The 109,825-nt window shown below is 64.8% G+C and carries 110 protein-coding genes, 2 tRNA genes and 1 pseudogene (2 of these 113 cut by a window edge); 46 read left to right on the plus strand and 67 right to left on the minus strand.

Annotation, left to right across the window (positions count from 1 at the left end; genetic code table 11):
- On the minus strand, positions 1 to 389 hold the 5' portion of the coding sequence (locus HAP40_RS23140; RefSeq protein WP_166819395.1) for a PD-(D/E)XK motif protein. It extends 235 nt beyond the left edge of the window; 389 of the gene's 624 nt are visible here — the first part of the coding sequence; its start codon is at positions 387 to 389; the stop codon falls past the left edge of the window.
- Positions 308 to 862 (minus strand): MBL fold metallo-hydrolase, encoded by a 555-nt coding sequence (locus HAP40_RS23145; protein WP_166815550.1) that lies wholly within the window; start codon positions 860 to 862, stop codon positions 308 to 310. The genes HAP40_RS23140 and HAP40_RS23145 overlap by 82 nt, the downstream gene beginning before the upstream one ends.
- A 199-nt stretch (positions 863 to 1,061) precedes the next feature.
- Here HAP40_RS23145 and HAP40_RS37370 point away from each other — a divergent pair.
- The 3 genes and pseudogenes from HAP40_RS37370 to HAP40_RS23155 all read left to right on the plus strand — a co-directional run.
- Positions 1,062 to 1,241, plus strand: a pseudogene (locus tag HAP40_RS37370) (winged helix-turn-helix domain-containing protein); the annotation flags it as partial.
- Between the two features lie 315 nt (positions 1,242 to 1,556).
- Positions 1,557 to 2,798, plus strand: coding sequence for an ATP-binding protein (locus tag HAP40_RS23150; RefSeq protein ID WP_246741327.1), 1,242 nt, complete (start codon positions 1,557 to 1,559; stop codon positions 2,796 to 2,798).
- 243 nt (positions 2,799 to 3,041) lie between these two features.
- On the plus strand, positions 3,042 to 4,499 hold the full coding sequence (locus HAP40_RS23155; protein ID WP_166815548.1) for a tyrosine-type recombinase/integrase: 1,458 nt from the start codon (positions 3,042 to 3,044) through the stop codon (positions 4,497 to 4,499).
- A 26-nt stretch (positions 4,500 to 4,525) separates the two neighbouring features.
- Here HAP40_RS23155 and HAP40_RS23160 read toward each other — a convergent pair.
- Together HAP40_RS23160 and HAP40_RS23165 are read right to left on the minus strand one after the other, a co-directional pair.
- A tRNA-Leu gene (locus HAP40_RS23160) sits at positions 4,526 to 4,610 on the minus strand.
- Between the two features lie 165 nt (positions 4,611 to 4,775).
- Entirely contained in the window at positions 4,776 to 5,018 is a 243-nt protein-coding gene (locus HAP40_RS23165; RefSeq protein ID WP_166819394.1) for a FliM/FliN family flagellar motor switch protein, read from the minus strand.
- A gap of 83 nt (positions 5,019 to 5,101) precedes the next feature.
- On the opposite strand from HAP40_RS23165, the gene lipB reads away from it, so the two are divergent.
- Together lipB and HAP40_RS23175 are read left to right on the plus strand one after the other, a co-directional pair.
- Positions 5,102 to 5,839, plus strand: coding sequence for a lipoyl(octanoyl) transferase LipB (gene lipB, locus HAP40_RS23170; protein ID WP_166815547.1), 738 nt, complete (start codon positions 5,102 to 5,104; stop codon positions 5,837 to 5,839).
- A 172-nt stretch (positions 5,840 to 6,011) separates the two neighbouring features.
- The gene (locus HAP40_RS23175; protein ID WP_166815546.1) at positions 6,012 to 6,725 is read left to right on the plus strand and encodes a DNA helicase; all 714 of its coding nucleotides are present in this window, start codon (positions 6,012 to 6,014) and stop codon (positions 6,723 to 6,725) included.
- Positions 6,726 to 6,777: 52 nt separating this feature from the next.
- On the opposite strand, the gene HAP40_RS23180 is transcribed toward HAP40_RS23175, so the two are convergent.
- Positions 6,778 to 7,200 carry a tautomerase family protein gene (locus tag HAP40_RS23180; protein WP_166815545.1) on the minus strand — a complete coding sequence of 141 codons (423 nt, stop codon included), beginning with the start codon at positions 7,198 to 7,200 and terminating at the stop codon, positions 6,778 to 6,780.
- A gap of 110 nt (positions 7,201 to 7,310) precedes the next feature.
- On the opposite strand from HAP40_RS23180, the gene HAP40_RS23185 reads away from it, so the two are divergent.
- Positions 7,311 to 8,162 carry a LysR substrate-binding domain-containing protein gene (locus tag HAP40_RS23185; protein WP_166815544.1) on the plus strand — a complete coding sequence of 284 codons (852 nt, stop codon included), beginning with the start codon at positions 7,311 to 7,313 and terminating at the stop codon, positions 8,160 to 8,162.
- Here the strand turns inward: HAP40_RS23185 and HAP40_RS23190 are convergent.
- The 4 genes from HAP40_RS23190 to HAP40_RS23205 are packed head-to-tail and all read right to left on the minus strand — an operon-like array spanning position 8,095 to position 11,277.
- Positions 8,095 to 8,544 (minus strand): hypothetical protein, encoded by a 450-nt coding sequence (locus HAP40_RS23190; protein ID WP_166815543.1) that lies wholly within the window; start codon positions 8,542 to 8,544, stop codon positions 8,095 to 8,097. The genes HAP40_RS23185 and HAP40_RS23190 overlap by 68 nt on opposite strands.
- Before the next feature lie 60 nt (positions 8,545 to 8,604).
- Complete coding sequence (locus tag HAP40_RS23195) at positions 8,605 to 10,041, minus strand: TIGR01777 family oxidoreductase (RefSeq protein ID WP_166815542.1); 1,437 nt, start codon at positions 10,039 to 10,041, stop codon at positions 8,605 to 8,607.
- Complete coding sequence (locus HAP40_RS23200) at positions 10,038 to 10,703, minus strand: DUF4166 domain-containing protein (protein WP_166815541.1); 666 nt, start codon at positions 10,701 to 10,703, stop codon at positions 10,038 to 10,040. Before HAP40_RS23200 ends, HAP40_RS23195 begins: the two co-directional genes overlap by 4 nt.
- Before the next feature lie 16 nt (positions 10,704 to 10,719).
- Positions 10,720 to 11,277 carry a GbsR/MarR family transcriptional regulator gene (locus HAP40_RS23205; RefSeq protein WP_166815540.1) on the minus strand — a complete coding sequence of 186 codons (558 nt, stop codon included), beginning with the start codon at positions 11,275 to 11,277 and terminating at the stop codon, positions 10,720 to 10,722.
- Positions 11,278 to 11,418: 141 nt separating this feature from the next.
- Between HAP40_RS23205 and HAP40_RS23210 the strand changes: the two genes are divergently transcribed.
- Entirely contained in the window at positions 11,419 to 12,939 is a 1,521-nt protein-coding gene (locus tag HAP40_RS23210; RefSeq protein WP_166815539.1) for a PAS domain-containing sensor histidine kinase, read from the plus strand.
- Positions 12,940 to 12,999: 60 nt separating this feature from the next.
- Here HAP40_RS23210 and HAP40_RS23215 read toward each other — a convergent pair whose 3' ends face one another.
- The 4 genes from HAP40_RS23215 to HAP40_RS23230 all read right to left on the minus strand — a co-directional run bounded on the left by HAP40_RS23215 (position 13,000) and on the right by HAP40_RS23230 (position 17,602).
- Complete coding sequence (locus tag HAP40_RS23215) at positions 13,000 to 13,299, minus strand: acylphosphatase (RefSeq protein ID WP_166815538.1); 300 nt, start codon at positions 13,297 to 13,299, stop codon at positions 13,000 to 13,002.
- A complete protein-coding gene (locus HAP40_RS23220) occupies positions 13,296 to 14,162 on the minus strand; it encodes an isocitrate lyase/PEP mutase family protein (RefSeq protein ID WP_166815537.1) in 867 nt (288 codons plus the stop codon). The genes HAP40_RS23215 and HAP40_RS23220 overlap by 4 nt, the downstream gene beginning before the upstream one ends.
- A gap of 166 nt (positions 14,163 to 14,328) precedes the next feature.
- Positions 14,329 to 16,344, minus strand: a complete 2,016-nt coding sequence (locus HAP40_RS23225) for an acetyl-CoA carboxylase biotin carboxylase subunit (RefSeq protein ID WP_166815536.1) — start codon at positions 16,342 to 16,344, stop codon at positions 14,329 to 14,331.
- Positions 16,345 to 16,531: 187 nt separating this feature from the next.
- Positions 16,532 to 17,602 carry a zinc-binding metallopeptidase family protein gene (locus HAP40_RS23230; protein WP_166815535.1) on the minus strand — a complete coding sequence of 357 codons (1,071 nt, stop codon included), beginning with the start codon at positions 17,600 to 17,602 and terminating at the stop codon, positions 16,532 to 16,534.
- 208 nt (positions 17,603 to 17,810) lie between these two features.
- On the opposite strand from HAP40_RS23230, the gene HAP40_RS23235 reads away from it, so the two are divergent.
- From HAP40_RS23235 to HAP40_RS23245, 3 genes are read left to right on the plus strand one after another with little or no spacing between them, the layout of a single operon-like run.
- A complete protein-coding gene (locus HAP40_RS23235) occupies positions 17,811 to 20,288 on the plus strand; it encodes a hybrid sensor histidine kinase/response regulator (protein WP_166815534.1) in 2,478 nt (825 codons plus the stop codon).
- Positions 20,285 to 21,586: an MFS transporter gene (locus HAP40_RS23240; protein WP_246741326.1), complete on the plus strand. Its 1,302-nt coding sequence runs from the start codon at positions 20,285 to 20,287 to the stop codon at positions 21,584 to 21,586. The genes HAP40_RS23235 and HAP40_RS23240 overlap by 4 nt, the downstream gene beginning before the upstream one ends.
- A 24-nt stretch (positions 21,587 to 21,610) precedes the next feature.
- Complete coding sequence (locus HAP40_RS23245; RefSeq protein ID WP_166815533.1) at positions 21,611 to 22,861, plus strand: arsenic transporter; 1,251 nt, start codon at positions 21,611 to 21,613, stop codon at positions 22,859 to 22,861.
- 7 nt (positions 22,862 to 22,868) lie between these two features.
- Here the strand turns inward: HAP40_RS23245 and HAP40_RS23250 are convergent, their stop codons facing one another.
- Both HAP40_RS23250 and HAP40_RS23255 read right to left on the minus strand, forming a co-directional pair.
- A complete protein-coding gene (locus tag HAP40_RS23250) occupies positions 22,869 to 24,233 on the minus strand; it encodes an MFS transporter (protein ID WP_166815532.1) in 1,365 nt (454 codons plus the stop codon).
- Between the two features lie 24 nt (positions 24,234 to 24,257).
- Entirely contained in the window at positions 24,258 to 25,025 is a 768-nt protein-coding gene (locus HAP40_RS23255; protein ID WP_166815531.1) for a GntR family transcriptional regulator, read from the minus strand.
- A gap of 175 nt (positions 25,026 to 25,200) precedes the next feature.
- On the opposite strand from HAP40_RS23255, the gene HAP40_RS23260 reads away from it, so the two are divergent.
- Genes HAP40_RS23260 through HAP40_RS23270 form a run of 3 tightly spaced genes read left to right on the plus strand, consistent with a single transcriptional unit; the run spans position 25,201 to position 28,235 of the window.
- The gene (locus tag HAP40_RS23260; RefSeq protein WP_166815530.1) at positions 25,201 to 26,400 is read left to right on the plus strand and encodes a mandelate racemase/muconate lactonizing enzyme family protein; all 1,200 of its coding nucleotides are present in this window, start codon (positions 25,201 to 25,203) and stop codon (positions 26,398 to 26,400) included.
- 12 nt (positions 26,401 to 26,412) lie between these two features.
- Positions 26,413 to 27,180, plus strand: a complete 768-nt coding sequence (locus tag HAP40_RS23265; RefSeq protein WP_166815529.1) for an SDR family oxidoreductase — start codon at positions 26,413 to 26,415, stop codon at positions 27,178 to 27,180.
- Positions 27,181 to 27,203: 23 nt separating this feature from the next.
- Positions 27,204 to 28,235 (plus strand): L-idonate 5-dehydrogenase, encoded by a 1,032-nt coding sequence (locus tag HAP40_RS23270; protein ID WP_166815528.1) that lies wholly within the window; start codon positions 27,204 to 27,206, stop codon positions 28,233 to 28,235.
- Here HAP40_RS23270 and HAP40_RS23275 read toward each other — a convergent pair.
- Entirely contained in the window at positions 28,225 to 29,109 is an 885-nt protein-coding gene (locus HAP40_RS23275; protein WP_166819392.1) for a DUF3280 domain-containing protein, read from the minus strand. The genes HAP40_RS23270 and HAP40_RS23275 overlap by 11 nt on opposite strands.
- Before the next feature lie 194 nt (positions 29,110 to 29,303).
- On the opposite strand from HAP40_RS23275, the gene HAP40_RS23280 reads away from it, so the two are divergent.
- Entirely contained in the window at positions 29,304 to 30,686 is a 1,383-nt protein-coding gene (locus HAP40_RS23280; RefSeq protein WP_166815527.1) for a sensor histidine kinase, read from the plus strand.
- A complete protein-coding gene (locus HAP40_RS23285) occupies positions 30,683 to 31,345 on the plus strand; it encodes a response regulator (RefSeq protein ID WP_166815526.1) in 663 nt (220 codons plus the stop codon). Before HAP40_RS23280 ends, HAP40_RS23285 begins: the two co-directional genes overlap by 4 nt.
- A gap of 12 nt (positions 31,346 to 31,357) precedes the next feature.
- On the opposite strand, the gene HAP40_RS23290 is transcribed toward HAP40_RS23285, so the two are convergent.
- Together HAP40_RS23290 and HAP40_RS23295 are read right to left on the minus strand one after the other, a co-directional pair.
- On the minus strand, positions 31,358 to 32,320 hold the full coding sequence (locus tag HAP40_RS23290) for an MBL fold metallo-hydrolase (RefSeq protein WP_166815525.1): 963 nt from the start codon (positions 32,318 to 32,320) through the stop codon (positions 31,358 to 31,360).
- A 45-nt stretch (positions 32,321 to 32,365) separates the two neighbouring features.
- The gene (locus HAP40_RS23295) at positions 32,366 to 33,349 is read right to left on the minus strand and encodes a VOC family protein (protein ID WP_166815524.1); all 984 of its coding nucleotides are present in this window, start codon (positions 33,347 to 33,349) and stop codon (positions 32,366 to 32,368) included.
- A gap of 146 nt (positions 33,350 to 33,495) precedes the next feature.
- On the opposite strand from HAP40_RS23295, the gene HAP40_RS23300 reads away from it, so the two are divergent.
- The 4 genes from HAP40_RS23300 to HAP40_RS23315 all read left to right on the plus strand — a co-directional run bounded on the left by HAP40_RS23300 (position 33,496) and on the right by HAP40_RS23315 (position 37,998).
- Positions 33,496 to 34,287 (plus strand): DNA-binding transcriptional regulator, encoded by a 792-nt coding sequence (locus HAP40_RS23300; protein WP_166815523.1) that lies wholly within the window; start codon positions 33,496 to 33,498, stop codon positions 34,285 to 34,287.
- Between the two features lie 73 nt (positions 34,288 to 34,360).
- Complete coding sequence (locus tag HAP40_RS23305; RefSeq protein ID WP_166815522.1) at positions 34,361 to 35,869, plus strand: bifunctional 3-(3-hydroxy-phenyl)propionate/3-hydroxycinnamic acid hydroxylase; 1,509 nt, start codon at positions 34,361 to 34,363, stop codon at positions 35,867 to 35,869.
- A 24-nt stretch (positions 35,870 to 35,893) separates the two neighbouring features.
- Positions 35,894 to 36,745: a fumarylacetoacetate hydrolase family protein gene (locus HAP40_RS23310; protein WP_166815521.1), complete on the plus strand. Its 852-nt coding sequence runs from the start codon at positions 35,894 to 35,896 to the stop codon at positions 36,743 to 36,745.
- Between the two features lie 41 nt (positions 36,746 to 36,786).
- Positions 36,787 to 37,998, plus strand: coding sequence for an ABC transporter substrate-binding protein (locus HAP40_RS23315; protein WP_166815520.1), 1,212 nt, complete (start codon positions 36,787 to 36,789; stop codon positions 37,996 to 37,998).
- Between the two features lie 95 nt (positions 37,999 to 38,093).
- Here the strand turns inward: HAP40_RS23315 and HAP40_RS23320 are convergent, their stop codons facing one another.
- Positions 38,094 to 38,936 carry a hypothetical protein gene (locus tag HAP40_RS23320; protein ID WP_166815519.1) on the minus strand — a complete coding sequence of 281 codons (843 nt, stop codon included), beginning with the start codon at positions 38,934 to 38,936 and terminating at the stop codon, positions 38,094 to 38,096.
- Between the two features lie 211 nt (positions 38,937 to 39,147).
- On the opposite strand from HAP40_RS23320, the gene HAP40_RS23325 reads away from it, so the two are divergent.
- The 4 genes from HAP40_RS23325 to HAP40_RS23340 are packed head-to-tail and all read left to right on the plus strand — an operon-like array spanning position 39,148 to position 43,489.
- Positions 39,148 to 40,017 carry an IclR family transcriptional regulator gene (locus HAP40_RS23325; RefSeq protein WP_166815518.1) on the plus strand — a complete coding sequence of 290 codons (870 nt, stop codon included), beginning with the start codon at positions 39,148 to 39,150 and terminating at the stop codon, positions 40,015 to 40,017.
- Between the two features lie 15 nt (positions 40,018 to 40,032).
- Positions 40,033 to 41,229 (plus strand): CaiB/BaiF CoA transferase family protein, encoded by a 1,197-nt coding sequence (locus HAP40_RS23330; RefSeq protein WP_166815517.1) that lies wholly within the window; start codon positions 40,033 to 40,035, stop codon positions 41,227 to 41,229.
- Between the two features lie 37 nt (positions 41,230 to 41,266).
- Positions 41,267 to 42,253, plus strand: coding sequence for a Bug family tripartite tricarboxylate transporter substrate binding protein (locus HAP40_RS23335; RefSeq protein ID WP_166815516.1), 987 nt, complete (start codon positions 41,267 to 41,269; stop codon positions 42,251 to 42,253).
- Between the two features lie 15 nt (positions 42,254 to 42,268).
- A complete protein-coding gene (locus HAP40_RS23340; protein WP_166815515.1) occupies positions 42,269 to 43,489 on the plus strand; it encodes an ABC transporter substrate-binding protein in 1,221 nt (406 codons plus the stop codon).
- Between the two features lie 24 nt (positions 43,490 to 43,513).
- On the opposite strand, the gene HAP40_RS23345 is transcribed toward HAP40_RS23340, so the two are convergent.
- From HAP40_RS23345 to HAP40_RS23355, 3 genes are all read right to left on the minus strand, one after another.
- Positions 43,514 to 43,780: a hypothetical protein gene (locus tag HAP40_RS23345; protein WP_166815514.1), complete on the minus strand. Its 267-nt coding sequence runs from the start codon at positions 43,778 to 43,780 to the stop codon at positions 43,514 to 43,516.
- Between the two features lie 224 nt (positions 43,781 to 44,004).
- Positions 44,005 to 44,496, minus strand: coding sequence for an SRPBCC family protein (locus tag HAP40_RS23350; protein ID WP_166815513.1), 492 nt, complete (start codon positions 44,494 to 44,496; stop codon positions 44,005 to 44,007).
- Positions 44,496 to 44,879 (minus strand): ArsR/SmtB family transcription factor, encoded by a 384-nt coding sequence (locus HAP40_RS23355; protein ID WP_166815512.1) that lies wholly within the window; start codon positions 44,877 to 44,879, stop codon positions 44,496 to 44,498. Before HAP40_RS23355 ends, HAP40_RS23350 begins: the two co-directional genes overlap by 1 nt.
- Before the next feature lie 289 nt (positions 44,880 to 45,168).
- Between HAP40_RS23355 and HAP40_RS23360 the strand changes: the two genes are divergently transcribed.
- Positions 45,169 to 46,224, plus strand: coding sequence for a serine hydrolase (locus tag HAP40_RS23360; RefSeq protein WP_166815511.1), 1,056 nt, complete (start codon positions 45,169 to 45,171; stop codon positions 46,222 to 46,224).
- Positions 46,225 to 46,234: 10 nt separating this feature from the next.
- Here HAP40_RS23360 and HAP40_RS23365 read toward each other — a convergent pair whose 3' ends face one another.
- Positions 46,235 to 46,936 carry an SDR family oxidoreductase gene (locus HAP40_RS23365; protein WP_166815510.1) on the minus strand — a complete coding sequence of 234 codons (702 nt, stop codon included), beginning with the start codon at positions 46,934 to 46,936 and terminating at the stop codon, positions 46,235 to 46,237.
- 105 nt (positions 46,937 to 47,041) lie between these two features.
- On the opposite strand from HAP40_RS23365, the gene HAP40_RS23370 reads away from it, so the two are divergent.
- A complete protein-coding gene (locus HAP40_RS23370; RefSeq protein ID WP_166815509.1) occupies positions 47,042 to 47,884 on the plus strand; it encodes a GNAT family N-acetyltransferase in 843 nt (280 codons plus the stop codon).
- Position 47,885: 1 nt separating this feature from the next.
- On the opposite strand, the gene HAP40_RS23375 is transcribed toward HAP40_RS23370, so the two are convergent.
- On the minus strand, positions 47,886 to 48,332 hold the full coding sequence (locus HAP40_RS23375; protein WP_166815508.1) for a hypothetical protein: 447 nt from the start codon (positions 48,330 to 48,332) through the stop codon (positions 47,886 to 47,888).
- Between the two features lie 280 nt (positions 48,333 to 48,612).
- On the opposite strand from HAP40_RS23375, the gene HAP40_RS23380 reads away from it, so the two are divergent.
- Positions 48,613 to 48,894 carry a hypothetical protein gene (locus HAP40_RS23380; protein WP_166815507.1) on the plus strand — a complete coding sequence of 94 codons (282 nt, stop codon included), beginning with the start codon at positions 48,613 to 48,615 and terminating at the stop codon, positions 48,892 to 48,894.
- Between the two features lie 1,208 nt (positions 48,895 to 50,102).
- Entirely contained in the window at positions 50,103 to 51,956 is a 1,854-nt protein-coding gene (locus tag HAP40_RS23385) for an alkaline phosphatase family protein (RefSeq protein WP_166815506.1), read from the plus strand.
- Positions 51,957 to 51,994: 38 nt separating this feature from the next.
- Here HAP40_RS23385 and HAP40_RS23390 read toward each other — a convergent pair whose 3' ends face one another.
- Positions 51,995 to 52,567: a hypothetical protein gene (locus tag HAP40_RS23390; protein WP_166815505.1), complete on the minus strand. Its 573-nt coding sequence runs from the start codon at positions 52,565 to 52,567 to the stop codon at positions 51,995 to 51,997.
- Between the two features lie 393 nt (positions 52,568 to 52,960).
- Here HAP40_RS23390 and HAP40_RS23395 point away from each other — a divergent pair, with 393 nt between their 5' ends.
- The gene (locus HAP40_RS23395) at positions 52,961 to 53,620 is read left to right on the plus strand and encodes a peroxiredoxin (protein ID WP_129272345.1); all 660 of its coding nucleotides are present in this window, start codon (positions 52,961 to 52,963) and stop codon (positions 53,618 to 53,620) included.
- Positions 53,621 to 53,725: 105 nt separating this feature from the next.
- Here the strand turns inward: HAP40_RS23395 and HAP40_RS23400 are convergent, their stop codons facing one another.
- Positions 53,726 to 55,456: a methyl-accepting chemotaxis protein gene (locus tag HAP40_RS23400; RefSeq protein WP_166815504.1), complete on the minus strand. Its 1,731-nt coding sequence runs from the start codon at positions 55,454 to 55,456 to the stop codon at positions 53,726 to 53,728.
- A 169-nt stretch (positions 55,457 to 55,625) separates the two neighbouring features.
- On the opposite strand from HAP40_RS23400, the gene HAP40_RS23405 reads away from it, so the two are divergent.
- Complete coding sequence (locus HAP40_RS23405) at positions 55,626 to 57,017, plus strand: cryptochrome/photolyase family protein (RefSeq protein WP_246741325.1); 1,392 nt, start codon at positions 55,626 to 55,628, stop codon at positions 57,015 to 57,017.
- 66 nt (positions 57,018 to 57,083) lie between these two features.
- The gene (locus HAP40_RS23410; RefSeq protein WP_166815503.1) at positions 57,084 to 57,395 is read left to right on the plus strand and encodes a histone; all 312 of its coding nucleotides are present in this window, start codon (positions 57,084 to 57,086) and stop codon (positions 57,393 to 57,395) included.
- 59 nt (positions 57,396 to 57,454) lie between these two features.
- On the opposite strand, the gene HAP40_RS23415 is transcribed toward HAP40_RS23410, so the two are convergent.
- From HAP40_RS23415 to HAP40_RS23425, 3 genes are all read right to left on the minus strand, one after another.
- Positions 57,455 to 58,195 (minus strand): hypothetical protein, encoded by a 741-nt coding sequence (locus HAP40_RS23415; protein ID WP_166815502.1) that lies wholly within the window; start codon positions 58,193 to 58,195, stop codon positions 57,455 to 57,457.
- 91 nt (positions 58,196 to 58,286) lie between these two features.
- A complete protein-coding gene (locus HAP40_RS23420; RefSeq protein WP_166815501.1) occupies positions 58,287 to 59,159 on the minus strand; it encodes a DMT family transporter in 873 nt (290 codons plus the stop codon).
- 100 nt (positions 59,160 to 59,259) lie between these two features.
- A complete protein-coding gene (locus tag HAP40_RS23425) occupies positions 59,260 to 59,706 on the minus strand; it encodes a hypothetical protein (protein ID WP_166815500.1) in 447 nt (148 codons plus the stop codon).
- A 289-nt stretch (positions 59,707 to 59,995) separates the two neighbouring features.
- Here HAP40_RS23425 and HAP40_RS23430 point away from each other — a divergent pair, with 289 nt between their 5' ends.
- Entirely contained in the window at positions 59,996 to 60,259 is a 264-nt protein-coding gene (locus HAP40_RS23430; protein ID WP_166815499.1) for a hypothetical protein, read from the plus strand.
- Positions 60,260 to 60,292: 33 nt separating this feature from the next.
- Here the strand turns inward: HAP40_RS23430 and HAP40_RS23435 are convergent, their stop codons facing one another.
- A complete protein-coding gene (locus HAP40_RS23435; protein ID WP_166815498.1) occupies positions 60,293 to 60,754 on the minus strand; it encodes a host attachment protein in 462 nt (153 codons plus the stop codon).
- Between the two features lie 313 nt (positions 60,755 to 61,067).
- Between HAP40_RS23435 and HAP40_RS23440 the strand changes: the two genes are divergently transcribed.
- A complete protein-coding gene (locus HAP40_RS23440; protein ID WP_166815497.1) occupies positions 61,068 to 61,346 on the plus strand; it encodes a hypothetical protein in 279 nt (92 codons plus the stop codon).
- A 449-nt stretch (positions 61,347 to 61,795) separates the two neighbouring features.
- The gene (locus tag HAP40_RS23445) at positions 61,796 to 62,761 is read left to right on the plus strand and encodes an AraC family transcriptional regulator (protein ID WP_166815496.1); all 966 of its coding nucleotides are present in this window, start codon (positions 61,796 to 61,798) and stop codon (positions 62,759 to 62,761) included.
- Positions 62,762 to 62,831: 70 nt separating this feature from the next.
- Here HAP40_RS23445 and HAP40_RS23450 read toward each other — a convergent pair.
- The 3 genes from HAP40_RS23450 to HAP40_RS23460 form a co-directional block, all read right to left on the minus strand.
- Positions 62,832 to 62,908: transfer RNA gene (locus tag HAP40_RS23450), tRNA-Arg, on the minus strand.
- Between the two features lie 151 nt (positions 62,909 to 63,059).
- Complete coding sequence (locus HAP40_RS23455; protein ID WP_166815495.1) at positions 63,060 to 63,611, minus strand: hypothetical protein; 552 nt, start codon at positions 63,609 to 63,611, stop codon at positions 63,060 to 63,062.
- Between the two features lie 162 nt (positions 63,612 to 63,773).
- A complete protein-coding gene (locus HAP40_RS23460; RefSeq protein WP_166819390.1) occupies positions 63,774 to 64,346 on the minus strand; it encodes a hypothetical protein in 573 nt (190 codons plus the stop codon).
- 176 nt (positions 64,347 to 64,522) lie between these two features.
- Between HAP40_RS23460 and HAP40_RS23465 the strand changes: the two genes are divergently transcribed.
- Positions 64,523 to 64,906 carry a VOC family protein gene (locus HAP40_RS23465; protein ID WP_166815494.1) on the plus strand — a complete coding sequence of 128 codons (384 nt, stop codon included), beginning with the start codon at positions 64,523 to 64,525 and terminating at the stop codon, positions 64,904 to 64,906.
- A gap of 218 nt (positions 64,907 to 65,124) precedes the next feature.
- Positions 65,125 to 65,475, plus strand: coding sequence for a GrlR family regulatory protein (locus tag HAP40_RS23470; protein WP_166815493.1), 351 nt, complete (start codon positions 65,125 to 65,127; stop codon positions 65,473 to 65,475).
- Here the strand turns inward: HAP40_RS23470 and HAP40_RS23475 are convergent, their stop codons facing one another.
- From HAP40_RS23475 to HAP40_RS23510, 8 genes are all read right to left on the minus strand, one after another.
- A complete protein-coding gene (locus tag HAP40_RS23475) occupies positions 65,476 to 68,163 on the minus strand; it encodes a PAS domain S-box protein (RefSeq protein WP_166815492.1) in 2,688 nt (895 codons plus the stop codon).
- Positions 68,164 to 68,361: 198 nt separating this feature from the next.
- Positions 68,362 to 69,156 (minus strand): NUDIX hydrolase, encoded by a 795-nt coding sequence (locus HAP40_RS23480; protein WP_166815491.1) that lies wholly within the window; start codon positions 69,154 to 69,156, stop codon positions 68,362 to 68,364.
- A gap of 4 nt (positions 69,157 to 69,160) precedes the next feature.
- Positions 69,161 to 70,114: a dihydrodipicolinate synthase family protein gene (locus tag HAP40_RS23485; protein ID WP_166815490.1), complete on the minus strand. Its 954-nt coding sequence runs from the start codon at positions 70,112 to 70,114 to the stop codon at positions 69,161 to 69,163.
- Between the two features lie 105 nt (positions 70,115 to 70,219).
- Entirely contained in the window at positions 70,220 to 71,098 is an 879-nt protein-coding gene (locus HAP40_RS23490) for an SDR family oxidoreductase (protein WP_166815489.1), read from the minus strand.
- 176 nt (positions 71,099 to 71,274) lie between these two features.
- Positions 71,275 to 72,135, minus strand: coding sequence for a MaoC/PaaZ C-terminal domain-containing protein (locus HAP40_RS23495; RefSeq protein WP_166815488.1), 861 nt, complete (start codon positions 72,133 to 72,135; stop codon positions 71,275 to 71,277).
- A 202-nt stretch (positions 72,136 to 72,337) separates the two neighbouring features.
- Entirely contained in the window at positions 72,338 to 72,727 is a 390-nt protein-coding gene (locus HAP40_RS23500; RefSeq protein ID WP_018322310.1) for a Zn-ribbon domain-containing OB-fold protein, read from the minus strand.
- Complete coding sequence (locus HAP40_RS23505) at positions 72,727 to 73,884, minus strand: thiolase domain-containing protein (RefSeq protein WP_166815487.1); 1,158 nt, start codon at positions 73,882 to 73,884, stop codon at positions 72,727 to 72,729. The genes HAP40_RS23500 and HAP40_RS23505 overlap by 1 nt, the downstream gene beginning before the upstream one ends.
- A gap of 942 nt (positions 73,885 to 74,826) precedes the next feature.
- Positions 74,827 to 78,318, minus strand: coding sequence for an indolepyruvate ferredoxin oxidoreductase family protein (locus tag HAP40_RS23510; protein WP_166815486.1), 3,492 nt, complete (start codon positions 78,316 to 78,318; stop codon positions 74,827 to 74,829).
- Positions 78,319 to 78,601: 283 nt separating this feature from the next.
- Here HAP40_RS23510 and HAP40_RS23515 point away from each other — a divergent pair, with 283 nt between their 5' ends.
- Positions 78,602 to 79,807: a c-type cytochrome gene (locus HAP40_RS23515; protein WP_166815485.1), complete on the plus strand. Its 1,206-nt coding sequence runs from the start codon at positions 78,602 to 78,604 to the stop codon at positions 79,805 to 79,807.
- A gap of 32 nt (positions 79,808 to 79,839) precedes the next feature.
- Here the strand turns inward: HAP40_RS23515 and HAP40_RS23520 are convergent, their stop codons facing one another.
- A complete protein-coding gene (locus HAP40_RS23520; protein WP_166815484.1) occupies positions 79,840 to 80,484 on the minus strand; it encodes a trimeric intracellular cation channel family protein in 645 nt (214 codons plus the stop codon).
- A 160-nt stretch (positions 80,485 to 80,644) separates the two neighbouring features.
- Here HAP40_RS23520 and HAP40_RS23525 point away from each other — a divergent pair, with 160 nt between their 5' ends.
- A complete protein-coding gene (locus HAP40_RS23525; protein WP_166815483.1) occupies positions 80,645 to 81,070 on the plus strand; it encodes a hypothetical protein in 426 nt (141 codons plus the stop codon).
- 120 nt (positions 81,071 to 81,190) lie between these two features.
- Here the strand turns inward: HAP40_RS23525 and HAP40_RS23530 are convergent, their stop codons facing one another.
- The 3 genes from HAP40_RS23530 to HAP40_RS23540 are packed head-to-tail and all read right to left on the minus strand — an operon-like array spanning position 81,191 to position 82,741.
- Positions 81,191 to 82,000 carry an isocitrate lyase/PEP mutase family protein gene (locus HAP40_RS23530; RefSeq protein WP_166815482.1) on the minus strand — a complete coding sequence of 270 codons (810 nt, stop codon included), beginning with the start codon at positions 81,998 to 82,000 and terminating at the stop codon, positions 81,191 to 81,193.
- Between the two features lie 52 nt (positions 82,001 to 82,052).
- Complete coding sequence (locus HAP40_RS23535; protein ID WP_166815481.1) at positions 82,053 to 82,403, minus strand: antibiotic biosynthesis monooxygenase family protein; 351 nt, start codon at positions 82,401 to 82,403, stop codon at positions 82,053 to 82,055.
- Positions 82,404 to 82,432: 29 nt separating this feature from the next.
- Positions 82,433 to 82,741, minus strand: coding sequence for an NIPSNAP family protein (locus tag HAP40_RS23540; protein ID WP_166815480.1), 309 nt, complete (start codon positions 82,739 to 82,741; stop codon positions 82,433 to 82,435).
- Positions 82,742 to 82,887: 146 nt separating this feature from the next.
- Here HAP40_RS23540 and HAP40_RS23545 point away from each other — a divergent pair, with 146 nt between their 5' ends.
- From HAP40_RS23545 to HAP40_RS23555, 3 genes are all read left to right on the plus strand, one after another.
- Complete coding sequence (locus tag HAP40_RS23545) at positions 82,888 to 83,586, plus strand: ArsR/SmtB family transcription factor (RefSeq protein ID WP_166815479.1); 699 nt, start codon at positions 82,888 to 82,890, stop codon at positions 83,584 to 83,586.
- Between the two features lie 196 nt (positions 83,587 to 83,782).
- Positions 83,783 to 84,793 (plus strand): alpha/beta fold hydrolase, encoded by a 1,011-nt coding sequence (locus HAP40_RS23550; RefSeq protein WP_166815478.1) that lies wholly within the window; start codon positions 83,783 to 83,785, stop codon positions 84,791 to 84,793.
- A gap of 286 nt (positions 84,794 to 85,079) precedes the next feature.
- On the plus strand, positions 85,080 to 85,331 hold the full coding sequence (locus HAP40_RS23555) for a GCG_CRPN prefix-to-repeats domain-containing protein (RefSeq protein WP_166815477.1): 252 nt from the start codon (positions 85,080 to 85,082) through the stop codon (positions 85,329 to 85,331).
- 157 nt (positions 85,332 to 85,488) lie between these two features.
- On the opposite strand, the gene HAP40_RS23560 is transcribed toward HAP40_RS23555, so the two are convergent.
- Both HAP40_RS23560 and HAP40_RS23565 read right to left on the minus strand, forming a co-directional pair.
- The gene (locus tag HAP40_RS23560; RefSeq protein ID WP_166815476.1) at positions 85,489 to 85,773 is read right to left on the minus strand and encodes a twin-arginine translocation signal domain-containing protein; all 285 of its coding nucleotides are present in this window, start codon (positions 85,771 to 85,773) and stop codon (positions 85,489 to 85,491) included.
- A gap of 130 nt (positions 85,774 to 85,903) precedes the next feature.
- Complete coding sequence (locus HAP40_RS23565) at positions 85,904 to 86,218, minus strand: hypothetical protein (RefSeq protein WP_166815475.1); 315 nt, start codon at positions 86,216 to 86,218, stop codon at positions 85,904 to 85,906.
- A 129-nt stretch (positions 86,219 to 86,347) separates the two neighbouring features.
- Here HAP40_RS23565 and HAP40_RS23570 point away from each other — a divergent pair, with 129 nt between their 5' ends.
- A complete protein-coding gene (locus HAP40_RS23570) occupies positions 86,348 to 87,007 on the plus strand; it encodes a glutathione S-transferase family protein (RefSeq protein WP_166815474.1) in 660 nt (219 codons plus the stop codon).
- A gap of 108 nt (positions 87,008 to 87,115) precedes the next feature.
- On the opposite strand, the gene HAP40_RS23575 is transcribed toward HAP40_RS23570, so the two are convergent.
- Both HAP40_RS23575 and HAP40_RS23580 read right to left on the minus strand, forming a co-directional pair.
- Positions 87,116 to 87,463 (minus strand): hypothetical protein, encoded by a 348-nt coding sequence (locus HAP40_RS23575; RefSeq protein ID WP_166815473.1) that lies wholly within the window; start codon positions 87,461 to 87,463, stop codon positions 87,116 to 87,118.
- A 95-nt stretch (positions 87,464 to 87,558) separates the two neighbouring features.
- Complete coding sequence (locus tag HAP40_RS23580; protein WP_166815472.1) at positions 87,559 to 89,091, minus strand: acyl-CoA carboxylase subunit beta; 1,533 nt, start codon at positions 89,089 to 89,091, stop codon at positions 87,559 to 87,561.
- Between the two features lie 149 nt (positions 89,092 to 89,240).
- On the opposite strand from HAP40_RS23580, the gene HAP40_RS23585 reads away from it, so the two are divergent.
- The 3 genes from HAP40_RS23585 (at position 89,241) to HAP40_RS23595 (ending at position 91,471) form a co-directional block, all read left to right on the plus strand.
- The gene (locus tag HAP40_RS23585; RefSeq protein ID WP_166815471.1) at positions 89,241 to 89,645 is read left to right on the plus strand and encodes a DUF4260 domain-containing protein; all 405 of its coding nucleotides are present in this window, start codon (positions 89,241 to 89,243) and stop codon (positions 89,643 to 89,645) included.
- A 153-nt stretch (positions 89,646 to 89,798) separates the two neighbouring features.
- Positions 89,799 to 90,395 carry a hypothetical protein gene (locus HAP40_RS23590; protein WP_166815470.1) on the plus strand — a complete coding sequence of 199 codons (597 nt, stop codon included), beginning with the start codon at positions 89,799 to 89,801 and terminating at the stop codon, positions 90,393 to 90,395.
- Between the two features lie 71 nt (positions 90,396 to 90,466).
- The gene (locus tag HAP40_RS23595; RefSeq protein WP_166815469.1) at positions 90,467 to 91,471 is read left to right on the plus strand and encodes a dienelactone hydrolase family protein; all 1,005 of its coding nucleotides are present in this window, start codon (positions 90,467 to 90,469) and stop codon (positions 91,469 to 91,471) included.
- A 98-nt stretch (positions 91,472 to 91,569) separates the two neighbouring features.
- On the opposite strand, the gene HAP40_RS23600 is transcribed toward HAP40_RS23595, so the two are convergent.
- From HAP40_RS23600 to HAP40_RS23640, 9 genes are all read right to left on the minus strand, one after another.
- Positions 91,570 to 92,226 (minus strand): carboxymuconolactone decarboxylase family protein, encoded by a 657-nt coding sequence (locus HAP40_RS23600; RefSeq protein ID WP_166815468.1) that lies wholly within the window; start codon positions 92,224 to 92,226, stop codon positions 91,570 to 91,572.
- A gap of 63 nt (positions 92,227 to 92,289) precedes the next feature.
- Positions 92,290 to 93,108, minus strand: coding sequence for a class D beta-lactamase (blaOXA, locus tag HAP40_RS23605; RefSeq protein WP_166815467.1), 819 nt, complete (start codon positions 93,106 to 93,108; stop codon positions 92,290 to 92,292).
- A gap of 144 nt (positions 93,109 to 93,252) precedes the next feature.
- Positions 93,253 to 93,516, minus strand: coding sequence for an EscU/YscU/HrcU family type III secretion system export apparatus switch protein (locus HAP40_RS23610; protein WP_166815466.1), 264 nt, complete (start codon positions 93,514 to 93,516; stop codon positions 93,253 to 93,255).
- Positions 93,513 to 95,126: a flagellar hook-length control protein FliK gene (locus HAP40_RS23615; RefSeq protein ID WP_166815465.1), complete on the minus strand. Its 1,614-nt coding sequence runs from the start codon at positions 95,124 to 95,126 to the stop codon at positions 93,513 to 93,515. Before HAP40_RS23615 ends, HAP40_RS23610 begins: the two co-directional genes overlap by 4 nt.
- A gap of 57 nt (positions 95,127 to 95,183) precedes the next feature.
- Positions 95,184 to 95,978, minus strand: a complete 795-nt coding sequence (locus tag HAP40_RS23620) for an ATP12 family chaperone protein (RefSeq protein WP_166815464.1) — start codon at positions 95,976 to 95,978, stop codon at positions 95,184 to 95,186.
- A 75-nt stretch (positions 95,979 to 96,053) separates the two neighbouring features.
- Complete coding sequence (locus HAP40_RS23625; RefSeq protein WP_166815463.1) at positions 96,054 to 96,353, minus strand: hypothetical protein; 300 nt, start codon at positions 96,351 to 96,353, stop codon at positions 96,054 to 96,056.
- Positions 96,354 to 96,392: 39 nt separating this feature from the next.
- Positions 96,393 to 97,607, minus strand: coding sequence for an RluA family pseudouridine synthase (locus tag HAP40_RS23630; protein WP_166815462.1), 1,215 nt, complete (start codon positions 97,605 to 97,607; stop codon positions 96,393 to 96,395).
- A 52-nt stretch (positions 97,608 to 97,659) separates the two neighbouring features.
- Positions 97,660 to 98,997: a replication-associated recombination protein A gene (locus HAP40_RS23635; protein WP_166815461.1), complete on the minus strand. Its 1,338-nt coding sequence runs from the start codon at positions 98,995 to 98,997 to the stop codon at positions 97,660 to 97,662.
- Complete coding sequence (locus tag HAP40_RS23640) at positions 98,994 to 100,400, minus strand: DegQ family serine endoprotease (protein ID WP_166815460.1); 1,407 nt, start codon at positions 100,398 to 100,400, stop codon at positions 98,994 to 98,996. The genes HAP40_RS23635 and HAP40_RS23640 overlap by 4 nt, the downstream gene beginning before the upstream one ends.
- A 312-nt stretch (positions 100,401 to 100,712) precedes the next feature.
- On the opposite strand from HAP40_RS23640, the gene HAP40_RS23645 reads away from it, so the two are divergent.
- Positions 100,713 to 102,326, plus strand: coding sequence for an OprO/OprP family phosphate-selective porin (locus HAP40_RS23645; protein WP_166815459.1), 1,614 nt, complete (start codon positions 100,713 to 100,715; stop codon positions 102,324 to 102,326).
- A 173-nt stretch (positions 102,327 to 102,499) separates the two neighbouring features.
- Here HAP40_RS23645 and HAP40_RS23650 read toward each other — a convergent pair whose 3' ends face one another.
- Complete coding sequence (locus HAP40_RS23650) at positions 102,500 to 102,874, minus strand: winged helix-turn-helix transcriptional regulator (RefSeq protein ID WP_166815458.1); 375 nt, start codon at positions 102,872 to 102,874, stop codon at positions 102,500 to 102,502.
- A 122-nt stretch (positions 102,875 to 102,996) separates the two neighbouring features.
- On the opposite strand from HAP40_RS23650, the gene HAP40_RS23655 reads away from it, so the two are divergent.
- Positions 102,997 to 104,010 (plus strand): zinc-binding alcohol dehydrogenase family protein, encoded by a 1,014-nt coding sequence (locus HAP40_RS23655; RefSeq protein ID WP_166815457.1) that lies wholly within the window; start codon positions 102,997 to 102,999, stop codon positions 104,008 to 104,010.
- Between the two features lie 102 nt (positions 104,011 to 104,112).
- Here the strand turns inward: HAP40_RS23655 and HAP40_RS23660 are convergent, their stop codons facing one another.
- The 8 genes from HAP40_RS23660 to HAP40_RS23695 all read right to left on the minus strand — a co-directional run.
- Positions 104,113 to 104,403 carry a DUF1330 domain-containing protein gene (locus HAP40_RS23660; RefSeq protein ID WP_166815456.1) on the minus strand — a complete coding sequence of 97 codons (291 nt, stop codon included), beginning with the start codon at positions 104,401 to 104,403 and terminating at the stop codon, positions 104,113 to 104,115.
- A gap of 67 nt (positions 104,404 to 104,470) precedes the next feature.
- Positions 104,471 to 105,259 carry an SDR family NAD(P)-dependent oxidoreductase gene (locus HAP40_RS23665; RefSeq protein ID WP_166815455.1) on the minus strand — a complete coding sequence of 263 codons (789 nt, stop codon included), beginning with the start codon at positions 105,257 to 105,259 and terminating at the stop codon, positions 104,471 to 104,473.
- A gap of 201 nt (positions 105,260 to 105,460) precedes the next feature.
- The gene (rplQ, locus tag HAP40_RS23670; protein ID WP_166815454.1) at positions 105,461 to 105,877 is read right to left on the minus strand and encodes a 50S ribosomal protein L17; all 417 of its coding nucleotides are present in this window, start codon (positions 105,875 to 105,877) and stop codon (positions 105,461 to 105,463) included.
- 163 nt (positions 105,878 to 106,040) lie between these two features.
- Positions 106,041 to 107,072, minus strand: a complete 1,032-nt coding sequence (locus HAP40_RS23675) for a DNA-directed RNA polymerase subunit alpha (RefSeq protein ID WP_166815453.1) — start codon at positions 107,070 to 107,072, stop codon at positions 106,041 to 106,043.
- Between the two features lie 110 nt (positions 107,073 to 107,182).
- On the minus strand, positions 107,183 to 107,572 hold the full coding sequence (gene rpsK, locus HAP40_RS23680; protein WP_007603045.1) for a 30S ribosomal protein S11: 390 nt from the start codon (positions 107,570 to 107,572) through the stop codon (positions 107,183 to 107,185).
- 122 nt (positions 107,573 to 107,694) lie between these two features.
- Complete coding sequence (gene rpsM / locus HAP40_RS23685; RefSeq protein ID WP_166815452.1) at positions 107,695 to 108,063, minus strand: 30S ribosomal protein S13; 369 nt, start codon at positions 108,061 to 108,063, stop codon at positions 107,695 to 107,697.
- 185 nt (positions 108,064 to 108,248) lie between these two features.
- Positions 108,249 to 109,115 carry an adenylate kinase gene (locus HAP40_RS23690; RefSeq protein ID WP_166815451.1) on the minus strand — a complete coding sequence of 289 codons (867 nt, stop codon included), beginning with the start codon at positions 109,113 to 109,115 and terminating at the stop codon, positions 108,249 to 108,251.
- Positions 109,112 to 109,825 carry the 3' portion of a preprotein translocase subunit SecY gene (locus HAP40_RS23695; RefSeq protein WP_166815450.1) on the minus strand. It continues 498 nt past the right edge of the window, so only the last 714 of its 1,212 coding nucleotides appear in the window; its start codon lies off the right edge, out of view — the gene reads right to left on this strand; its stop codon occupies positions 109,112 to 109,114. The genes HAP40_RS23690 and HAP40_RS23695 overlap by 4 nt, the downstream gene beginning before the upstream one ends.

Here is a 109,825-nt window from a genome sequence, read left to right on the forward strand (position 1 = left end):
AGCAGCTGCTCCAGAACAAGAAGCTCGCCCATCAGGCCGATTGTTTCCGACCTTGACAGTCCATCGCGCCGATCTCGAAGAAACTGTCGCCAGGCATCCAGCCGGGCGAGAAATTGTGCCAAGGCGTCTGCCGTCCCGGCCTGTGCCGCGGCAGACACGACATCTGCGCAGATCGTCGAAAAAAGGTCACGTCGGCTGCTGTCCTCCAAAGAGAGAACGAGAAACGGTCCGGATTCGTCGGGGACAGTGTTCAGTCGCATTCCGCCAAGTTCGAACAGGGCATCGGCAGCCAGGGTGGTCTGCAGCATTAGGCAGGGAGCGCTATCGCTGGCTCGCATCCCGGCGAGGATAGCCAATGCTCGGCGTCTCGACGATCGACGTAAACCAATGCTTTCGGAAAGATTCGTTTCCCCGCGACCGTCAGTCCTCCGGAGTGGTCGCCATGAATGTGAGTCAATAGGATTGCGTCGATCTTGTCCGGATCATACCCAGCCGCGCGCATATTGCTTACGAGCCGCCCTGACCGTTCACCGAAGAGGGCGCCCGCCCCGGTGTCGACAAGTATCCTTCTTGCTCCGGTGTCTACCAGAAAACAGTTGATCGAAACCTCTGTCGGAAGCTCTTCGTGCGATGCAGCGAAAGCTGCGCTTACTTCGCTCGACTTGCTCATGATTTTTGGAAGATCGCGGGAAGCCGTCCCGTCCGACAGAGCTGTGATCCGAAACTCACCGATCCGAAGACGATAGAAGCCGGGAGCCTGCTGATCCACCCAGCCGCCCAGCTGCGGCTCGTCCGATTTGGCAGCCGTTATCGACAGCGCGATTAGGGCGGCGCACGCCAAAGATCTCAACCCGAGGTTCATCAGTCGCTGCTCCTCTTGTTCAAATTGATGAACTACCGCGAAATAAGTCCGGAGCGCTTGCTTTATCCCGTAAGAGCTTTAAGTCCGTGATAAACTTCCTGAGGAATTCTGAGAGAAGCTCTTGGAACCGGAGCGACCTTTGATCGGACGAGTTCAGTCGCTTGTGTATACGTCAGGCGCCTGGGAGATCGATCTCTCCATGCGAGAGTTGAGATTGCACGGCTCTCGCGTTCCGGTCGGAAGCCGCGCATTCGACATCGTCGAAACGCTTCTCCTGGCGGGCGGTGAACTCGTCAGCAAGCACGAACTGATGCGAAGAGTTTGGTCTGGGCTCTTCGTTGAGGAGAACACTCTTCAGTTTCACATCTCGGCAGTACGGAAGGCACTCGGGAGGGACCGTAATTTTCTGAAGACCGAGTCCGGTCGAGGCTACCGGCTGACCGGTACATGGACGCCTCGCCCACCGACGAGTTCTGCGCGCGGCAGCATAGGTCAAGCGTCCGAGTCACCCTTTACGACAAACTTGCCCGTGCCGGTTTCGGCTCTTATTGGTCGAGAGTTAGAATTGAACCAATTGTGCGCGGCTCTGTCTCATCATCGCACAATTACTTTGACTGGCCCGGGAGGCATAGGCAAGAGCGCATTGGCGATGGAAATTGGCCGCACTGTCTTCCCATCGTTCCACGGCGATTGCATGCTGGTCGAACTCGCATCGCTGATGGACGCAAATCTTCTTGCGTCTGCCGTCTCTCATGCCCTCGGTCTCCGGCTAGGAGGGGACGAGATCTCGTTTGAGGCCGTCGCCCGCGCGATTGGTAAGAAGCAAGCGATTCTCATCCTCGACAACTGCGAACATCTGATCGGCGCTGCTGCGACGTTTGCTGATACGATTGTCCGCATGTGTCCCGCGGCTTCCATCTTGGCGACCAGCCGCGAGGCGCTGCGAATTGAAGGAGAGTACGTCTATAGCGTCCCGCCGCTCGAGGTGCCCCCACAGGACTGCGACAAGACGGACCGCGCCGAGGAGTATGGCGCGGTACAGCTTTTCCTCACCAGAACGCGCGCAGGCCAATGTCGCATCGCGACCGAAAAGTCTCAGCTCGGGAAGGTCGCGGAGGTCTGTCGCAGCCTTGATGGTATTCCTCTCGCGATTGAGTTTGCCGCAGCACGAGCCGCAACGTTGGGCTTAGACGCGCTAGCCGCCAGGCTTGGCGATCGCTTCAAATTGCTCACTTCTGGTCATCGGACTGCCCTCGCGAGACATCAAACGCTGCGCGCGACGCTAGATTGGAGCTATGACTTCCTGACCAGACAGGAGAGGCGTCTTCTGCAACGACTAGCGATCTTCGCTGCAGGCTTTACGCTGGACGCAGCGATTTATGTGATGAGCGACACTGACCTCGATGATGCAGAGATAATTGAACAACTCTCAAATCTTGTCGCGAAATCGCTCGTGATGGTCGACGGCTCGACGCGATGGCGATTGCTGGAGACAATAAGGGCCTACGCCCTTGAGAAGGCTGCCGGCTCCGGAGAGGCCGAACTTGGCGCCAAATACCACGCAAAATACTTCCAGCAGGCATTCTCGTCACCGAAGTCCGATCTCCACTCGAGCCCCGGAGCTTTAGAGGTCGACGCCGATGTCAAAGAACTCGACAATGTTCGTGTTGCGCTCGACTGGTCATTCTCAGTAGGCGGAGATGAATGGATTGGTATTAGATTGACGGCTGGGTATGCGCCGATCTTGTTGCGGCTCGCATTGATGACCGAGTGCCGAGATCGTGCAACGCGCGCGCTGTCCAGCCTTCGGGCCATGTCGCGACGAGACGAGCGCTTAGAAATGGAGCTGCGTATCGCGCTCGGGACCACCCTCGTCTTTACGATGGGATCCGTCGAAGCGGCAAGCCGGCGCGAATGCTGTCGTGGTCGATGGTGAAGGCCATATTCGGATCGTGCTAACGGCAGGTCCCACGCTGATCGAACGCGCCGGCAATGGCGACGAGGTTTGGAAACCCTCCGAAGCGCTACAGCGGTACCTGAAAAGCACCGAAAGCGGGTGAAACGCACCTTATGCAATTGATGCGGAGTCACCGCATCGCTAGACTCCGAGCATTGGTCCATGGAGACACCAATGCTTGGGACGGAAAGACGCGACCCCCGCGCGAGCGGGGATCGCCGAATGTACCTCTACTTCAACTATTCCGAGTCCGGCTCACTGCGCTGGTACGTGAGGGTCAGCCGCAAAGGAAGAAGGATCGGGATCGCCGAGGAATACGGAACGTCAGCGTTCGACGCTGCCTATGAGGCCGGCGTTGCCGCGCTGGGGGGAGTTCTGCGCATGCGCCGCGTCAAAGGCTTGGCGAAGCCGGACCAGCCGGAACGTCGTTACCTGCAAGTCGACGTAAGCCAACGTGGTCAAGTCAGGTATTACGTGCAGCTGCGCAACAAGCTGCCGAAGATCCGGATCAGGGCTGAATACGACACGGCTGAGTTCAACGCCGAGGTTGATGTGGCGGTTGCCAGCCAGATCGCGCTGTACGGCGACGGGAGCGATTACATCAACGCACAGAAGCAGCGCAACGAGGAGCGCCCTGCTTTGCCGAAGACGCCGGCACTCCCTGGTACGTTGCGCTGGTACTGGAACGGCTATAAGCAAAGTGATCACTGGCTCGGCGATCTCAGTGTCGGTCACGAGGGTCTTGCGGAGTCGACCAGGCTCCAACGCACCGGACTGATAGAGTCACTGCTGCCTGAGAATGGCGAGAAGCCGTTTGCCGTGCTGACGCGCAAGGTGATCAGAGCGGAGATGAAGGCGCGGACCCCGTCGCAGGCGGGCAATTTGCTGTCGGCGGTTCGGGGCATGATCCGCTGGATGATCGACGAAGGACACCTCGACGAAGATGACGATCCGACCATCGGCCTGAAGTCCGGCAAGGCAAAAGCGAGCCGCGAGACTGGCGGTTTTCTGCCCTGGACCGAGGATGACATGGCCCGCTATCGGGCGAAGTGGTCGCTGGGCACCGAAGCCCGGCTCATGTTCGACATCCTGCACTACACGTTTCTGCGGCTTGGAGATGCCCACCGTTTCGGGCCACCCCACCTGCGGCAGATCGTTCGGAAAATGGCCGTGCAGATCGCCACCGAGAAGAGCCGGGGCAATACCACCGTCACGGTGCCCGTCCATCCGGAGTTCGCCGAGAGCCTCAGGGCTGCCCGTGCGGCAAACATCATCGGCGCCGAGGTATTCACTGGCAAGCTCGTGCGCGGCCGTGTCCTGCCGATGAACAAAAAGGCATGGGCAGCCAAATTCAAGAAATATGCGGTCCTGGCTGGCGTGAATGAGCCGAAGAAGAGCTGCCATGGCGTCCGCAAGGCGCGGGCCGAAGTGGCCGCCTACGCCGACTGCACCGAGAGCCAGATGATGGCCATGTTCGGCTGGACCGACCCCAAAATGCCCGCGCACTACATCGCACAGGCGAATCGAGAGAGGCTCGGGATCACCGGGATGGAGAAGATCGTCACGTTCGACCGGAGCCAGTCAGTCGACGATTGGCTAGTGCCGCGGGCGAACAGTTCACGAACGAGGGACCGGAACGGGGTGGTAACATTCCCGGGTAACACCCAGAAAAAAGCCTAATCATTTCAAGGTGAAATGTGGGTTTATGGTGCGCTCGGAGGGACTCGAACCCCCACGGTGTTACCCACTGCCACCTCAAGGCAGCGCGTCTACCAGTTCCGCCACGAGCGCTAGGAGATGCCGGCCTGAGGTCGTTAGGCTGGCCGGATCAGCGGCCGCCGATCTAACAAATCCATCAGGGGGATACAAGCCTGCAAAGACCTCGAATTCCACAAGCTTGGCAGGAAATCCGACCCCGGATCGGCCCTATCGGAAGCCCGGGCCTTGCCCGGGTCGCTATCGCGTCCCCGGCGAGCGCGGCAGCATCTGCTTGACCTCGACCGCGATCCGGTTGCGATCGACCAGCACGACGCCGGAGGCGACCGGCAGGTTGTTGGCCAACACCTTGACCTCGTCGGCCTCGGTCGCGTCCAGCTCGATGATGGCGCCGCGGGAAAGACGTAATACCTGATGGACCGGCATGGTGGTCGTCCCGAGGACGACCATGAGATCCACGGTGACTTTATCGAGAGTGGGCACTGTCAGGACCGCCGCAACTAAAGGACCTAAGCCAAAGGACTTGGCATTTGCTCCCGCGATGATCACCACGTTATGGTTAGCCAATGGTTAATTTGCCTCAAAACCCCCGCCAAGACCTCGATTTGACGGCGTTTTCCGCCGCAGGCGGCGCGCCCGTCGCGTGGCGAATCTCGGACGCGCCGGTGCCCTATCCGGAGGCCGTTGCCGCCATGGAGGCGCGAGTCGCTCAAATCGCCGCGGGCGAAGCCCCCGAATTGGTCTGGCTGCTCGAACACCCCCCGCTCTACACCTCCGGGACCTCGGGCAAGGAATCGGACCTGCTCGATCCCCGATTCCCGACCTTTGCGACCGGGCGCGGCGGGCAGCTCACCTATCACGGCCCCGGTCAGCGCGTGGCCTACATCATGCTCGACCTCAAGCGGCGCCGGCCTGACGTGCGGGCCTACGTCGCGAGCCTGGAGGAGCTGATCCTGCGCACGCTGGCCGCATTCAACATCCGCGGCGAGCGGCGCGAGGACCGGGTCGGCGTCTGGGTCAGGCGGCCCGACAAAGGGCCCGAGCATGAGGACAAGATCGCGGCGATCGGCGTCCGGCTGAAGCGTTGGGTGTCGTTCCACGGCATCGCCATCAACGTCGAGCCGGAGCTGTCGCATTTCGCCGGCATCGTGCCCTGCGGGGTCGTCGATTCCCGCTACGGCGTCACCTCGCTGGTCGATCTCGGCCAGCTCGTGACCATGGCCGACGTCGACATCGCGCTCCGGCAGGCTTTCGAGGAATTGTTCGGGCCGACGAGCGCGCTGCTGCCGGAAGTGGTGGCCTGACACTTTCTGCGTTCTTCGCAGAATCGGCTATGCTCGACTCCGGTGCCGCCCACGCCTCCCCCCTCCGCCGGGAAAGCAGACCTCATGCCGGGCGATTGATCATCGGCCGACTGTTCGAGCACCCGGCATAAGGAGGGATTGCGATCCATGCTCGCAATGGGAGGTTTTGACGATGAGATTGTCCGCGCCGATCTACCATTTGAAGCGGAAGGCGAAGCGGCTATCCCGCGAGGGGGGCATTCCGCTGCACGACGCGCTTGACCGCGTCGCTGCGACGGAAGGGTTTCCTGCCTGGAGCATCCTCGCGGCGAAAGCCGCAGCCGTGACGCCGGCCAGCAAGCTGTTCCCGCAATTCCGACCGGGCGATCTCGTGCTGGTCGGGGCCCGGCCCGGACAGGGTAAGACGCTGATGAGCCTCGAGCTTGCCGTCGAAGCCATGAAATGCGGCCAGCGCGCCGCGTTCTTTTCGCTCGAATATACCGTGCGAGACGTGATGGATCGCCTCCGCGCGATCGGTGTGGACCCCGCCCAGTTCGGCCAACTATTCGAGATCGACTGCTCCGACGCCATCAGCGCCGATTACGTCGTCAAGCAAATGGCCGCTTCACCTCGCGGCACGTTCGTGGTGATCGACTATCTGCAACTGCTCGACCAGAGGCGGGAGACTCCCGATCTGACCGTTCAGGTGCGTGCGCTGAAATCCTTCGCGCGTAACAAGGGACTGATCATCGTCTTCATCTCGCAGATCGACCGATCCTACAATCCCACGGTCAAGCCCTGCCCGGACCTCGACGATATCAGGCTGCCGAACCCGCTCGACCTGACGCTGTTCGACAAGACCTGCTTCATCAACAACGCCGAAATCCAGTTCCGGGCGGCGAGCTGACGATCAATGCCGCGAGGCCTCGGGTGAGATCGCTCACCCGTGGCTTCCGGCATCACGCCGCCTTGAGCGACACCTCGAGCTTGCCGGCGATGTAGCGCCGCTCCTGGGTCAGGCCGCCAAAGCCGTAGGCATCGCCCTTGACCTCGTCGACATGCAGATAGGTCTCGGGATGCAGCGGCCCCAGGATTTCGGCCATGCGCTGGAACATCGCGGCGAGATAATCCGCCTTCTCGTCCTTGGTGTTGGTGCCTTCGGTGACGTGGATGTCGATCCAGTAGCTCGCAAGGTTCTGCTCGGCGAGCGACTTGCCGCCGGCGAACCAGTCGTCCGCATCGACCGACTTGACGATGATGGCGGTGACCCTGGGGTCCTTGCGCAGAATTCTTGCGGTGAGCTCGGAGACGGCGCCCGCGATGTCGGCCTTCAGCGAGGCCGACCGGCGGGACGTGGTGTAGGACACGGTGATCAGGGGCATTGTCGTTCTCCTCGATTGCCGCGGGCTTGGTGCGGCGTTGGTGAGAAGCTAGACCTTCCCCGATCATTTTGGTATCTTATCTCAATTGATACCAGTGATAATGAATCATAATGGCAGCGACACTCGACATCGCCACCGTCCGGGCCTTCCTGCTGGTCGCCGACCTCCAGAGTTTTACGCGTGCTGCCGAGGCGCTTGGGGCGACCCAGGCCGCCGTCAGCCTGAAGCTTCAGCGGCTGGAGATCTTGCTGCGAAAGCGCCTCGTCGAACGCTCGCCGCGCGCGGTCCGGCTCACCGCCGACGGCGTCGCGTTTCTCGAACGCGCCCGCGCGCTGATGGCGGCGCATGACCGCGCACTGTCGGACGAAGCATCGGCTGCGCAGTCACTCTCGCTCGGCATCTCCGATCATGCCGCCGGCCCCGAACTGGTGCCGCTGCTGGAACGGCTGCATGCGATGTCCTCAAACCTCACGCTTGCCGTCACCATCGGCTTCTCGCGCGAGATGCAGGATGCCTACGATGCAGGCGAACTCGATGCGGTGATCGTCCGCCAGGAAGGCAGCCGCCGCGGCGGCGAAAAACTCGCCGAGGACGAGTTTGGCTGGTTCGCCGCACGACGTTTCACTTTGCCGAAGGGCGAGCCGCTACCGCTTGCGACGCTCGCCCCGCCCTGCGGCGTCCGCGCCATCGCCGTGCGCGCGCTCGACAGGGCCGGCATCGCCTGGCGCGAGCGCTTTGTCGGCGGCGGCGTCACCGCAGTGGTCGCGGCCGCTCTCGCCGGACTTGCCATCGCACCGCTGGCGCGGCGGATCGCGCCTCCCGGGCTGGTCGATATCGGTCCCGCGCACAAGCTGCCGAAGCTGGGCAGCTCCAAGGTGATGCTGCATTCGAAGGTCAGCGACCCCACAAAACTCGCCGCACTGCGCACGATCGCGGCGACGTTCCGGAGCAGAGCCGCCTGAGAGGTGCATCCGTCGGATCATCGCCGTGTTGATTGCCCGCAGACCACCCCGCCGCGAACCAGTAGACGACCCCGCCCAGACATCCGGCGGCGGCAAAGATGACGACGGCCGGAAGCACCATCGGGAAGATGAACGCCCCGATCAGCGTGCCAATCGCAGCTCCAGCACCGGCATAGAACAGGACGGAGCGTATCGCGAGCCATTCGCCAAGCCATATGACAATGGCAGATGGAATCCCGGACAGCAGACAGGTCAAGACCATAGTCAGCGGCAATCCGAATACGACCATGATGACGATGAACCCAAAGAGTTCAACCGGCCCTCCGCCGAACAGGGACACGCTGAACAGCACCAGCACGTCCAATGCAGCGGTCACGGCCATGCAGGCGCGAATCCAGCCAGACGCCACGCGCGAAAGGATATCGCCAGACACATCATCACCTCACAGGATTGCCTCGAACGCGCTGCGCAGCGTCTCGTGCCGAAACACAAAACCGCGGCTCAGCGCCTTGTTGGGCAGCACGCGCTGGCCGCCGAGTAGAAGCTCGTCGGCAAAGCCGCCGCCGATCCGGCGCAGCAGGTTGCCGGGGATGCGAAACACCGCGGGCCGGTGCAGACGGCGGCCGAGCTCCTCGGTGAACTTCGCATTCGTGACCGGGATCGGCGCGGTGGCATTGACGGGACCAGTGAGATCGGGCGTCGCCATCACATAGGCGATCAGGCGAATGAGATCGTCGCGCTCGATCCAGGACATCCACTGCCGCCCAGTGCCGAGCGGACCGCCGAGCCCGAACTCGAACGGCGTCAGCATGCGCGTGATGAAGCCGCCTTCGGTGCCGAGCACGAGGCCGATGCGCAAATAGACCACGCGGACGCCACACTCTTCCGCCGGCCGCGCCGCCTTCTCCCACGCCGCGCAGAGCTCGTGACTGAAGCAGGCGTGGGACTTGGCCGACTCCGTCAGCACCTGATCCGCCCACAGACCGTACCAGCCGATCGCGGAGCCACTGACGAGCACCTCGGGCTTGCGGTCGAGCCGTGCTATCAGCTTCACCACCTCTCCGGTCATGTCGGTTCGGGAGCCGATGATCTTGGCGCGCTTCGCCTGGGTCCACAGGCCGTTGCCGATCGGCTCGCCGGCGAGATTGACGATGGCATCGACCGGCGTGTCCGCGGCGAGCTGATCGAGGCTGGTGATCAGGGTCACCGGCGGCGGCAGCATCTCGGCCTTGGCGGGGTTGCGGATCAGGGCGATGACGTGGTGCCCTGCCCCACTGAGGCTCGCAGCAAGCCGGCTGCCGATGAAGCCGGTGGCGCCGGTGATGAGCACGGTCTTGCGTCCCGGCAGCTTTTCGACGAGTCCCTGCGCCGGGACGCTTCGCATGCGGCCGAGCCGGCGCATCGCCGCAAAATCCCTGACGCCGCAGAGCGATGCGCCGACCGCGCAGGCCGTCGCGGCGATGCTGAGCAGGCCCTGGTAGACGACCGTCACGCCAAAGGGCTGCATCGCCCAGTCGATCAGCACCGGCAGCAGCAGCACCAGGATGGCGCCGTAGTTGATTGCGAGCAGCGTGTGATTGATGCGCTCGCTCGGCGGCAGCTTCCGGCTCAGATCCTCCTCGACGAAATCCATCAGCGTGATGACGATCTCGGCGACCAGCACCGCAATGATCAAGAGCGCCAGCACGCCATAGACCTCGAGCCAGCCGAGCAACAGGAACAGCAGCGCATAGAGCATGTTGCGGATGCCGTGCAGCTTCAGCTCGAAACGCTGCGACGGGCGCCAGGCCAGGCGCTCGGTGAATTCGTGGTGATAGAAGGTGTCGAATACGCCCATCACGATCTGGATGGCGATGAGCGTCCACAACAGCGGCGTCATGATACGGCCTCCCTGAACAAGGCGGACTGGTGGATCAGCGCGCCGTAACGCCGATGAATGACATCGAGAGTGAAGCGAAACGCGCCCTCGCCGAGGTCGCGATGCGTCACCGTGAGATCGCCCGGGGTGAGCCATGGCGGCAGTGGGATCCACAGAGATCCGAGCTGCAAGCCATAGCCGGCGCTGCGAAAGGTCAGCGTCTCGCCTTCGACTGCGATGCGGAGCGCCATCGAGACGCCGAAGCCGACATACTCTTCAAGTCCGGTCGGGCCTGCGAAGCGCTTTGCCGAATGGATGACTTGCGGAAAGCCGCACTTGCGCGCGCAGATGCGGGTCCAGGTCTGGCCGCCGGTGGCGCCGTCCTCGGTGACCGTGACGATCATCGGCACACCGGTGTCGCGCCCCGTGGGGAGCGGCCCGCCGATCAGGCGCGCGGCCTGCGCGAACCACCAGCCGATGTCGCTGAAACAGACCTCGTCGACGACGCCGACATAGACGACGCTGTCGCCGTCGGCGACGCGCTTGGAGAAACGCCGCCAGGTCGCGAGCGGCAGACGGCCCCAATCCTCGTCCGACAGCAGCGCGCGGAAGCGGCGGTCGTCGAGCAGTCTGGTGTGAGCGGAGGGAGTTGCGCCTGAGCCTGATAGTCGAGCCGACGTCATCGCACCCTCCTCAACACTATTTGGCCTTGCCCAGCGGCAGCAGGCTCACGATCTTCTCGCCAAGCCGCATCAGGGCGGCCAGCCGCGGCCGCGGCACTTTCAGCATCTGCATGAACCAGTGGTCGGCGAGCTCGGTGAAGGCGAGCATCTCCTTCAGTCGTTTGCTCGCGACCGGATTGATGGTGGGATCGTCGGTGGCATCGGACACGCAGGCCCGGAGCGCGGCGATCGCGGGATCCAGCTCCCGCTCCTTGCGCCGCGCGGCAATGCGGGCGGCGACCTCCCAGATGTCGGTCTCGGCCTCGTAATGGTCGCGGCGATCGCCCAGGATCGGCACCCGCCGGATCAGGTTCCAGGCGAGCAGCTCCTTCAGCGAGTTGGAGACGTTGGAGCGCGCCATGCCGAGCGTGTCGGCGATGTCCTCGGCCGTCATCGGCGCCTCGGCCAGATAGAGCAGCCCGTGGATCTGGCTGACCGAGCGGTTGACGCCCCACCCGTCCCCCATGTCGCCCCAATGCAGGATGAAGCGCTCGACGGCGGCGGGCAGTTTCTTCTTTCCGGCGATTTCTGTCATGACAGAAATATCTGACATGCCTGCCGTGCTGTCAAGCGCCCTTGCCCTTGCATACGGCCCGGCACGTTTGCCTAAAAATGTCCCACCTCAGGGAACAATCCGGCGCCTCCGGCGTTTGCTCCCGTCGAGGCGGGGTTCGGAATGGTAAAAAAGTCCAGTCAACAGAGAGACTTGTTCGAGAGCGAACGCAGTTTCCGGCTGTTGGTGGAAGGCGTTGCGGACTACGCCCTTTACATGCTCGATCCCTCCGGAATCATCACGAGCTGGAACATCGGCGGCGAGCGCATCAAGGGCTATTCGCCCGGGGAGATCCTCGGACAGCATTTCTCCCGCTTCTACACCGAGACCGACCGCGCCAACGGCAAGCCCGCGCGGGCGCTGGGCATCGCGCGGGAAAAGGGCCGCTACGAGGAGGAAGGCTGGCGCGTCCGCAAGGACGGCACGTTCTTCTGGGCGAGCGTGGTGATCGATCCGATCTACGAGGACGGCGCCCTGGTCGGCTTCGCCAAGATCACGCGCGACATCACCGAACGGCGGAATACGCAGATCAAGCTCGAGGCGATGCAAAAGCAGCTCGCCGAGTCCCAGAAGTTCGATGCGCTCGGCCAGCTCACCGGCGGGGTCGCCCACGACTTCAACAACCTCCTGATGATCATCAGCGGCAGCCTCCACATGCTGAAGCGAGGGTCCGACGACGAGGCCAAGCTTCAGCGCGCGATCTCGGCCATCGAGACCGCTACCAAGCGCGGCGCGGCGCTGACCAACCAGCTGCTCACCTTCGCGCGGCGGCAGAGCGTCAATCCGCAGGCGATCGATTTCGCCGAGCGGATGGCGGCGATCCGCGAGGTGCTCGATGCCGGCGTCGGCAGCTCCGTGCGCCTCGCCTCCGACATCAGCGGCGACCTCTGGCCGGTCAAGACCGATGCCTCCGAACTCGAGACCGCGCTGCTCAACCTCGTCATCAATGCGCGCGACGCGATGCCCGACGGCGGCACAGTGACGATCGGCGCGCGCAACGTCGTGCTGGACGAGGCGCCCCTCGCCGGCGACTTCGTCGCGATCGACGTCGCCGATACCGGGCTCGGCATTCCCGGTGACGTCCTCGACAAGATCTTCGAGCCGTTCTTCACGACCAAGCCGATCGGAAAAGGCACCGGCCTCGGCCTCTCCCAGGTGCATGGCTTTGCCCATCAGGCCGGCGGCACGATCAAGGTCGCAAGCGAGCTCGGCAAAGGGACCACCTTCACCATCCTCCTGCCGCGCGCGGACAAGGCGCCATCGCGCGAGACGGCGGGAGAGGCATCGTTCCGCGGCAGCGGCACGGTGCTGCTGGTCGAGGATAATCCCGACGTCGCCGCCGTCAGCGTCGGCCTCCTGGAGCAGCTCGGCTACAGCGTGCACCGCGTCGCCGATGCCGAGGCCGCGTTGCGCGAGATCGAGAAGAACGGCGTCGACTTCGTGTTCTCGGACATCGTCATGCCCGGCAAGATGGACGGGCTCAGCCTCGCCCAGCACCTGCGCCAGATCCGTCCCGGTCTGCCGATCCTGCTCGCCACCGGCTACAGCGAGGTCGCCGCCGGCGTGCGTGGCGATTTCCCGATCCTGCGAAAGCCCTACGAGATCCACGAGCTCAGCGAAGCGATCGCCAAGCTGCCGCGGTGAGGCTCAGGCTTCCCGCCTCGACGCCGTCATGGCCGGGCTGACGACCTCCGGTGAGAGCACCTACAGCGTCGGCAACACCGAAAATGCCTCCCCTGCCCGTCGCAAGTTCAGCTCATCGGGACCAGCGGTCTCGCTGGTGACGCTGTCCACGCGCGAGGATGGCGGGCCGTGGCGGCACAATGCGACCATGTCGGCAACATGCTTCGGGGGGCCGGCGAACAGCGCCTCCACGCTGCCGTCGCGACGGTTGCGGACCCAGCCTTCGAGACCGCTGGTGGTCGCCTGGTATTCGACCCAGGCCCGGTAGCCGACGCCCTGCACGCGGCCGCGGACCAAGACCTGGAGGATCGCCCGGCTCATTTTTTCAGCCCAAGAAAGGCGGCGCTGCGCGCCTTCACGTCGGCCTCGCGCATGACGCGGTTCGTCAGCTCCGCCGCCGACAATCCCTTGAGCGCTTTCGGTGCCGTGCCATCACGTAGCGCTTTCTGCGTCTCGTACACGGCCTGCGTTGCAGCCGCGATCGGCGCATGGCCCTGAAGCGCGATGCGCACGCGTTGGCTCTCGAGATAGTCGAGCGCGTTCAATTCGTCCGGCGCACCGCCAAGGACGATCGGAAGGCGCGTGGCGGATGCAATGGCCTCGACCTCAGCGCGCGACTTGATGCCGGTGAAGAACAGCGCATCGACGCCGGTGGCCTCATAGGCCCTGGCGCGGCGAATCGCATCCTCGACCGACGTGATCGAGGCCGCTCCCGTGCGGCCCATGATGACGAGCGAGGGATCGCTGCGGCCGTCGAGCGCCGCCTTCATCTTGCCGACGCCTTCCTCGAGCGGGATCAGCTGCGCCTTCGTCTCGCCGAACGCCGCCGGCAGCAGCGTGTCCTCGATGGTGAGACCGGCAGCACCGGCCGTCTCCAGCTCCTGCACCGTCCGGCGCACGTTCAGCGCATTGCCATAGCCGTGATCGGCATCGACCAGGACAGGAAGCGCAGAGGCGCGTGACATCCGCCGCATCTGCTCGGCAAGCTCGGTCAGCGTGATCAGCGTGACATCGGGGTCGCCGAGCACGGCAAGCGAGGCCACCGATCCCCCGAACATGCCGAGCGGAAAGCCGAGATCCTCCGCGATGCGGATCGAAATGGCGTCGTAGACCGAGCCGGGATGGACGCAAGTCCTGCCCGACAAGATCGATCGCAGTTTCTCGCGGCGGGAACGAAAGGCCATGGTGCTGTCTCGGTTAGGTCACGGAGGCCACAGCATACTTCGTCATTGCGAGCGAAGCGAAGCAATCCAGAAATGCATCCGCGGCAACAGACTGGATTTGCTTCGTCGCTAAGGCTCCTCGCAATGACGCGTGCTTGTGGGCAGATCGCCTGCCCCACTCGCATCCTTACGCAAACTCCAATATCAGCGCATCCACCGCCAGCGTCGCGCCGGCGCTGGCGTGGATCTTCTTCACGGTGCCGTCCTGCTCGGCGCGAAGCACGTTCTGCATCTTCATGGCCTCGACCACTGCGAGCGTCTCGCCGGCCTTGACCTCCTGCCCCTCGCTCACCGCGATCGAGACCACGAGGCCGGGCATCGGGCAAAGCAGCTTCTTGCCGGTGTCGGAGGCCGTCGTGACCGGCATCAAGCGTGCCGAGGCCGCTTCCGCCTCGGTCCAGACATAGACCGGCACCTCGACGCCCTGATGCGCGAGACGGACACCGTTGGCAATGGGACGCGCCTGCACCGCGACGAACTGGCCGTCGATGGTGCCCTGCCAGACCGGATCGCCCGGCTTCCACGGCGACTGCAACAGATGCGCGTTGCCAGCCTTGCCGTTGGAATCGACGAAACGCACCGCGATCGCCTCGTCCTCGCGTCCGACCTCGAGCTGGATCTCCTGGCGGTCGAGCCAGACCGCACGGCGGCGTTCGCGCTGCACGACGCGGCCGCCCATCTGGCCCGAGATCTGTCGCTTGCGTTCGCCGAGCACGTGATCGATCGCGGCGCCGACCGCGGCGATCCGCCGCGCGACCTCGCCTTCGGGCACGCGCACCGCAAAGCCCTTGGGAAACTCCTCGGCGATGAAGCCGGTCGAGAGCCGCCCCTCGCGCCAGCGCGGATGATGCATCAGCGCCGACAGGAACGGGATGTTGTGCCTGATGCCGTCGACATAGAACGAATCCAGCGCGGTCGCCTGCGCCTCGATCGCCGCGGCGCGCGAGGGCGCGTGCGTGACCAGCTTGGCGATCATCGGATCGTAGTGGATCGAGATCTCGCCACCCTCCTGCACGCCGGTGTCGTTGCGCACGGTGATGCCGTCCTGGCTCGCTTCCGCCGGCGGACGATATTTCACCAGGCGTCCGATCGAGGGCAGGAAGTTGCGGAACGGATCTTCGGCATAGAGGCGCGACTCCACCGCCCAGCCGGTCAGCGTGACGTCCTTCTGGCCGATGGCGAGCTTCTCGCCGGCGGCCACCCGGATCATCTGCTCGACGAGATCGATGCCGGTAACGAGCTCGGTGACGGGATGCTCGACCTGGAGGCGCGTGTTCATCTCCAGGAAGTAGAAGCTCTTGTCCTGCCCTGCGACGAACTCGACGGTGCCGGCGGAGTCGTAATTCACGGCCTTGGCCAGCGCGACGGCCTGCTCGCCCATCTTGCGGCGGGTTTCCTCGTCGAGCAGCGGCGACGGCGCCTCCTCGATGACCTTCTGGTTGCGGCGCTGGATCGAGCACTCACGCTCGCCGAGATAGATCACGTTGCCGTGCTTGTCGCCCAGCACCTGGATCTCGATATGGCGGGGATCGACGATGAATTTTTCGACGAAGACGCGATCGTCGCCGAACGAGGCCTTGGCCTCGGCCTTGGCGAGGTTGAAGCCTTCGGCGACCTCGGACTTGGAATGCGCGATGCGCATGCCCTTGCCGCCGCCGCCGGCGGAGGCCTTGATCATCACGGGATAGCCGATCTCGTCGGCGATGCGAACCGCGTGCTTGTCGTCCTCAATGACGCCGAGGTGGCCCGGCACGGTCGAGACCTTGGCTTTGGCTGCCGCCTTCTTCGATTCGATCTTGTCGCCCATCGCCGCGATCGCACCCGGATTGGGGCCGATGAAGACGATGCCGGCCGACTCCAGCGCGCGCGGAAACGCCTCGCGCTCGGACAAGAAGCCGTAGCCGGGATGAACGGCCTCGGCGCCCGTCTTGCGGCAGGCCTCGACGATCTTCTCGATCACCAGATAGCTCTCGGCCGCGGCGGGCGGGCCGATCAGCACGGCCTCGTCGGCCATCTCGACATGGAGGGCATCGCGGTCGGCCTCGGAATAGACCGCGACCGTCTGAATTCCCATGCGGCGAGCGGTCTTGATGACCCGGCAGGCGATTTCGCCGCGATTGGCGATCAGAATGCGTTTGAACATGCTTTTCTTGAGTCTCGACCTTGGGCGGGACCCTTCCCTGGCCGTTGGGGCCTTTGGGACGGGCCGTGTGGCTCCCGTGGTACATCAAAATGGGCCGGAGGCAACGGTCTAAATCCGGCCCAATCTGGCGTGCCAGCGCAAGACCGCAACGGGCCTGGGCAACGGGGCTGGCGGACCCCGAGAGCGCCTACGGCCTGCCAGCCTTGGCCACGTCCCGAACGAGGCTGTGAACAAAGCCCAGTTTCGCGATCACCGCCGTCGACAGGATGAAGGGATAGAGGTCGCGCAGGCCCATGGCGCGGTTGACGCTGTTCATGGCGAAGGTGAAGGGCAGCCATGCGTTGACCAGCGCTTCAACGTCCCGAGCCTCGTAAGGGTTGAAACGGATGCGCGCCGTCAACTCCCCGTCGCGGTCGACCTTGGGACGGACCTCCATGCCGAATTCGGCCGCCATCTCCAGCGTGTCGACGATGTGGAGATAATGCGCCCAGGTCTCGGCGAAATCCTCCCAGGGGTGCGTGGTCGCATAGGCGGAGACGTAATTCTGCTGCCAGTCCGGCGGCGCGCCCTCGGCATAATGGCGCTGCAGGGCCTGGCCGTAATCGGCGGAATCGTCACCGAACACGGCGCGGCAGTCCTCCAGCTTGCCGCCGTCCCGCACCAGCACGTCCCAGAAATAATGTCCGACCTCGTGGCGGAAATGCCCGAGCAGCGTCCGGTAGGGCTCGCCCATCTCGAGCCTGCGCCGCTCGCGCTCGATATCGTCGGTTTCGGTGAGCGCGATCGTGATCAGGCCGTTGTCGTGGCCGGTCATGACCTTCTCCCCGCTGTGCGGATCGTCAGCGAGGAAATTGAAGATCAGCCCATGCTCCGGGTTCTCCTGCCGGCTCTGGAGCGGCAGCTTCCAGCGGATCAGGGAGTAGAACAGACGGTGCTTGGCCACCTCGAGCTCGCGCCAGCCGGCGAGCTGCGCCTGATCCGACAGGTCCGGCACGATGCCGTTGTGACGGCAGGCGCGGCAATAGCCCGTGCTGTCTGCCGCATCCGTCAGCCAGTTGCACGCATCGTATTCGGCATTGCTGCAGAGCATGCGGCGCTTGCCCTTGTCGGCCAGCGTGGTCCACCCGTCGCCGTCGGGCTCGATCGCCGACATCGTCTCCCCTTCGGGGAGGAAGGCGACCCGATGTCCGCAGCGTTCGCAGGCGCGATTCTCGAAATACAGGACGTTGCCGCAGGCCTGGCAGACAAAGAGCTTCAAGATTTAGCCTCTTTGGAAAGAGAGTCTTATCAACGAGGGCGCCTCGCGAAGACGCCTCCGCAGGCTCATCGTTCCAACGTCAGGAACAAATTGCCAGATCTGGCGTTTCGTTCATACCCGCCGCCGTGCGTTCTGCGGCGTCGTTCCTTGATATTCCCTTCTAAGCGATGGCCATCACGCTCCGTCTGTGTGAATATCGGGCCGGCACGTGCATAACCGCATCACAACGGCCAATGCCTTGAACGATCCCTTGCCCGAGACCATCGCCGCCGAGAGGCTGCGCCAGCACCTCGAAGACGTCGCGCGCGAGCGCGACAACGCCTATCGCGCGCTTCAGGAGCGCGAGGCCGAGCTCGCACGCATCCAGCGCATCGGCAAGGTCGGCGGCGTCGAGGTCGACTTCCGCGAAGGCTTCAAGAACCGCCGTTCGCCCGAATATCTGATGATCCACGGCCTTCCGCCCGAGGCCGCCGACGAGTCGCACGAGGACTGGGTCAACCGCATCCATCCCGGGGATCGCGACGCGACCGTCAGACATTTCTTCGAGGCTCTCGCCGGAACGAGCGAGGACTACACCGCCGAATACCGCATCATCCGCCCCAAGGACGGCGAGACCCGCTGGATCCGGGTCGTCGCCAAGATCGAGCGCGACAAGGACGGCCGCGCGCTTCGCCTCGTCGGCGCCCATATCGACATGACCGACCAGGCACTCGCGCGTGAGACGCTGCGCGAGAGCGAGGAGCGCTTCCGGCTGATCGCCGACAGCGCGCCGGTGCCGATCTGGGTGACCAAGCTCGATCGTAAGCGGTCCTTCGCCAACCAGGCCTATGTCGATTTCGTCGGCCTGCCCTATGATCAGGCCATCGACTTCGACTGGCGCAAGATCCTCCATCCGGACGACCTGCCGCATGTGCTGCAGCAATCCGTTCAGGGTGAAGCCTCGCTGAAGCCATTCGTGCTGGAAGCACGCTACAAGAACGCCGGCGGCGAATGGCGCTGGCTGCGCTCGGAATCGCAGCCGCGCTGGGATCCGACCGGCAAGCATATCGGCTTCATCGGCGTCGCCCACGACATCACTGTCGCCAAGCAGGCCGAGATTGAACTCCGCCAGCTCAACGAGACGCTGGAGGAGCGCATCGCCGAGCGCACCGCCGAGCTCGAGTCCAACGAGGCGCGGCTGCGTGCAATCCTCGAGACCAGCAACCAGTATCAGGGCCTCGTCAATCTCAAGGGCGAATTGCTTTACGCCAACAAGACCGCGCTGGACGGGATCAGGGCGAGCTCTTCGGACGTGATCGGCAAGCCGCTGTGGGAGACCCCATGGTTCAGCGCGACGGAAGGCATGGGCGCGCTGGTGCGCGAGGCCTTCGACGCCGTGCTCAAGGGCGAAGCGGTGCGCCTTGAAATGCGGCTGCGCCTTCCCATCGGTGAGCGCGACTTCGACTTCGGCATGCGCCCCGTGCTCGACCGACACGGCAACATCACCGGCGCCGTGCCCGAGGCCGTCGACATCACCGAGCGCCGCCGCGGCGAGGAAGCGCTGCGGCAATCCCAGAAGATGGAGGCGATCGGCCAGCTCACCGGCGGTGTCGCGCACGACTTCAACAATCTCCTCACCATCATCCGGTCGGCGACCGACTTCCTGCGCCGCCGCGAGCTGCCGGAGGAGCGCCGCCGCCGCTATGTCGACGCCATCTCTGAGACGGTCGAGCGCGCCTCCAAGCTGACCGCGCAGCTTCTGGCGTTCGCGCGGCGGCAGCCGCTGAAGCCGCAGATCTTCAATGTCGGCAGCCAGGTCGAGGGCGTCGCGCAATTGGTCCGGCCGCTGGTCGGGGGCCGCATCGAGATCGCGGTCGAGGTCGAGGATGCCGGCTGCTTCACGGTGGCCGACATCGCCCAGTTCGAGACCGCACTGATCAACCTCGCGGTCAACGCCCGCGACGCCATGAACGGCGAAGGCCGTCTGATCATCGCGGTGCGCAAGGTTCAGGGCATTCCGAGCCTGCGCGCGCAATCGGCGCGCCGCGGCGACTATGTCGCGATCTCGGTCACCGACACCGGTAGCGGCATTGCGGCGGAACATCTCGATTCGATCTTCGAGCCCTTCTTCACCACCAAGGAGGTCGGCAAGGGAACGGGCCTCGGTCTCAGCCAGGCCTTTGGCTTCGCAAAACAGTCCGAGGGCGACATCGCGGTGACGAGCGCGCAGGGCGAAGGCGCCGCCTTCACGATCTATCTGCCGCAGGCGCAAAGCCCCGCAACGGACAAGGAAGCCGCGGCGCTGACCTACGAGGCTGCGGCCACGGGACGTGGTCATCGCGTGCTCGTGGTCGAGGACGACGACGAGGTTGGCCGCTTCTCCACCGAGCTCCTGGAGGATCTCGGCTATGTCGTCCGCCGCGTCGCCAACGCCCATTCGGCGCTCGCGATCCTCGGCGAGAACGAATTCGCCGTCGACCTCGTGTTTTCCGACGTCATCATGCCCGGCATGAACGGCGTCGAGCTCGCCGGCATCATCCGCGAGCGCTATCCGGGCCTGCCGGTCGTGCTCACCTCCGGCTACAGCAACGTGCTCGCCGAGAACGCCCATCGCGGCTTCGAGCTGATCCAGAAGCCGTATTCGGTGGAATTGCTGTCGCGCATCCTGCGCAAGGCGATCACGGAGAAGCTGGCGGTCGCGCGGTGAATCTTCCTCCGCTGTCGTCCCGGACAAGCACGCCCCAGACAAGGCAGGCGGGCCGCGCGCTGGATGCAGCCAATTTCTTCCTCGCCGACGTCCGCGACGGGCTCGGCCCGTATCTGGCCGTCTATCTTCTCACCGAGCAGCACTGGAACGAGGCGCGCATCGGCATCGTGATGTCCATCGCGACCATCGCCGGGATCGCGGCGCAGACGCCGGCCGGTGCACTGGTCGACGCCACGCGGGCGAAGCGGCTGGTAATGATCGTTTCCGCGGTTCTGGTGACACTCGCCTCGCTCTCATTGCCGCTGTTGCCGAGCTTCCTGCCGGTCGCCATCTCGCAAGGCATCGCGCAGGCCGCCGCCGTGGTCTTCCCGCCGGCGATCGCCGCTGTCTCGCTTGGCATCTTCGGCCATGCCGCCTTCACCCGCCGCATTGGCCGCAACGAGACTTTCAACCACGCCGGCAACGCCGTCGCGGCGGCAATTGCCGGCCTCTCCGCCTATTGGTTCGGACCGACCGTCGTGTTCTACCTTCTAAGCGCCATGGCGATCGCGAGCCTCCTCAGCATCCTGGCGATTCCCGAACAGGCGATCGATCACGATCTCGCGCGCGGGCTGCACGATGCCGATGGCGACGTCCAGCGCGAGCAGCCCTCGGGCCTTGGCGTGCTCCTGACCTGCCGTCCCCTGCTCGTCTTCGCAATTTGCGTACTGCTCTTCCACCTTTCCAATGCCGCCATGCTGCCGCTGGTCGGGCAGAAGCTTGCGCTCCAGGACAAGAACATCGGAACGAGCCTGATGTCGGCCTGCATCGTCGCGGCGCAAATCGTGATGGTGCCGTTCGCAATGCTGGTCGGCGCACGGGCCGACAGCTGGGGCCACAAGCGGTTCTTCCTTGCCGCACTGCTGGTCCTGCCCGTCCGCGGCGCACTCTATACCCTCTCGGACAATACATTCTGGCTGGTCGGCGTGCAGCTTCTCGACGGCGTCGGCGCCGGCATCTTCGGTGCGATCTTCCCGGTCATCGTCGCCGACCTCATGCGCAATACCGGCCGCTTCAACGTCGCGCAGGGTGCCGTCATCACGGCCCAGAGCATCGGCGCCGCGCTGTCGACGGCGCTCGCCGGCTTCGTCGTGGTCGGCGCCGGTTACAGCGCAGCGTTCCTCACGCTCGGCGCCGCCGCGGCGATTGGCGCAGTCGTCTGCCTCCTCGCTCTGCCCGAGACGCGACAAGGCGATGACGGAGATCCGCGTCCGAAGGGGAAGACAGCGGCGTCGGCTTCCGCTATCGCTGCCGAATGACTCCCCTGCATTCGAGAACCAACCGTGCCGTCTGACGCCATCTGGGCCTGGAGCATCATCGTCGCCGCGACCGCCTGCGTCATCATCCGGCCGTTTCGCCTGCCCGAGGCGGTCTGGGCCGTGATCGGCGCCGGCGCGCTCGTGCTTTTTGGTCTGCTGCCGTGGCAGGACGCGCTGACAGGGATTGAGAAGGGCGTCGACGTCTACCTCTTCCTGATCGGCATGATGCTGATCGCGGAGCTCGCGCGGCTCGAAGGCCTGTTCGATTACCTCGCCGCCCTAGCCGTGGAATTTGCGCGCGGCTCGCCGCAGCGGCTGTTCCTGCTGATCTATCTCGTCGGCACGCTCGTGACCGTGCTGCTCTCCAACGATGCCACCGCGATCGTGCTGACGCCGGCCGTCTATGCCGCGACGCGCGCGGCTGGCGCCAAGCCGCTGCCTTACCTGTTCGTCTGCGCCTTCATCGCCAATGCCGCGAGCTTCGTGCTGCCGATCTCCAACCCGGCCAATCTGGTCGTGTTCGGCGCGCGCATGCCCGCGCTCACCGAATGGCTGCGCCTGTTCGCCCTGCCCTCGGCGGCCTCGATCGTGATGACCTATGTCGTGCTGCGCCTGACCCAGCACCGCGCGCTGAAGGAAGAGACGATTGCGCGCAAGGTGCCGCATCCGAAGCTCGGACGCGGCGGCAAGCTCACGGCAATCGGCATCGCGGCGATCGGTGTCGTGCTGGTGACGGCATCCGCGCTGGACAGGCAACTGGGCCTGCCGACCTTCATTTGCGGCGTGGTGACGGCCGCTCTCGTGCTGCTGATCAGCCGGCAATCGCCTTTGCCCGTGCTGCACGGCGTCTCCTGGAGCGTGCTGCCGCTGGTCGGCGGGCTCTTCGTAATGGTGGAAGCACTGATCAAGACCGGCGTGATCGCGCAGCTCAGCGCGCTGCTGCATCAGGCGGTGGCACAATCGGTTCCGCAGGCTGCCTGGAACGTCGGCATTGCGACTGCTGTCGCGACCAACATCGCCAACAATCTCCCGGTCGGTCTGGTCGCCGGCTCGGTCGCCGCCGGCGATCATCTGCCCGCACAGGTCGTCAGCGCCATCCTGATCGGCGTCGATCTCGGCCCCAATCTGTCGGTGACGGGATCGCTCGCCACCATCCTCTGGCTGGTCGCGCTGCGGCGGGAGAAGATCGAGGTCGGCGCCTGGCCGTTCCTCAAGCTCGGCATGCTGGTGACGCCGCCAGCCCTGATCGCGGCACTGGCTGCCGCGATCAGGTGACGCATCCTCAGTCGTTCTCGTAGCCGTAGACTTCCGGCAGGATGAAGATCGCGGCGAGCAATCCGATCAGCGGGAAGATCGCGACCATCAGCGTGGCATTCGCCTGCCCGATCGCCGCGAACAGCGACGGGAACAGGAAGATCGCCAGGAACGACGGCAGCTTCACGAACATGTAGGCGAAGCCGCTGGCCGTGCCGCGATATTTCGGCTTGGCGACCATGGTCGGGATCGTCATGCAGTTCGACGCGTCCCAATAGTGGCCCCACAGCATGGCGGCCGCTGCGAACGGCAGCAGGATCTTGTTGTCGGTGTAGAGCGCGAAAGCCGCGACCAGCAACGAGGCCAGCACGATGCCGAAACCGGCGATCGCGATACCGCGGTGACCGATCTTCGGCGTCAGCAGCGGGCCGACCCAGCCGGACAGCGCGGCGAAGCAGAACAGCGCCATGGTCACCAGGTTGATGCCGAGCACGCTCGACACGCCGACCATCACGAACAGGACCGGCAAATAGAACGCGAAGGTCGAGAACTCGCTGCCCTGCGCGAAGCAGGCGATCCAGCCGTAGATGGTCGCGCGCCAGCGGATCGGGTCCTTCCTGAGATCGGCAAGGAACGCGCGGGTCGAGACCTTCGGCACCTCGACGTCATGGTTGGGCAACATGTCGAGATTGTCGTTGAACATCTCGCGCGCGACCTGCTTGGCTTCGCGATAGCGCCCCTTCTGCACCAGCCACACCGCCGTCTCCGGCACGTCGTGACGCATGATCAGGATGATCAGCGCCGGCACCGCGCCGAGACCGAGCGTGACGCGCCACAGCGTCTCGTGGTTGATGTCGAACAGGAGGAAGATCACGATGACGCCGATGGTCAGGACCTCGCCGACCGCGAACATGAACTGCCAGCGATTGCCCATGACCTCGCGCTCGCCCTTGGCCATGGATTCCATGATGTAGGTGTATCCGGTCGAGATGTCCGAGCCGAGGGGAATGCCGAGCAGGAAGCGGATCACGACGAGCCAGCCGACGCTCGGCACGAAAGCCTGCGCCAGCGCCAGCACGATGAACAGCACCATCGTCACCAGAAACATGACGCGGCGGCCGATCTTGTCGGACAGCCAGCCGCCGAGCAGCGCGCCGATCAGGGCGCCGCCCTGCGTACCCGCCGCGGCGAGGCCCAGCATCAGCGGATCGGGATTGTACTGCTCCTTGATGAAGATCAGAACGAAGGCGATCGAATAGAGGTCCCAGGCTTCAACCAGGATCGAGGCCATCATCAGCCAGCCGACCTTGTTGCCCTTGGGACTGTAGTTCGTGATGAGGTAGCGGACCGCGGCTTCGCTCGCGGTCGGTTGTGGCATCGCCATCGTTGACATGTGTGGTCCTCTCTTCAAAACTCTCTACGCGCCGAGCAGCGGCTCGATACTGCAATCGAGCAGGCGCGGGTCGATCCCCGCCTCCATCCCCGTGAACATCTCGCCCATGTAGTCGATCAATGCGTCGCTCGCCTTCACGGCCTCCTCGACGCGGCGGTTGGCGACTGCCGCGAGGATGGCGAGATGATGATCGATCGTGCCTGACAGATCGGCTTGCCCCGGCATGAAGCGGTGATGGATGTAGCCGATGCGCCGGTACAGCGTGTGCAGCGGCCGCAGCGTGTGCACCAGGAACGGCTCGCCGGCCGCCTCCAGCACAAGCGCGTCGATACGGCGATCGATACTGTTGAACTGGTCGAGGGTCAGGCTGGCGCGGCGCTCGCGCAACAGGCGCTCAATGTGCAGCGCCTGATTGCGGTGCGAGAGGCTGGCACGATCGGCCGCGAGACGGATCACGAAGCGCTCCATGTCGCGACGCAGCCCCAACAGCATGCGCTCGCGCGCCAGATCGATCGGCGCGATGTGCAGGCCGTGGCGCGGACGGATGATGATGAGCGTGTCGGCGGACAGACGATTGACGGCGTGGTGCACCGGTGTGCGCCCGAAGCCGGTGATCTGCTGCAACTCCAGCATCGTCATGAATTGTCCAGGCTTGAGCTCGCAATGAACAAGGAGCTCTTCGATTTTCTGATAGGCCAGCTCGAAGAAGTTGAGCCGGTTGCGTCGAGAGGGCTTGCCCTCGCCGTCGACCTCGTTTCTCACCACCTCGAGTGCGCGCTTGCGCTTTGCCATGTCGTTCTCTCCCCTCAGCCTGCGCTCGTTGCTCGGTGGCGCCCAATTTGTCGCAGCCTTAAAACATGTTGTGATATATTACAAGCAGGCGTAAGACTCCCGCGCACCCGCAGCATGCTGCAGTGCAAAAAAGAGACGACGGGCGCGAGGCGCTTGTGATGGGAGGACAATTGCCGTGAAAATCACGTCGATCGAGACGCTGCGCACCGAAGAGTTTTCCAACGTCATCTGGGTGCGCATTCACACCGACACCGGCATGATCGGTCTCGGCGAAACCTTCTACGGCGCGGGCGCGGTCGAGGCGCAAATCCACGACACCTTTGCCGGCCGCCTGCTCGGCCGCAATCCCCTGCACATCGAGGCCATCCATCGCGACATGCTGAACCTGCCGATGGCGCAGTCCTCCACCGGCGTCGAATATCGCGCGGCCTCCGCGATCGACATCGCGCTGTGGGACCTGTTCGGCAAAGTCTGCGGCCAGCCGGTGCACCAGATGCTGGGGGGCCTCTGCCGCGACAAGCAGCGCATCTACAACACCTGCGCCGGCACGCAATATGTCCGCTCGACCAATATCAGCCCCGTCGCGAACTGGAATCTCGGTGCCTCCAAGGGACCTTACGAAGATCTCGACGGCTTCATGCATCGCGCCGACGCGCTCGCCGAAAGCCTGCTGGAAAGCGGCATCTCCGCCATGAAGATCTGGCCGTTCGATCCGGCGGCGCAGGAGAACAAGGGCCTCTACATCACCGCCGCCCAGATGAAGCAGGCGATCGAGCCGTTCGAGAAAATCCGAAAGGCCGTCGGCGACAAGATGGAGATCATGGTCGAGCTTCATTCGCTGTGGAATCTGCCGACAGCCAAGCAGATCGCGCGCGCGCTCGAGCCCTACAAGCCGACCTGGTACGAAGACCCGATCCGGATGAACTCGCCGCAGGCGCTGGCCGAATATGCGCGCTCGACCGACGTCTGGGTCTGCGCCAGCGAGACGCTGGGCTCGCGCTTCCCCTACAAGGACATGCTCGACCGCGACGCTATGCATGTGGTGATGGCGGATCTGTGCTGGACTGGCGGCCTCACCGAGGGCCGCAAGATCGCGGCGATGGCCGAGACCTATCATCGTCCCTTCGCGCCGCACGACTGCATCGGCCCGATCGGCTTCATCGCCGCCATCCACATGTCGTTCAGCCAGCCCAACACGCTGATCCAGGAATCGGTGCGCGCCTTCTACAAAGGCTGGTACAATGAACTCGTCACCACGATGCCCGTGATCAAGGACGGCTATGTCTTCCCGATGGAAGGACCCGGCCTTGGCGTCGATCTCCTGCCTGCTGTCTTCGAGCGCACCGATCTCACCGTGCGCCGCTCCAACGCTTGAGGATGTATTGAGATGAGCACCGCCCTTTTCGATCTTTCCGGCCGCACTGCGCTCGTGACCGGCTCCTCCCGCGGCCTCGGCCGTGCCATCGCCGAGGGCATGGCGAAAGCCGGCGCGAAGCTGATCGTCAACGGCGTCGATCCCAAGCGCGTCGAGCAGGCCGTCGCCGAGTTTCGCAGCGCCGGGCATCAGGCCGAAGGCGCCGCCTTCAACGTCACCGACGAGCCCGCGATCGTTGCCGCTTTCAACGACTTCGACAGAAAGGGCCTCGCCGTCGACATCGTCGTCAACAATGCCGGCATCCAGCACCGCAAGCCGCTGGTGGAGTTCACCACCGACGAATGGCGCAAGGTGATCGAGACCAACCTCACCAGCGCCTTCGTGATCGGCCGCGAGGCGGCCAAGCGCATGATCCCGCGCAAGCACGGCAAGATCATCAATATCGGCTCGCTCGGCAGCGAGCTCGCGCGCCCGACGATCGCGCCCTATACGGCGGCCAAGGGCGGCATCAAGAACCTGACCCGCTCGATGGCGGTGGAGTGGGCTCAGCACGGCATCCAGGCCAATGCGATCGGCCCCGGCTACATGCTGACCGACATGAACGAGGCGCTGGTCAACAACGCCGACTTCAACAACTGGCTGATGGGCCGCATTCCCTCCAAGCGCTGGGGCAAGCCGGACGAGCTGGTCGGCGCCGCGATCTTCCTCGCCTCTGACGCCTCCACCTATGTCAACGGCCAGATCATCTATGTCGATGGTGGCATGATCGCCGCGATGTGATCCGCGAACAAAGGAGCGAACTCATGCGCGCCGTCGTCATCCACGCCCCGAAGGACCTGCGGATCGACAGCTATCCGGATGCGGCTCCCGCCCCAAGCGAGGTCCGCGTCAGGATCGCCAATGGCGGCATCTGCGGCTCGGACCTGCACTATTACCACCACGGTGGTTTCGGGGTCGTTCGCATCCAGCAGCCGATGGCGCTTGGGCATGAAATCGCGGGCGTGGTCGCTGACATCGGCGACGGCGTCACCAGCGTGAAGCCGGGCACGCGTGTCGCGGTCAATCCGAGCAAGCCGTGCGGCCAGTGCCTGCATTGCCAGGAAGGCATGCGCAACCAGTGCCTCGACATGCGCTTCCTCGGCAGCGCGATGCGCTTTCCCCATGTGCAAGGCGGCTTTCGCGAGTTCATCACCGTCGATGCGACGCAGGCCGTGCCGATCGCCGACAAGCTGTCGCTGGCGGAGGCCGCGGTCGCCGAACCGCTCGCCGTGTGCCTGCATGCCGGCAAGCAGGCCGGCCCCCTGCTCGGCAAGCGCGTGCTGATCACCGGCTGCGGCCCGATCGGTGCACTGATGATCCTGGTCTCGCGTTTCGGCGGTGCCGCCGAGATCGTGGTGACCGATGTCGCCGAGGCTCCGCTCGCGGTTGCCAGGAAGCTCGGCGCCACGCACGCCATCAATGTCGCAGCCAACGCCACGGCACTCGATCCCTGGCGCGCCGGCAAGGGCGTGTTCGACACGCTGTTCGAAGCCTCGGGCAATCAGGCTGCCCTGCGCGCCGCGCTCGACGTGCTCAGGCCCGGCGCAACGCTCGTGCAGCTCGGTCTCGGCGGTGAGATGACGCTGCCGATCAACGCGATCGTCGCCAAGGAGCTGCAGCTCCGCGGCACCTTCCGCTTCGATCCCGAGTTCGAGCTCGCGGTGCGGCTGATGGGCGAAGGCCTGATCGACGTCAAGCCGCTGATCACGGCCACCATGCCGTTCGAGAACGCGGTTGCCGCCTTCGAGCTCGCCAGCGACCGCTCGCAGTCGATGAAGGTGCAGCTTACTTTCTAGGCGCGTCGGTGGCCTGCTGGCTCTCGATCAGCCGGTCACTGACCAGCCGCACCGCGCCTCGTTTCCACGAATAATCCGCGCCGAGGCGCAGGCCGCTGTCGCCGCGCGCCAGCACCGCGCCGGTCCTGGCATCGCGAACCTGGAAGCCGAGCGTGTATTCGGTGCGGCTGACCCGGCGCACCACACCGATCAACGACTGGTCGGCGCCGAGCTTCTGCGCAATGGCGGCCTCGCAGCCGCCGCAATCCCGCAGGGGCCCCGCCTTCGCCGCCTCTCCTCCCACGTCGACGATCCGGTAACGGCCGGATTGGCCGAGCGCTTCGCGCACGCCGCCGGTGACCTCGGCCAGGTATGACGCATCTGACGCGGCAGAAGCGCCCGCCGAGGCGGCCGTCATGTCCTCGAGCTCGAAGTCGAACACGGCAAGCGCGACCTGCGCTTGCGCGCCGAGCGCAGCCCTGACCTCGCGGGACAGGAAGATCTCGGCGCGCTCCCATGCTTCGTCGCTGTCGCCGCGGAAGGAGTACAGCTTGTCCATCACGAGCTTCTTGGCGCCGACGTCGATCACCGCGACCTTGGCCCATTGCACCAGCGTGCTCGACTTCTGGATGCCGCCAATGATCTTGAACGCCGCACCGTCCTCGGCAGAAGGCACCAGCCGATAGCGCCCACCCGCGCCGATGTCCCGCCTGAGCGCGGCCATGAACGCCGACAGCCGCCGCTCGTGGGCTGCGGTCTGGTTGGTCGGCTCGGCCGACGTATCGGTATAGCTGAAATCGTCCATGGCAACGCCGATGGCGGGCTCAGCGGCGGCCGGCGAATGAGGCAGGATAAACAGGAGCAAAGCGGAGATAACCAGCCGGGAGCGGTGCATGAACGGGCCTCGTGGGATGGAACGGCCCGCAAATCCTGAACGGGCGGCTCGAGGCCATGCAGCCGAAACTGTCCCGACGAAGGCCGGGAAAATTTCACGACGTTGCATTGCGGTAAGGCTGGAACGCTTTCCGTGGCTGGCGTTCTGCCGTTTAATGTGGGGGCAGCAAACCCGTTTGCACCAGGTGCCAGCCGATGTGGAACCGCCCGAGGTTCGATCTCAAGGTCCGTCTGACGTTGCGCGTGGCGGCGATATCGGCCGCCTGCTTCGCAGCCATCTCCGCCTATTTCCTCGTGACGGCCGACCGCGCCGCACATGCCCGCATCGACAGTATCGCCGCCATCGTCGCAAAGTCGCTGGAGCTGCAGCAAGGCAAGGTCCAGTGGGTGGCCAGCCCGCGCTCCGACTTTCCGAACCTCGATCCCGTCTCGGCCTATGTGATGACGCCCGGTCTGTGTCTCGGCTTCCGCGGCGCGAGCGGCGACATGCTCCAGCAGTTCTGCAGTGGCGCACCTGCCCCGGCGAGCCCGCCGCCGCAGCTGTTTGGCGCCTTCTACCGCAGCCTGTTCGACCCCGGCCGCGAGGCGGCCCGGCCCGTGATCGTGCGCGGCGCGAAGCTCGGCGAGACCGTGGTCACGGTCGATCCGGCCGTGCAGACGGCAGAGGCCTGGCACGAGGCCGGCCGCCTGATGATTGCGCTTGCGATCGCGCTGCCGCTGCTCTGCGCGCTGGTTTATGCCGCGCTGGCGCGCGCCCTGCGCCCCACCCGCATGATCGGCAACGGCCTCGAGCGCATCGCCGCCGGCGACCTCACGACGCGACTGCCGCCGTTCGACCTCGCCGAGCTCTCCGCCATCCGCGACGTCTTCAACCACCTCGCCGAAAGCCTCGACACCGCGCTTGCGGAACGCAACGAGCTGACACGGAAGCTGATCGCGCTCCAGGACGAGGAGCGCCGCCATCTCGCCCGCGAGCTGCATGACGAGTTCGGCCAGTCGCTCGCCGCAATCCGCGCGCTCGCCGCGTCCGCGCGCCAGACTGCGGCGCAGGACTGCCCCGACTTGCTGGGAGAGTGCGACGGCATTGCCCGGACCGCGACCGGTATGATGGAGACGCTGCGCGGCGCCTTGTTCCGTTTACGCCCGCCCGATGTCGACGAGCTCGGACTCGTTGCGAGCCTCGAAGGGCTGGTGTCGGGTTGGAACGGCCGCAGCCGCGGCCAGCCCCGTTTCGAGATCCGGTTCGAGGGCGCCTTCGAGAGCGTGCCCGCCTCCGTCAGCGCCAACCTCTATCGCATCGTGCAGGAGGCGCTTACCAACGCGGCCAAGCATGCTGGCGCAACGAAGGTCGGCCTGCATCTGGCGATGGCCGAAAGCGAGATTGCGCTCGCGATCGAGGATGATGGCCGGCCGAACGACGCGGCGGTCAAATCCGGCATGGGCCTGCTCGGCATGCGCGAGCGCGTCGCCGCGCTTCGCGGCCGGCTGAGCTTCGAGACCGGCCCCCACGGCTCGACGTTGCGCGTTGTCATTCCGCTCGCATCCGCCGATCGGCCAGCGCTGGACCACGCGGCATGAGCGGGACGGATACGACCATCCTGCTGGTCGACGACCATTCCGTCGTTCGCGAGGGCTATCGTTCCGTGCTGCAGAAGCAGCCGGGCCTCCGCGTCGTCGCCGAGGCGGCCGACGGCGCGGAAGCCTATCGCCTCTACAAATCCGAGGCACCCGACCTCGTCATCATGGACCTCAGCATGCCCGGCATCGGCGGCATCGAGGCCGTCAGGCGCATCAGGCAATGGGACAAGGCCGCGCGGATCCTGGTCTTCACCATGCACGAGAATGCCGGCTTTGCCGTGCAGGCGATCCGCGCCGGCGCGAGGGGGTACGTCACCAAGACCAGCCCGCCCGAGACGCTGGTGCGCGCGGTCAAGGACGTGCTGGCCGGCAAGATCGCCATCAGCCCCGACATCGACCACGAGCTTGCGCTCAGCCGCATCAGCGGCGAGAGCTCGGCCGCCGACGTGCTGACGCCGCGCGAATTCGAGGTGCTGCGGCTGCTGCTTGCCGAGAATACGACCGAGCAGATCGCCGAAACGCTGCATGTCAGCCCGAAAACGGTGGCGAACCTGCATTCGCTGATCAAGGACAAGCTCGGCGTCGGTTCCGACATCGAGCTGGTCCGCCTGGCGTTGCGTCAGGGAATCCTGACCGAGGTCGATCTCGGCGAAGGCTGATCGCCCCTCGTGTTATGGCTCGAGCTTCGTACCATCCGGCGCAAACGCCTCGACGGTGTCGCCGATCTTGAATGACATCATGTCACGTCCGACGAGCAACGGCCCCTTGTAGGCGGCTCGGGTGCGCAGGATCAGCGGCTCCTCGGGAATGTCGGGCGCCGGCTTTGCCGTGCCGAACACGATATGGGAATAGACGGCGAGCTTGGGCTTGGCCGAGGCAAAGATGCGGCCGGCCTCTTCGGGCGAGGTGTGGTGCGCCTGGATGTCCTTGTAGACGGGATTCCTGACCAGTAGCTCCGGCTCGATGACCGCGACCTCGTGGATCAGCAGGTCGGCGCCTTCGGCCGCCTTCGCGATGCGCTCATCGTACTTGGTGTCGCCTGACAGCACGACCTTATGGCCACCATACTCTACGACGTAACCGAACGACGGCCTGATCTTCTCGCCGTGATTGACCTCGATGGCGGTGACCTTCACACCGTTGCTGTCGTAGACCATTCCTGCCTCGATATCCCTTGCGCTGAATTCGATTGCCTTCGGGTCGAGGTGCTCGTCGTCGATGCGAATGCGGATATCGTCGGCGAATGCTTTGGTGAGGTTTTCCGTCATTGCCACAGTGCCCTTGGGGCCATAGAGCTTCATCGGGCCCTTGCGCGAGGCCCAGGGCGTGGCGAGCCAGCCGGTCAGCCACATGTCGGGAAGGCCCACGATGTGGTCGGAATGCAGGTGCGTGATGAAATTCGTGGTGATCGCGCCCAGCGGGATCTTCAGCTTGTAGAGTTGCATCGTCGAGCCGCGCCCGAGATCGAACAGCAGCTTTTCGCTCCCCGCCTCCACCAGCGTCGAAGCGCTGAAGCTGGTCGGCCGCGGCGTCGGCACGCCGGTGCCGAGCAACGTCACCTTGATCGGTTCGGCCGAGGCCGCCGCCGTGAACGCGAGCAGCACAAGGCCTGCCCGGTAAAGGGTCCTGAACATATCGTCCTTTCCTGGGGTGTCAGATTCCTGTCGGGTGGCCGCGGATCATTCGCGCGCGACCACTGAGTCCAGCCATGCGCAGTTCAGCGGCGGCACGTGCGGATCGGCGACGCGGACGCCGCGCGCGGCCGCATCGAGCCGCATGTCGCGCAGGCGCTTGCGCTGTTCCTCCGGCATATGGAGGCGCTCGTGGCCCCACAGCGAGGGTCCATCAAACGTCTCGTGCGGCTGCCAGGTCTCGGGATCGATGACGCGCCCGCCCCAGCCATATTCGATGAAGAAGCCGGAGGGCGTATTTACATAGAACGAGGTCATGTGGTCGTTGGTGTGCCTGCCCAGCGTGTAGGCAATGCGCCCCTCATCCATCTGCGCGAGGTCATAGCCCTGCCCGACATCGTCGAGGCTGCCGAGCTCGACCATGAAATGGTGCATCGCCTTGCGCCCCGAGCCGACCATGGCAAAGGAGTGGTGGCGGCCGTTGACGTGAAAGAAATACAGCCCATAAGGCTTCAGTCCAAAATCGGAGACGTGGAAGCCGAGCACGTCGCGATAGAACGGCAGCAGCGGCTCGACGTCCTCAACATTGAGCACGACATGTCCCATGCCCATCGCGCCGGTGCGGAAACCCGAGATCGGGCGGCCCGGCCTGAAGGGCTCGCTCGCAAGCTCCGGCTTGCAAAAAGCCTCCAGCCGGTTGCCGGCGGGATCGGCAAACGCGATTAGCTCGGCGACATGCCGCTCGTCAGCGAGCGCGCGCGAGCCTCTGACGACCTTGACGCCATAGCTTTCCAGGCGTCCGGCCAATTGATCCAGTTCGGCAGTAGAGGGAACTTCCCACCCCATCACCGCAAGCCCCGCATCGCTGCTGCCGTCGACGATCAACCGCTGCTTGCGGTCGTCCATCCGGAAAGCCCGCATCTTGCCGCCGCGATCGACCTGCTGCATCCCGAGCAGCCCGGTCGCCATCCGGCCCCACAGATCGAGCTGGGATGAACTGATCCCGATATAGCCGAGCGCGGTGATTTCCATCGACGTCCTCCCAAAGGCATCGCAGCGCCGCAGTGCGACGAACTTGATACCGGCCGTGCGCGATCCTACGGTGGCGTCCCGCAATCGCTTCGCGTTCGCCAAAACGATAATCGCGAGGCCGTCGGCCGCAAGAGAGGAAATACGAAGTGTCCAAGGAGCGGACGCGGAACGGCCAGCCCCGGCAGTCGGAGGGCGTGCGTGCCTTCAAGCGCGGGCTGGACGTGCTGCATGAGGTCAACCGGTCCGGCGGCATCCGCGCCGGCGACGTCGCCCGCGCGCTCGACCTGCCCCGACCCACCGTCTATCGGCTGCTCGAAACGCTGGAGGAACTCGGCTACGTCGCCCGCAGCGCCAGCGACGACCGCTTTCGCGTGACCCGGCTCGCCCTCAGTCTCGGCGACGGCTACGACCCCGGCGTGGTGATCTGCCAGGCGGCAGCGCCCTATCTCGCCGAATTGAGCAAGTCCCTGGTCTGGCCGGTCGATCTCTCCACTTACGAGAACGCGGCGATGGTGGTGCAGGAAACCACTCATTCCCGCAGCCCGCTCTCGATCGACCGTGGCATGATCGGCAAGCGCCTGCCGATGCTGCGGACCTCCGCGGGCCGCGCCTATCTCGCCGCCTGTCCCGCGCGCGAACGCGACCTCATCGTCAATCATTTACGCCGGATCGACGAGGCCGACGATCGTCCCTTCCTCGACCAAAGCCGACTCGACCAGATGATCGCCGAGACGGCCGCGCGCGGCTATGCGATCCGCAGCAAGGGCGAGTACAATCCCAAGACCGCCTCGATCGCCGTCCCGATCGTGCGCAACGGTGCGGTGTTCGGCTGCATCTCGATCATCTGGATCCGCTCGGCGCTGGGGATCGAGGACGCCGTGACGCGGTTTGCGAGCCAGCTTCAGGAGACGGCGGCGGCCATTCCGGTTGAGGTCTAGGGGCCGTCCGCAGGGCGGACACTTGGCGCGGCGGCGTTGAAGCGGCGGCGCGGCTTGGGGAAGAGATAGCCCCATGCAGGATAAATCCGTCCCCGAAGAGTTTGACGTCGTCATCGTAGGCCGTGGCCCGGTCGGCGCCACGCTCGCCAATCTGCTCGGCCTTTGCGGCGTGCGGACGCTGGTGCTGGAGCGCGAGGCGCGGACCTATCATCTGCCCCGCGCGGTGCATTTCGACGACGAATGCATGCGCGTGTTCCAGACCGTCGGCCTTGCCGACGCGATACTGCCGCAGATCATTCTCAGCCCCGGCATGCTCTTTCTCGATGCCAACGGCCGCATGCTGCTGGACTGGTCGCGCCCGCAGACGCTGACGCCGATGGGCTGGAATCTCAGCTACCGCTTCCACCAGCCCGATCTGGAGGACGTGCTGATCGGCGGCCTCCCCCGCTGGCCGCATGTCACCCTACGCAGCCGCTGCGATGTGTTCGCGCTCGATCAGGACGAGACCGGGGTCCGCGTCCGCTACGAGGACCTCTCGAACGGGACGCTGACCGAAGTTCGCGCCGGCTATGTGATCGGCTGCGATGGCGCCCGCTCGCTGGTACGCCGCTTCATCGGCTCCGGCATGGACGATCTCGGCTTCCACGAGCGCTGGCTGGTGATCGATGTGATGCTCAAGCGCGACCGCGACGACCTCGGCGACTACAGCCTTCAGCATTGCGATCCGCGCCGGCCGGCGACCTATGTCCGCGGTACCGGCATGCGGCGTCGCTGGGAGATCACGGTGCTTCCGGACGAGGATTCGCAGGAGGTGGCGCAGCCGGCGAAAGTCTGGGAGCTGCTGTCGCGCTGGATCACACCCGACGATGCCGAGATCGAGCGCGCCGCGGTCTACACCTTTCATTCCGTGATTGCGCAGCAATGGCGGAACGGTCGCCTGCTGTTGGCGGGCGACTCCGCGCATCAGACCCCGCCCTTCCTCGGCCAGGGCATGTGCGCCGGCATCCGCGATGCCGCCAACCTTGCCTGGAAGCTCGGCGCCATCGTCCGCGACGGCGCCGCGCCCGATCTGCTCGACACCTATCAGAGCGAGCGGCTGCCGCATGTGCGCGAATTCATCGAGCTCGCCATTCGCCTCGGCGGTGTGATCAACACCAAGGCGATCGAAGCTGGCCTTGCCGCCGGCGAAGCGCGCGAGAACGCGCCGGTGAAGCTCGAGGTGAAAAAACCCCTGCTCGGCCCGGGGCTCACGCTGGGCGATCAGCCTCTCGCCGGGCATCTCGCACCGCAATTCCTGCTGAAGGACGGCCGCCGCAGTGACGACCGGGTCGGCTACAGCCACGTGCTTCTCGTCGAGACGGCCGCCATGTTGTCATCGCGCTGTGCGTCGTCACAGGCGGGACTCAGTATCCTGACCGGCGACGACGCCGAAGGCGTCGGGCGATGGCTGCGCGAGCACGGCATTACAGCCGCGCTCGTTCGCCCCGACCGCTATGTCCTCGGCACCGCCCGCAACGATGCAGAGCTCGACCGGCTCATCACCGCCATCACGCCTCCAACCTACGTGCCGTCCGCGGCCTGACCGAACAATCTCCAAGGATATCTCATGAAGCTGCTCTCTTTCATCGCCAACGGCCGCGCCTCGTTCGGGGCCATCAAGGACAATGGCGTAGTCGATCTCGGTATGCGCATGGCGCCCTGCACCACGCTGCGGCAATTGCTCGAAGCGGGTCGCGTGGCCGAGGCGGCAAAGCTGGTCGCGTCTGCGGCCCCGGATGATCCACTCGACAAGATCACCTTTGCACCCGTCATCCCCGATCCCGGCAAGATCATCTGCGTCGGCCTCAACTATCGCGACCACGTCGCCGAAACCGGCCGCACCGTCACCGAGAAGCCGGCTCTGTTCGTCCGCTTCCCCTGCAGCCAGGTCGGCCATCTCCAGCCGGTGGTGAAGCCGAAGGTCAGCAACGACTTCGACTATGAAGGCGAGCTCGCGCTTGTTATCGGCAAGGAAGGCCGCCACATCCCGGCGAGCCGCGCGCTCGACCACATCGCCGGCTATTCCTGCTACAATGAAGGCAGCATCCGCGACTGGCAGCGCCACACCAGCCAGTTCCTCTCCGGCAAGACGTTTGCGGAGAGTGGCAGCTTTGGTCCGTGGCTGGTGACGGCGGACGAAATTCCGGATCCGTCGAAGCTCACCTTGCAGACACGGCTGAACGGCACTGTGGTGCAGGACACCACCACCGATCTGCTGATCACCGCGATCCCCGAGCTGATCGCCTACATCTCGACGATCTGCCCGCTCGTCCCCGGCGACGTCATCGTGACGGGTACGCCGGGCGGCGTTGGCGCCAAGCGCACGCCGCCGTTGTGGATGCGCCCTGGCGACACCGTCGAGGTCGAGATTTCCGGCATCGGGACCTTGCGCAACAAGGTCATCGCTGAACCGGCCTGACCAACCAGCACCAATCAATCAACGACAAACCAGGAAACGCCATGGCCATGACCCGCACGACATCCACCGCCATCCTTCTGATCACGATGGCGCTCGCAGGCTCCCCTGCGCGCGCCGAGATCAAGGGCGATGCGATCCGCATCGGCGTCCTCACCGACATGAACGGGGTGTTCGCGACCGCAATGGGCCCGGGCTCATTCGAGGCGGCGCGGATGGCGGCGGAGGAGTTCGGCGGCAAGATCAACGGCAAGCCGATCGAGATCTTGCAGGCCGATCACCAGAACAAGCCGGACCTCGCGGCCTCGCTCGCACGCAAGTGGTTCAGCGATGGTGTGCAGGCGATCGCAGACGGCGGCAGTTCAGGAGCGGCCCTCGCCGTACAGGAGTTGGTGCGCGGCAACAACAAGATCTTCCTCGTCTCCGGCGCGGGCGCCAACCAGCTCACCGACGAGGCGTGCGCGCCAACCAGCGTGCAATGGACCCAGGATGCCTACTCCACGGCGACTGCAGTGGTCTCCGGCGTCATGCAGACCAGCAAGGACCCGTGGTTCTTCATCACCGGCGATTACGCCTTCGGCCATTCGATCGAGGCGACCGCGCGCGACCGCATCGCTGCGCTCGGCGGCAAGGTTGCCGGCAGCGTGAAAGCCCAGCTCGGCACACCCGACTACAGCTCGTTTCTGCTGCAGGCCCAGTCCTCCGGCGCAAAGATCCTCGCGATCAATGTCGCCGGCGACAATGCCACCGCGATCAAGCAGGCTGAGGAATTCGGGCTCGCCGATCAAGGCATGAAGATTGTGCCGATGTCGTTCCAGAACGTCGACATTGAGGCGGTCGGCCTGAAGGCGACCCGCGGCGATCTCATCGTCACCTCGTTCTTCGAGGACGTCTCGCCGGCGGCCCGGAAATTCTCCGACGCGTTCTATGCCCGCCGCAAGGCGATGCCGTCGCAGATCCAGGCCGGCGTCTATTCCGCCGTGCGCCACTATCTGCAAGCCGTGAAGGACACCGACTCGGACGACAGTGCGACCGTGATGGGAAAGATGAAGGCGACGCCGGTGTCGGATGCCTATACGCCCAACGGCCACATCCGCGAGGACCAGCGCATGGTGCACGATCTCTATCTGGTGCAGGTCAAGACGCCCGAGGAATCCAGGGGGCCGTGGGACTTCGTCAAGCTGGTCGCGACGATCCCTCCCGACCAGGCCTTCCGCCCGCTCGACCGCAGCAAGTGCGGCCTCGTCGGCAAGTAGAGCGTTTCCAAGCGAAGTGGATACCGGTTCGGTCAAGAAAAACGCGACAAATAGGAATCTGCAGCCCCGTTCCGATCGGAACAGGACTCTGGCCCTCAGGCTAGGTAGCGCTGGAGATACCCTTCCATGGCGTAGAGCGCGCAGAGCGCGAGGCTCGACCACACCGCGGCGCTGAAGTACAGGAACATCCAGGTCAGTTCGCCCTTCCAGTGTGCGATGTCGTGCGTCACGACCCAGCGCGTTGCGACGTCATGCATGCCTTCGAGAAAGCCCAGGAGCCTGCCGCCCTCGGCGTGGCCAGCCCGCCAGCGGCTGAGATACATCGGCACGTCGACGGTGATGAGGAAGGCGAGGAAACAGGCAATGCCGACGATCCCCGCGATCAGCGCCCAGCGCACGGGTCCCTGGAATTCCGGCATCAGCCGGCACAGTGCGATGCCGGCGAGGAAGAACGTCACCGCCCACAGCGAGTTCTCGATCGCATTGTAGAGGAAGTTCGTGGTCACCACCGCGTACCAGGAGAAGCATTCCGCGATGATGATGATCGGCACGATCACGAGCGCGATGTTCACCGCGGTCTCCGCACCCGTCATGTGACCGAGCTGATGCAGGATGATCGCCCATTGCGCGGCGAAGCAGACTTCGGCCACGGTCGCGACCGTACGGCCGACGAACACGCTCGATAGCCAGGTGTCGAACAGGCAGATGCGCTGCACGTCGGCGCGCGGCAGCACCGAGCGGAAGGCGCAGCCGAACACATAGGCCGCGCAAAGCAGGAACATCAGGCCGATATCCGAGCCGCCACTGACGCTGCCGGCGACGGTCGGATAGAACTCGCGGTACAGCATGAACCAGACGAGGATGTTGGCAGCGCTGACCAGCGTCAGGGACCCCCACCACCACGCGAGGGGATTTGACCGTGCCTGCCACTGCAACATGAATCGCTCCGCTGTAATCGACGTGACATTTCTTCGTAATAATCCTGTCACGAGACACCAGGGAATCGCGACAAAAATCTGTGCGCGCCGGCGCATTTCCACGCGCATGTGAGCCGACTTGCGCGAACGAGTGGTGTCCGCATAATGGACAGATAAGCGCGGCTTCATGAATCTATTGGACAAAAGACGCAGCCGGGTCCATTAAACCCGCATGGCTCGGACCGTATCCAGACCGCCCCTCGCCTCGTCCTCCGCTGCCGCGGTGCTCGCCGAGAGTGCAGATGACGCCGCGTTCGCGACGACGCTGGCAAAAGGCCTCGTGGTGCTCGAAGCCTTCAGGGCCGGCGCAACGCAGCTCGGCAACATGGAGCTGTCGACACTCACCGGAATCCCGCGGCCGACGGTGGCGCGGCTGACGCACACGCTCGCCGAGCTCGGCTACCTCCGCTACGACGCCGGGCGCGCCAAATATCGCGTCGGCGCACGCGCCTTGCGGATGGCGCATCCGCTCCTCGCCGACATGCAATTCCGCCAGGTCGCGCGTCCCATGATGCAGGAGCTGGCGCAGAGCGTCCGCGGCACGGTCTCGATCGGTCTGCTCGATGCGACCTCGATGATCTACGTCGAAACTGCGCGGTCCGGCGACGTCGGTCCCCACGTTCCAGACATTGGCATGCCCATTCCGGTTGTGATGACCGCAATGGGCCGCGCCGCGGCAGCGACCTTGCCGCCGGCCGATGCAGCCCAACTGGAACGGCGCATCGCTGCCGAAGACTCCGAGTTGTGGGCGGCCGTCCAGGACAAATATCGCGCGGGCCTCGCTCAATCCGTCAGCCGCGGCTTCTGCACCTGCTGGGGCGAGTATATGGCTTCGATCCACGCCGTCGCCGCGCCGCTGTTTCACGCGAGCGAGTCAAAGCAGTCGTTCTCGATCAATTGCGGCATCCCCGCATTCCGGCTTCAGCCTGGACAGCTGGAAGGCGAGATCGGCCCGCGCATCGCCGCGCTCGCCGACAGCATTCGCGCCCTCGTCGGCCAAACGGCGCCCGCCGCGTCGCCGCGCAAAACAAGAAAATCATGAGCGCAGGGAAATGACATGGCTGGGCCGCTCGAGGGTTTGAAGGTTCTCGACATCGCGACGATCATCGCCGCGCCGTTCGCCGCGACGCTGCTGACCGACTACGGCGCGGACGTGCTCAAGATCGAGATGCCCGGGCATGGCGATGGTGTGCGATCGTTTCCGCCGCTCAAGGACGGCAAGCCGCTGTGGTGGAAGGCCGCCAATCGCAACAAGAAGCTCGCTACGCTCGATCTCCGCACGCCGGAAGGGCTTGCGCTGTTCAAGCGGCTGCTTCCCCGCTTCGACGTGCTGATCGAGAATTTCCGTCCGGGAACGCTCGATCGCTGGGGCCTGTCCAGGGAGGTGCTGTGGTCGATCCAGCCGCGCCTCGTCATCCTGCGCGCCACCGCCTTCGGGCAGAATGGGCCCTACCGCGAACGACCCGGCTTTGCCCGTATCTTCGAAGCCATGGGCGGGCTCACCTACATTACCGGCGAGAGCGAAGGCGAACCGACACATCCAGGATATCCAATCGGGGATTCGATCGGCGGCCTGTTTGGCGCGGTCGGCGTTCTCGCGGCCCTGTGGAAGCGGGCCCGCGATCCCAATGCGCCAGGCAAGGAGATCGATCTGGCGCTGACCGAATCCGTCTTCCGGCTGCTCGACGTTCTCGCCATCGAGCACGACCAGCTCGGCACCGTTCGCGGCCGCATCGGCAACGCCAACGGCTATTCGGCCCCGGCCGCCGTGTTTCGCACCAGCGACGATCATTGGGTGACGCTCGCAGGCTCGACCAACGCACTGTTTGCAGCAAACTGCCGGGCGATCGATCGCTCCGACCTCATCGATGATCCGCGCTTCGCCACGAATGACAAGCGTGTCAAGCACGCCGCAGGGCTCAACGACATCTTCGCGGCCTGGTGCGCAGCACACCCACTCGACGAGGTTCTAGCGACGTTCAGTGCGGCGCAAGGAACGCTGGCGCCGATCTATTCGATCAACCAGATCGCCAACGACCCGCAGGTGCGAGCGCGCGAGGTCATCACACGCGTCCCCGACGGGGATTTTGGCACCGTTGCCATGACCAACGCCGTTCCACGCTTCACCGTGGACCCGGCGCGATTGAGGCACGCCGCCGGCGACATCGGCCAGGACAACCGCGAGGTCTATCGCGACTGGCTCGGCCTGTCCGACCAGGAGATCGAACAGCTCACCCAACGAAAGGTGATCTGACCTTCAGAGACCAAAACAACAAAATGGGAGGAAAACAGTGACGTTGTTCAAGGTCACACGCCGGACACTGCTGGGCACATTCGCAGGCGGCCTCGCCGTCAGCTCAGGCTTGACGGCACGCGCCGAGGACGCCTGGCCTTCGCGGATGGTGCGGCTGGTCTCCCCTTACGGGCCCGGCGGCTCCAACGACATTTCGCTCCGTCTGCTTGCCGAAGAGTTCGGCCGCAGCCTGCGTCAGCAGTTCATCGTCGAGAACAAGCCGGGCGCCGGCACCCGCATTGCCAACGACATGGTCGCGCATGCACCGGGCGATGGTTATACCTTCCTCTATGTCGCCGCGCCCTACGCTACCGCCGAAGCGCTGTTCGGCAAGCTGACCTATGACCGCAAGGCCCTGCAGCCGGTCGCCATGGCGGTGGTTGCGCCGCTCTTCCTGATCATCAGCGCGGACGCGCCGTTCAAGACATTGCCCGCGTTGATCGCCTACGGAAAATCGAAGCCCGACGGCCTCACCTTCGCCTCCCCTGGCGCGGGCTCGCAGCCGCATCTTGCCGGCGAGCTCCTATTCCGGGACGCCGGCGTCAAGGGCCTCAACATCCCGTTCCGCGGCGATGCCGCCTCCTACACCGAGCTGCTCGCCGGCCGCGTCGATGCCACGCTGACGGCGCTGCCGACCGCGCTGCCCTACATCCAGAGCGGCAAGTTCATCGTGCTCGGCGTCGCCTCGCCAGAGCGCAGCCCGCTCTACCCGCAGGCGCCGACCTTGCGCGAACAAGGCTTTCCCAATGTCGCCGCGGCCGGCTGGTACGGCTTCATGGCTCCTGCGACGACGCCACGCATGATCGTCGACAAGCTCCAGGCCGAGATTTTGCGCGCGCTCGCCGAGCCCGCAATCAAGGACAAGCTGACTGCGCAAGGGCTCGAGGTGCGCGCGGGCACCGCCGTGGAGTTCGCCCAGTTCGTCGACAACGAGACGCAGAAATGGACCCGGCTGATCCGCGACGCCGGGCTCAAGGGCGAGTAACGGGGGAGATCGGGTATGAAACACGTCCTTGTCAAACGCACCGCGATTTCTACGCTCTTTCTCACGCTCTCGATCGTGGGCGCGCAGGCGCAGAAAAAATACGATGCCGGTGCGTCCGACACCGTGATCAAGGTCGGCCAGACCATTCCGCTGAGCGGTCCTGCCTCGGCCTACGCCGTGATCGGCAAGACCCAGGCCGCCTACATGAAGATGATCAACGACCAGGGCGGCGTAAACGGCCGCAAGGTCGAACTGATTCAGTATGACGATGCCTATTCGCCGCCGAAGACGGTGGAACAGGTTCGCAAGCTGGTGGAAAGCGACGAGGTGCTGCTGACGTTCCAGATCATCGGCACCGCGCCGAACGTCGCCGTGCAGAAATACCTCAACGCAAAGAAGATCCCGCAGCTCTTCGCGGCCACCGGCGCCGCACGCTTCACCGATCCGAAGAATTTTCCCTGGACCATGGGCTTCAATCCCTCCTACCTCGTCGAGGGCCGGATCTATGCGCAGTACCTCCTGAAGCACCATCCGAACGCAAGGATCGGCGTGCTCTTCCAGAATGACGACCTCGGCAAGGACTATCTCGCCGGCCTCAAGGCCGGTCTCGGCGACAAGGCGAAGATGATCGTGGCCGAGACCTCTTATGAGATCACCGAGCCGACCATCGACTCGCAGATCCTGCGGCTGAAGGACGCCGGCGCCGATGTGCTGTTCAGCGCCACGACGCCGAAACAGGCGGCGCAGGCGATCAAGAAGGTCGCCGAGATCGGCTGGAAACCGCTGCACATCATCGACATCAACGCTTCCTCGGTCAGCGCCGTCCTGAAGCCGGCAGGCCTCGACAACGCCAAGGGCGTCGTCAGCGTCGGCTATGTCAAGGATGCCGCCGATCCCGAATGGAAGGACGATGCCGGCATGAAGCGCTATCTCGCCTTCATGGCGAAGTACTATCCGGAGGGCGACAGGGATTCGAACCTGAACGTCTACGGCTACATCACCGCGCAGCTCCTGGTGCAGGTGCTCAAGCAGTGCGGCGACGACCTCACCCGCGAGAGCGTGATGCGGCAAGCCGCCAGCCTGAAGAACGTCGAACTCGACCTGACGCTGCCGGGGATCTCGGTCGCCACCACGCCGACAGACTACCGCGTCAACAAGCAGTTCCAGATGGTGCAGTTCGACGGCCAGCGCTGGCAGAAGCTCGGGGACATCATCACGGACGAAGCGAAAGAGTGAGCGAGACATCGTCCCAGGCGGCCGTCAATGCCCTCCGGCGCGGCGGCCGCCGCTGCGGATGTATTCATCCGCTTCCTCGACATGATGCTGATATTCGGAGATCGCGCGATTGGCCATGCGGATGCGGTTGGCGTGCCCCTCCTCGACCATCATGGTGATGCGCTGCGCCAGGAACACGCAGGCCTCGAATTCGTCCCGGATGGCGCCGGTCCGCGACAGAAAATCCCAGGCGATCTCGTAGGCCTGCTCGGCGGCCGGATGACGATAGTCGCTGAAGATAATATGCGTCATCACTGCCAAAGCCGCAGGGCAGCGATCGTTCCTATTCGTTGAACGCAACGCCCGGCTGAAAGCAGGCAACGCCACCGGCCGCCTTGGCCGGTGGCTCGATTTCGGCGAGAAACGCAGGAAGAATCAGGCTATCTGAGGCTGATGCGTCGGTCAGAACGTGCGCAAATGGCCGTCCGTCATTCCGGGATGACACGAAGCATCGATCCCGGAATGATCGGTTTGCCTCATCGCTTCAGCCCGCTCACATACGCCGCCAGCTTGTCCAGCGTCTGATAGCCGTATTCGACGGCGCCGAAGCCGATCATGCCATCGCGCTGCTCGGTGCTGGACGCCAGCTGGCGCATCATCAGCACGGTCTTGCCGTTGCTCTGCTCTGCAAAGGTGACGGTGAAACGGAACATGCCGGGATCGTCGTCCTGGTCGAGGCCGTGATCCATCTCCATCAGGTGCGGCCGCTCGATGCGGCGGAAGCGCATGCGGTTGGGATAGACCGTGCCGTCGGGGCCGATCATGTTGAAGCGCCAGACCCCGCCGACCCGCACGTCGATTTCGAAGGTCTCGACCTTGAATCCCTTCGGCCCGAACCATTGCGGCAGATGCTTCGGATCGGACCAGGCCTCGAACACCAGATCGCGCGGCGCGTCGATCACGCGCGACATCACGATCTCCCGGTCGAGCGACCATTGCGACAAGGCTGGATTGGCAGAATTCGTCATCACTCAGAACCTTTCCGTTTGGTTGTTCGGGACGGCCGCTTGGTGGCCGCCCTCTCTTTCTTGAGCTGCATCACGTAGGCTTCGAACCGGTCGAGCCGTGCCTCCCAGATCGCACGCTGCTGCTGGAACCACTCTTCCGCACCGAGCAGCGCATCCGGGCTGAGGCGGCAGGTGCGCACGCGGCCGGACTTCTCCGACAGCACGAGCCCGCTCGTCTCCAGCACATGGATGTGTTTCATGAAGCTCGGCAGCGCCATGTCGAAGGGATCGGCGAGTTCGCCGACCGATGCCTCGCCCGCGCAGAGCCGCATCACGATCGCCCGCCGCGTGGGATCGGCGAGCGCGGAGAAGATCTGGTCGAGCCGGGAGAATTGGTTAGCCATGAAGCTAACTATACGGCGTCGCCATTCGCTGTCAATGATTGTTAGCTACATGGCTAAGTTATTTCTTCCAAGCTATTTCTCGCGGACGGCGCGGCGGAGCTGCAACGCAATCGTGAATTGGGACGCGCGCCCGTTCACGTTAAGAAGGGCTCGGGGGCGCATCGCATCTTGCGTCAGAGCCGTGTCGTCTGTTGCCACCTCATCGCACCTCACGCGGCGGGCGCTCGCCCGCGCAGCGCTCGTTCCACTCGCCCTCGCCTGGCCTCGCCGCGCCCTGGCGGATTCCGACATGATTGCGCAGATGCGCGACATCGTCGCGAGCCATCTGGCGCAGACCGTGACGGCGGACCATGCGGGCGGTCTCGCCGCCGCGCTGTATGCCGGCCGCCATGTCGAGTTCTTCACCTACGGTTCTGCCGACGATACCGCAAGACGGAAGGTGACGCCGGACACGCTGTTCAATCTCGCCTCCTTGCGAAAGCCGTTCGAGGCGACGCTTGTGGCGCTCGGCACGCTGCGCGGCGAGCTGCGGCTCGACGATCGCCTGACAAAATACCTTCCCGAGCTGGGCGGCGACTACATCCGCCAGGTGACCGTTGGCCAGTTGGTCACGCACACCTCGGGGCTGTTGCTGCCGACCGACCATCCGCCCTGGCCGGACGCGCAGTTTACCCGCGGCCAGTTCGTCGCCATGCTGAATGCCTTTGCGCCTGCCCCCGGCGTCGCGCCCGGCCGGCAGCGCATCTATACCCATGCCGGCTACGTGCTGCTTCAGCTCGTGCTCGAGCGCCGCTACGGCATGCCGATCGCGCCCTTGTTCGAGCAGCGCATCCTCAAGCCGCTGGGCATGAGCGCGACCTGCGTCCCCGAACGCGGCGAAGACAATCGCGCCGTCATGGACGAAGCCTGGATGCGGCGCGCGGCCCAGGGCTATTCAGATCAAGGCATGGCGATCGGGCCGGTCGGCAACCAGCAGAGCTATTTCGATTTTCCCGGGACCGGCCAGATGTTTTCGTCCGCGCGCGATCTTGCGACCTTCGTCGCCGCCTGCGTCGACGGCCGCTCGATCGACCCACATCTGCGCGATGCGCTGCGGATGACGCAGCGCCAAGCTTTCCGTGTCGACGAGAAATTCGGACAAGGCATGGCCTGGGAGAGCGTGCATCTTCCCGGCGTCACCGTCGTGGACAAGCCGGGCGGCCTCAACAACGCCTCCGGCTATATCGGCCTCGTGCCGGCGCAGCGGCTCGGCATCGTCCTGCTCGCCAATCGCGGCGAATATCCGCACGAGATTGCGCGCTACAGGATCCTGCCGGAACTGGCGCGGCTCGTCGCCTCACATTGAGGTGCCGCGCTCAAACCGAGCGCGTCAGTCCGCCATCGACGCGGATGTTCTGGCCGGTGATGTAGGCCGCGCCGTCGGACGCGAGGAACGAGACCGTCGCGGCGACCTCCTCGACCTTGCCGTAGCGCTTCATCGGCACGCTGTCGCGGCGCGCATCCAGCTGCGGCAGGCTGTCGATCCAGCCCGGCAGCACGTTGTTCATGCGAACATTGTCGGCGGCATAGGTATCGGTGAAGATCTTCGTAAAGGCGGCAAGGCCCGCGCGGAACACCGCCGAGGTCGGGAACATCGCGCTGGGCTCGAACGCCCAGGCGGTCGAGATGTTGATGATGGCACCGCGCTTCTGCGCCTGCATCACCGGTGTGACCAGCCTGGTCGGACGGATCACGTTGAGCAGATACGTGTCGAGGCCGGCATGCCACTGCTCGTCGGTGATCTCGGTGATCGGCGCGCGCGGCCCGTGGCCGGCGCTGTTGACGAGCACGTCGATGCGTCCCCATTTGGCCAGCGCGCCGTCGACGAGACGCTTCAGATCGTCATTGGACTTGTTCGAGCCGGTGACGCCGAAGCCGCCGAGCTCGGCCGCCAGCGCCTCACCCTTGCCGGAGGACGACAGGATCGCGACGCGAAAGCCGTCCGCCGCGAGCCGCCGCGCGGCCCCTGCCCCCATGCCGCTGCCGCCCGCGGTGACGAGTGCAACCTTCTCCGCCATGACCGATCATCCTCTGATATCGTTGAGACGAGCCGCAGGCCCGGCCTATCATGAGGCCTTCTACCGCCAGACCGGCTGGCAGGTCCACAGTCGAGAACATTCGTCATGAGCAATCTGCAGATCCGCAATTTGCGTCCCGAGGAGATTGCCCTCGCCATCGACTGGGCCGCAGCGGAAGGCTGGAATCCGGGCCTTGCCGACGCCGCCTGCTTCGCGCTCCCTGATCCGCAAGGCTTCTTCGTCGGCGAGATCGACGGCGCGCCGGTCGCGACCGTCTCCTGCGTCAATTACGACGACCGCTTCGCCTTCCTCGGCTTCTACATCGTGCGCGCAGGTTTTCGCGGCAAAGGCCATGGCCTGCGCATCTGGAACGCGGCGATCACGCATGCGGGCGCGCGCGTGATCGGGCTCGATGGCGTGGTCGCGCAGCAGGACAATTACAAAAAATCCGGCTTCCGGCTTGCTTACGCCAATATCCGCTACGGTGGCATCGTGGCCGCACCACCGAAACCGCCCGCCGAAATCGTCGCCCTCGACAAGATCCCGTTCGCAACCGTTGAAGCCGATGACGCAACCGTCTTTCCTGCCGCGCGCGGCACCTTCCTGCGCGCCTGGATCAACACGTCGGGCCATGTCGGCCGCGCGCTGCTGCGTGATGGCAGGCTCACCGCATGGGGCGTGATCCGGCCGTGCCGGACCGGCCGCAAAATCGGCCCGCTCGTCGCCGACGATCGTGCGGCGGCGATGGCGGTCGTGCAGGCTTTGCTGGCGCACGCGGACGGCGGCGAGGTCTTCCTCGACGTCCCCGCCGTCAATGCCGAGGCCGTCGCGCTCGCGGGCGAGCTCGGATTCAAGCCGGTGTTCGAGACGGCGCGGATGTACACCGGCCCCGTCCCGCCGCTGCGCGTCGACCGCGTCTTCGGCGTGACCAGCTTCGAGCTCGGATAGCTCAGTAGCAGCGCGTGATGTTGACGGTGTGCTCGGCGCCGCCCCGGCCGGGCACCGTCACCTGCTCGGTTGGGCAACTCGGCACGTAGGGCCGGTCGGACGGCACGACGTTCGGCGGGAAGCGATGCGTCCAATCCCAGGGCACGTCGTACGTATAGGTGTAGCGCACGTCGCCGGAGAACGAGTGATTGGTCTCGCCGAAAGGCTGGCTGTAGGTCGCACCGTCATTGAAGAACGCACCGCCGCCGGGCCAGTAGACAAAGGGACTGCTGCGCCGGTGGAATCGGGCGCCGGGCCCGAACGGCGCGCGCGCCATTGCACCTGCAGGGCCCGCGGCCGCGCCGTGCGGCGCGCCGCCGCCAGGCCTGGCAAAACTCTCGCTGGGGCCGAGGAGCAGCGCGGCCGCGCCAAGGGAGGCAAATAGCGCCCCGTATGATCTGGACATCATGATACGCACCAACTCGTTTGGCTTCGCGAAAACGGCTCCCCATCGCACGCTAGGCCGGGCTGTCGCCCGCCCGCAAACGTATAATTAATTGTTGGTTAAGGCACGCGATTAACGGGGAACCTGCCGCGGCAGAACGCGCGCCCTTGTCCCATCCGGCCCATTCGTTCCGCGGCCGGGGCTTCATAACTGGTTGATCGGAGTTGATCGCGCCCGGCCAATCCGTCCGGAACGCTGCCGCAGCGCAACCGTTGGCCCCCGACACAAGCAAGGAGCATCTCCAATGCAGAACAAATCCAAACTCCTCTGCCTGATCACGGCATCGCTCATTGCGGGCACCGCGGCCGCCTCCGCGCAGGGCTACGACTGGAACGGTCCGCGCGTGGGCTGGGATCGCACCGCGCCCGCCTATGAGCCGGTTCAGCCGCACGCGTACTATCCCGACGTCGCGGGACCCTATGGCGCGTACAACGGCACCAACCATCCGACCCCGAGCTCGACACAGGGCGATGTCGGCCCGGACGGCAACAACAACGGAACGCTGACCGGCGGCTATCGCTGGTAAGGCTGCGCAACGTGAGGTCCACCGTCGCAAAGGACGGTGGGCCTTCGTGTGTCAGCGGCCATGCTGCTTGCACGACCACGCGGCTCTGCCAAGACAGTACCGGCGCAGGCGCTTACGCGAGCAACGCGGGTGCCGAGCGCGCCGGATTAGCCGGCCCGTCCGCAATCCCTCCCACAATCCCTTGCGTCCGGCGGCACGACACACCCAAATCCGGGGTCAACGGGTCGGCACCAAAATAATTCTCTTTATTCGAATTCGGATTTTTGTTAGGTCTTCCTCACTCCGGCCCAAGGAAGAGGGGCGTATCGCGATCGTCTCGAACGCGGACCGGGCGGCGGTGGACGTGGGTGACGTCGGCGCGAAGCGCTTCGCAGGGCGGGAAACCGTGAGCGATAGCGGCGCGCCAATGACAGGCGTGATCCGCGTACGGCCAAATCGTGTCGTCCTGGCGCCCGGGGTCTGTGCGCCAAGTCTTGCGGTGAGGTCGCGGCCCGACCGGGTTCGCGGCATCAGCCATCCGCAGGGCGACGGGGGCAATAGTGCATCGCTCCCCGGGGAGAGCACAACATAAGCCGTTCCAACCACCGCGCAGGGAAGGCCGGGATGTCCTGGTTGCCCTGTTCTCCGCGATGCATGAAGCACACGCAGTCTGCATCTGGCATGGCGGTCCATGGGAGCCAACCGGCTCCCGGTCTTCCCTGCGCCCTCTTTCAATCGAGGGCAAGGCGACGAAGCAAAGCTCGGGCGAGATCCGCCGCGAGGTTGAGCAGCCATGCTTATCGTTGAACAACAATCTCGTGCCCCGGACGCTGCGCAGCACGAAGTGATGCGCTGCAGAGCCGGGGCCCATGCATCAGCGAGTGCGCGGCTTCCTGGGTCCTGGCTCTGCGCCGCAACGCTTGCGCGCCGCGTCGCGTCCGGGACACGAGCGGAGACGATGTCGTCACCTCACACTCCGTCATTGCGAGGAGCTCGCGACAAAATTGCGAAGCAATTTTGCGCTGATGCGACGAAGCAATCCAGACTGCCTCCGTCGCGGGATTCTGGATTGCTTCCGCCTTCGCCCAGGCTTCGCGGACAAGTCGCTGCGCTCCCCTCCCCAGCCCCTTCAGCACCAACGAGGCCTGTAACAAAACCGTCATACAGCGTAACTAAACGAAGCTGGAGCCGCGTCCGCGGCGATTTGCCTCACCGCAGGAGAGATTTCGATGCGCCGTTCACTGGTGTTGATGTCCGCCGGACTGACGGTCCTGTCCACCGGACTTGCCTCCGCCCAGAACAACACGCCCCGCAACTTGATCCTGTTCATTCCGGACGGCCTTCGCGCGCTGAAGGTCACGCCGGAAACGGCGCCGGCGATGGCCGCGGTCCGCGACAAGGGCGTCAACTTCAAGAATTCGCATTCGCTCTTCCCGACCTTCACCATGGCCAACGGCTCGGCGATGTCGACCGGCCACTATCTCGGCGACACCGGCGTGTTCTCCAACACGATCTGGACCAACTACACCTCGGTGCCCGCCGGCGGCACGGTGGTCCCCTTCATCGAGAACGATGCCGTGCTCGGCGACATCGACGAGCATTTCAAGGGCGACTATCTCAACGAAGAGACCATTCTGAAGATGGCCCGCGACAAGGGCCTGAGCACCGCAGCGATCGGCAAGGTCGGCCCGACCTATCAGTTCGACCACACCGACAAGCCCGAAAAGCCCGGCCTGCATTCGATCGTGTTCGACGATTCCACCGGCGGCAAGAACGGCGTCGGACTCTCGGACGAGGTGAAGGACGCTTTGACGAAAGCCGGCCTGCCCGCCGCGACGCCGCCGCGCGGCGACAATTCCAAGGCAGGCGATGCCAAGACGCCCGGGACCACGGTCGCCAACGTCGCGCAGCAGGCCTATTTCGCCGACGTCGCCACCAAGGTCGTGCTGCCGATGTTCAAGGCACGCAACAAGCCGTTCGTGCTGGTGTTCTGGTCGCGCGATCCCGACGGCAGCCAGCACAACACCGGCGACAGCCTCAACCAGATCATGCCGGGCATCAACGGCCCGACCTCGATGGCCGGCATCAAGAATGCCGACACCAACCTTGCCCAGCTTCGCAAGGCGCTCGACGAGCTCGGACTCGCCGCCTCGACCAACATCATCGTCTCCGCCGACCACGGCTTCTCGACCATCTCCAAGGAAAGCAAGACCAGCCCCTCCGCCAAGGTCAGCTATGACGACACGCCCAAGGATTTCCTGCCGATGGGATTTCTGGCGATCGACCTTGCGAAAGCGCTCGACCTGCCGCTGTTCGACCCGAACGACAAGAATGCGAAGGTCGAAGGCAACAAGCATCCCAAGGCCGGCAACGGCGTGCTCGGCAAGGATCCCGCCAAGCCCGATCTCGTCGTCGCCACCAATGGTGGCTCGGACCTGATCTATCTGCCGAACAAGGACAAGAAGCTGGCAGCGAAGACGATCAAGGCGCTGCTTGATCAGGACTACGTCTCCGGCCTGTTCATCGAGGATTCGCTCGGCCGCTTCCCCGGCACGCTGCCGCTGTCGAGCATCAATCTGCGCGGCAAGGCGGCGACGCCGACACCCTCGATCGTCGTCAACTTCCGCTCCTATGCCAGCGATTGCGGCGAGGCGCCGACCAACTGCTCGGTCCAGGTCGCCGACACCGTGCTGCGCCAGGGCCAGGGCATGCATGGCAGCTTCAGCCGCGGCGACACCATGAACTTCATGGCCGCGATCGGCCCGGACTTCAAAGCCGGCTTCGTCGACGAGCTGCCGGTCAGCAATGCCGACGTCGGCATGACGGCCGCCCAGCTGATGGGCCTGCGCGGCGCGCACAATGGCGGCCTGGTCGGCCGCGTGATGTCGGAGGCTCTGCCCAACGGCATCGTGCCGAAGGCCTATGCCGGCACGCTGAAGTCGAAGCCCGCCGAGGGCGGCCTGATGACCGTGCTGAACTTCCAGCGCGTCGGCAGCCAGCGCTATTTCGATGCTGCCGGTTTTCCGGGCCGCACGCTCGGGCTCGAACCCGACGCCGTGAAACAAAAAACGGCGGGGAAATAACCCCGCCGCTGTGGATCGTTCTCACCAGAGGCGAGAAGTTACATCCCAATGTCGAACACGTTCGGCAATTGGCCCGCCAGAGGCAGCGCGGTGGCGCCGAGGAAGGTCGCCACCATCGCCATCAGGCGACGGTTGTTGTGGCGCTTGCCGCGCATCTGGCCGGCGATCCACTCCAGCATCTCGCTGTTCACCTTGGACGCATAGGACGGCGCCCAGCTCTCGATCTCGGTGTCGGCCGACAGCGCGACGCTGCGCGGCGGCACCTTCAGGCCCGAGGCGCTCGCGGCATAATGGGCGACCGCCTTGGCCAGCAGGTCGTCGAACCGGCCATTGTCGCTGCGTTCGGTCGCGGCCTCGTTGATCTCGAACAGCACTTCGGCCTCGGCGCGGCTGACGGGCTGATCGTTGACGGCAGTGGCGGTGAGGATGCGCGAGCACCAGGCGGTGTCATCGGCATCGAGCGAACGGGAAAAATGCACCCTTCCCTTGGTGGTCGGGCCTTCGCCCGTGATCACGCCATCGCGCACGATGGAGAGGGCATGCGCCGCGGTATCGCGGCAGGACGGTTCGAGGGACGAGGAGTCGATAGGCTTAGGCGCGGCGGCAGACATAGTTCACTTCCAGATTTCTTCTGATCGGCCAGCATTTTCATGCCGGCGTAAAGGGGTGGTTAATGATTCGATACGGGGATCGCGACTTTTCTAGATGGTTGCCAATTGGTCGCTGTCAGCACCGTTTCGGTTCTAGGATGCGACGGGCGGGCGTGATGGAAGTCATAAAAGGCTTTATCGGGGCGAGCGAGACCGTGTGACCCCGGGTGGAGATGTTTCGCCGCAGGTGCCGCTGTAACAAAAAGTTGCTAGGAGATCGGCCCTTCAAGGAAGGAATTCACATTTTACTTGAGCCGTTTCAGTCGCCGTTCACTTGACCTCGCCAAGCGCCTATACTGAAGCTGACGGTTTGAGATGAATTCCTTCGTAAATTCAACGTGATGAGGTAGAACCATGACACTTCCGATCGGCACCACTGCCCCCGACTTCGAAGCCGAGACCACCGAAGGGAAGATCAAGTTCCACGACTGGATCGGCAACAGCTGGGCCCTGCTGTTCTCACACCCCAAGGACTTCACGCCGGTCTGCACGACCGAGCTTGGTGCTCTCGCCAAGTTGAAGCCAGAGTTCGACAAGCGCGGCGTCAAGCTGATGGGCCTGTCGGTCGATCCGGTCGACCGCCATTCGAAATGGTCCGAGGACATCAAGGAGACGCAAGGCGCGGCTCCGAACTATCCGATGATCGGTGACACCGATTTCAACGTCTCGAAGCTCTACGAGATGCTGCCGGCCTCAACCTCGGGCGATCCCCTCACCCGCACACCGGCCGACAACCAGACCGTCCGCAACGTCTTCATCATCGGGCCGGACAAGAAGATCAAGCTCGTGCTGGTCTATCCGATGACGACGGGCCGGAACTTCCAGGAGATCCTGCGCGTCATCGACTCGCTCCAGCTCACCGCCAAGCATCGCGTCGCAACGCCTGCGGACTGGTCGCAGGGCGAGGACGTCATCATCGCGGGCTCGGTCTCCAACGACGAGGCCAAGACGATCTACCCGCAGGGCTGGAAAGAGCCCAAGCCCTACATCCGCATCGTGCCGCAGCCGAAGTGACTTTTGGCGGCCGCAAAAAGTCATCCCGGGGCGATGCGAAGCATCGAACCCGGGATCTCGAGATTCCGGGCTCGGTCCCACGGACCGCCCCGGAATGACGGGGTACTACGCCGCGTGGACGCGGTCGAGGAAGCCGTCGACCTCGGCTTTCAGATGCAGGCTCTCGCCCGACAGCGCCTGGGCGGAAGCGAACATCCGGCTCGAGGTCTCGCCGGTCTCGCTGGCGCCCTTGGCGGCGTGACGGACGTTGACTGCGACATCGGCCGTGCCCGACACCGCGGCGCGAACGCTGGCCACGATATTGTGGGTCGCGCTTTTCTGCTGCTCGACCGCAGCCGAGATCGAGCCTGCGATGCCGCTGATGCGCTCGATGGTCTGGCTGATCGCCTTGATGGCGGCGATCGATTCCTCGGTCGCAAGCTGCATGCTCTCGATCTGGTTCGAGATCTCGTCGGTCGCCTTCGCCGTCTGGCCGGCGAGCGTCTTGACCTCCTGGGCCACCACGGCGAAGCCACGCCCGGCATCGCCCGCGCGCGCGGCCTCGATGGTGGCGTTCAGCGCCAACAAATTGGTCTGCTCCGCGATCGAGGTGATCAGCTTGACGACGTCGCCGATGCGCGCGCCGGCTTCCGAGAGCTGCGCAATGCGCTGATCGGTCGCCTCGGCCTGCCGGACCGCCTCGGCCGAGATCTCGTTCGATTCCTGCACCCGGCGGGTGATCTCGGAGATCGACTGGGACAGCTCGTCGGAGGCCGACGCAGCCGAGCGCACGTGCTCGGAGGCATTTTCGGAGGCTCCGGCCGACTGCGCCGACAGATCGGCCGTGGAGCGTGCGACGTCGGTGAGCTGCCGCGCCACGCGCTCGAACTCGCCGGACGACGTCAGCACCTTGTCGAGAATGCCGCCGACGCTACCGCGGAACTCCTCGACGAAGCTGCGCAGCTCCGCCTTGCGCTGCTCGGCCGCGGCCGTCGTTGCCGCCGCCTGTTCGCTGCGCATGCGCGCCCGCTCCTGCGAGTTGCTCTTGAACACCGCGACCGTGCGGGCGATCTCGCCGATCTCGTCGGCGCGGTCCTCGCAGTCGATCGCAACGTCGCTTTGGCCGTTGGCAAGCGCCGTGAGCGATTGCGTGACCGAGCTGAGCGGCCGGGTGATACGACGGACGACCAGCAGGGTCAGGACCAGAACCAGAAGCGCGGCGAGCCCGGCGGCAACCGCCATGCTCTCGATGGCGTGGGCCAGCATGCTCTCGAACTGCGCCATGGGGATGCCGACATAGAGGATGCCGGCGACCTTGCCGGCCGCGTCCACGATCGGGAAATAGGCGGTCATGAAGGTCTTGCCGAACAGCGTGGCCGGCCCCTTATAGGCCTCGCCACGACGCAGCGGCGCCTGCCCCGGATGATCGGCCGCCAGCTGGGTGCCGACGGCGCGATCGCCATTTTCCTTTTTCACGTTGGTCGAGCGGCGCACGAACTGTCCGCTCGCATCGTCGAACACGAACAGGGTCGCATTGCCACCGACATAGGACACCGCGCGATCGACGATGGCGTGATCCTTCAGGTCGGGCATCCTGGGAATCTCGGCGCGCTGCACGGCGCCGTCCCGCATCGTGATCTTGACGTCCGGAACGGTCTCGGCAAAGGCCAGCGCCAGCGTGCGCAGATTGACCTCGATGTCGCGGAGCGCGCGATCATTGAAGGCGGCCGTCAGCGACCAATAGCCGGCGCCGACCACCAGCGCCGTATTCACGGCGATCAGCAGCACGGCGCACAAGACGGCTTTGGTGCCCAGCTTGAGTCGCGGCAGAAACTTCCCAGCTAAGACCTTGGACATGAATGGAACATCCCCCGTAATTCCTGCATAATCATGCAATCGGCTTACGGCCGCATTAACGACCGTTCGCATCGCCGCACCCGGCATGGTTTCCAATTGGTAAACGAGGCCTTTCCTGACCGCGCCAAGCGAGCCGCCCATCATCGTCTGGTTCCGCGACGATCTCCGCTTGTCCGACCATCCCGCCCTCCACGCCGCCGCGAGGTCCGGCGCGCCGGTGATTTGCCTCTATGTGCTCGACGACGCGACGGGGCGGTCGCCCGGCGGGGCGGCGCGCTGGTGGCTGGCGCAGTCACTGCGGGCCCTCGCGGCCGAGATCGCCACCCGCGGCGGATCGCTGGTCCTGCGCAGGGGACCGGCCGCCAGGGTGATCCCCGAGGTGGCGCGAGAGAGCAGCGCCCGCGCGGTCTACTGGAACGAGATCGCGCAAGCGCCGCATCAGGCCGTTGAGCGAGGGCTCGAAGCGGCGCTGGCAAAGCTCGGAACGGACTCGCAAAGTTTTCCTGGCGACTTGCTCGTCCCGCCCTCGGCGATCCGCAACAAGGAAGGCCGGGGCCTGCGCGTGTTCACACCATTCTGGCGGCGGGTGCTGGCGCTCGGCGATCCGCCAAAGCCACTGCCTGCACCGAAGGCGCTGCGCCCGGCTGCGAAGATCGCCAGCGATCGACTGGAGAGCTGGAAGCTCGAGCCGGTCAAACCCGATTGGGCGGGCGGCCTACGGCAGAGCTGGACGCCGGGCGAGGACGCCGCCCGCGCGCGTTTGCGCGATTTCCTCAAGCACACACTGCGGGACTATGTCGGCGACCGCGACCGCCCGGACCGGGAGGGCACCTCACGGCTGTCGCCGCATCTGAGGTTCGGCGAGCTCAGCCCACGCCAGATCTGGCACGCCGCGCGGTTCGCCGCGGCGGAAGATCCGGCACGCGGGCGTGGGGTCGAGAAATTCCTGAGCGAGCTCGGCTGGCGCGAGTTCTGCCGTCACCTCCTCCACGATCACCCTGGCCTCGCCACCAATAACCTGCAGACGAATTTCGATGGCTTCCCCTGGAAACGCGACCAAAAGGCGCTCGCCGCCTGGCAGCGCGGCCGCACCGGCTATCCCATCGTCGATGCCGGCTTGCGCGAGCTCTGGCACACCGGCGTGATGCATAACCGGGTGCGGATGGTGGTGGCCTCGTTCCTGGTCAAGCACCTCCTGATCGACTGGCGCGAGGGCGAAGCCTGGTTCTGGGACACGCTGGTCGATGCGGACGCCGGCAGCAATCCAGCCAACTGGCAGTGGGTCGCAGGCTGCGGCGCCGACGCCGCGCCCTATTTCCGCGTGTTCAATCCGCAGCTCCAGGGCGAGAAGTTCGATCCGGATGGAACCTACGTTCGAAGCTGGGTGCCGGAGCTGAAGGATCTGCCGGTGAAGCTGATCCACCAGCCGTGGCAGGCGACACCGATCGAGCTTGCGAGCGCCGGCATCACGCTCGGCAAGACCTATCCGCAGCCGATCATCGATCATGCCAAGGGGCGCGAGCGCGCGCTCGCCGCTTATGCAAAGATCCGCAAGGGTTGAGCGTTGCTTTGACACAATTTCGAAACCCGCTATCGTCATCGCTCCGTTCAAACATTGGGGGACGATATGGACGACGAGAAGCCGATCACCGAACAGGCGATGGACACGATCACCAACGCCGTGGAAGCGACCAAGGATGCCGCGGTCACCGCCGTCAAGCAGGTGAAGAAAGCTGCCAAGAAGGTCGCGAAGAAAGTAGCGCCGAAGAAGGCTGCCAAGAAGAAAGCCAAGAAGGCTGCGAAGAAGTCCACGAAGAAAGCGGCAAAGAAGTCGTCCAAGAAAGCCGCGAAAAAGGCCCCGAAGACATCTGCGAAAAAGGCCGCCAAGAAAGCTGCCAAGTCGAAGAAAGCCAAGAAGGCCAAGAAGACCAAGCGCTGATCGCAACGCTCGGAGCTGTCTCCGGGTGCAGGCGCGCCCGGAGACCATGTCGGCCTATCTCACCGCTTGGCCGAGCGCCGGCCCGGATAGTGCATGCCCTTGGGATCGCGGAATTCGCTGCGATGGCCGCGCCGGTCCTCGGCGTGGAAGCGCTTCCGCTTTTCCGGTGAGCCGAACTGCTTGATCACCCGCCGGCCGTTGACCTTCTTGATCACGTAGCCGCCCTCGGTCATCGAGAACGGCGCCTGCAGCGACCCCATGTGGTCGAACTTGGTGCCGCGGGGATGTTCGAACGGCTCGAACCAGGACGGGTAGACGAAGTTCGACATCGGAAAGCCGTTGACGAGGAACGCCTCCTCCTCCACGGCGTCGCAAACCTCATAGGCATATTGGGTGTGCCGGGTCTTTTCGGCCCACAGATTGGCCATGGGATCGAGCACCATCTCGAACAGCTCGTGCGAGGCCGCGAGGCTGACCGGATCATCCTTGCCGAGCGTCTTCATGAAGATCTTCGAGATCGGCTGGCCCCGATGTGTCAGCTCGTGTCGTCCGAGGAAGTTCTCGTGGGTGGCGTCGTCGAAATAGATCAACTGCCAATCGGTGGGCTTCGGCTTGCTGGTGACGTCGAGATCGACGGGGTAGCCCCAGACAGGGAGGAAATGCTCGTCGTAGCATTTCTGAAGCGCGGCGGTGAGCCTTCCCATCATCCGCTCGCTCATCATCTCCTCTGCATAATTGATGCAGGCAATCCGGACCGGCTTCATCGACCGGTGGAGCAGTGCACGCCTCGCCTTCTTCATGGATCTCACCGCGCTGAAAAGAAATGGGTCGAATGCCCCACCCTAGCACGGAACGGCCAACACACGTCAGGGCTGTATGGGCTAAAAGCCGCTACGTGCGCCGATTGACCACAAAGACCGCCGCCGCGCACATCGCCATGCCGGCAATGGCGATGGCGTCCAGCTTTTCGTCGAAGAGCAGATAGGCCATCAGCGCCGTCACGGCCGGCACCAGGTAGAACAGGCTCGCGACCGAGGTTGCCGCGGCGTGGCGGATCAGCCAGTACAACAGCCCGATCGATCCGATCGAGAGCGCCACGGCGAGCCAGGCGAGCGCGAGCACGAATTCCTGCGTCCAGTGCACCACGCGGTCCTCGAACAGGAAGGCTCCGATCGCGAAGAAGATGGTGACGGCCGCATATTGCACGAGATTGCCGGCGCGCCAGTCGATGTGGTTGCAGTAGCGGCGCTGGTAGAGCGTCCCGAGCGTGATGCTGATCAGCGAGACCACCGAGGCGAGCCAGCCGAGCCCGGCTTCGCCGGTCATCGGGCGGTTGTGCAGGATCAGGACGACCCCGCCGAGGCCAAGCACGAGGCCCGCCCATTGCACCGGCGTCACCTTCTCGCCGAGCCAGCGATTGGCGATGGTCGAGGTCAGGATCGGCTGCAGGCCCGGGATCAGCGCGGAAAGCCCGGCCGGAATCGAATGCGCGATCGCGATCGCGGTGCCGCCGAGATAAAAACCGTGAACCAGGATGCCCGCGATGGCGCTATGGGCAATGCCGGTGCCGTCGGGCCATTTCGGCCGCGCAACGCCAGCGATGATCGCCATCAGGCCGACCACGATCGCCATGCGGATGGCGAGATAGGTCAAGGGATCGGCATTGTTGATAACGTATTTCGTGCCGATGAATCCGGTGCTCCAGAGCAGCACGAACAGGATCGGCGCGGCGCGGGCGGTCAGGGCTTCTTGATTGTGGTTCATTGCCGCCCTCCTTGCCCCATGCGGGCCCTATGCGGCAATACGAATTTCCAGATGGGCGATTGCTGCCTGCTACGGACAGCGGCAGCCGCGGCTCAGCCGCTCACCATTCTTCCGGACAGGGGTCGATGATCTTCCAGAGCTCGACGCCGTTCTTGATCTTCTTCATGTCGGTGGTGAGCCCGCCATTGCGGCGGATCCAGTCCTTCACCTTGTCGGGATAGTAGGACATGAGGTCGGAGGTGCCCTCGGCGCTGGTGACCTTGATGCCGAAGGTGAAGGCCTTGTCGTAATAGGCCTGGTGGAAGCCGAGGCTGGCGCGCGGCGTCACGCAGATCTTGTTCATCGGCACGATGCCCAGCACGAGCGTGCAGGCCGAATTGCAGATGCCGTCGATGATGACGCGTTCGCCCTTCTCGCGCACCCGCTTGTACTTGGCCTTGTACTCCTCGACATAGCCGCCGTGGTCGCGGGTGATGTGCAGCTCGGCGCGCGCCGGCGTAGCGGCGGCGAAGCAGATCAACAGCAGGCTCAGAAGCGTGATGCGCATGGCGACGTGGCGGTTAAAGCCTCAGGAATGGACCGGCTGCGAAGGACCCTAAAATGATCCCTTGGGGCCAGCGACAGGATTCTTAACCGAATAGTCTTTGGTCATACTTGTGTGGGGAATTCGTTAAGCATCCGGAAAAGGCCAAAAATGGGCAGGTTTCGACCGCATGTCCGGCAATTCTGTCACACCCACCCGGAAATCTGCGGGATCGGCCGTCATTTCGGGCATCCGGGCCGCCCCAAATTGCTATAAACGGCCGACCAATTCGCGCGGGTTCCGGAGAATCGAGATGAGCAAGTTGACGCTTGTAGCGGCCGTTGTGGCCCTGACGGCTGCAATTCTGGCCCCTGGCCTTGCGGAGGCGCGCGGGCATCACCGGTATCACCGTTCCTACGCCAACCCGCTGCCCTACCCGATCAGCTATCTGCACAATTACGGACCCGGCATCACCCCCGGCACCTTCGCCTATTACGACGGCCCGTCGACCAACCACTGCTACCGCGGCTCGGCCGCCTATATCGGCCAGGACGGCCGCCGGCACCCCTGCTACTGAGGCGCCGCGCGTCCTTTTTTCCGCGGGCGCTCCTTATTTCGCGGCGCCCGACAGCAGTAATTGCTTCTCGATCTCGTAGACCGGCAATTTGACGAGGTCCTTGCCGACCTCGCCCTGAAGCGCTTTGCGCACGACATCCGAATAGTCGGCGCGGATCATGCCCAGCGCGCGTGGAGAAGCCACCATGGTCAGGGCCGAGGTCTCGCCCGCGCTGACGGCGGCATCGAGACGGCCGGCAAGGGTCCTCAGGAAGGCGCGCTCGGCCTCGTCGTGCCAATCGGTCTGCTCGACCGAGCTGCGCGCCCTGCCGGTCGCGCCATGCAACCGGCCCGGCGCATCGCTCCCTTGCGCGCCGGTCGAGGAATTGGGCTGTTCATGCACCTCCCTAGTGTAGAGGTTCGGAAACATCTCGTCGCCGAGATTTTCCAGAATGAGCGCCTTGCGCCCGTCGCACACGACCAGCCAGTCACCCTTTTCGATTCTCATCTTGTCCATTGCGCAGCTCCAACCAACTTGTGAGCCTGCCCATCGAATTTCCCCGACCGGCTGGCTATGCGGCAAGACTAGGGACGAAGCCGCATCGACGAATTGCGCAGGATCAAGGATGCGGAGATGTCGTGCTGGCAGCGGGCGGCGCTAACGCAACGTTGTTGGTAAGACGCACGTATCGGGGATGTCTGGCCTCGTGAGGATCACGCCTGCGGCGAGCTCGCTGAAGATTTGTTCATCAGCATTACATTTCGGCTCCGCCACAATTTGATCAGAACATCATCGATATCCTGCGTCGCGTCAGCGAAGGAAGACATTCATGAATCTCAAGATCGGCCTCGTCGCCGCGTCCTTGTTCGGTGCCATTGCGGCATCGCCGGCGGCGTCCGCCATGCCCATCGCGCCCGCGCCTGCAGCACCGCAAATCTCCGACGTCGAGCAGGTCCGCATGGTTTGCAACGCCTGGGGACAGTGCTGGTGGCGCCCGAACTATTATGGGTACTACGCACCACGGCCGTACTACGGACCCCGGTACTATGGGCCACCGCGCTATTACGGCCCACGCTATTATGGCTATCGCGGCTATCGCCGCTGGTGACATCTGAGGGCCCCTTTGGGGCCCTTCGCTTTTGCAGGATCATGGATTGAACGGTCGCAGCCGGCTTGGAGCAATTCCAAAACTGATCCAGATCAAAGATGAAATCCGCCACACCGTCATTGTATGGGCATGGCGGATTTGATCGTTTTCCGATGCCCTCAGACGGGCATGAACGTGCAGACGCACTTGGAGAAGGAGCAGAAGCAGGCAGGCCGCAGCTTTGCATCTTTTGCCTGCCCTGCGTGCACGCGCCTGCATTTCATCGATCTGGCCTCCGGCCAACCGATCGGCCGAGAACGTTGAAGATGACATTGATCTGCCGGGCACCATGGCATGATGTCCGAAATACTACGGCCCGAAATCCCATTTACTGAAGCATGATGTTTCGCCATTGATGGCGATATATCAACGTTCATTTCATTGTCACATTTCAGCAGCCGGACAGACGCATGTTGTTCGACGCCCTCGCCCCGTCCTCCGCGCTCCAACTGATCGGCTTTGCCGACGTCGACGCGTTTCGACCGATCGAGACGATGGAGGATGCGCGAAGCATTCCGCTCGACGTTGCGAACTTCGCGGCGGCCCGCGCCGTCGTCTCCCTGCCGGCATGCCGCATCGTCGTGATGAGATCGTTCGCGCGCATCCTCGACGCAGCCTATCGGATGCCGGGCGGGATGGTGATCCTGCCGATGACCGACGACCTTCAGGCCAATTTCAAGGGCGTGAATCTCGACGCCCGCTTCTTCGTTGCGCTTCGCGGCAACGACGAATGTCACTACGTCGAACCCCAGACCAATCATCACGCGATGATCATTTTCTCGCCCGCCCTGAAAGACCGGGGCTGGTTCGATCGTGCCGACGACCTGCGGGCCCGTGTTGCGAACCGGCCGGCCCTGCTCCACGCACAGCAGCTCCTGCTCGACATCCTGCGAACCGCATCGGTACAGCCGCTCCTGTTCGAAACCACCGAGGCCGCCGCCCATCTCCAGGAAGGCCTGCTGCTCGCGCTCGACGATCTGTTTCGGATCGATCCCCGGTTAGATCGAAGCACCACTGTCCGCGGCGATCGGTCGGTCAAACTCATTCAGCGGATCGACGATTACGTCGCAGCTCATCCGACCGCTCCGATCTATACGGCCGATCTCGCCAGCGAGTTTGGCGTCTCGATCCGCACGCTCGGCGGGGCGGTGAGCAAGGTGCGCGGCATGAGCCTGCACCAGTACATTCGGCTCAAGAGACTGTGGGCGACCCGCGTCCGCCTGCTCAAGGGCGGCGGCGCCACCGTCGCCACATGCGCCCGCGCCCAGGGCTTTCATCACCTCGGTGAGTTCGCCGCAGCCTACCGCGCGACCTTCCACGAGACCCCCTCCGACACGCTGGCGCGCGGCCGGCAAATCCGGGTTCCGACGGGCTGAGGCTGCAGGCCCCTGACCGTGAGCGGCATCAAGCTCCGACGCGGAACAAATCTAGAACATCTGCAAGCCGTGGCGCGCTCGGAAGGATTCGAACCTCCGACCCTCGGAATCGAAATCCGATGCTCTATCCAGCTGAGCTACGAGCGCCCTGGCCCAGGAATTGGGCCGCAACCGAGACGCACCGGACCGCGGCTGGCAAGTCAGCACGCCGGGTGGCCTTCGGATGGGTTCGAATTAGCAGAGAGGCCGACCAATAAAAAGCCCTCCCCGCCTCCATCGAGACGGGTCGAAGGCATTCTTACCAGGTCGTGTTGAAGAGGCCGAAATGCGGCTGCTGTGCAACCATCATCGGACGGCCGGGCTGCCACGCTGGATGGGTCCGGGCGACCTTGCGCTTCGGCTGAGCCGGCGCCGGAGAAGCCAGGGGGGCCGGAGAGCCCTGAACCTGGGCTTGGGCATGGAGTGAGCCTTGGGCCTGCGACCTGGAATCGGTCTTCCTGGCGGCGGCGGCATCGGTCTTCGGGGCCGGAGTGAACTGAGCGAACGTCTCGCGCACCCGCGCCTTGGCCGACATGTCGGCGAGAACTGGCGATGCGTTATCCGCCACAGGCGGCTGGGGCGCTGCGACGGCGGCCGTCTTGACCGTAGGCGTAGCAATCGTCGGCTGACTGGTATCGAGCACCACCCGCTCAGGCAAATGGCGATCGGACCTGATCCGGATCAGTGGCTGGTCGTTGGTGGCCGCCGCAACAGCTTGCACCGCGGGTGCCGGCGGCACCATGAAGTCCGCCGCAAACAACAGTGCGAGCAAAGCTCCACCGACAAAGATGAAATACCGAAAGATGGGCATTGGCCGCGCTCCGCCCCCCGCATCCCCGCGTGGGCTCTTCGCCTTAACAGGCGATCCTCTAGTTGGTTCCTGGCCCCAGCCGTTCGGTTCAAATGGCAACGCCAAGTTTTTTGCCCAAGCCCTGCGTATGGTAACTTTTCCGCTACCGGAGGATGCAGCGCTTCACGCGCGGCGTGCTGCAACCAGCGAGCACTTCGCCTGGTCGGCATTCACATTGACGAAGCCGACGGCAATGCGCGCATAGGTCTTGCGGCTTTTCATGCTGACGGGATCCGCCAGCACACGGCTGCGCTCGGTGAGATGACTGCCGTCGCGCCGCGCGAACGCGCAGATGATCTCGATATCCTTTACGGCATAGTCGTTGTCGTTTCGCAGCGTGAACGTCACCAGCGCCTTGGAACCGAGGCCGCCGCGCCGCCAGGTTTGTGATGAGATCCTGAGACGACCGAGTTCTGCCATGGCCGCTGCTTGAGCTTCGGAAGCCGGAGCCACCGTTGCCGTCGCATCGCCCGAAGGCGCCGTCTCGACGGCTGCCAGCTCCGGGCTGCCCGTCTCAGCGCTATTGCTCTTGGAGAGAGGCAGCAGCATCCAGACGCCACAGCCCAGGATGATCATTGCCAGCAGCCACAGCAGGCCCCGACCAAACGAGACGCTCGCAATCGTCACGGCCCGTGCCACTCGCTCGCCGGTTCCGGCAAAACGTCCCAACCCGAACCAGCCAAGCCGAGCGTTCATGATGACATCACCAATGCCGGCCCATGTTGGACGAACGGACTTGGGCACAGCTTACTTCAATCCCGAAGACAAACTAAGGTTCCCGCGCAATTGCGAATCGGCAGGGCGGTGGCGATCACCGGCTGGGGCCGCTAACATGCGCTGCAACATCGAAGACCGCGTTGGGAGAGAATGAAATGCCAGTCGTCACTTGGGATCACGTCCATCTGCGCAGCCCCGATCCGGAGGCCACCGCGGCCTGGCTGCGCGACATCCTCGGTGGCGAGATCGTGCGGGCTCCCGGACGGATCGACGTGAACCTTGGCGGCGCCAGGATCTTCATTGCCCCGCTCGAGGGCGACAGCGCCGTCAGCCCGCCGCCCCCGCATCCGCATCAAGGCCTCGACCATTTTGGCCTGACCGTGAAGGACATCGACGCCGTCGCCGCCGAGATCAAGGCCAAGGGCGTCACCTTCACGCGCGAGCCGACGACGATCAGGCCCGGCGTGCGCATCTGCTTCATCCGCGGTCCCGAAGGCATCTCCATCGAGCTGCTCGAGCGGGACAAGAAATACACCTGAGGCGCGGTGATTATGCATTTCGCGGGCCAACTCTGAGTCGCAACGTCCGGCCTCGCCTCGCGATGAGGCCGTCATGATCGCGTCATAGAACGCCGGGACGAAGACGGTCCGCGAGCTTGCCAGCCGCCAAACTGCCGCGTTGCGCCAGCGGACGCGCTTTGGCATAAAAGCTCTACCGGCTACACCATTGGGCGATGGTGGCCGGCCGATGGGACGTTATGAAGAACGGCCTCTATTCAATCCACGTGAGCCTGCTCGATGGTCGGGTCGGCAAGGGTAGCGGCGTGATCCTGTTCCGCGACGGCAAGATTCTTGGCGGCGATGCCTACCTCTATTACACCGGCAGCTACATCGTGAAGGACAACAGCTTCAAGGGCGAAGTGCTGGTGCAGCGCCACACCTCGCCGCGCGGCAACGACAATCCGCTGTTCGGAGGCCCCGCCCCGGTCGGCATCGGCGTCAGCGGCACCTTCACGGAGACGCGTGGGGAGATGACCGGTACTGCGCTGGTCGGCAAGGCGAGCCAGATCTTCGGCGCGACGCTGCACAGGCTCGCCGACGTCGACTAATCACTCCGCCGCCAGTTCGAGCGGCGCCACTCGCGGCAGGATCATCTGGATGCGCGTGCCGCCGCCCGGCTCGGAATCGAGATCGAGCCGGCCGCCGAGCCGGTTGGTGACGATGCTGTAGACGATATGCAGGCCGAGGCCGGTGCCGCCCTGGTCGCGCCGCGTCGTGAAGAACGGATCGAAGGCGCGGCGGCGGACGTCGAGCGACATGCCGCAGCCATTGTCGGAGAAGATGATCTCGACATTGTCCTTGCCGGACTCGCGCACCTGGATATCGATGGTCCCCGGCCGGCCGTCCGGGAAGGCGTGCGCCACCGAGTTGAGAAACAGGTTGGTCAGCACCTGGCCGTAGGGGCCGGGATAGCTGTTCATGCTGAGATCCGGCTGACACTCGACATTGAGCGTCAGATTGTGCTTGCGCAAGCCCGGCCGCAGACTCATCACCACTTGCTCGGTGAGATCGCCGAGGTCGAAGCTGCGCTGGTCCGAATAGTTGCGGTCGGCCGCGACTTGCTTGAACGACTGGATCAGCTCGGCGGCACGATTGAGGTTGGAGACGAGCTGAGACGACGCATCGCGGCTGGTGTTCAGAAAGTCGTTCAGCGTGGAGCGGCGGAGCTCGCCGCGTTCGACGTCGGCCGAGAACATCGCGGTCTTGCGTTCCAACGCCGAGGCGACCGTGAGGCTGATGCCGACGGGATTGTTGACCTCGTGCGCCACGCCGGCAACCAGGCGCCCGAGCGCCGCGAGCTTTTCCGCCTCGATCAGCGAGGCCTGGGTCTCGCGCAGATTGCGCAGCGCGGTCTCGGCGGATTCCTTGGCCTTGCGCATCTCCTGCTCGCCGCGCTTGCGCTCGCCGATGTCGAGCGCCACCGTGACGATGCGCTCGATTTCGCCGTCCGCGTCGAGCAGCGGCAGCTTGTTGACGAGCCATTGTCGCATGTTGCCGGCGGAGTCCTTGTATTCCTCCTCGTAGAAACCGAGTCCCTTGCGGAGCTTGAGCACGCGCTTGTCGCTCTCGTCGGACTTGGCAGCACCGTAGCGCGACATCAGGTCGGCCGTGGTACGGCCGAGTGCGTCGCCCGGCTCGATGCCAAAGATGCCGGCCATGTACCGGTTCATCAGCACGTAGCGCAGGTCGCGGTCCTTGACGTTGATCACCGCGGGCACGGTGTCGATGACCTGCTGGAGCAGGCGCCGGCCTTCGGCGATGGCGTCTTCCGCCCGCTTCTGGTCGGTGATGTCGCGCAACGTGCCCTCGTAGCGGACGATGTTGCCCTGCTCGTCCCGGACACCGGTAGCGCTGTCGGAGAGCCACAGGATGTTGCCGCTGCGCTGGCGCACCTGATATTCGAACTCGCGCACCATGCCGTCGCGCGCCATCAGCCGCTGATATTCGCCCCGCGCCTCGGGATGCACGTAGATCGTGTGGGCGATGTCGTTGATGCTGTCGATGAGGTGCTGCGGGCTGTCATAGCCCATCATCCGCGCCAGCGCCGGATTGGCGTTGAGGAGGTCGCCGGCCGGCGTCGTCACGTAGATGCCGTCGACCGATCCCTCGAACAGTTTTCGGTAGCTCTCCTCCGCGAGGCGCTGCTCGGTGAGCGCCCGCACCGCGGCCTCGCGCGCCGTGTCGGCCTCCTCGAGCGCGCGCCGGAACACTTCGGCCGCCCGTGCGATGTCGCCGATCTCGTTGCCGAGGTCGGCGGACGGGATCGATGCGTCTTTCTGGCCCCCGGCCAGCGCGCGAATGGAGCGTGCGATCTGGGCGAGCGGACGGACCGTCCTGCGCACCACGAACAGCGCTGCGCCGATGCCGATCAGCACGCCGACCGTGCCGAGCACGATGCTCTGCCACCGCGCCTCGGTGAGCGTGCGGGCGAAATCGCGCGACAGCACGTGGCCGCGCCGGTCGCTGACTTCGCGCAGCAATTCGGTGACCCGGCCGATCAGCCGGCCCTCGGCGCCCAGGACCTCGCGATCGATGTCGGCAATTTGCCGCTCGCGGACGGCCACCGCAATGATGGCCTCGGCGTAGTCGTTGACGGCCGATTTCAGCTTGCCATCGGCGATGTCCATGGCCCGCATTCCCTCGGCGGCCTGTTCGGCCGCGGAGGGGTTGCGCGCGAGCAGCCCGAGCGCGATCCGGCTCTGCGCCTCGGACAGGCGGGAGGCCAACTCGCGGTCGGCGGTCCCGGCGACAGCCGCATCGAACCGGTCTCGCAGCGGCGGCAGGCCGGCGAGCAGCTGGGCGCGGCGATCGATCAGGGTCGAGATCCGCTCCAGGCCGCCGCGATAGGTCGCAAGCCGGTCTGTGACCCCGTCGATCATATCCTGTTGCTCGGGAGCGAGCTCGATACGGGTCTTCTTCAGGATATCGCTCAGCGTCGAGGCCGCCTCGCCGACCTGCTGGAACTGGATGCCGGCGCCGGGATCGGTGACGAAGTCGCGCGCGGCAAGCCGCAGCTCGTTCATGCGGCGGTCGATGTCCTCGGCGAGGTCGCCGACGCTCTGGAGCCGCTGCAGCTCGGCGAAGGTGGTGTCGATATGGCGAATCGCTATCACGCTCGCGGTCGAGGTGACGATGATCACCGCCAGCACGAGCAGGAAGCTGCCGAAGGTGAGCTGGCCGATGGAGAGCGAGAAGGTTCGCTTTTTCTCAGGGGTCGGCGTCAATTCGGCGGACATTGGTGTTTTGGGGGACCGGGCTGCTGGAGGCCCAATATACGACGTATTGCACCCCCGGGGGAACATGCCTCGGACCGCTGAATATCCTTAATATTGGGGGCCGCTGCCCCTCCTCCGTCTCGGCCTACGCGCTTTCGACGCTGGCTGGCCGCCGGGCGCGCCCACGATCACCAATATTTCGCTGGCTGTCGAAGTGTCTTAGCCGACCGCGCCGACCTCGAACACCTCGCCGTCATAGCCGGCCTCGCGGGGGATGCGGAGCTGGCGGCCGGTTTCGGTCTTTGTCATCACAGGCATCACCGTGACAATCGACATGCCACGGGCATGCTCCAGCGCCGCATTCACGCTGCCCTGCTTGGCGAGCCGGATCAGGTTGCGCGTGGTCGGGAACGGCAGCTTGAAGCGGCCGCTCTCGCCGCCCTCCACTGCCTCGCGCGGCGAGACCCAGATCGAATCGGTGGACTCGCGGCCATCGTGGGCGCCGAGCTGGTCGGGCGGTGCGGCGGCAAGGAAGAACCAGGTGTCGAACCGCTTCGGCATGCCCTCCGGCGTGATCCAGTGCGCGTAAGGGACCAGCGTGTCGAGCGCGAGCTGGAGGCCGTTGTCGGCGAGAATGCTGAGGAAGCTGATCTTGTGTTCGTTGAGCGCAACGCGATGTGCATCCGCGATCTCGCCGGCGCGCTTGGCATCAACAGGCGCCCCCGTCTCCTTCGACCGCGCCAGCAGGATGCCGCTCTCCTCGAAGGTCTCGCGGATGGCGGCGATCCGGAAGCCGCGGTCCGCTTCGCTCAAGGCCTCGCCGCCCGAATAGAGGTCGGAGCGGGCGACAATTTCCTTGTCGCCGGCATCGACGCTGCCGCCGGGAAACACCAGCGCGCCCGAGTTGAACTCGATCTGATGATGGCGAACCATCATGAAGACTTCGACGTCCTGTGCGCCGTCGCGCAGCAGGAGGATCGTCGACGCCGGGCGTGATGCTGATGTCTCGGCCATTCAACTAACCTGCGGCACTGGATTGCGGGCCAAGGTTGGCGCGCTTGTCGAAACGGGCGACGCGCGACAGCAGATAATCGACCTCCGCCTTCGCCGCCGGCGTGATGATCGCGCCGGGCTTGCGCTGCGCGCTGGAAGCGATGATGCCGCGCTTCTGCAGCACGTATTTGCGCACGGTCAGGCCGACGCCGGGCTGCTGCTCGTAGCGGATCAGCGGCAGATGCGCGTCGAAGATATCATGCGCGGCATCGCGCTTGCCGGCCTTGGAGAGGTTCACGACGTCGATCAGAAGCTCCGGGAAGGCGTAGCCGGTCATGGCACCGTCGGCGCCGCGCTCCATCTCGAAGTCGAGGAACGTGCCGCCATTGCCGCAGAGGATCGAGAGCGGGCGGAGCGAGCCGTCCTTCTGGAAGCCGCGCAGCGTCGTGATCTTCTCCAGCCCCGGCCAGTCCTCGTGCTTGAGCATCACGCAGTTCGGATTGTCCATGACGATCTTGCGGATCACGGCGGGGGTGAACACCACTGAGAGCGTCAGCGGATAGTCCTGCAGCACCCAGGGCACATCGGGCCCGATCGCTTCCGCCGCCTGCTTGAAATAGCCGATGATCTGGTCGTCGGTGCGCAAGCTCGGCGGCGGCGCGATCATCACGCCGGCCGCGCCGGCGTCCATCGAGGCCTTGGCCAGCGAGCGCATGGTGGCAAAGCCCGGCGCGGAGACACCGACGATCACCTGCATCTTCTTGGCGCGCTTGACGTAGCGCACCGCGACCTGCTCGGCCTCGGCGGCGTCGAGCTTCGGCGCCTCGCCGAGGATGCCCAGCACCGTGACGCCGTCGCAGCCGACCTCCTCGTAGAAGTCGGTCAGGCGGTCGATCGAACGCTCGTCGATCCGGCCATCGTCGTGGAACGGCGTCGGCGCGATTGCGAAGGTGCCCTTGGCGTCGGCGGTGAGTTTCATAAGTCCTCGTCTCTCTCTGTTGTCATTCCGGGGGGGATCGCAGAGCCGAACCCGGAATCTCGAGGTTCCGGGTTCACGCTGCGCGTGCCCCGGAACGACAGTGAATCAAAACCTCCGCGCCCCCATCTTGATCTGCTCCTCGGAGAAGAAGATCTCCTTGGCGTGATCGACGATGTCCTGGGCGTTCCAGCCCGAATGCGGCGGCTTCCAGCCTTCCATTTCCATCATCCGCATCTCGCGCACGCCGCGGGGCCCGGACACGCCCAGCACCTTGCCGGTCTGGTCGCCCGACAAATCGCTGACCATGTATAGCACGGCCGGCGCGATGCCGTCCGGCCCCAGCGCCGCCCCCGGGTTCTCCTTATAGCGGGGCAGGTCTGCGGTCATGCGGGTCAGGGCGCCCGGTGCCAGCGTCCAGATCCGGATGTTGTACTTGCGGCCCTCGATCGCCAGCACGTTGGACAGGCCCCAGATGCCGCCCTTGGCCGCGCCGTAATTGGTCTGGCCGAAATTGCCGATCAGCCCTGATGTCGAGGAGGTGTTGACGATGACGCCGCCGCCGTTTTCCCGCATCCAGCGAAACACCGGCATGGTGCAACAAAAGGTACCCTTCAGATGCACCTTGATCACCTTGTCCCAGTCGGACTCGGAGGCTTTTGCGAAGGTCTGGTCGCGCAAGATGCCGGCATTGTTGACGAGGATATCGGCCCGGCCGAAATGCTTGATGGCGTCGTCGAACACCGATTGGCCGCCCTCCATGGTGGAGATATCGGCGCCGTTGGCGACCGCCTTGCCGCCCGCGGCCGTGATCGCGTCCACGACCTGCTGCGCCATCGACTTGTCGGCGCCGGAGCCGTCGCGGGGACCGCCGAGATCGTTGACGACGACCGAGGCGCCTTCCCGCGCGAACAGTTTTGCGTAGGCCTCACCGAGCCCCCCACCCGCGCCGGTGATCAGCGCGACCTTGCCGTCGAGTAGTCCCATGGTGGCTTCTCCCTGTTTTTGTTGTTCGTGTCCCGGACGCGATGCGGCGTGCAACGCTGCGTCGCTGAGCCAGGACCCGGCTCTTTCTTGGGGGGCCCCGGCTCTGCAGCGCACCGCACCGGACGCTGCTTCGCATCGCCGGGAGTGCCGCGCTGCGTCCGGGGCACGAGACTGACCTAACCCAGCACCGTCTTGCCGTTCTTGATCACGGTGACGCCGCGCGACTTCACCTTGGCCTCGAACGAGACCACGTTGCCGTCCTTCCAGAGGTCCATGGTCACGGTCTCGCCGGGATAGACCGGCGAGGAGAACCGCGCGACGTGCTGGCGGAAGGCGCTGGCGTCGTAGTCGGCATAGGTCTGGAGCACGCCGCGGCAGGTGATGCCGTAGGTGCACATGCCGTGCAGGATCGGGCGCGGGAAGCCGGCCTTCTTGGCAAATTCGGGATCGCTATGCAGCGGGTTGCGATCGCCGCAGAGGCGGTAGACCAGCGCCTGGTCGGGACGCGTCGTAATGTCGATGGTCCTGTCGGGCGAACGCGAGGGGATCTTGTGCGGATCGGGCTGGGTCAGGTTCGGCCCGCCAAAACCGCCGTCGCCGCGGGCGAAGCGCGAGGCAACCAGTGTTGCCAGCTTCTCACCGTTCTCGTTCTTCAGCACGGTCTGGTGTGCGATGACGACGCCCTTGTCCTTGCCCTTGTCGTAGACTTCGACGACCGAGGAATCGGCGGTGATGTTGGCGGCCACCGGCAGCGGCTGATGGAAGGTGATGTCGCGCTCGCCGTCCACGACCATGACGCGGTTGAGGTTCATCTCGCCGGGGCCCGAGCCCCATGCCGCGACGGACGCAAAGGTCGGCACCACCTTGAGCGGCCGCGGCGTGAACGTGCCCTCGTTGACGAAGGCGAGTTCGTTCTCGTCCATCGGATCGGCGCCGAGGCCGATGCCATAGGCGTAGAGCATCACATCGCGATCGGTGTAGGCATATTTCTGGCCGATATTCTTCAGGCCTTTGAGCTCTTCGTATCTGGCGGACATTTTGTGTGTTTCCTCCGGAAGATTTTCGCGAGCGGCGGTGCCCGTTGATGTGCCCTCTCCCCTTGCGGGAGAGGGCTGCAAGGTGCTCGCATCAAACTCGTAAGGGTGAGGGGTTGCTTCCGTACGGAAAGTCTTTCCGTCGAGAGAACCCCTCATCCGGCGCTCCGCGCCACCTTCTCCCACAAGGGGAGAAGGAAAGAACTCAGGCCGGCGTGAAGAACGGCAGCGGCGCGCCGTCGGTCGGCTTGAACACCACCTTCACCTTCTGGCCGATCTTCAGCTTCTCGAGATCGCAGTCGACGAAATTGGTCTGCACCGACGGCCCCTCCTTCAGCGTGACGTAGCCGATGGCGTAGGGGCCGGTCGGCGACTTCCGCATCAGGCTCCAGGTGTAGATCGTGCCCTCGCCCGAGGCCTCCTCCCACACCGTCTTGTCGGAGTAGCAGAACGGACAGATCGAGCGCGGGAAGTAATGCGCTTCGCCGCACGCCGTGCAGCGCTTGATCATGAACTTGCCTTGCTTCGCCGCGTCCCAGAACGCAGCAGTCTCGGGGTTCGTGACCGGTGCCGGATATTTCTTCGTCTCGCTCATCACACGCGCTCCAGAATGGCCGTCGAGGCGGCGTGGCGAACTCCCAAAAGGCCGCCGGTGCCGTGAGCGATGGCGAGGTCGCAATTCTTGACCTGCACCTTCGGATGCGCCTCGCCGCGCAACTGCCTGACGGCCTCGATGATCTTGGTCATGCCGCCGCGGTTGACCGGATGGTTGCTGCACAGGCCGCCGCCATCGGTGTTGAACGGCAGCTTGCCGACGCCTGAGATCAGGTTGCCGTCGGCGACGAACTTGCCGCCCTCGCCTTTCTTGCAGAAGCCGAGGTCCTCGAGCTGCATCAGGACTGTGATGGTGAAGCTGTCATAGATCGAGGCGTATTTGATGTCCTTCGGCGTGATGCCGGCTTCCTCGAACGCGCGCGGGCCGGACCACACGCCGGCGGAGTAAGTGAGGTCGAGATCCTTGCCGCCGCGCGGACCCTTCATCGCCTCGCCATGGCCGATCAGCTTGACCAGCGGCTTCTTCAGGCTCTTGGCGATCTCGGGCGTGGTCACGATCAGCGCGCCGCCGCCGTCGGAGACGACGCAGCAATCCATGCGATGCAGGGGATCGGAGATCATCGGCGAGTTCAGGACATCCTCGACAGTGACGACGTCCTTGAGCATCGCATGCGGATTGTATTGGGCATGATGCGACGCCGCGACCTTGATCCAGGCGAGCTGCTCGGAGGTGGTGCCATAGTCGTGCATATGGCGCATGGCACACATGCCGTAGGCATTGTGCGTGGTCGCGCCGTAAGCGGACTCGAAATCGACCTCGGCGCCGGCCGCGCGTGGCGGCATCACGCCGGTGCGCGGCTTGCCGGCCAGCGTGATCAGCGCGATCGAGCACTTGCCCGCGGCGATCGCCTCGGCGGCATGACCGAGATGGATGATGTAGGAACAGCCGCCGGTCTCGGTGGAATCGACGTGACGGAGCTTCTTGGTGTTCAGGCCGAGATAATCGACCATCGGCCAGGCGCCGCCGGGCGCATCGCCCGCGCAGAAATAGCCGTCGACATCGTCCTTGCTGATCCCGGCATCCTCGATCGCGCCCTTGGCGACCTCGGCGTGGAGCTGGGCGGTGGATTTGTCCGGCGCATGCCGGGTCGGGTGTTCGTAGATCCCGGCAATGTAGGCCTTGCCCTTGATGGTCAAAACAGAGGTCTCCGCTCGCGTTTCTTCTTGGCTCTTTTTTCTGAACCGCAGTGGCCTCCTTGGCAAGCGCGGAAATATTCCGTCGGGCGAGAGGGCAGCGGCTTGGCGCAAGTGATGTGACGCTCTCGTGTCCCGGACGCGCTGCAGCGTGCAACGCTGCTGCGCAGAGCCGGGACCCATGCAGCCGCGAATTCAGTGTGCGAAGGTTCTGGGCCCCGGCTCTGCAGCGCATCACACCGGACGATGCTTCGCATCGCCGGGAGTGCTGCGCAGCGTCCGGGGCACGAGACCTGTCTAGCAGACACACCACCGCATCCTCGCGGCGGTTTTCGCCCGAGTTTTGCTTCCGTCTTGCTCCCTCTCCAAACAGAGGGCGCAGGGAAGACCGGGTGCCGGCTGGGCACCCACGGTCCGCTGTGCGCGAATGCGCGAAGAACAGATGCACAGCGGCATACAGGTGGAGCCAAACATCCGGCCTTCCCTGCGCAGTGGTTTGACGGCTTATGTCGTGCTCTCCCCGGGGAGCGTTGCACTATTGCCCCCGTCGCCCTGCGGATGACCGCAAGACTTGACGCACAGACCCCGGGCGTCAGGACCACACGATTTTGCCGTACGCGAGACCGCGCCCGTCGTGCCGCGAGACAACCGCTCGCGTGACGCAGCCCGCGCCCACCGCCGCTCACCCCGCGTTTCGTGACGGTCGCGATACGCCCCTTTGACTGGGATGAGGTGGCGCACCGATACGACAATTCCGAATTTCGGTAAAGCGGAATATCTTTATGCGCGGGACTTGACCCGCCGCATGGGTGTTTTGCCCGACGGGCAACACCACGGATGTTGCCGTAGGGTGGGCAAAGGCGCAACGCGCCGTGCCCACCATCTCGCCGAGATCGATCCCACAGACGTGAGCACGCTTCGCTTTGCCCACCCTACGGCACTCCCCTACTCCGCCGCGATCTGCCTCGGGGCCGGCGGCGGGCTCGCCAAATCGGCGGCGAGCTGGGCGTAGCGGGCCTTGGCGTCGTGCACCGCCTTCTCCTTCACCGGACCGTAACCACGGATGCGATCGGGCAGTGACAGCAATTCGACCGCGGTGTCGACGGTGACCGGCGACAACAGGCCGAGCACGGTGGCGACGTCCTTCTCATAGCCGGCGATCAAATCGCGCTCGAGCTTGCGGTCGGCGCTGCGGCCGAAGACGTCGAGCGGGGTGCCGCGCAGGAACTTGAACTTCGCCAGCACGCGAAAGACCTTCAGCATCCACGGCCCGAAAGCGCGCTTCTTCGGGCGGCCAAGGGCGTCAACGCCGCGCGCCAAAATCGGCGGGGCCAGATTGAAGTTGAACTTGAAGTCGCCCTCGAACTGGTCGCGGAGCTGCTGCTCGAAGGCGCCGTCGCTGTAGAGGCGTGCGACTTCGTATTCGTCCTTGTAGGCCAGCAGCTTGGCGTAGTTCACCGCGACCGCGCGCGGCAGCGCATCGCCGTAGCCGCCCTTCTCCGCGGCCTCGCGGATCTGGTCGACCAGCTTGCGATAACGCTTGGCGAGGCGATTGTTCTGATAGGCAGCCAGGTGCTTGGCGCGATGCTCGATGACCTCGTCCAGCGTCATCGCATCCAGGGACTTGGGCGCAACGACCTCGTCAGTCCCCTTCAGCATGTCGGCAAGACGCTTGGGATCGGCGACCGCGAGGCGGCCGAGGCGGAAGGCTTCCTTGTTCATCTTGATCGAGACGCCGTTGACCTCGATCGCCTGCTCGATCGCCTCCGCCGACAGCGGGAACAGGCCCTTCTGATAGGCATAGCCCATCATCATCATGTTGGTGGCGATGGAGTCACCCAGCAGTTGCTCGGCCGGCTTGGTGAAGTCGAAGAACGCGGACTCCTTGTGCAGCGCAGTTTCCAGAAGCCCGTTCAGCTTGCGGGTCTGGAAATTGAAGTCGCGGTTGAGGACGAAGTCGGCGGTCGGGATGACGTGGCTGTTGATGATGCCGCGGGTGCGGCTGGAGTCGCAGAGCGAGATCGTGTCCTTGGCGACCGCAACCACCTCGTCGGCTGCGAGCACGAGATCGGCCGTGCCGGTGACGATGCGCGAGCAGGTCACCTCCGCCGGATGATCCGAGAGGCGGACATGGCTGAGCACCGCACCGCCCTTTTGCGCCAGACCGGACATGTCGAGGATCATCGAGGCCTTGCCCTCGATGTGGGCGGCCATGCCGAGCAGCGCGCCGATGGTGAGCACGCCGGTGCCGCCGACGCCGCCGACCGCGATGTTGTAGGGCTTGTCGAGTGTCGGGCGTGAGGCCGGCTCAGGCAATGCGCCGATATCAGCAAGCTCCGCCGGCGCACGGTGGCGCGGCTTGCCGCCGTCCACGGTGACGAAGGATGGGCAGAACCCCTTCACGCAAGAATAGTCCTTGTTGCAGGACGACTGGTTGATGGCGCGCTTGCGACCGAACTCGGTTTCCAGCGGCTCGACCGAGATGCAGTTCGACTGCACCGAGCAATCGCCGCAGCCTTCGCAGACCGCCGGATTGATCATGACGCGGCGCGCCGGATCTTCCATCAGGCCGCGCTTGCGGCGGCGGCGTTTTTCGGCCGCACAAGTCTGCACGAACACGATCGCCGAGGTGCCCTTGTATTCGCGGCACATCTTCATGACGTCTTGCAATTCGTCGCGATGATGCAGCTTCACTCCGGGCGCGATGGTGCTGGCCGGATATGAATCGGGATTCTCCGAGACCAGGTAGATCTCCCGAATGCCTTCGGCGTGGAGCTGGAAGGTGATCTGCTGCGGCGAGAGATCGCCGTCATGGCGCTGACCGCCGGTCATAGCGACGGCGTCGTTGTAGAGGATCTTGTAGGTGATGTTGGTCTTGGACGCGACCGCCTGCCGGATCGCCAGAAGACCTGAGTGGAAATAGGTGCCGTCGCCGAGATTGGCGAAGATGTGGTTCTCGTTGGTGAACGGCGCGATGCCGACCCAGGGCACGCCCTCGCCGCCCATATGCGTGAACGTCTCGGTCGATCGGTCCATCCACAGCGCCATGAAGTGACAGCCGATGCCGGCGAGCGCGCGGCTGCCTTCCGGGACCTTCGTCGATGTGTTGTGGGGACAGCCTGAGCAGAAATACGGGGTGCGGGAGACCGGCGCGACCGCCTGCATCTGGGTCGCCTGGCGGCCGTTGAACCAGTCGGCCTTGACGCGGAGCATCTCCGCGATTTCAGGGTTGAGATCAAGTCGAAGCAACCGTTCGGTCAGCGAGGTCGCGAGCGAGGCGACGCTGAGCTCGGCGGCGAAGGTCAGGAACCGCTTGTCGTGCTCGTCCATCTTGCCGACGATGCGCGGGCGCACGTCGTCGCGCCAGTTGAACAACACCTGCTTGACCTGGTTCTCGACGATCTCGCGGCGCTCCTCGACGATGAAGATCTCTTCGAGGCCGACGGCGAATTGATGCACGCCTTCCGGCTCCAGCGGCCAGGGCATGCCAATCTTGTAGAGGCGCAGACCGATCTTGGCGGCGACCTCCTCGGTGATCCCGAGCTCGCGCAGCGCCTGCCGCACGTCCTCATAGCTCTTGCCCGACGCCATGATGCCGAAGCGGGCGTTCGGCGAATCCATGGTGACGCGATTGACCCTGTTGGCGCGCGCGAAGGCGATCGCGGCAAAGCCCTTGTAGTCCTGCAGGCGCCGGTCCTGCTCGAAGCGGTCGTCGGGCCAGCGCAGGTTGAGGCCGCCGGGCGGCAGCTCGAAATCCGCGGGAATGATGAACGGCTTCATCTCGTCGGTGAGGTCGATCTCGGCGGTGGTCTCCACCGTCTCCGTGATCACCTTCATGCCGACCCAGCAGCCGGAATAGCGCGACATCGCGATGCCGAGCAGGCCCATCTCGATCATCTCGTGGATGCTCGAGGGGTAGAGGTACGGCATCAGCGCCGACATGAAGGCATGGTCGGATTGATGCGGGACGGTCGAGGATTTGGCACCGTGGTCGTCGCCGGCGAGACACAGCACGCCGCCGTTCTTGGCGGAGCCGGCGGCATTGCCGTGGCGGAACACGTCCCCGCAACGGTCGACGCCGGGGCCCTTGCCGTACCAGATGCCCACGACGCCGTCATATTTGGCGCCGGGCGAGAGGTTGAGCTGCTGCGAGCCCCAGACGGCGGTCGCCGCCAGATCCTCGTTCACGCCCGGCTGGAACTTGATGTTGTACTGCTCGAGATGCTTGCGGGCGGCGAAGAGCTGCTGGTCGTAGCCGCCGAGCGGCGAGCCGCGATAGCCGGAGATGAAGCCCGCGGTGTTGAGGCCGTTGGCGCGGTCGCGCCGGATCTGGGCCATGGGCAGACGGACCAGGGCCTGGATGCCCGTGGTGAAGACGTGTCCGGTTTCCTGGGTGTATTTCTGATCGAGACTGATCGGACCCTGGTTGATGCCCATGCTGTCCTCTTTCCACGCCCTGTTCAGGTTTTGCCGCTTAAGCCGTTGCCTGCCCGTTGTTTTTAGCTAGGGCGCGCCGACCACCTGCGCCACTCTATGTCGGATATTTAACGCTCCGCATCACAATTCTGGACCAAAGCGGGCGCCGGGTAGAAATCGCAATTTCGTGGCCTGAAACACGCTGGGCATTTTCAATTTGTGTCACCATACCCCCGCCGTCGCGAAATGAATCGACGCGCCCCTGTGGTGCGTCGACGGCGATTGGTCGCAGGAGAGGCCTTCGATGCGGACGATTCTGGTTGTCATCGCATTGTGCAGTGCGGTTGCGAATGCGGCCTTCGCCGCTGCGCCGTCGCCGGAGCTGATCGCCTATGGCAAGGCGCTGGTCGAGGCCGGCGACTGCGCGGGCTGCCACACCGCCGATCCGGCCAAGCCGTTCGCGGGCGGAAAGCGCATCGATACGCCCTTCGGCGCGATCTATGCGCCGAACCTGACCCCGGACCGCGACACCGGGATCGGCGCCTGGGCCGATGCCGACTTCACCCGCGCCTTGCGCTATGGCGTCGCGCCCGATGGCTCGAACTATTATCCGGCGTTTCCCTATCCCTATTTCACGCGGATGACGAAGGACGACACGCTGGCGATCCGGGCCTATCTCGGGACGCTGGCGCCCGTCGCCAGCCGCAACAAGCCGCCTGAGCTGCGCTGGCCCTTCGGCTATCGCGGCCTGATGCGGGTCTGGAACTATCTGTATTTCAAGCCCGGCCTGTTCGAGCCGGACCAGAGCAAGAGCGCGGCCTGGAATCGCGGCGGCTATCTCGTCACCGGGCTCGGCCATTGCGGCGCCTGCCATACGCCGAAGAATTACTTCGGCGCGGACAGGCTGGCGCAGGCGCTGTCGGGCAGCGAGGTCGGCTTCTGGTACGCGCCCAGGCTCGACGGCGCCGGCCGCACCGGGCTGAAGTCGTGGAGCGCCGGAGACATCACCGAATATCTGCAAAGCGGGCGCAACGCCAGGAGCCATGCCGGCGGGCCGATGGCCGAGGTGATCGTCAATTCGACCTCGAAGATGAGCGATGCCGATGTGCGCGCGATCGCGGTCTATTTGAAGAGCCTGCCTCCGGCGCGGCGCGAGACGATCGTCACGCCGCCCGACGATGCCGAGATGAAGGCGGGCCAGGCGGTCTATGCAAAGCTCTGCGTCGCCTGCCATGAGGTCGACGGCACCGGCAGCCCGCGGATCTATCCGCCGCTGCCCGGCAACGCGCTGCTGCAATCGATCAATCCATCCTCCACCTTGCGCATCATCCTCGACGGCGCCCACACCGTGACGACGCCGCGCGCGCCCAACACCGGCGAGATGCCGGCCTATGCCAAGCAATTGTCCGACGACGAAATTGCGGCAGTGACGAACTACATCCGCAATTCCTGGGGCAATGCGGGCCTGCTGGTGACGCCGGCGCAGGTAGCGAAAGCGCGTAAGGAGTAGCCGCAGCTCACCGCCGCCTGCTTTTTGTGGAGCTACCGCTCCTCATCGCCGGTGAACACGAATTTCGGCATCTCCCATTTGTAGCGCACCGCCAGCAGGCGGAAGCTGATGCCCAGCACGAAGGTCAGGATGGTCCAGAGCTCGGCGTTGAGCTTGAGGCCGAAGGCGGTGGCATAGAACAGACCGGTCACCACCGAAACGCTGGCGTAGAGCTCGGAGCGAAACAGCAGCGGGACGTCGTTGCAGAGCACGTCGCGCAACACGCCGCCGGCGCAGCCGGTCACCATGCCCGAGACGATGACGATCGGCAGCGAGGCACCCGTCTGCCAGGCAACGTCGCAACCGGCCATGGTGAAGACGACGAGCCCGATGGCGTCGAGCACGATGAAAGCGACTTTCAGCCGGTGCACGAGACGCGCGATCAGGATGGTGAGGAAGGCTGCGCCGCCGGCCAGCGCGAGATAGATCGGATTGGCGACCCAGGCCAACGGATAATGCCCGAGAAAGAGATCGCGCAGCGTGCCGCCCCCAAGCGCGGTGATGCAACCGAGGAAACAGACACCGAGCCAGTCCATGCTGCGCCTCCCCGCAGCAAGCGCGGCGGTCATGCCCTGCGCGGCCACGGCGACCAGGGATAGGAAGTGCAGCACGGTATCGCTCGGCGGCAGGCTCCACATTGTTCCCTCCTCACCCTGTTGGAACCCACGCCGGCGGTTCCCAATGGAACAGGTTCCCGATTCCCGGGACAAGGGCAACATGCGACGAAAGCATTGGGGAGCCCGGAACAGAATCTCGCATCCACGGGTTGTCCAGCCGCAATAAACGAGGAGACCAATGATGGCTGACGAGCGTTTTCCCAACGATCCGTATCGCCCGAACCTCGCCGACGATGAGTATGCTCGCGCGGCGCGTCGGGATGCTGAACTCCAGGCCGATCCCGAGCTGGGCGAAGGCCCCGCCTCCAGCGGCAAGGTCGCGATGTTCGCCGTTGCGATTGCCCTGGTGCTGGGTGCCGTATTCTACGGCCTGAACAACACCAGCACGAACAACCAGGCCAGCAACGCACCCGCTTCGCAGACCGCACAGACGCAGCCGACCAATCCGGCGGCGCCTCCGGCCGTGCGTGACGTGACGCCGCGTAGCAACACCGAACCGGGCGTGACCACGGGCGCGGCGCCGAGCAAGCCGGCTGCCCCGGCTCCGGATATGCCAGCTGCAAAGCCGGCGCCGGATGCGCAGACACCGTCTGAGGGCGCGAAGTAACGCAACGGAAGTGACGCAACGACTGTCATCGCCCGGCACGACGTACGCCCGCTGTAGCGGGGCATGACACCGAGAGAATTCGCGAGCGGCGGGATGCAACATCCCGCCGCTTTCGTTTGGCTAGCTGAACATCTTGTTGAGCTCGCCGCCGGAGTAGCCGCCTCCGAGCTCCGTGAAGGTCCCCTGCTCCGCCATCTCCTTTGCCGCGCGCATGAAACCGCCCCACGCGGCGCGGGCCAGCGAGCCGCCGACGCTGATCCGGCGTACGCCGAGATCGGCGGCTTCCTGCAGCGACAGGCCGGGGCCGCCGATCAGGAGATTGAACGGCTTCGGATGCACCGCCTTCACCACGGCCGTGATGTCCTCGCGGCTCTTCAGGCCCGGTGCGTACAGGCAGTCGGCACCGGCGTCCGCGTAGGCCGTCAGGCGGTCGATGACCAGCTTGAGGTCGGTGACACCCCACAGATAGGCTTCGCAGCGGCCGACCAGCAGCGTGCCGCTGTCTCCGATCGCCTGGCGCGAGGCCTTGATCCGCTCGACCGCGAGCGCACGATCGTAGAGCGGCTTGGCCTTTTCGCCGGTGGAATCCTCGATCGACAGGCCGGCAACGCCGGTGCGCACGCAGCGCTCGACATTGCCCGCAACCATGTCCGGCTCGACCGCAAAGCCGCCCTCGAAATCCGCGTTCACGGGAATGTCGACCGCCGAGCTCAATGCTGCCAGATGCTGACAAACTTCCTCGACCGCGACGCGATTGTCGGCCTTGCCGATGGTCCAGGCAAAGCCCGCGCTGGACGACGCGATCGCCTTGAAGCCGAGATGCTGCAACGCCTTCGCGCTGCCGACGTCGACCGGATTGGGCAGGATGAAGCAGCCGCGCTCGTGCATCTTCCTGAAAGTCGCGCGCTTGTCCGCGGTCGTGACGTGCATGTTGTTTCTCCCTTGTTGGCCGCGCAGACATAGGCGCGCTGACCCGGGCTTGCTAGTGCGCGTCGTGCACCGCCCGGCTGTCCTTCGGCGCCTCGTTCCGATCCGTCATGCCGTAGTCACGGATGACGCTGGCGATCCGCAGATGATAGTCGGCGAAGATCTTCGCCCTGCCCTTGGCCTGGGTGCGCCGATGTTCCATCGTGTTGCGCCAGGCCTCGACCGCCGCCTCGTCGCGCCAGAACGACACCGACAGGATCTTGCCTTTCTCCGTCAGGCTCTCGAAACGCTCGACCGAGATGAAGCCGTCGATGGTTTGCAGGAGCGGCTTCAGGTCGGCCGCGAGGTCGAAATAGTCCTGGCGGTGTTCCGGCTTCGGCCAGACTTCGAAGATCACGGCGATCATGGACGTCTCCTGCTAAACGATGTCGTGGCCTACAATACCACTTTGCGCAGGAAGGTGCGCTCTTCCGCGAGGATGAACTTGTTTTCCTCGGCGAAATGAAAGTTCGCCATGCCTTCGGAATCCTGCCGCAGCCGCGCACGATAGGCTTCGTAGGCGGCCAGGCTCTCGAAGGCAATGAGTGCGAAGGCGATGTTGTTGGTGCCCTCATGCGGCATGAAATAGCCGATCAGGTCCCCGCCGCATTTCGGGATGATGGTGAGCCAGCGCTTCGAATATTCCTCGAACTGCGCGCGCTTGAACGGATCGAGCTGATAGCGGATGAAGACGGTGACGGACATGGTGGCTCCTGATTTCTCGTCGATAACGCAAAGCGACGCCGTCGCCGCGAAAGCAGTCTGGATTGCTTCGCCGCGCTCGCAATGACGTATTTGCAGAGACACGCTACGCCCTTGCTCGACCGCAATGCTTCGGCTACCATCGAAGCATGAAATCAGGTCCCGACATCGCCATGATCGCTTCGCTGGTCGGCGATCCCGCCCGCGCCAACATGCTCACCGCGCTGATGAACGGCCGCGCGCTGACCGCAAGCGAGCTCGCGCAGGAGGCCGGCATCACGCCGCAGACTGCGAGCTCGCATCTGTCGAAGCTCGAGGCAGGCGGCCTCGTCGAGCCGGAGAAGCAGGGCCGGCATCGTTACTATCGCCTCACCGACGACGACGTCGCCGGCGTGCTCGAAGGGCTCGCGGGCCTTGCCGCGCGCAACGGCCACATGCGCGTGCGCACCGGGCCGAAGGATCCCGCGCTGCGGCGCGCGCGGATCTGCTACGACCATCTCGCCGGCGATCTCGGCGTGCAGATGCTCGACACCATGCGCGCACGGCAGCTGATCAGGCAGAGGAAGCAGGACATCGAGCTCACGGCCGAGGGGGAGCGCTTCCTCGCCAGGCATCTGCAGATCTCGCCTGATATGCTCGCCCATCCGCGCCGCCCGGTGTGCAAGGCCTGCCTCGACTGGAGCGAGCGGCGGCATCACCTCGCGGGCACGCTCGGCGCCGCCATGATGCAGCGCTTCGCCGAGCTCAAATGGGCCGCGCGCGACGCCACGCCCGGCAGCCGCGTCGTGAACTTCACCCGCGCAGGCGAGAAGCAGTTCGCCGCGCTGTTTGGCGACGGCAAGGATTGATCACGGAAACGACGTGGGGTCGCACGTTTGCGTGTGATCGGATGATCTCGTCATGGGCCAGGCTTGACCCGGCCATCCACGTCTTTATGGCCACGGTCATTCCGGGGCGATGCGAAGCATCGAGCCCGGAATCTCGAGGTTCCGGGTTTGCGTCTTCGACGCGCCCCGGAACGACGGCTCCAAACAAGAGACCCCCATGAACCGTATCCTCCCGGCCGCGCTCGCCGCAGTCCTCCTCACCGCCCCACTCGCTTCCGCCAACGCCGCCGACGCCGCGCCGCGCGAACCCTATGGCATCGCGCTCGAAGGTTTTGCCTATCCCTATCCCGTGCACCTCCTGCCGCTCGTCAATGACGGCGAGCAGCTCAGCATGGCCTATATGGATGTGTCTCCCGCGCAGCCGAACGGACGCACTGTCGTGCTGCTGCACGGACGCAATTTCCCGTCGAGCTACTGGGCTCCCGTCATCAAGATGCTGGGCGAGGCCGGTTTCCGTGTCGTGGTGCCGGATCAGATCGGCTTCGGCAAATCGTCCAAGCCGGCCGGTGAGCTCCATTTCGACAATCTGGCGCGCAACACCATTGCGCTGCTCGATCACCTCAAGATCGACAAGGCCGAGGTCGTCGCCCATTCGCTCGGTGGCATGCTGGGCACGCGCATCGCCCGCGCCTATCCCGACCGTGTCGCCCATCTGGTGCTGACCGCACCGATCGGGCTCGAGGACTACCGCCTCTATGTGCCGCCGACGCCGACGGACAAGATGATCGAGACCGAGGACAAGCTCACCGCGGAGGGATATCGCAAGCAGCTCCAGACCAATTATGCGATCAAGCTGCCGCCGGAGGCGATCACCCCGTTCATCGATGCCCGTTTCAACATCAAGGGCAGTCCCGATTATCCGCGCTGGCTGCGCGCCTTCGTCAGCTCCGGCCAGATGATCTATCGCGAGCCGGTGGCGCATGAGATCCCGCTCATCACGGTGCCGACGCTGTTCGTGATGGGCGCCGACGACCACAACGCGCCGGGCCGACCGCTCGCGCCGGAGGCGCTGCGCGCAAGAATGGGGCAGAACGCCGAGCTCGCGAAGGCGCTTGCCGCGAAGATGCCAAATGCGCGAGCCGAAGTGATTCCGGATACCGGCCATCTCGTCTTCCTAGAGGCGCCCGAGAAGTACAGGGAACTGGTGCTGGGCTTTCTCGGCCGCTAGAGCGTTTTCGCGCGAAGTGGCGACCGGTTCGCGCGAAAACACGTCAAAGCCAAAGGATCTAGAGACCGATCAGATTCATCTGAACGGTCTCTAGCGCCATCGCCGTCGCCTGAGGCCGTATGCGGGGAACGTTCATGCCGCATTCAGGTCATGATTGGCAGGTTTGGATCGCGACGTGCCGGCACGTTTCTCCAATTTTAACGTGTCGAATCGTATCTCTTGATTCATTGTGCGCCACAAGCGCCATCCCACTAAGCCTGCCCCCCAGGACGAGAAGGAAGATCAAATGAAATATCTGTTCGCAGCCGTCGTGCTCGCCAGCACGGTCGTCGGGTTCAGCGAGATGGCCAGTGCCGCCGGCGGTTGCGGCCCCGGCTGGTATCGCGGCGCCTATGGCGGCTGCCGTCCGATGCGCGGCGCGGTCGTCGTGCGTCCCGCGCCCGTGGTGGTTGCTCCGGCTCCGGTCGTCGTGGTGCCCCGCGCACGCGTGTGCCCCTACGGCTTCCGCTGGTACGCCGGCCGCTGCCGCCCGATCTGATCTCCTTCGCATTGCAAGATGGCCGCGCGGCATCCGCCTGCGCGGCCATTTTCGTTTTTGAAGCCTTTTTCGTTTCCGTCACCGAATCGGCGTGCCTCCAGAATCGAAACGGGGACCGCCAGCGGCGATCCCCGTCCCATCCGCGAACTTCGCGAGCTTACCAGTGATGACGGCGGTGCCAGCGCCGGCGATGACGCCGCCAATGACGATGGCGCCAGCCCCAGTGGCGATGATGGCCATGCCAATGAACCTGTTCGGGCGTCAGCTTGGCGGCTTCGTCGCTGGTGGTGACTGCGGGATGAGCGTCGGCATTGCCTTGCGGCATGCGGGCGGGATCACCGACCGGCTGCGGAGACAGCGGTGCTGCCTGCGCAGTCGCGGCAAAGGCAGCGGCTCCCGCCGTAATGCCCAATGCAAGTTTCAAAAAGTTCCGGCGCTCCATAATTTTCTTCCTCGTTGGATCATCGTGCCTGTGATGCAGGGGCAGTGTCGCGGCCACGACATGAACCGAAGCTGAATCGCGCGTTCAGACTCACGATGAGCAAGATGAAGAATTCTTAGGCCGGAGATCGCTAGGTCGCGAACGCCTGCGCCAGCACCAGAGTCTCGCGCGTGCGCGTCACATCGGGCCAGTCGCGGTTGAAATCCGCAACGAGCTGCTTCAGGGCGTCGCCCTTGAGCATCGCCGCAAGCTTCGCCTCGTCATCGAATTGATACATCGCCTGATGCACCGAGGGATCGTCCAGGCTCCAGAACCGCAAGGCCTTGCTGACGCCGAAAGCCTTCACCGCGTCGGGCAGATGTTCCCGTTCGTACCATCGGTCGAAGGCAGCGCGCTTGCTGGCATCGGTGACAATGGCGCGGACGACGAAAAACGCAGCAGACATCGGATTTCCTCCTGTTGTTTAGGGCAAGACTAGCCGCTTCGGCGGCCGGCGACAAAAGAGTTCGTGCCGGTGTCGGAACGGGCGCCCTTCGTCCGTCCTTTGCACGAACCAGGACACGGAGACAGCAAAATGGCCGACCTCACCCTGACCACCTTCGATTGGGTTCCCGAGCCGCCGCGAGGCTTCGTGCGCGACCTTCGCGTGCGCTGGGCGCTGGAAGAAGCCGCCTTGCCCTATCGCGTCGCCAGCGCCCCGTTCGACGATCGCGGGCCTCTGCACCTCGCGCACCAGCCATTCGGCCAGGTTCCGTGGCTGACCGACGGCGACGTCTCGATCTTCGAGACCGGCGCGATCCTGCTGCACCTCGGCCAGCGTAGCGATAAGCTGATGCCCTCGGATCCGCGCGGTCGCGCTGAAGCGACGAAATGGGTGTTCGCGGCGCTCAATTCGGTGGAGATGGCCAGCCTGCCCTGGGCAATGTCGAAGTTCATGGGACATCCGACCGACACGCCGGCGTGGAAATTCGTGGACGACTTCTTCAAGCTTCGGCTCAAGCATCTCGAGCCGATGTTGGCCAGCCGCGAATGGCTGGCGGGCTCGTTCTCCGTCGCCGACATCCTGATGGCCGACGTGCTGCGTCCCGCCAATGGCTTCGATGGGCTCGTGGACCATCCGGCCTGCCGCGCCTACCTCGCGCGCGCCACCGCCCGCCCGGCTTTCGCCAAGGCCCACGCCGACCAGATGGCGCATTTCGCGGCGGCGGATAAGGCGCGCTCGCAGGGCGGATGAGCGACAGCGTAATTCGCCACGTCTCGATCCGGTGATGAAGGCTTTGGTGGGTTACGCCGGCGGACCGCGCTTCGCGCGGCCGCGGGCCAACCTACCTATGGCACCGCGTCAGACCAGCTTCAGCGGCGCATCGGTAACCAGGCGGAGATCGATGCTCCCGATCAACGCCGCGCGCTGCGCTTCCGCAGCACTGATGGCCTCGTCCGTCTGCCGCAGCGTGCTGATGTTCGACCCCAGCGAAACGATTCCGCCGAGCACCAAGGCGATCGATCCGAGCGCGGCGGTCTGGCCTGTCCCCAGCAGGCCGAGAATCGTGATCAGCAGCAGCGCGGCCCCGCCGCCGATCGCGATCTTGGAGGCCAGGATGTACTTCCGGCAGCGTTCGGCGATCTCGGCGAGCGCCTCGATCCGATCTTCGATGTCGGAGATTTCGTCGGTCGGATCGTCTTCGGTCATGGGAATTCAGCAACAATTGGTAGCCCGCAGCGAAGCGACATGCGGGACCTGTGCAAAGACCCGGATGTCGCTACGCTCATCCGGGCTACGTGTCCTCACAACGGCAAATTGTCGTGCTTCTTCGCCGGCATTTCCGTCTTCTTGTCCTTCAGCATCGCCAGCGCCCGGGCGATGCGCTTGCGGGTCGAATGCGGCATGATGACGTCGTCGATGTAGCCGCGCTCGGCCGCGATGAACGGCGACAGGAAACGGTCTTCGTATTCCTTGGTGCGCGCCGCGATCTTGTCGGGGTCGCCGATGTCGCTGCGGAAGATGATCTCGACCGCGCCCTTGGCACCCATCACCGCGATCTGGGCGGTCGGCCAGGCGTAGTTCATGTCGGCGCCGATCTCCTTTGAGGCCATGACGTCGAAGGCGCCGCCATAGGCCTTGCGGGTGATGATGGTGACGAGCGGCACGGTGCACTGCGAATAGGCGAACAGCAGCTTGGCGCCGTGCTTGATCAGGCCGCCATATTCCTGCGCGGTGCCCGGCAGGAAGCCCGGCACGTCGACGAAGGTGACGATCGGGATGTTGAAGGCGTCGCAGAAGCGGACGAAGCGCGCCGCCTTGCGCGAGGCGTCGCTGTCGAGCACGCCGGCCAGCACCATCGGCTGGTTGGCGACGAAGCCGACGGTGCGCCCCGCGATGCGGCCGAAGCCGGTGACGATGTTCTTGGCGAAGGCGTCCGCGATCTCGAAGAAATCGCCCTCGTCAACGACCTTCAGGATCAGTTCCTTCATGTCGTAGGGCTTGTTCGGATTGTCGGGGATCAGCGTATCCAGGGACATGTCGACCCGGCCGATGTCGTCGAAGCTCGGCCATTCCGGCACGCCGTCGGTGTTGTTGGACGGCAGGAAGTCGATCAGGCGCCGCATCTGCAGCAGCGTCTCGACGTCGTTCTCGAACGCGCCGTCAGCGATCGAGGAGCGCGTGGCGTGCACCGAGGCGCCGCCGAGCTCTTCGGCGGTGACGACCTCGTTGGTGACGGTCTTCACGACATCAGGACCGGTGACGAACATGTAGCTGGTGTTCTTCACCATGAAGATGAAGTCGGTCATCGCGGGCGAATAGACGTCACCGCCGGCGCAGGGGCCCATGATGACGGAGATCTGCGGGATCACGCCCGAGGCGAGCACGTTGCGGCGGAACACGTAGGAATAGCCTGCAAGCGCGGCGACGCCTTCCTGGATGCGGGCGCCGCCAGCATCATAGAGGCCAATGATGGGCGCCCGCGCCTTCATCGCCATATCCTGCAGCTTTGTGATTTTCAGCGCGTGCGTCTCCGAGAGCGACCCGCCGAACACCGTAAAATCCTTGGCGAAGACGAAGGTCTTGCGGCCGTTGACGGTGCCCCACCCCGTGACCACGCCGTCGCCGGGGATCTTGTTCTTCTCCATGCCGAACTCGGTGGAGCGGTGCTCGACGAACATGTCGAACTCCTCGAACGATCCCTTGTCGAGCAGCAGCTCGATGCGTTCGCGCGCCGTCAGCTTGCCGCGGGCGTGCTGCGCTTCGATGCGCTTCTCCCCGCCGCCGAGCTTTGCGCCGGCACGACGATCTTCAAGGGCGTCCAGGATGTGTTTCATTTGCTCCCGCCAGTTCTTAACTAAGCCACACTTGCCGGGGGTTCTAACACGGCATTTTGCGACCCGGGAAGCCGCTTTCGGGACCGCAGGGCTGCCTTGCCGCAGCGTGAAAGCGCAAGGAATTTCAAAGTTTTGCCTGGGAGACGAAGATGGACGACCGAGCGACCGAAACAGGAGCTGCGACAGGCGGCGTCAATATCCTGCTTCGCCTGGAGGGCCTGACCCTGTTCGCAGGCATGGTGATGCTCTACGCGGCCTGGGGCGGCTCGTGGCTGGTGTTCGCCCTGCTCTTCTTCGTCCCGGATTTGAGCTTCCTGGCATACCTGTCCGACGCCCGGTTCGGCGCGATGATCTACAACGCCGCCCACAGCTACATGCTGCCGGTGACGCTGCTGACGCTGGGCTTCGGCCTCGCCTCGCCGCTCACCCTGTCCATCGCCTTGATCTGGCTCGCCCATATCGGCATCGACCGGGCGCTCGGCTATGGGTTGAAATATTCGGCAGGATTCGGCTTCACCCATCTCGGCCGGATCGGCCGGCAGAAGGGCGCCTGATCCCCGCGCGCTGCCCAAATTAGGTGACCCGGCCCGGTTGACCGGGCAAGCCGATTCAGGCTTGCTCCTGGCTCGCGATCAGGCGCCGAATGTTGCGTGAGCTCAGTCGGTACGGCGGTGGTCATTGGCTCAAGCATCACGCAATCATCTCAGATGTCCGCGACGGTCGTCCCCCTGCCGCCGAAGCCGTCGTCCGAAACCATCGACTTCCTGCGGCGCATGGCCAGCATGGTGTCGGGGCGGAACGGCGAGATGCTGCTGCGTGCAGCAAGCCTGATCGAGTCGCTGGCGCAACGGGCGATGTCGGCCGAGCGGCTCTATCACGAGCAACAGATCGAAAGCACGCGCAGCGCAGAGCTCCGAAAGGCCGCCGAGCTGGCCTCCGACGCCATGGCCGGCCAGATCGCGGCGCTGCGGACGCAGCTCGCCGAGGTCACCGCAGCGGCCGCGGCCGAGCGGGCCGCCTTCGATACCGAGCGCGGCAAGGTGCTCATGCTCATGCAGGATGCCGAAAGCCATATCGGCAAGCTGACAACCGAGCTCGATACGCTGCGCGCCTCCGTCGACAGTTTCAACGAGACCGTGGTCTCCGTGCCGATCGAGGTGCTGCGGCTGGCGCGGACGCAGTTTGATTATCTGTCGAACGGTTTTGCGAGACGCGGCGACGTGGTCTCGCAGGCGATGAGCGAGATCGGCGGCTTTGCGATCGACCAGACGCTGACGCCGAAGAAGACGGCCGATCCTGCTTGAAAAGGACGCGCGCCAAATTGACAGCGCGCGCACCGGTTGTTCTACTGCCCAAAAATCAAATGGAGGATCCAATGCCGACGATAGTCCGCGTCGCCGCGACGGTTGTTGCGCTGTGCGCTTCGTCACTGCTCCCCGGCATCGAGGCCAACGCGCAATCCCTCCCCAAGGAAGTCGCCACGCGCGCCGAGATCTATCCGATCCCTTCGCTCACCCTCTCCGATCAGCAATTCCTCAGCGGCGATGCGGCGGCCGGCAAGCCGGTGACAGTGGCGGGCGAACTCCGCGTGGCCCAGGGCACCGGCAAGCTTCCCGTGGTGGTGTTGATGCACGGCTCCAGCGGCGTCGGCGCCACCACCGAAGCCTGGGTCCACGCGTTCAATGCCATGGGCATCTCGACTTTCGTGATCGACGGCTTCACCGGCCGCGGGCTAACAGTGGTGGGGCCGAACCAGGCCCTGCTCGGCCGGCTCAATCTGATCGTCGACATCTACCGCTCGCTTGAAATCCTGGCGAAGCATCCCCGCGTCGACCCCGACCGCATCGTGCTGATGGGCTTTTCGCGCGGCGGACAGGCGACGCTCTATGCGAGCCTCGACCGCTTTAACAAGCTCTGGAACAGGTCCGGCATCCAGTTCGCGGCTTACATTCCCTTCTATCCGGACTGCTCGACGACCTACGTTGGCGATAGCGAGGTCACCGCGCGCCCGATCCGCATCTTCCACGGCACGCCCGACGACTACAATCCGGTGAAGAGCTGCAAGGCCTTCGTCGATCGGCTCAAGACTGCCGGGCGCGACGTGGTGCTGACCGAATACCCCGACAGCGCGCACGGATTCGACAGCGGCCTGCTCGGCGCCAACACGGTCGCCGTCTCTGCCAATGCGCAAACGGTGCGCAACTGCAGCATCAAGGAAGGCGACGGCGGCGTGCTGATGAACGGCGATACCAAAGCGCCGTTCTCGTACAAGGACAGCTGCGTCGAGCTCAACCCGCATGTCGGCGGCAATCCGAAGACGGCCGCTGAAGCGCGCAAGGCCGTCGAGGAGTTTTTGCAGGCGCTGTTCAAGCCGGGATAGGCTGGCGCGGCATACTCCGTCATTGCGAGCGCAGCGAAGCAATCCAGAGGAAAGATTCTGGATTGCTTCGTCGCAAGAGCTCCTCGCAATGACGAGCCTTACGGCTCGCCCGGCTTGAACGGCTCCTGCTTGTCCGGCGGCACCGTCTCCTCCGCCATCGCGAGCAACATGGCGACCATCACGTAATTGCCGGCGACTGCGGTGAGGTCGACGATCTGCTGGTCGTTGAAGACCTTTTTCGCCCGCGCATAGGTCTCGTCGGTGACCTTCTTGGCCGTGGTGAGCTCGGTGACGAAGTCGTAGACGACGGCCTCGTCCTCGGCCATCTTCGACGGCCGCTTGTTGGCCTTCAGCTCCGCGATGATGTCGGCTGACAGGCCCGCCTTGGCCGCCAGCGGCGCATGCGCAAACCATTCCACTTGCGAACGCCACTGTCGCCCGATGATCAGGATCGCGAACTCGTTGAGCTTGACCGGGACCGACGTCTCCCAGCGCAGATAATGGAACAGGTCGAACAGGCGCTGGCCGAGCACGGGGCTGCGGATCATCGGATTGTAGGGCCCGCCGATGCCGACGCTCGACACCTTCATGATCTGCTCGCCGAGCGGCTTCTGCTTGGCGTCGAGCTGATCCATGGTGAGCTGCGGAAAGCGCGGCTCCTTGCTGGTGGCGGACCCGGCGAACATCGTGGCGGCGAGCCAGCCGCCCGCGGCGGCAAGCGTAAGCGACGACAGCCAGAGCGGCGTTGAGTTCATTGCTATCCTCCCGATTCTTCTTTGGCGGGAGGATGCTAGTGCAGCGGCACCGGCGCGATAGCGCTAGATCGCGCCGATCTCGGCAAGGCAGGCCTGCGTCAACGGCATGCGCTCGCTGACGAGGCGCGACTCCTTGCAATCCATGTTGAGCGCGAACACGGTGTGCGCCTCGCCCTTCTCCGCCCAGCCCACCATCCAGCCGAGCGACGGCTCGCCGCGCTCGGCGCCCAGCAGGCCCGACTTGGCGCGGATGACGCTCTCGCCGACCTTGGTCACGGGCAGGATGTCGCAGACGAGATCCTGGCTGCGCTTGGAGATCGGCAGCGCGCGGCGACGCAGCCGGTCGACGAAGTCGATCTGCTCGATCGGATCGATGCGCAAATTCCCGGTGAGCCAGAACTGGTCGATGCCGCCGCCGATGTCGCGGTTGCCGTAGTCGAACTCGTCGACAAATTTTTGCATCCGCTCCTGGCCGATGCGGCGCGCGATCTCCTGATAGACCGGCACCGCGCTGACCGCGATCGCGCTGCGCAGCGTGTGATCCTTGTTCCAGGCCTCGATCGGGCGCTTCACGCCGTCCCACGGAAACACGTCCTTGTCGGGATCGGTGACCACGCCGGTCTCCAGCGCGATCAGCGAGTTCGGGATCTTGAAGGTCGAGGCCGGCAGCTTCCCCTCGCCCGAGCGCTCCTTGTCGGAGGCGACGATCAGATAGTCCTCGACCTTGTAGCCGACGAAGGTGCCTGACGTGCCGAGGTCGGTGAAGCGCTTGGCAAGGCTGTCGCGAATCTCGTTGCGCGGCGGCGCGACGTGAGCGAGCGCGCGTGACGGCACGATCGCAGCTGCGGCGAGAAGACCGAGGGTGGAACGGCGGGTGAGCAAGCGTGATGTCCGTTGAACAGTGAAAGCGACGCGACCATGCCGCCGCTACGTGGTGAAACGATGACAGGCTGTCTTGGGCATGAACTCTTCGGGAGACCGCGGCGCGCTTTGCGCTAACGCGGCCGCTCGGGTCCGGATCATGCTCTACCGCCCCCGGCCCGACAGCCGCAGCACGAACACCAGCACTTCGGCAACAGCCTTGTAGAGGTCGGGCGGAATCTCCTCTCCGAGCTCGACCTTGGAGAGGGCGCCGGCCAAAAGCTCGTTCTTCTCGATCGGGATGTCGTTGGCCTTGGCGATCTCGACGATCTTTTCGCCGATCGTGCCCTTGCCCTTGGCGACGACGACCGGGGCGCCGGAGCCCTTCTCGTAGTGGAGGGCGATCGCGAGCTTGGATGGGTCGCTCATGTGGCGCGATCCAGGAAGTGGCCGGCGCGGGCCGGTGCCGGCTGCGGCGGCGTGCCGTCGCGCACGATGATGTCACCGGGCTTGAGCTCGGCCCTCGTCAGAGCCTGATTGAGCTCGCCGATTCCGGCGCGAAGCTGCTGCGCGGTCGCCGGCCGCTCCGCCCACATCCGCACGAAGGTCTTGTCACCGTTCAGCGTGATCAAGGCATGCACGGGGCCGGCCGGCTCGACATTGAGCGAGAAGCGCGCGCGCCAGGCCCGCGTGGCGGGATCGGCAGCCTCGTTGCCGCCGTCGCGCGAGATCTCGAACTGCGCCATCGCGGTGCCCTGCGGGGTCGCGAAGGGAATCTCGAAATTCCATTGCGACACCGCCGGGTCGATGCGGTGGCCGGAGGCATCCGTGCGATCGGGAAGCGAGGCGACCTGGAGCAGGGTCTGCCGCGCAATCGCGGCATCGGTGTCGTCGAGCAGGCGGTGCACCGTGGCTGCAAGTGGCGTATCCGGCGCGAGCGATGGCGAGGCGATGGCCTGCGACGCCGGCAATGCACCGCGGAACGGCGGCGGCGTGCTCGCCTGGCTGGCCGCCTCGAAGACGTGACCATCAGGCACGGCCTTGTTGGACCCGGGCACGTTGCCCAGCATGCGCGGCAGGTTTTGTGTCATCTCCTGCAAGAGGCTGGCGGCAAGGCCCGCGGTCATGGTCCGCGGCAATGCGGCCTGCGAAGCTCCGGCGGCGGCATCTGCCACGACGGCGGCCGCCTGGGTGGCGCTACGCGGCATTTGCTGCGGTTGCGCGATCTCAGCTTCTGTTGACGGACCAGCGGCCGGCACGGCCCCGCCTGTTGGCGGAGCCGGTGCGGCTGTCCCCGGGGCGCTGGCCGGAAGCGCAGCGCCTTGCGCCCGGGGCGCGGCGGTCTCGAGCGTAGCCAGGGTCTGCCGCAGGACCAGCAGCGCCGCTTTCAAATCTGGCGTGGTGCCCGGGGACGACGGCGTCGTGCCGGCGGCCAGCGAAGCCTCGAGGAACAGGCCGGATTTCTGGAAGGCAGTCTCGATATCGCCGCCATCGAGCCCGGCGTTGAGCGGCGTCTGCTGCGCCAGCACGTCGAGCACGGCCTGCTTCAATCCGGCCGGCAGATCGCCGCCGGTGACGACCGCGGCGAGATTGGCAAACAGCGGCGCCTGGCTGCCCTGCCTGGTCACGGCCTCGGCGGAGGCCCTTGTGACGGCAACCTGCTCCGATTGCGTCAACGCATTGCGCGCGACGCTCGCCGACGGCGCCAGCGACGGGCTCTCCACCAGCGAGGCCGCGCGGGCCGTCAACGTAACCTGATCGGGAGTTGCCTCGCCTGCCCCGCCCATAACCGCGAGCCGGATGGTGCCGTCGTTCTTCGACACCGCGAGCTGGAGATTTTGCCCCGGCGTGAGCGCCACCTCCGACATCACGTCCATCGCGAGGTTGGCGATCGCGATCCGCACCAGATTGTCGGCGAGCACGCTGACGACTTTTGCATCCACGACGCTGCCGGCCTGCAACGCAAGATCGGGCGTCGTCGCATCAGCGACAGGGCTGGCGGCATTGACCGGAAGGATCGAATTGATCGGCGTCGGCATCTTGGAGGGCCCAGGGAATGCTGGCTCCACCCTAGGGCCGCCGTCGTAAACCTCTCGTTAAGGACCTTTGGCCGCGGGCGGCTTTACTGCCGCCAGAACCGTCACGGCGGCCTCGAAATCCCGCGCGCGGTTGGCACGACGGCTCGCTGCCTCCTCGTCCACGCCCCATTGGTCGATGTTCCAGTCCTCGTCGACATGGGCCGCGGCCCAGACCTGGCCGGCGTCCCGCACGCCATGGGCGAGGGCCAGCGCGAGCAGCGCCGAGCCGGTCAGGGTTGTGACCATATGGAGCGCCGCCACCGACCAGGCATCCCCGGGCAGCGCGGCGCGTGCGGTCCTGACCGCCTCGACCGGCTGCTTCACATGCATGACACCCTCGGACAGGATGAAATGCGCGCCCAGCGTCTCCGCGGCCCAGAACAGCACGGGGTCCCAATGCGCGGCCTCGCGTGCAACCAGCCCTTCGGGGTGACCGGCGCGATAGAACAGGAGGTCGGTCTCGAAATATTTCGCGAGGTCGTCGCTGACGAGCTCGACGCGGTCGATCACGCCCTCGACGACGCTGTTGGCGATCCGCGTCAGGGGCATGGTCAGGGGATCGATCGTCTCGCCTTGCGCTGCCCATTCGGCGGCGACCGTATCGGCGAGCGCGCGCGCGGGGATCACCACCTGGCGTCCAGAGGGCGTGCGGATCGGCCTGCCGTCGAGGGTGATCGCGAAGCCGCCCTCGGCATCAGCGACGCGGGCCTCCTTGTAGAAGCGCTTGCGCAGCGGTGTGCGCGCGGACGCGCGCGCCGATTCCCGGGGATCCGGCGGAGGCTGCCCCGCGGCTTCTTCGAATAGTTCGCGCATATCGGCTTCTCGATCCCTGTCGTCAGTCAAATTACCTGTATCGTCATGGCTTCGCCAGGACGGCGATGAGTGCTGCTAATTCGCGCAACTGCGCGCATAAGTTCCGCGATCCGCCGGGCCCAGTCCTGCGGCTGCGGCATCGTCGAGGCACTTCGAGACGCGATCGCTGAACGAATTGCGCGGGAGCGGTTGGTAGTTGTAGCGCGGCGGCGCGTCGAATTGCGGAATCTTGGGTACCTCGATCTTCGGCGGCGGTGGCGGCGCAGGCAGCGGTGGAGCCAGCCGCGAGGCGTCCGGCAGCACATATTGCGCGTGGGTGGCCTGCCCCACGAACAGAGTGGAGAACAACACAAGACAGACCGAGAGCCGCGTCATGGAGGATATGTCGTGCGTCCGCCGCCCCCATTCAACCGGCTATTCCTCCGGCGCGTTCTCGATCGGATCGAATCTGGCCGCATCGAGACCGAGCAGGTTCCACGATTGCTGCATGTGCGGCGGCAGCGGCGCGGTGGCGTCGATCACGCCGCCACGCGGATGCGGGATGACGATCCGGCGCGCCAGGAGATGCAACCGGTTCTGCAGGCCGCCCGGCAGTGCCCAATTCTCGATGTTGAAATATTTGGGATCGCCGATGATGGGATGGCCGATATGGGCCATGTGGGCGCGCAACTGGTGGGTGCGTCCCGTCACCGGCTTCAGCGACACCCAGGTCAGCTTGTTGCCGGCGGTCTCGACCACCGCGTAGTAGGTCACGGCGTGGCTGGCGCCCTCGTCACCGTGCTGGGCGATGCGCATGATGGTGTCGTCCTCGCTCTCCTCCTTCGCAAGGAAGGTCGAGATGCGGCCTTGCTTGGGCTTCGGCAGGCCCGGCACCAATGCCCAATAGACCTTGCGCGCCGACCGCGAACGGAACGCGCCCGTCAGATGCGAGGCGGCAAAGCGCGTCTTCGCGATCAGGAGGCAGCCGGACGTTTCCCGGTCGATGCGGTGCACGAGGCGCGGCTTCTGGCCCTTGGAATCGCGCATCACCTCCAGCATCTGGTCGACGTGACGCGTCATGCCCGAGCCGCCCTGCACGGCAAGGCCGGCGGGCTTGTTCAGGACGAGGACGTCGTCGTCCTCCCAAATCGTCATCTCCTTGAGCGCCTTGAGCGTCTTCTGCGCGGCCTCCGACAACTCGCCGACGACCTTTGGCGCATCGAGCTTGAGCGGCGGAATGCGGACGCTTTGCCCCTCTTCCAGCCGGTCCTTGCTGTCGACGCGCTTGCCGTCGACACGCAGCTCGCCTTTGCGCACGACGCGCTGGATGTGGGAGAACGACAGACCGGGAAAGCGCGCTTCGAGGAAGCGATCGACCCGCATGTTGTTCTCGTCGGCCGTCACCGTGACGGTCTGCACCTTGGTCGGCAGCAGTGCCTCGACGGGCTTTTCGAGCGCGGCCCCTTCCCGCTCAGCCCTGGGCGCGCGCCGCTCGGCGTGCTCGCCCGCCAAGCGCGGTGGCTTCCCACCCGGCTTGCCGCCGGGCCGCGGTCCAGATTTCTTGGCGCTACGGGCCTTGAACGGGCGCGCCTCCTTGCGCTCGTCGCGCGAACGGGGCTTTGGATCGGTTCTTTTGATGCGGCGGCTCATGGCTGCCTGCGTATCCTAAAAGCCGGCTGCCGTCACGGCGAAATGGCCGCTTCTAGCCCGCCCCGCCCCGCTCCTTCCGCAGCTTGGCCCAATACTCCAATCGCTTCCGGATCTCGCGCTCGAACCCCCTCTCCGGCGGGTCGTAGAAGGTCTGGCGGCCCAGCGCTTCCGGGAAGTAGTCCTGGCCGGAGAAGGCGTCCGGCGCATCGTGGTCGTATGCGTAGCCGGAGCCGTAGCCTTCCGACTTCATCAGCTTGGTCGGGGAATTGAGGATGTGTTTTGGCGGCAGCAAGGAGCCGGCCTGTTTTGCCACCTGCATCGCGGTACCGAAGGCGGTGTAGACCGCGTTCGATTTCGGCGCGGTGGCGAGATAGACCACGGCTTGGGCGATGGCGAGCTCGCCCTCGGGATGGCCGAGGAAGTCGAAGGCATCCTTGGCGGCATTGGCGATGACGAGCGCCTGCGGATCGGCAAGCCCGATGTCCTCGACCGCCATGCGCACGACGCGGCGCGCCAGGAACAGCGGATCCTCGCCGGCGTCCAGCATGCGCGCGAGATAATACAGCGCAGCATCCGGATCGGAGCCACGCACCGATTTATGCAGCGCCGAGATCAGATTGTAATGGCCGTCGGCGGATTTGTCGTAGATCGGCGCGCGGCGCTGCAGGATCTCCTGCAACTGCGCGGCATTGAAGATCTCGTCCGCCCGCGCAGAACGCCAAACCTCTTCGGCGAGCGTCAGCGAGGCGCGGCCGTCGCCGTCGGCCATGCGCACCAGCACCGCGCGCGCTTCCGCGTCGAGCGGCAGCTTCTTGCCCTCGACGGCTTCTGCATGCACGAACAGCTTCTCGATCGCGGCGGCATCGAGCGAGCGAAACACCAGCACGCGCGCGCGGGACAGGAGCGCCGCGTTGAGCTCGAAGGACGGGTTCTCGGTGGTGGCGCCAACCATGACGACGGTGCCGTCCTCCATCACGGGCAGAAACGAATCCTGCTGGGCGCGGTTGAAGCGATGCACCTCGTCGACGAAGAGCAGCGTGCCCTTGCCCATCTCGCGGCGGGCGCGCGCGGCATCGAAGGCCTTCTTCAGGTCGGCGACGCCGGAGAACACCGCGGAGATCTGCTCGAAATGCAGATCGGTCGCATCCGCCAGCAACCGTGCCGCCGTGGTCTTGCCGGTGCCCGGCGGGCCCCAGAATACCAGCGACCCCAGCGTGCGCGTTTCCAGCATGCGCGTCAGCGCACCGTCCGGGCCGAGGATGTGATCCTGACCGACCACTTCCGACAGCGCGCGCGGGCGCAGCCGGTCCGGCAGCGGATGTGGGGCCTCGTGGTCGAGCCCCGCCGCGGCGAAGAGTGTCGGCGTCTCCTGTGGTCGCTTCGGGCTCATCCGCCCAGCGTGACGTTGATCTGCTGGCCGCCGCGCACCAGCGTGATGCGCCAGATCCGCGGCCGTTCGCCTGCGGCCTTCTCGAGGTCGCCGGTCTTGCCGATCTTCTGGTTGTTGACGGCGAGGATGATGTCGCCCTTCTGGAAGCCGACATTCGCGGCCGCGCTATCGCCGCCGACATCGGTGATCACGACGCCTTCGGTGTCGGCGTCCAGACGCAGCTCGTCGGCGACCGCCGGCGTGATGGTCGAGACCTTCGCACCCTGGAACGGCGAGCGCGCAGTGACGACGAGCTCGTTGCGGCCGGTGTCGGGCGCGGTCTCCAGCACCACCGTCAGCTTGACCGGCTTGCCGGCGCGCTGCACGTCGATCTGCGCGGTGCCGCCGAGCGGCCGCGTCGCGAAGCGGTAGTCGAAGGCGTTGGGATCGTCGACGGTCTGGCCGTCGATTCCGGTGATGAGGTCGGAGGATTTCAGGCCGGCCTTCGCCGCCGGGCCGTTCGACACCACGCTTGCGACCAGCGCACCGGTCGGCGATCGCAGGCCGAGGCTCTCGGCGATCTCGGGCGTCACCGCCTGCAATTTCGCTCCGAGCCACGGCCGCTTCACGGCCTTGCCGCCGCTCTTGGCGGAGGCAACGACGACGCGCACCATATTGGCGGGAATCGCAAAGCCGATGCCTTGCGAGCCGCCGGAGCGCGAATAGATCGCGGTGTTGATGCCGGCGAGCCTGCCGGCCATGTCGACCAGGGCGCCGCCGGAATTGCCGGGATTGATCGCCGCGTCGGTCTGAATGAAGAACTGGTAGTCGGTGATGCCGACCTGCGTGCGCGCGAGCGCCGAGATGATGCCGTGGGTCACGGTCTGGCCGACGCCGAAGGGATTGCCGATCGCGAGCACGACGTCGCCGACCAAGAGTTCGTCGGAGTTGGTGAAATCGAGGGTCGGGAATTTCTCCTTGGTGTCCTTCAGGCGGAGCACGGCGAGATCGGTGCGGGAATCCTTCAGCAGGATCTCGGCTTCGAACTCGCGCTTATCCGACAGCGACACCTTCACCTGGTCCGCGCCCTCGATGACATGCACGTTGGTGACGACGAGGCCGGAGGCATCGACGATGACGCCGGAGCCGAGCGAGCGCTGCATCTGCTCCGGCTGCTGGCCCGGCACGCCGAAGAAGCGGCGGAAGATCGGGTCGTCCAGCAGCGGATTGCGGTTCTGCACCACCTTGGCGGCATAGACGTTGACGACCGCCGGCTGCACCCGCTGCACGATCGGCGCATAGGACAGCCGCAGCTCGGCCGCCGACGCCGGGACGCGGCGGTCCTGCGCGACGGACGGGCTGAAGTGTCCTGAAGACACTATGCACAGGGCCGTGATGACGGCAGCACGGATCGATCGAAACATTCCTACCCTCTTGGAAAAGACGCCGGAATATAGGCGCGTTCGCCCGCCAATAGAAGGCCGCCAGGACGCCTTATTCGACCTCTTTCAGGTGTGTCCGACATGCAAGGCCAGCGTGCGAAATGGCAAATTGCCATGACGACCGATTGGCATGATGCGCGTCATCCAGCATTGTGGTGGGAAGCGGATTCGGTTGCGGCGAATTGGCATCAGTGGGAACCGCGCAACCGGGCCGCAGCGTCGCGGGGCAGTCATCGATCACACCTAGGCTCCGCGGGCGACTTGGGGAAGTTCGTCAAACGATGGAGTCATGACGTGAGCAGAACAAGACTTGCAGCCACGGCGATTGGTCTCGCCGGTGCGCTGGCGGCCTCGCAGGCCCAGGCCCAATCGGCAAGCAGCAGCGAGCAGGAGATCGCGCTGCTGAAGCAGCAGCTGAAGCTGCTCGAACAGAAGCTCGACAAGCTCCAGAGCCAGACCGCGGCGAATACGGCGGCCACGGCGAAAGCCAAGGCCGAAGCAAAGGCTGAGGCCAAGGCCGAGGCGCGCTCGGAGGCAAAGGCGGTGGTTGCCAACGCCAATGCGGCGATCCCCGTCAAGGGACCGGCGCCGGCCTCCGGCGTCGTCGTGACGATGCCGAACAACCGGCCGACCATCTGCACCGCAGACCAGGCCAACTGCGTCGCGATCACCAGCCGCCTGCATTGGGATGTCGGCGGCTACGACTATCGTCCCAACACCGCGGCGACGGTGCCGCAGAAGCTCGACAGCGGCCAGAACGTCCGCCGCGCGCGAATCGGCGTCACCGGCAAGTTCTTCCACGACTGGAACTTCGCGCTGGTCTACGATTTCGGCGGCTCGTCCGACGGATTTGGCGGCGCCGCACCGGGATCGCTTCCGGGTGGCGGCGTCTCCGGCGTCGAGAACGCCTATATCAGCTATACCGGCCTGAAGCCGTTCGGCGGGCGGATGGCAGTCGAAGCAGGCATCATGGACCTGCCCTACACCCTGGACGAGGCCACAAGCTCCAACGATATCCTGTTCATGGAGCGCGCCTCCCCCGGCGTGGTCGCGACCAACATCGCCGCCGGCGACTTCCGCTCCGCAGCCGGTGCGCGCTGGTTCAACGACCAGCTCTGGATCGGCGGCTATGTCACGGGACCATCGAGCGGTGCGATCCACTCCGCCTCGAGCGCAGCGCCTCCGGGCACCAGCGAACAATATGGCGCCGTGGCACGCGTGGCCGGCAATCCGATCAGCACCAAGGACTACACGGTGCATATCGGCGCCAATGCGCAATGGCTGATCCAGCCGCCGCGCAATCTGATCGCCAATACCCAGACGGTCACGCTCAGCGATCGTCCGGAACTGCGTCTCGACCCGACCACGCTGATCTCCACCGGCGCCATCGCCAATGTCTCGGGCGCGCAGGTCTACAGCGTCGAGGCGGCGGCGACCTACGGCCCGTTGATCGTCCAGGGCGAGTACTTCTGGTACAATGTCGATCGCACGGCCAACACCAGCGTGCCGCTGGTCGGCGCGCCGAGCCTGAAATTCCAGGGCGGCTACGCGCAGGCCGGCTATGTGTTGACGGGCGAAGGCCGATCCTACAATGCGGCAAACGCGGCCTATAGCGGCGTCAAGCCAGCGCATCCGTTCTCGCTCGACGGCGGCGGCTGGGGCGCGTGGGAAATCGCGGGGCGGTTCTCGACGATCGACCTCAACGACCAGCTCGCAACCGCCAACGGCGTCGCCGGCGGACGACAGACGGTCTACACGCTGGCGCTCAACTGGTACGTCAACGGCAATGTCCGCTTCATGCTCGACTATTTGCACGGAACGGTGTCACGGCAGGCCTCGCCGATCTCGACCGCCAACGTCGGCTCGAAGTTCGACGCCGTCGCGATGCGCACGCAGTTTGCGTTCTGACGCTGGTTCGTCGTCCCGGGGCGCGCGACAGCGCGAACCCGGGACCCATCACCACAGGCGGACGTGGTTGCGATGACTAGGAGTTGCTAGCTCGCACCACACCTCTCCCTGGGGTTATGGGTCCCTGCGTCCGCAGGACGACACCCGAAAATGCGGCGCTGCTTCTCTCCAAATCACGCCGCGCGCTTCTTCTTTGCGACCACCGGCGGCGGCGCAGAGGACAGCCGCTGCTGATGGCTCTCGCCCCAGGCCTTCAGGATATCAATCACCGGCTTGAGGCTCTCGCCGAGCTCGGAGAGGCAATATTCCACCCGCGGCGGCACCTCGGCATAGACCTTGCGGATGACGAGCTTGTCCTCCTCCAGCGCGCGAAGCTGCTTTGTCAGCATGCGTTGGGTGATGCCGGGCATCCGGCGGCGCAATTCGCCGAAGCGCTGGGTGCCGCTCTGCAGGTGGTAGAGGATCACGCCCTTCCACTTGCCGTCGATCAGATCCAGCGTCGCCTCGACCGAGCAGCCCGGGCGCCGGGTAAAATCTCGCCGTTTCATGCCTGTTTTCCCAATAGTATCCAAACAGGGACTATATCCCCGAAATTACAGTACTTGCCAAATCGGGGCTAGAGCGACAGTTAGGACGGCGGGCGAACAAAGCCATCTGATGGAGACACGCCATGAAGGCCGTCGGCTACAAGAAATCGCTTCCGATCGAGGACGCGAATTCACTGATCGATTTCGAGACCGCAACACCAGAGCCGAAGGGACGCGACATCCGCGTCGCCGTGAAGGCGATCTCGGCCAATCCCGTCGATTACAAGGTGCGCAAGCGCGCCGCCCCGCCCGAGGGCGAGACGAAGATCCTCGGCTATGACGCGGCCGGCGTGGTCGACGCCGTCGGCCCCGACGTGACGCTGTTCAAGCCGGGGGATGAAGTGTTCTACGCAGGTTCTATCCTGCGCCAGGGCACCAACTCGGAATACCATCTGGTCGACGAGCGCATCGTCGGCAACAAGCCGAGAACCCTGTCGTTCGCGCAAGCCGCCGCGCTTCCCCTCACCTCGATCACGGCCTGGGAATTGCTGTTCGACCGTCTCGGCGCAGTGCCTGGCAAGAGCGTCGATCCACGCACGCTGCTCATCACGGGTGGTGCCGGTGGCGTCGGTTCGATCCTGATCCAGCTCGCGCGTCGTCTCACCGGGCTGACCGTCCTCGCCACCGCGACACGGCCGGAGTCGCAAAAATGGTGCCTCGATCTCGGCGCGCATGCGGTGATCGACCACGGCAAGCCCATGAAGGAGCAGATCGAGACATTGAAGCTGCCGCCGGTCGCGCTGGTGGCGAGCCTCACCTTCACAGACCAGCACTACAAATCGATCGCCGAGTTCATGGCGCCGCAGGGCCGGTACGGCCTGATCGACGATCCTCCGGAGTTCACCATGAGCACGTTCAAGGGCAAGGCGATCTCGGTGCACTGGGAATCGATGTTCACGCGGTCCTCGTTCCAGACGCCCGACATGATCGCGCAGCATCATCTGCTCAACGACGTCGCCGACCTCATCGACAAGGGCGTGCTGCGCACCACGCTCGATCAGACTTTTGGGACAATCAATGCGGCCAACCTCAAGCGCGCGCATGCGCTGCTCGAGAGCGGCAAGTCTCGCGGCAAGATCGTGCTGGAGGGATGGTAAAGGCTTCGTAGGGTGGGCAAAGGCGTACTTGCGCCGAGCCCACCCTCCTCCCGACACGCACGCAGTGGTGGGCGCGCTTTTGCCCACCTACGGCTGTTACGTTCAAGCCGCGCCTTCGACAAACAGCAGTCGCCGCTCCAGCGCGCCGGCGCGGATCTTCAATGCCTCGGCATATTCCGCCGAAGCGTACCATTCCTTCAGCGTCGCCATCGACGGGAACTCGACGACGACGATGGCCATCGCCGGAAGGTTGCCTTCCGCGAGCTCAGCCTTGCCGCCGCGGACGAGATAGCGCCCGCCATACTGCGCGATCGTCTTCGCGGCCAGCGCGCGATAGGCTTCGAATCCATCGAGATCGCGCATCTCGACTTCAGAAATCACATACGCGGTCATGCGCGGCGCCTCTTCGTTTTGACCATGATCTTTTCGGAAAACGCATCACACTTTTCCGGATCATGCTCTAGGCAATCGTGTTGACGATGCCGCCCTCGGCCCGTAGCGCCGCACCGTTGGTGGCAGACGCCTCCTTCGATGCGACGTAGATCACCATGTTCGCGATCTCGTCGACACTCGCAAAACGCTGGATCAGCGAGCTCGGGCGATGCTGCTTGACGAAATTGGCGGCGGCCTCGTCCACCGACTGGCCGTTCTGCCTGGCGAGATCCTTCACGAAGGTCTCGACGCCCTCCGACATGGTCGGGCCCGGCAGCACGGAATTGACGGTCACGCCGGTGCCGCTGGTCAGCTGCGCGAGGCCGCGCGCGACCGAGAGCTGGGCCGTCTTGGTCATGCCGTAATGGACCATCTCGACAGGAATGTTGAGCCCGGACTCCGAGGAGATGAAGACGATGCGGCCCCAATTGCGCTTGAGCATTCCCTTCATGTAGGCGCGCGACAGCCGGACGCCGCTCATCACATTGACCTCGAAGAACCGGCTCCAGTCCTCGTCGGGAATCTCGAAAAAGTCCTTCGGCTCGAAGATGCCGGCATTGTTGATGAGGATGTCGACCTCGGGAAGCGCCGCCACGAGCGCCTTGCAGCCTTCCGCCGTCGAGACGTCGGCGGCGATGCCGCGGACCTTGGCGCCCGTCCCTTCCAGCTTGCGGACGGCGGCATCGACCTTGTCCCGGCCGCGGCCATTGATCACGACGCTGGCGCCGGAGGCGGCGAGGCCCTTCGCGATGGCGTGGCCGATGCCGGCGGTAGAACCGGTCACCAGCGCGGTTTTTCCGGACAGGTCGATGTTCATGCGATGTCTCCATGGATGGCGATTGAAGATATCGGGAGCGGCCCGTGACGCTGCAATCGCCCTCACTCACGCGTGAGAAGGCAAAATCGCCGGTTGGATCAGCACTGCGGCACGAAGCGCAATCGGCCGTCCCTGGCCACCTACCCCGAAACAAAAACGGCGCCCAAGGGCGCCGTCTTCAATCCGTATCTGCCGGGTGGCTTACGCCGCCTCGGCTTCCGTCTCCTGCACCGGACCGGAGTCCTGGCCCTTGGCATCGACGTCGCGATCGACGAATTCGATCACGGCCATCGCGGCGTTGTCGCCGTAGCGGAAGCCGGCCTTGATGATGCGGGTGTAGCCGCCCTGGCGATCCTTGTAGCGGGTCGCGAGCACGTCGAACAGCTTCTTGACCTGGTCCTTGTCGCGCATCTCGGAGATGGCCTGGCGGCGCATGGAGAGGCCGCCCTTCTTGCCGAGGGTGACGAGCTTCTCCACGATCGGGCGAAGCTCCTTGGCCTTGGGCAGCGTGGTGACGATCTGCTCGTGCTTGATCAGCGCGGCCGCCATGTTGGCGAACATCGCGCGGCGATGCTCGGCCGTGCGGTTGAGTTTCCGATGAACCTTGCCGTGACGCATGTGTGTAGTCCTTACTTAAACTGCCGCGACGGTTCGTCGGACATGTTGCTCAGGTGGGCTGCCTGCGTTCGCCCGCGAAAGCGCGAATGCGCTTTCGCTTTCTTGTTTGAGCATGATCACTGTCGGAAAACCGCTTCGCACTTTTCCGGGATCATGCTGCCGCTCAGTAATGATCCTCGAAGCGCTTGGCGAGCTCGTCAATGTTCTCCGGCGGCCAGCCCGGCACTTCCATGCCGAGATGCAGACCCATCTGGGCCAGCACTTCCTTGATCTCGTTCAGCGACTTGCGGCCGAAGTTCGGAGTGCGGAGCATTTCGGCTTCGCTCTTCTGAACGAGGTCGCCGATGTAGACGATGTTGTCGTTCTTCAGGCAGTTGGCCGAACGCACCGACAGCTCGAGCTCGTCCACCTTCTTGAGGAAGGCCGGGTTGAAGGCGAGGTCCGGGATGATCTCCTGGGCGACTTCCTTGCGCGGCTCTTCGAAGTTGACGAACACGTTGAGCTGATCCTGCAGGATGCGAGCGGCGTAAGCCACCGAGTCATCCGGCGAGATCGCGCCGTTGGTCTCGATCGTCATGGTCAGCTTGTCGTAGTCGAGGATCTGGCCCTCGCGGGTGTTCTCGACCTTGTAGGAGACCTTGCGAACCGGCGAGTACAGGCTGTCGACCGGGATCAGGCCGATCGGCGCGTCCTCGGGACGGTTGCGCTCGGCGGGCACGTAGCCCTTGCCGGTCGAGACAGTGAATTCCATGCGGATCTCGGCGCCCTCGTCGAGCGTGCAGATCTGCAGGTCGGGGTTGAGCACCACGACGTCGCCAACGGTCTGGATGTCGCCGGCGGTGACGACGCCCGGGCCCTGCTTCTTCACGACCATGCGCTTGGGGCCTTCGCCCTGCATCTTGATCGAGATGTCCTTGATGTTGAGCACGATGTCGGTGACGTCCTCACGGACGCCCGCGATCGAGGAGAACTCGTGCAGCACGCCGTCGATGTGAACCGACTGCACCGCCGCTCCCTGGAGCGAGGAGAGCAGGATGCGGCGCAGCGCGTTGCCGAGGGTTTGGCCGAAGCCGCGCTCGAGCGGCTCGGCGACGATGGTCGCGAATCGGTTCGAATCGCTGCCGGCCGTGACCTGGAGCTTGTTCGGTCGAATCAGTTCTTGCCAATTTTTCTGGATCGTCACTGTTTCACCCATACAGGCCAGTCAATTTGAAAACTCAAATACTGGCGTTGGAGAAAGGCCGCAGAGCATTCCCGCGGCTTCGCAAAAAACATCGCGGGCGCCGATGCGCCCGCAACTTCGTATCAAACGCGACGACGCTTGCGCGGACGGCAACCGTTGTGCGGGATCGTGGTCACGTCACGGATCGAGGTGACGGTGAAGCCTGCGGCCTGGAGCGCGCGGAGCGCCGACTCACGGCCCGAACCCGGACCGGCGACTTCGACTTCCAGCGTGCGCATGCCGTGCTCCTGCGCCTTCTTCGAGACGTCTTCCGCGGCAACCTGCGCGGCATACGGGGTCGACTTGCGCGAGCCCTTGAAGCCCATCGTGCCCGCGGAGGACCAGGCAATCGTGTTGCCCTGCGCGTCGGTGATGGTGATCGTCGTGTTGTTGAACGACGAGTTCACGTGCGCGACGCCCGAGGCGATGTTCTTGCGCTCACGACGACGAACGCGGGTGGCTTCCTTGCCCATAGAGTACCTTTCCTGGAGATCTCAAACGCCGCCGTAATGCCAGCGGCTACACCTGTGGAACGAAAGGCGCGCGGCGAACGGGTCATCCCCTGTTCGCCGCACGCCGCGACTGAATTCGAAACTTACTTCTTCTTGCCGGCGATGGCCTTGGCCGGGCCCTTGCGCGTACGCGCATTGGTGTGGGTGCGCTGGCCACGTACCGGCAGACCGCGACGATGACGCAGGCCGCGATAGCAGCCGAGGTCCATCAGACGCTTGATGTTGATACCGACCTCGCGGCGCAGGTCGCCCTCGACGAGATAGTCGCGGTCGATCACTTCGCGGATCTGGAGCACTTCGGCGTCGCTGAGCTGATTGACGCGACGATCCTGGGGGATCTTCACCTTCTCGATGATGTCACCGGCGATCTTCGGGCCGATGCCATGGATGTACTGGAGCGCGATCAGCACGCGCTTGTTGGTGGGAATGTTCACGCCGGCAATACGGGCCACGGCCTTTTCTCCTGTCGCCGATCCTCGTCAGGACCGGGCTTTAAGTGCTTGCTTTCTCGGGCAGGTGTTCACAAACGCGAACACGACGCCCACCCCCGGTCTTCCTGGGGCCCGGCATCGTCTGAAACTATCCGACTTGGATGCGAGGCTTATTAGGGGATTCCGGGGGCTTTCGTCAACCGCTGCTAGCGTTTGGCTCGCTTTTTCGTGACCTTTTTTGCGGCCTTTTTGGCACCCTTTTTGACGGCCTTCTTGGCGGTCTTTTTGGCGGTCTTTTTGGCCGCCTTCTTGACCGTCTTCTTGGTCGCCTTCTTGGCGCCCTTCACGGCCTTCTTGTCGGCCTTTTTCGCCGATTTGGCGGCTTTTTTGGCCGTTTTGGCCGACTTTTTGGCCTTCTTGGCCGTCTTGGCCTTCCTGGTCGGCGCCGCCTTGGCCGCGCTGCGAGCATGGGTCTTGGGCTCGACCGCCCCCAGCGCCAGCAGCTGGCGGTGGATGGCGCGGGTAACCTCGTCGATGGCCATCATGCCGTCGATGGTGGAGAGCTTCCGCCGCTCGGAATAGTAGTGAATCAGCGGTTCCGTCTGGCTGCGGTAGCTGGCTAGCCGCTTGGTCAGGACCTCCGGGGTGTCGTCGACCCGGACCTCCTCCCCGCGCTCGCGCATCTGGGCGACGCGGGTCTCGACGCGGTTCAAGAGCGCGCTCTCGTTGACGCGGAGCTCGATCACGGCGTCGAGCTTGAGATGCTTGTGCCTCAGCAGATCATCCAGCGCCTCGGCCTGCGGCACGGTGCGCGGGAAACCGTCGAGGATGAAACCGCCCCTGGCGTCCGGCAGGTCGATCCGGTCGGAGATGATTCCGACCACCACCTCGTCGGGCACGAGACCGCCGCTGGCCATGATCTCCTTGGCCTTCAGCCCGACCGGCGTTCCAGCTGCAACGGCAGCGCGCAGCATCTCACCGGTCGAGAGCTGCACGATGCCGTAGCGCTGCACCAAGAGCTGCGCCTGGGTCCCCTTGCCCGACCCCGGCGGTCCCAGAAGTATAATTCTCATCGGCGTACGCCCCCCGGATTGGTGAGCGATACGTCGCGCACCTGTGCTTTGATATCAAGAGCGGTGCAGACCACAACCATCGCCGCACCGCCATTGACGACCATACTATAAGGCAGACCGATCCCGTAAAGCTCGAACACCCCCGGAATCAACTGCAATGCCGTCAGGTAGACGGCTCCGACGACTGTCGTCAATGACACGACGCGATCGAGATAGTCGGCCGTCGCGCCCCCCTGCGCGACGCCGGCAATGGTGCCGTCATGCTGAGCCAGCGATTTGGCCGTGTGCTCGGGATCGACGACATAGGCCGTGTAGATGAAAGCCAGCACGAACACGGCGAGCGACACGAGGATGACCTGCACCGGCTGTCCTGTCTGCAGATGTTGATAGGCCGCGGCCACAAGGGGTTGATCAGCGCCCAGGATGAGGCCTGCAAAGGCGAGCGGCAGAACGAATATCCACGGCGCCACGGTGGCCGGAATCAGGAACCCGGCGCTGTTGAGCTTGATTGGCAGCACGGCACCACGCGCCGGCAGTTGCCGCCTGCCAACCCAGCGCGCGCCGAATTCGACGTGAATATTCCGGCGGGCTCCTTCGACAAGCACGATCACGGCCACGGTCACAATCCAGAACACCGCATGGCCGAGCACGAGATGGCCCGAGATTTCCCCGCTGTGTACGAGACCGACGATGCCGGCGACGTCGCGCGG

The organism is Bradyrhizobium sp. 1(2017) (assembly GCF_011602485.2).
GTDB lineage: Bacteria > Pseudomonadota > Alphaproteobacteria > Rhizobiales > Xanthobacteraceae > Bradyrhizobium.

What these genes read in the sequence shown, in the direction of transcription:
- HAP40_RS23460 (WP_166819390.1), bottom strand. Translation starts at nt 64,346, where the DNA reads ATGAACGCTCGGCTTGGCTGGTTCGGGTTGGGACGTTTTGCCGGAACC.
- HAP40_RS23330 (WP_166815517.1), top strand. Translation starts at nt 40,033, where the DNA reads ATGGCTGGGCCGCTCGAGGGTTTGAAGGTTCTCGACATCGCGACGATC.
- HAP40_RS23600 (WP_166815468.1), bottom strand. Translation starts at nt 92,226, where the DNA reads ATGAACTCAACGCCGCTCTGGCTGTCGTCGCTTACGCTTGCCGCCGCG.
- HAP40_RS23425 (WP_166815500.1), bottom strand. Translation starts at nt 59,706, where the DNA reads ATGCGCATCACGCTTCTGAGCCTGCTGTTGATCTGCTTCGCCGCCGCT.
- HAP40_RS23515 (WP_166815485.1), top strand. Translation starts at nt 78,602, where the DNA reads ATGCGGACGATTCTGGTTGTCATCGCATTGTGCAGTGCGGTTGCGAAT.
- HAP40_RS23470 (WP_166815493.1), top strand. Translation starts at nt 65,125, where the DNA reads ATGAAGAACGGCCTCTATTCAATCCACGTGAGCCTGCTCGATGGTCGG.
- HAP40_RS23570 (WP_166815474.1), top strand. Translation starts at nt 86,348, where the DNA reads ATGGCCGACCTCACCCTGACCACCTTCGATTGGGTTCCCGAGCCGCCG.
- HAP40_RS23195 (WP_166815542.1), bottom strand. Translation starts at nt 10,041, where the DNA reads ATGACGCCGCTGTTGTGGACGCTCATCGCCATCCAGATCGTGATGGGC.
- HAP40_RS23175 (WP_166815546.1), top strand. Translation starts at nt 6,012, where the DNA reads ATGAGATTGTCCGCGCCGATCTACCATTTGAAGCGGAAGGCGAAGCGG.
- HAP40_RS23350 (WP_166815513.1), bottom strand. Translation starts at nt 44,496, where the DNA reads ATGACGAATTCTGCCAATCCAGCCTTGTCGCAATGGTCGCTCGACCGG.
- HAP40_RS23420 (WP_166815501.1), bottom strand. Translation starts at nt 59,159, where the DNA reads ATGAACCACAATCAAGAAGCCCTGACCGCCCGCGCCGCGCCGATCCTG.
- lipB (WP_166815547.1), top strand. Translation starts at nt 5,102, where the DNA reads ATGGTTAATTTGCCTCAAAACCCCCGCCAAGACCTCGATTTGACGGCG.
- HAP40_RS23480 (WP_166815491.1), bottom strand. Translation starts at nt 69,156, where the DNA reads ATGGCCGAGACATCAGCATCACGCCCGGCGTCGACGATCCTCCTGCTG.
- HAP40_RS23490 (WP_166815489.1), bottom strand. Translation starts at nt 71,098, where the DNA reads ATGGGACTACTCGACGGCAAGGTCGCGCTGATCACCGGCGCGGGTGGG.
- HAP40_RS23215 (WP_166815538.1), bottom strand. Translation starts at nt 13,299, where the DNA reads ATGAGCCGGGCGATCCTCCAGGTCTTGGTCCGCGGCCGCGTGCAGGGC.
- HAP40_RS23220 (WP_166815537.1), bottom strand. Translation starts at nt 14,162, where the DNA reads ATGGCCTTTCGTTCCCGCCGCGAGAAACTGCGATCGATCTTGTCGGGC.
- HAP40_RS23365 (WP_166815510.1), bottom strand. Translation starts at nt 46,936, where the DNA reads ATGGCGGAGAAGGTTGCACTCGTCACCGCGGGCGGCAGCGGCATGGGG.
- HAP40_RS23530 (WP_166815482.1), bottom strand. Translation starts at nt 82,000, where the DNA reads ATGCACGTCACGACCGCGGACAAGCGCGCGACTTTCAGGAAGATGCAC.
- HAP40_RS23625 (WP_166815463.1), bottom strand. Translation starts at nt 96,353, where the DNA reads ATGACGCGGCTCTCGGTCTGTCTTGTGTTGTTCTCCACTCTGTTCGTG.
- HAP40_RS23465 (WP_166815494.1), top strand. Translation starts at nt 64,523, where the DNA reads ATGCCAGTCGTCACTTGGGATCACGTCCATCTGCGCAGCCCCGATCCG.
- HAP40_RS23315 (WP_166815520.1), top strand. Translation starts at nt 36,787, where the DNA reads ATGGCCATGACCCGCACGACATCCACCGCCATCCTTCTGATCACGATG.
- HAP40_RS23415 (WP_166815502.1), bottom strand. Translation starts at nt 58,195, where the DNA reads ATGAAGAAGGCGAGGCGTGCACTGCTCCACCGGTCGATGAAGCCGGTC.
- HAP40_RS23410 (WP_166815503.1), top strand. Translation starts at nt 57,084, where the DNA reads ATGGACGACGAGAAGCCGATCACCGAACAGGCGATGGACACGATCACC.
- HAP40_RS23560 (WP_166815476.1), bottom strand. Translation starts at nt 85,773, where the DNA reads ATGGAGCGCCGGAACTTTTTGAAACTTGCATTGGGCATTACGGCGGGA.
- HAP40_RS23635 (WP_166815461.1), bottom strand. Translation starts at nt 98,997, where the DNA reads ATGAGCCCGAAGCGACCACAGGAGACGCCGACACTCTTCGCCGCGGCG.
- HAP40_RS23595 (WP_166815469.1), top strand. Translation starts at nt 90,467, where the DNA reads ATGCCGACGATAGTCCGCGTCGCCGCGACGGTTGTTGCGCTGTGCGCT.
- HAP40_RS23615 (WP_166815465.1), bottom strand. Translation starts at nt 95,126, where the DNA reads ATGCCGACGCCGATCAATTCGATCCTTCCGGTCAATGCCGCCAGCCCT.
- HAP40_RS23675 (WP_166815453.1), bottom strand. Translation starts at nt 107,072, where the DNA reads ATGGGTGAAACAGTGACGATCCAGAAAAATTGGCAAGAACTGATTCGA.
- HAP40_RS23445 (WP_166815496.1), top strand. Translation starts at nt 61,796, where the DNA reads ATGTTGTTCGACGCCCTCGCCCCGTCCTCCGCGCTCCAACTGATCGGC.
- rpsK (WP_007603045.1), bottom strand. Translation starts at nt 107,572, where the DNA reads ATGGGCAAGGAAGCCACCCGCGTTCGTCGTCGTGAGCGCAAGAACATC.
- HAP40_RS23270 (WP_166815528.1), top strand. Translation starts at nt 27,204, where the DNA reads ATGCGCGCCGTCGTCATCCACGCCCCGAAGGACCTGCGGATCGACAGC.
- HAP40_RS23355 (WP_166815512.1), bottom strand. Translation starts at nt 44,879, where the DNA reads ATGGCTAACCAATTCTCCCGGCTCGACCAGATCTTCTCCGCGCTCGCC.
- HAP40_RS23275 (WP_166819392.1), bottom strand. Translation starts at nt 29,109, where the DNA reads ATGCACCGCTCCCGGCTGGTTATCTCCGCTTTGCTCCTGTTTATCCTG.
- HAP40_RS23390 (WP_166815505.1), bottom strand. Translation starts at nt 52,567, where the DNA reads ATGTCTGCCGCCGCGCCTAAGCCTATCGACTCCTCGTCCCTCGAACCG.
- HAP40_RS23185 (WP_166815544.1), top strand. Translation starts at nt 7,311, where the DNA reads ATGGCAGCGACACTCGACATCGCCACCGTCCGGGCCTTCCTGCTGGTC.
- HAP40_RS23565 (WP_166815475.1), bottom strand. Translation starts at nt 86,218, where the DNA reads ATGTCTGCTGCGTTTTTCGTCGTCCGCGCCATTGTCACCGATGCCAGC.
- HAP40_RS23590 (WP_166815470.1), top strand. Translation starts at nt 89,799, where the DNA reads ATGTCCGCGACGGTCGTCCCCCTGCCGCCGAAGCCGTCGTCCGAAACC.
- HAP40_RS23180 (WP_166815545.1), bottom strand. Translation starts at nt 7,200, where the DNA reads ATGCCCCTGATCACCGTGTCCTACACCACGTCCCGCCGGTCGGCCTCG.
- HAP40_RS23310 (WP_166815521.1), top strand. Translation starts at nt 35,894, where the DNA reads ATGAAGCTGCTCTCTTTCATCGCCAACGGCCGCGCCTCGTTCGGGGCC.
- HAP40_RS23535 (WP_166815481.1), bottom strand. Translation starts at nt 82,403, where the DNA reads ATGATCGCCGTGATCTTCGAAGTCTGGCCGAAGCCGGAACACCGCCAG.
- HAP40_RS23655 (WP_166815457.1), top strand. Translation starts at nt 102,997, where the DNA reads ATGAAGGCCGTCGGCTACAAGAAATCGCTTCCGATCGAGGACGCGAAT.
- HAP40_RS23360 (WP_166815511.1), top strand. Translation starts at nt 45,169, where the DNA reads ATGATTGCGCAGATGCGCGACATCGTCGCGAGCCATCTGGCGCAGACC.
- HAP40_RS23665 (WP_166815455.1), bottom strand. Translation starts at nt 105,259, where the DNA reads ATGAACATCGACCTGTCCGGAAAAACCGCGCTGGTGACCGGTTCTACC.
- HAP40_RS23190 (WP_166815543.1), bottom strand. Translation starts at nt 8,544, where the DNA reads ATGGCCGTGACCGCTGCATTGGACGTGCTGGTGCTGTTCAGCGTGTCC.
- HAP40_RS23520 (WP_166815484.1), bottom strand. Translation starts at nt 80,484, where the DNA reads ATGTGGAGCCTGCCGCCGAGCGATACCGTGCTGCACTTCCTATCCCTG.
- HAP40_RS23640 (WP_166815460.1), bottom strand. Translation starts at nt 100,400, where the DNA reads ATGTTTCGATCGATCCGTGCTGCCGTCATCACGGCCCTGTGCATAGTG.
- HAP40_RS23320 (WP_166815519.1), bottom strand. Translation starts at nt 38,936, where the DNA reads ATGTTGCAGTGGCAGGCACGGTCAAATCCCCTCGCGTGGTGGTGGGGG.
- HAP40_RS23400 (WP_166815504.1), bottom strand. Translation starts at nt 55,456, where the DNA reads ATGTCCAAGGTCTTAGCTGGGAAGTTTCTGCCGCGACTCAAGCTGGGC.
- HAP40_RS23435 (WP_166815498.1), bottom strand. Translation starts at nt 60,754, where the DNA reads ATGGACAAGATGAGAATCGAAAAGGGTGACTGGCTGGTCGTGTGCGAC.
- HAP40_RS23250 (WP_166815532.1), bottom strand. Translation starts at nt 24,233, where the DNA reads ATGTCAACGATGGCGATGCCACAACCGACCGCGAGCGAAGCCGCGGTC.
- HAP40_RS23285 (WP_166815526.1), top strand. Translation starts at nt 30,683, where the DNA reads ATGAGCGGGACGGATACGACCATCCTGCTGGTCGACGACCATTCCGTC.
- HAP40_RS23610 (WP_166815466.1), bottom strand. Translation starts at nt 93,516, where the DNA reads ATGAGCGACCCATCCAAGCTCGCGATCGCCCTCCACTACGAGAAGGGC.
- HAP40_RS23540 (WP_166815480.1), bottom strand. Translation starts at nt 82,741, where the DNA reads ATGTCCGTCACCGTCTTCATCCGCTATCAGCTCGATCCGTTCAAGCGC.
- HAP40_RS23155 (WP_166815548.1), top strand. Translation starts at nt 3,042, where the DNA reads ATGTACCTCTACTTCAACTATTCCGAGTCCGGCTCACTGCGCTGGTAC.
- HAP40_RS23555 (WP_166815477.1), top strand. Translation starts at nt 85,080, where the DNA reads ATGAAATATCTGTTCGCAGCCGTCGTGCTCGCCAGCACGGTCGTCGGG.
- HAP40_RS23210 (WP_166815539.1), top strand. Translation starts at nt 11,419, where the DNA reads ATGGTAAAAAAGTCCAGTCAACAGAGAGACTTGTTCGAGAGCGAACGC.
- HAP40_RS23630 (WP_166815462.1), bottom strand. Translation starts at nt 97,607, where the DNA reads ATGAGCCGCCGCATCAAAAGAACCGATCCAAAGCCCCGTTCGCGCGAC.
- HAP40_RS23295 (WP_166815524.1), bottom strand. Translation starts at nt 33,349, where the DNA reads ATGGAAATCACCGCGCTCGGCTATATCGGGATCAGTTCATCCCAGCTC.
- HAP40_RS23385 (WP_166815506.1), top strand. Translation starts at nt 50,103, where the DNA reads ATGCGCCGTTCACTGGTGTTGATGTCCGCCGGACTGACGGTCCTGTCC.
- HAP40_RS23660 (WP_166815456.1), bottom strand. Translation starts at nt 104,403, where the DNA reads ATGACCGCGTATGTGATTTCTGAAGTCGAGATGCGCGATCTCGATGGA.
- HAP40_RS23525 (WP_166815483.1), top strand. Translation starts at nt 80,645, where the DNA reads ATGGCTGACGAGCGTTTTCCCAACGATCCGTATCGCCCGAACCTCGCC.
- HAP40_RS23455 (WP_166815495.1), bottom strand. Translation starts at nt 63,611, where the DNA reads ATGCCCATCTTTCGGTATTTCATCTTTGTCGGTGGAGCTTTGCTCGCA.
- HAP40_RS23650 (WP_166815458.1), bottom strand. Translation starts at nt 102,874, where the DNA reads ATGAAACGGCGAGATTTTACCCGGCGCCCGGGCTGCTCGGTCGAGGCG.
- HAP40_RS23380 (WP_166815507.1), top strand. Translation starts at nt 48,613, where the DNA reads ATGCAGAACAAATCCAAACTCCTCTGCCTGATCACGGCATCGCTCATT.
- HAP40_RS23550 (WP_166815478.1), top strand. Translation starts at nt 83,783, where the DNA reads ATGAACCGTATCCTCCCGGCCGCGCTCGCCGCAGTCCTCCTCACCGCC.
- HAP40_RS23475 (WP_166815492.1), bottom strand. Translation starts at nt 68,163, where the DNA reads ATGTCCGCCGAATTGACGCCGACCCCTGAGAAAAAGCGAACCTTCTCG.
- HAP40_RS23690 (WP_166815451.1), bottom strand. Translation starts at nt 109,115, where the DNA reads ATGAGAATTATACTTCTGGGACCGCCGGGGTCGGGCAAGGGGACCCAG.
- HAP40_RS23440 (WP_166815497.1), top strand. Translation starts at nt 61,068, where the DNA reads ATGAATCTCAAGATCGGCCTCGTCGCCGCGTCCTTGTTCGGTGCCATT.
- HAP40_RS23545 (WP_166815479.1), top strand. Translation starts at nt 82,888, where the DNA reads ATGAAATCAGGTCCCGACATCGCCATGATCGCTTCGCTGGTCGGCGAT.
- HAP40_RS23205 (WP_166815540.1), bottom strand. Translation starts at nt 11,277, where the DNA reads ATGACAGAAATCGCCGGAAAGAAGAAACTGCCCGCCGCCGTCGAGCGC.
- HAP40_RS23585 (WP_166815471.1), top strand. Translation starts at nt 89,241, where the DNA reads ATGGACGACCGAGCGACCGAAACAGGAGCTGCGACAGGCGGCGTCAAT.
- HAP40_RS23265 (WP_166815529.1), top strand. Translation starts at nt 26,413, where the DNA reads ATGAGCACCGCCCTTTTCGATCTTTCCGGCCGCACTGCGCTCGTGACC.
- HAP40_RS23280 (WP_166815527.1), top strand. Translation starts at nt 29,304, where the DNA reads ATGTGGAACCGCCCGAGGTTCGATCTCAAGGTCCGTCTGACGTTGCGC.
- HAP40_RS23340 (WP_166815515.1), top strand. Translation starts at nt 42,269, where the DNA reads ATGAAACACGTCCTTGTCAAACGCACCGCGATTTCTACGCTCTTTCTC.
- HAP40_RS23150 (WP_246741327.1), top strand. Translation starts at nt 1,557, where the DNA reads ATGCTGGTCGAACTCGCATCGCTGATGGACGCAAATCTTCTTGCGTCT.
- HAP40_RS23620 (WP_166815464.1), bottom strand. Translation starts at nt 95,978, where the DNA reads ATGCGCGAACTATTCGAAGAAGCCGCGGGGCAGCCTCCGCCGGATCCC.
- HAP40_RS23495 (WP_166815488.1), bottom strand. Translation starts at nt 72,135, where the DNA reads ATGTCCGCCAGATACGAAGAGCTCAAAGGCCTGAAGAATATCGGCCAG.
- HAP40_RS23375 (WP_166815508.1), bottom strand. Translation starts at nt 48,332, where the DNA reads ATGATGTCCAGATCATACGGGGCGCTATTTGCCTCCCTTGGCGCGGCC.
- HAP40_RS23575 (WP_166815473.1), bottom strand. Translation starts at nt 87,463, where the DNA reads ATGACCGAAGACGATCCGACCGACGAAATCTCCGACATCGAAGATCGG.
- HAP40_RS23345 (WP_166815514.1), bottom strand. Translation starts at nt 43,780, where the DNA reads ATGACGCATATTATCTTCAGCGACTATCGTCATCCGGCCGCCGAGCAG.
- HAP40_RS23500 (WP_018322310.1), bottom strand. Translation starts at nt 72,727, where the DNA reads ATGAGCGAGACGAAGAAATATCCGGCACCGGTCACGAACCCCGAGACT.
- HAP40_RS23580 (WP_166815472.1), bottom strand. Translation starts at nt 89,091, where the DNA reads ATGAAACACATCCTGGACGCCCTTGAAGATCGTCGTGCCGGCGCAAAG.
- HAP40_RS23145 (WP_166815550.1), bottom strand. Translation starts at nt 862, where the DNA reads ATGAACCTCGGGTTGAGATCTTTGGCGTGCGCCGCCCTAATCGCGCTG.
- rplQ (WP_166815454.1), bottom strand. Translation starts at nt 105,877, where the DNA reads ATGCGTCACGGCAAGGTTCATCGGAAACTCAACCGCACGGCCGAGCAT.
- HAP40_RS23395 (WP_129272345.1), top strand. Translation starts at nt 52,961, where the DNA reads ATGACACTTCCGATCGGCACCACTGCCCCCGACTTCGAAGCCGAGACC.
- HAP40_RS23225 (WP_166815536.1), bottom strand. Translation starts at nt 16,344, where the DNA reads ATGTTCAAACGCATTCTGATCGCCAATCGCGGCGAAATCGCCTGCCGG.
- HAP40_RS23200 (WP_166815541.1), bottom strand. Translation starts at nt 10,703, where the DNA reads ATGACGTCGGCTCGACTATCAGGCTCAGGCGCAACTCCCTCCGCTCAC.
- HAP40_RS23485 (WP_166815490.1), bottom strand. Translation starts at nt 70,114, where the DNA reads ATGAAACTCACCGCCGACGCCAAGGGCACCTTCGCAATCGCGCCGACG.
- HAP40_RS23255 (WP_166815531.1), bottom strand. Translation starts at nt 25,025, where the DNA reads ATGGCAAAGCGCAAGCGCGCACTCGAGGTGGTGAGAAACGAGGTCGAC.
- HAP40_RS23370 (WP_166815509.1), top strand. Translation starts at nt 47,042, where the DNA reads ATGAGCAATCTGCAGATCCGCAATTTGCGTCCCGAGGAGATTGCCCTC.
- HAP40_RS23290 (WP_166815525.1), bottom strand. Translation starts at nt 32,320, where the DNA reads ATGTTCAGGACCCTTTACCGGGCAGGCCTTGTGCTGCTCGCGTTCACG.
- HAP40_RS23305 (WP_166815522.1), top strand. Translation starts at nt 34,361, where the DNA reads ATGCAGGATAAATCCGTCCCCGAAGAGTTTGACGTCGTCATCGTAGGC.
- HAP40_RS23430 (WP_166815499.1), top strand. Translation starts at nt 59,996, where the DNA reads ATGAGCAAGTTGACGCTTGTAGCGGCCGTTGTGGCCCTGACGGCTGCA.
- HAP40_RS23510 (WP_166815486.1), bottom strand. Translation starts at nt 78,318, where the DNA reads ATGGGCATCAACCAGGGTCCGATCAGTCTCGATCAGAAATACACCCAG.
- HAP40_RS23325 (WP_166815518.1), top strand. Translation starts at nt 39,148, where the DNA reads ATGGCTCGGACCGTATCCAGACCGCCCCTCGCCTCGTCCTCCGCTGCC.